Below are 92,652 nucleotides of genomic sequence, written 5' to 3'. Positions count from 1 at the left end.
GTTGCCTGATCCCGAGGATCAGCGACTGAAGGACATCAGGGTGTTGGGATAGCCGACGCTGGCATCCAGCCGGCTGGCATCGAAGAACACGCCCAGGTTTTTCGCCCCATCCTGCACGTAGCTGATCTTGAGGATCTGGCCGTTGACGAGGCGTACCGAGCCACCCAGCTTGAAGGCCGAGCGATTGGCTGCGGTCGCCGGGATGGAAATGGCCGCGGCGCGACGGTAGACGCCGCGATTCCAGTCGGCGTTGGTGAAGTCGTTGATGGCACTGCTGACGCTGGCGGCGCTGGTCACCCCGGTGGGCGAGACCGTCACGGTCTTGGGATAGCCCACGGCGTTGCCGTTGAAGGGCGTGCCCTCGGTGAAGACGCCCAGGCTATTGCCGGCCTGCACCGAGGAGATCCGCCGTACCTGGCCATCCGCGGTGGTCAGGTAGGCACCGGCCTTGAAGGCAGCGCGATTCACCGCGGTTCCGGGTACCGAGATCGCAGCCTTTTTGAGGAACACGCCCTTGTGCCAGTCCGGGTTGGTGAAGTCGTTGACCACCGAGGTGACAGTGCCTGCGGTGGCACCGGTGCTCGGCGGAATCTGGACCCCGGCGTTGCTCCCCGTATTGCCGGTGTTGCCGGTGTTGCCAGCGCTGCCACCACCGGAATTGCCCACGGCGCCGGCATTGCCACCGGTGGAGCCGCTGTTGCCAGTGCCGGTACCGCCGGCGGCCGGCGCGGTGCTGCCACTGGCGTTTGGACCGATGGCAGTGCAGCTGCTGTCGTCCAGGTATTTGCGCAGGGTCGGCCACTGCGGGCGCTCCTGGCCATTGATGGGCTCCACCGACATGAAGTAACTGCCCCAGCCGGGACCTGCGGCCCAGTAGGAGGCCGGAATGCAGTTCTGCTTCAGGTAGGCCAGCATGTTGTCCATCAGCAGGTTCCAGCGCGGATTGTTGTCCGGGACACCGAATTCGCCGATATAGCCACGCTTGCCGTTCTTCTTCAGCCAATCGACGAAGGGCTTCACCCGCGTCACGCCATAGTTGGCATCGAGCTTGTTGACGTCGGTCTTGTCGTAGCTGCCGCCGGCGTTCTCGTCGAAGTAGGAGTGCGCCGAAAAGATGATGTTGTTGGCCGGATCCTTCAGCCCCAGCAGGGCATCATTGAATTCGGCCCAGCGGGTGGCGCTCGACCAGCCGTTGCCTTCGACGATCACCGGCCGGGTGCTGTCCACCGCCCGGACGCCATTGATGCCGTACTGGGCTGCGGTCGGCCAGTAGGCCATGGCATCGTGGGGCTCGTTCATGATGTCGTAGGCGTACAGCGAGGACTGGCCGCTCCACTGCCGCGCGATGTGGGTCATGATCTCTTGATAGCGGGCGTAAGGTACGCCGCTGGTACCTATCACCTGACCGCGATAGCGGGCGTAGTTGTGCAGGTCGAGGATGATCTTGATGCCGTGCTTCTGCGCATAGCCGAAGGTCTGGTTCACCAGGGCCACGTAGGCGCTATCCAGAGGTCCGCCCAGGCGTGGCTGCAGGCGTTCCCAGATGATGGGGAAGCGAATCAGCTTCACGCCCCGCGCGCTCCACTGCTGGAAGTAGGCTTCCACCGGGAAGATGTAGTTGGTGCCATTGATGCCGGGCAACACCTGGGGCGCGAAGCCCGCACCAGACAGATTCAGACCTACCAGGCTGACAGGCTCGGCCTGGGCGAAGCCAGCGGACAGCGCGACGACAGCAGCGGCCGCGGCGAGCGGACGACGAAGGGCGGTAACAACGGAGCGAATAGGTGTCATGGACAGGTACTGCTTTGGGAGGCGTGGCGTCGATGTCCTTTGTGTACGAGCAAAGCCTGGGTTTAGGTAAGGCCACTGGGACGTGACAAAAAAAGCACTCTGCGTCCTGCAGTTGTCTCACCTAATACAAGTCATATGCCAGCCAAGTGAAACCTTTCACCCAACGGGAAGTCTCTGCGTCCAAAGAAACGCTGAAAGCACCGGAACAGAGGCCTTGCGGCAAACGTAACCAAATGTGCGCGACACAGGGTCGCAGCTCGGAAAGCGGGCACCTGGTTGGTCTTTCGACCCCGCGAAGACAGAAATCTGACGCCAAAATTCTCCGAGCTCTCTCAGGGAATTTTCCTCCACCGTTACCCTCCAAGGCTCAGCAATGTCTTGTATATAAGGTCCAGTCATGCGCGCAGAACAGCCGGGAACCCCTGTCTTCCGACCCACTCTCCTGGTGGTGGACGACGAGCCACTGGTAGCGGATTTCGTCCGCGAAATCCTCGAGCCCGAAGGCTTCAACATCATCGCCGCTGACTCGGCCGACACCGCCCTGTCGTTGCTGGAGAAAGAAGACGCCAACATCGACATTCTATTGACGGACATTCGCATGCCCGGCTCGATGGATGGCGCGCAGCTGGCCAACATGGTGTGCCAGCGGTGGCCAGACATGCCGATTATTGTCATGTCCGGCTACGAAACGCCGTCCACGGCCAGCATCAAATGCAAGGTTCGGTTCCTGCCCAAGCCCTGGTCGATCGGTCAGCTGATCGACGCGGTGAATGGCGTGGCCTATTCGGTGACGCCCAGCGCCTGACTGGCGAGGAACCTCGGCAATGTGAACGCTGTCACATTGCCACTTCGACCGTCCGGACCGCCATAATGCTCGCCCTGACCCAGCAATTCGTTGCCCAGCTCCCCAACGTCACCTGCCTGTTCGGCCCGCTCACGCCGGATGGCGGTCTGCCCGCCCAGCTCTGCAACTCCTCCGGTCGACGTCGCCTGACGCTGATGCTGGATATCGCCCGGCTGCGCGATTCGAATTATTGTGCCGTTCAGGCGCAGCAGGTGCGCCGCTCACTGGGCACCTAACCGCTCGCTCGATCGTTCAGAGGGGTGGCGCCGGTCTGAGCAGGACCGCCTTGAGCGAAAAGGCCGAGGTCACGCTGGCCACCCCGGGAATGCAGGTCAGAGTATCGGCCAGAAAGTGCTGGTAGGCCGCCAGATCCTGCACCACCACCCGCAACACATAGTCGGCATCGCCGGTCATCTGGAAACAGCTCATCACCTGGGGCGCCTTGACGATCTCCCGTTCGAAGGCGCGCAAGTAATCGGTGGACTGCTTTTCCAGACGTACCGAGACGAAGACGCTGACACTGCCGGCCAGCCGGGTTTCGTCGAGCTGGGCGTGATACCCCTGGATATAGCGCTCCTCCTCCAGACGCTTGACCCGCCGTAGCGTCGGGGTCAGCGACAGCCCGATCTTCTGTGCCAGATCGCGCCAGCTCAGACGGCCATCGGCGGACAGGGCATTGAGGATGCGCAGGTCGATACGGTCCAGACCAGCCATGGTGCAAAACCTCTACTGTTGTTCTTGTACTGAGTTCAATAGCACCAAAAGCCCGGGCTGCCCACCCCGAAATTGCGGCAAAACGGCTAGCGGAGCCGGCCTATACTCAGGTGACCAATAACAAGAATGCCGAGGCCTCCACCATGTGGCACCCTGCATCGCATCCGGACGGCCAACCCGTCCTGCGACCCGCCCGCCCCCTCATCCAGCTGGAGGGGCGGCCATGAGCGACTACCCTCCCCTGCGCCTGCACGTCCCCGAGCCCAGCGGCCGACCGGGACGTCCCACGGATTTCAGCTACCTGCAACTCTGCCCCGCCGGCCGTGCGGAAAGGCCGCCGGTGGACGTGGCACCGGTGGATACTCGGGAACTGGCCACCCAGCTGATCCGCATCCTCGACGAAGAGGGGCGCGCCGTCGGCCCCTGGGCCAGCGAAGAAGCGCCCGAACTGCTGCTGCAGGGCCTCAGGGCCATGCTCAAGACCCGGCTGTTCGATGCGCGGATGCTCAAGGCCCAGCGGCAGAAGAAGCTCTCCTTCTATATGCAGTGCCTCGGCGAGGAAGCCATTGCCGTCGGCCAGACCCTGGCGCTGCGCCCGGACGACATGCATTTCCCCACCTATCGCCAGCAGGGCATCCTCATCGCCCGCGAGGCGCCGCTGGACGAGATGATCTGCCAGCTGCTGTCCAATGCCCGGGATCCGCTCAAGGGTCGCCAGCTGCCGGTGATGTACTCCTACCGCGACCTCGGCTTCTTTTCCATCTCCGGCAACCTGGGCACCCAGTACATCCAGGCGGTGGGCTGGGCCATGGCTTCGGCGATCAAGGGCGATACCCGCATCGCCGCCGGCTGGATCGGCGACGGCGCCACCGCCGAAGGCGACTTCCATGCCGCCCTCACCTTCGCCCACGTCTACCGGGCGCCGGTGATCCTCAACATCGTCAACAACCAGTGGGCCATCTCCACCTTCCAGGCCATCGCCGGCGGCGAGGGCATCACCCTGGCCACCCGCGGTATTGGCTACGGCATCGCTGCGCTACGGGTGGATGGCAACGACTTCCTCGCCGTGCTGGCCGCCTCGCGCTGGGCCGCCGAACGCGCCCGTCGCAACCTGGGGCCGACCCTGATCGAATGGGTGACCTACCGCGCCGGCCCCCACTCCACCTCGGACGATCCGTCCAAGTACCGTCCCGCCGATGACTGGACGCACTTCCCCCTGGGCGATCCCATCGACCGGCTCAAGGCGCATCTGATCGGTCGCGGGCTCTGGTCGGACGCGCAGCACCAGGCGCTGGCCGCCGAGCTGGAAGCCGAGGTGGCCGCCGCACAGAAGGCCGCGGAAGCCCACGGCACCTTTGCCAGCGATCTCGCCCCTAGCGCCGCCGACATGTTCGAGGAGGTCTACCAGGACCTGCCGTCGCACCTGCGCCGCCAACGCCAACAGCTCGGGAAGTGACGCCATGACCGTACAACAGGAAACCGACCTGCCGACCCAGGCCGGCAGCCGCAGCACTCTGACCATGATCCAGGCCATCCGCTCGGCGATGGACGTGATGCTCGAACGCGACGACAACGTGGTGGTGTTCGGCGAGGACGTCGGCTACTTCGGCGGCGTCTTTCGCTGCACCGAGGGCCTGCAGGCCAAATATGGCGCCTCGCGGGTATTCGATGCGCCCATCTCGGAGAACGGCATTGCCGGCGCCGCGGTGGGCATGGGCGCCTACGGCCTGCGCCCGGTGGCGGAGATCCAGTTCGCCGACTATGTCTACCCGGCCATCGACCAGATCGTCTCCGAGGCGGCGCGCCTGCGCTATCGCTCAGTCGGCCAGTTCACCTCGCCGCTGGTATTTCGCATGCCCTGCGGCGGCGGCATCTATGGCGGCCAGACCCATAGCCAGAGTCCCGAGGCCATGTTCACCCAGGTCTGCGGCCTGCGCACGGTGATGCCCTCCAATCCCTACGACGCCAAGGGCCTGCTGATCGCCTCCATCGAGAGCGACGACCCGGTGATCTTTCTCGAACCCAAGCGCCTCTACAACGGCCCCTTCGACGGCCACCATGATCGTCCGGTAACGCCCTGGTCGGGCCACCCGGCCAGCGCCGTGCCGGACGGCTATTACCGCGTGGAGCTGGAACGGGCCGCCGTGGTCCGCCCTGGCAAGCAGGTCACGGTGCTGACCTATGGCACCACCGTCTGGGTCGCCTTGGCCGCCGCTGCCGAGACCGGCATCGATGCCGAGGTGATCGACATCCGCAGCCTCTGGCCGCTGGACCTGCAGACCCTCACCGATTCGGTGACCAAGACCGGCCGCTGCGTGGTGGTCCACGAAGCCACCCGTACCTGCGGCTACGGCGCCGAGCTGGTGTCCCTGATGCAGGAGCACTGCTTCCATCGCCTGGAGGCGCCCATCGAGCGGGTCACCGGCTGGGATACCCCCTATCCCCACGCCCAGGAATGGGACTACTTCCCGGGTCCGTCCCGGGTCGGCGCCGCGCTCAAGCGCGTCATGGAGGTCTGAGATGGGTACCCATGTCATCAAGATGCCCGACATCGGCGAAGGCATCGCCGAGGTGGAATTGGTCAAGTGGTACGTGGCGGTAGGGGATGAAGTCGGCGAGGACCAGACCCTGGCCGACGTCATGACCGACAAGGCCATGGTGGAGATCCCTTCCCCGGTGGTGGGCCGGGTGGTCGCCCTGGGCGGCCAGCCTGGCCAGGTGCTGGCCGTGGGCGCCGAGCTGATCCGCCTGGAGGTGGCCGGTGACGGCAATCTGCGCGAGGCCAGTCGCCCCGTGCCGATGGAAGCCGCGCCGGCGCCAGCACCGAAGGCGGAAGCGCCCAAGCCCGAGGCGGCACCTGCTCCGCGACACCCGGAAGCGGAGCTCCCGCGCGACGACGAGCGACCGGCCTCCCGACCAGCCCCGGGCAGTCCGCCGCTGGCGTCTCCCGCGGTGCGCCAGCACGCCTGGGACCTGGGCATCGAATTGCGCTTCGTCACCGGCAGCGGTCAGGGCGGGCGCATCCTGCATGGCGATCTGGAAGCCTATGTGCAGCAACGCGACGCCGGACTGCCACCGGCCACTGGCGGCGGTGGCCTGGCGAAACGCAGTGGCGAGGAGCGCATCCCGCTGATCGGCCTGAGACGCAAGATCGCCGAGAAGATGCAGGCCGCCAAGCGGCATATCCCCCACTTCACCTATGTGGAAGAGGTGGATGTCACCGAGCTGGAAGCCTTGCGCGCCACCCTCAACCAGCGCTGGCAGGGGCGTCGTGCCCATCTCACCCTGCTGCCCTTCCTGGCTCGCGCCCTGGTAGTAGCGGTGCGGGACTTTCCGCAGATGAATGCGCGCTTCGACGAAGACAGCAGCACCGTGACGCGTTATGGCGCGGTACATCTCGGCATCGCCACCCAGGGTGAGCAGGGCCTGGCGGTACCGGTGGTGCGCCACGCCGAGGCGCTGGATCTCTGGGGCTGTGCCCAGGAGGTGGCGCGCCTCGCCACCGCAGTGCGCGGCGGCAAGGCCGGGCGCGACGAACTGTCCGGCTCTACCCTGACCATCAGCAGCCTCGGTCCGCTGGGGGGCATCGCCTCCACGCCCATCATCAACCATCCCGAGGTGGCCATCATCGGCGTCAACCGCATCGTCGAGCGCCCGGCCTTCCGCCATGGCCTGGTGGTGCCACGCAAGCTGATGAATCTTTCCGCCTCCTTCGACCACCGGCTGATCGATGGCCAGGACGCCGCCAGTTTCATCCAGGCCGTGCGCCAGCTGCTCGAACAACCCGCCACCCTCTTCCTGGAGTAGCCATGGACACCCGACTCCTCATCATCGGCGGCGGCCCCGGCGGTTATGTCGCCGCCCTGCGCGCCGCCCAGCTGGGCATCGCCACCACCCTGGTGGAGGGCGTCGCCCTCGGCGGTACCTGCCTCAACGTCGGCTGCATTCCCTCCAAGGCGATGATCCATGTCGCCGAGGAATACCATCGCGCCAGCGGTCGCGCTGAGCATGGCAGCCTGGGCATCCGCCACGGCCGCCCGGAGCTGGATCTTGGCCAGGCCGTGGCCTGGAAGAACGGCATCGTCGATCGTCTCACCACCGGCGTCGCCGCGCTGCTCAAGAAGCAGGGCGTGACGGTAATCGAGGGCTGGGCCGAAATCCTCGATGGCAAGACCGTCGAGGTGCAGCGCGCCGGCGGCGATCGGCTGCGCATCCGCACCGAGCACCTGGTGCTGGCGATGGGCTCCACCTCGGTGGAATTGCCCAGCCTGCCCTTCGGTGGTCCGGTGATATCGGCCACCGAGGCCTTGTCACCCACGGAAATTCCCGACCACCTGGTGGTGGTGGGCGCTGGCTATATCGGTTTGGAACTGGGCATCGCCTATCGCAAGCTGGGCGCCCGGGTCGCGGTGGTGGAAGCCCAGTCGCGTCTGCTGCCCGGCTACGACGCCGAGCTCACGGCGCCGCTGCGGCAGCGGTTGGAACGCCTGGGCATTGAGCTGCACCTGGGCTGCACCGTCGCCGGTCTGGCCGCGGACGGCGCGGGTCTGCGGATGACTCGTGGCGACGGTCGGGAAGAGCTTCTGCCGGCCCAGCGCATCCTGGTCGCCGCCGGCCGCCGCCCCCGCACCGAAGGCCTGGAGCGCCTGCCGCTGGACTACGACGGTCGCTACATCCGCGTCGACGACGGCTGTCGTACCAGCATGACCGACGTCTGGGCCATTGGTGATCTCACCGGCGAACCCCTGCTGGCCCACCGCGCCATGGCTCAGGGCGAAGTGGTGGCTGAGCTCATCGCCGGCAAGCGTCGGCGTTTCGCCCCGCTGGCCATCCCGGCGGTCTGCTACACCGATCCGGAGATCGTGGTGGTCGGTCTCACCCCCGAGCAGGCCAAGGCCCAAGGGCTAGAGACCAAGGTCGCCAGCTTCCCCTTCGCCGCCAATGGCCGCGCCCTCACCTTGGAGGCGCCGGAAGGCTTCGTGCGGGTAGTGGCCCGCGCGGATGACCACCGCATTCTCGGCTGGCAGGCCACCGGGCAGCAGGTGGCGGAACTGGCCACGGCCTTTTCCCACAGCCTGGAGATGGGCATGCAACTGGAAGACGTGGCCGCCACCCTGCACCCCCACCCCACCCTGGGTGAGGCGGTGCAGGAGGCGGCGCTACGTGCCCTGGGCCGGGCGCTGCACCTGTGACCGACCTGCCGCGCGACAGCCTGGCCCCGGGCATCCTCGACGAGGCCCTGGCCGGGCTTTGCCGGCAAAGCGGTCAGTTGCCGGACGCCCTGCTCGCCGCGGAAGGCGTCCGGCTATCCGACCTGCTACTTGACCGCGAACGTCTCTCGGCGCCGCTGTTCGGCCAGCTGTGGTATCGCCTGGCACGGCGCTTCGATGACGAATTCTTCGCCCTGGGTCCGCGCCCGCTGCCGGCGGGCAGCTTTGCTTTTCTCTGCCAGAGCGCCCGTATGCAGCCGACCTTGGGCAATGCCCTGCGGCACAGCGCCGACTTCCTACGCCTGACCTTGGGTGTAAACCTGCGGCTGCAACGCGACGGGGAGCGGGCGACCTTGCGATTGGCACCCGGTAGTCTGCCGGGCAGCTTCGCGGTCTTTACCCTCTGGCTGATCCTGCATGGCCTGGCCTGCTGGCTGGTGGGCCGCCGGCTGCCGCTAGAGGAGATCCGTCTGACCGCTCAGACGCCGGGAGCGGACCTGCTGGCCGACTATCAGCAACGCTTCGGGCCACGGCTAAGCTTCGCCAGCGATGACGACTGCCTGGTGCTGGACGCCGCCCTGCTGGTCCTGCCGATCCGGCGCAGTGCCACGGACGCGCGGCGTTTCATCGCCGGCGCGCCGGGCAATCTGCTGGTGCACTATCGCGACGACGCCAACCTGATCGCCCGCATCCGCACCCTGTTGCGCAGCCGTGCACCCGAAGACTGGCCGGACGCCGTCGGCCTGGCGGCAGACCTGGGGCTCTCGCCCGCCACCCTGAGACGCCAGCTGGCGGCAGGCGGCCAGTCCTACCAACGCCTCAAGGACGAACGCCGGTGCCGGCTAGCCTGTCGCCAGCTGGATCAGGGCGCCCTGCCCCTGGATGAACTGGCCCTGCGCCTGGGTTTCGCCGATCCCCGCTCCTTCCAGCGCGCCTTTCGCAAGTGGACGGGCCTCAGTCCCCTGGGCTATCGCCAGCGCCAAAGTCGAGCGGGTTAGCCGTCGGCCAGCTGGGCAGCGATGGCGGCGGTGTCTATCACCGAGCGCACCTCGCGGATTCGCCCGTTCTCGAAACGATAGAAGACATGCTCGCTGAAGCGTACCCGCCTCCCGTTCACCGCCAGCCCGAACAGCTCACCACGCGGCGTGCAGTCGAAATCCAGCTGCGCGGCCAGCCAGGACGCCTCCACCACCAGCAATCGCGCGGCGAAGTGCAGATCGGGAATCGCGGCATGATCGCCTTCGAGCATGGCCTGGTAGCCCGCCAATCCCAGGGGCCGGCCATTGTGTTCGACGGCCTCGTCGACATAACGGCCCAGCTCCGCCCAGGCCTGGCGGTTGAGGCAGTCGAGGTAGGCCTGATAACGCTCGCGTAACCCGTCGACTGACACGATCTGCCTCTCCTCGTCGCTATGGCCTAGCGATGCTCGAACTTCGCCGGACGCTTCTCAACGAAGGCGGCCATGCCTTCCTTCTGGTCGGTGCTGGCGAACAGCGAATGGAAGACCCGGCGCTCGAAGCGGATGCCCTCAGCCAGACTGGTTTCGAAGGCGCGATTGACGCTTTCCTTGAGCAGCAGGGTCGCTGGCAGGGAGCGACTGGCGATACCGCGGGCGGCCTCCAGGGTGCGCTCCAGCAGCTCGTCGGCGGGAAAGACCTGGGCGACCAGGCCGGCGCGTTCGGCTTCGGCGGCCTCCAGCTGTCGACCGGTCAGACACAGCTCCATGGCCTTGGCCTTGCCCAGGGCACGGGTCAGGCGCTGGGTGCCGCCGATGCCGGGAATGACGCCCAAGGTGATCTCCGGCAGGCCGAAGCGGGCGGTGTCGGCGGCGTAGATGAAGTCGCACAGCAGCGCCAGTTCGCAGCCACCACCCAGGGCGTAGCCGGCCACGGCGGCGATCAAGGGCTTGCGGCGCTCGGCGATGCGGTCGGCGACGCGGAAATAGTCGTCCAGATAGATCTGCGGATAACCCTGCCCGGCCATTTCCTTGATGTCGGCACCGGCGGCGAAGGCCTTGGCCGAGCCGGTGAGCACCACGCACCCCACCTCGGGATCGGCGTCCAGCCGCGCCAGCATGGCGTCCAACTCAGTGAGTAGCTGGGCATTGAGGGCGTTGAGCGCCTTGGGTCTGTTGAGGGTGATGAGGGCCACACGGTCCTCGATGTCCAGCAACAGGGTGGATTCGGTAGAGGCTTCGCTCATGATCTTGTCCTTGTCTAGTCGTTGAGTTCCAGAGCCAGGGCCGTAGCCTCGCCGCCGCCAATGCAGATGGCGGCTACGCCCCGCCGCAGGCCACGCTGGCGCAGTGCCTGGATCAGGGTCACCAGGATGCGCGCGCCGGAGGCACCGATGGGATGGCCCAGGGCACAGGCACCACCGTGCACGTTCAACCGCTCCGGGTCCAGCCCCAGGGCATCCTGGGCGGCCAGCGCCACCACGGCGAAGGCTTCGTTGATTTCGAAGAGATCGACATCCGCCAATTGCCAGTCGATGCGTTCGAGCAGCGTGCGAATGGCGCCGATGGGGGCGGTGGGAAAGTCGCCTGGCGCGCCGGCATGGGCGGCATGGCCACGGATGGTCGCCAGCGGGGTCAGGCCCTCCCGCGCGGCCGTGCTAGCGCGCATCAGCAGCAGCGCCGCGGCGCCATCGGAGATGGAGCTGGCATTGGCCGCGGTCACTGTGCCGCCTTCGCGGAAAGCCGGCTTGAGCGTAGGAATCCGCGCAGGGTCGGCGCGGCGGGGTTGCTCGTCGGTGTCGAGGCGCAGGGTCTCCTTGCGCGTCACCACCTCCACCGGGACGATCTCGGCGGCGAAGGCGCCGCTGGCCTGGGCCTGACGTGCCCGTGCGAGAGACTGCTGAGCATAGGCATCCTGGCGTTCGCGGCCGATGCCCAGACGTGCGGCGCAATCCTCGGCGAAGGTCCCCATCAGGCGCCCGGGTTCATAGGCATCTTCCAGGCCGTCGAGAAACATGCTGTCGATCAGGGCGCCATGGCCAAGGCGATAGCCGCTGCGGGCCTTTTCCAGCAGATAGGGCGCACGGCTCATGCTTTCCATGCCGCCTGCCACCACCACCTCGGCGCTGCCAGCGCGCAGCAGGTCGTGACCGAGGATGGCCGCCTGCATGCCCGAACCGCACATCTTGTTCAGGGTGGTGCAGCGCGTGCTCTGGGCCAGACCGGCGCCAAGCGCCGCCTGGCGTGCCGGTGCCTGGCCGAGGCCTGCGGGCAGCACGCAACCCAGCAGCACCTCGTCGACCCGTTCCGGCGACCAACCCGCCCGCTCCAGTACGGCGCGGACCACGGTACTGCCCAGTTGCGGCGCTGACAGCGCGGCCAGCTCGCCACCCAGGGCGCCCATGGGCGTACGGGCGGCGGCGACGATGACAATGGGATCATTCATGGCGATTCTCCTAGCGCGGGGCCATGCGCAGGGCGCCGTCCAGACGGATCACCTCACCGTTGAGCATGGAGTTCTCGATGATGTGGCGGACCAGGGCGGCGAATTCCTCGCCGCGACCGAGCCGCGGCGGAAAGGGCACGTTGGCGGCCAGGGCCTCGCGGACCTCGGGGGTCATGCCGGCCATCATGGGTGTCTCGAAGACACCCGGCGCTATGGTCATGACCCGGATGCCCTGCCCGGCCAGTTCGCGCGCTGCCGGCAGGGTGAGAGAGGCGACACCGCCCTTGGAGGCCGCATAGGCCGCCTGGCCGATCTGGCCGTCGAAGGCGGCGATGGAGGCGGTGTTGATGATCACCCCGCGCTCGCCACCGGCATCGGCCTCGCCCTTGGCCATGGCGGCCGCGGCCAGGCGCAGAACGTTGAAGCTGCCCACTAGGTTGACCGTGACGATACGAGCGAAGGCGGCGAGATCATGGGGACCGTTGCGTCCGAGGATGCGGGCGCCACCGACGATACCGGCGCAGTTGACCGCGCCCTGCAGACTGCCCCAGCGGGCCAGTACGGTATCGATGGCCGCGCTCAGGGCCTCGGCATCGGTCACGTCCACCGGCAGCGCCAGGGCCCGCTCACCCAGTCGTTCGGCCTGGGCCTGCACGGCATCGGCCTGCAGATCCAACAGCGCCACCCGGGCGCCTGCCGCGGTCAGTACCTCGGCCGTAGCGGCGCCCAGGCCGGAGCCGGCGCCGGTTACCAGAAAGGTTCGCTCGTCGATGCGCATGATGACACTCCCCAGGGTGGTGTCTGCATCTTCGATCCTCGACAGAGGTCGGACAAGGGCCAGAACGCTCAGCCGTGCTGAGCGATCCGGTTCCTCGCTCACCAGGGCAGGGCTTGCCCCTGATAGTCGAGAAAGGCGCTGCCGCTTTGGCCGGCCCGGGCGTCGATAGTCGCGACCAGACCCGCGACGCTATCGGCCACCTCGACCGGCGCCTGGTCGCCACCCAGTTCGGTGCGGACCCAGCCCGGGTGCAGCGCCAGCACCGCGAAAGCCGGCTGCCGCCCAACTACCCAGCTCTGCAGCAGGCTGTTCAGCGCTGCCTTGCTGGCGCCATAGAGCGGCATCTCGGCGGCCCGCGCCAAGCTGACGCTGCCCATCTGCGAACTCAGGCAGGCCACAACCCCCTCGGCTGCCATCCGTGGCGCCAGGGCATCCAGCAACCGCAGGGGCGCCACGGCATTGGTGAGGAACAGCTCGCCCAGCTCCGCGACGCTGGCCCGCTGCCCGTTCTCTTCTGCCGGGCCCATGATGCCGGCATTGACGATCAGCCGCTCCAGCGCGCCGTCACCCAGCTCGTCCAGGAGTCGTGTGCCCAGGTCAGGATCACGCAGATCGCCGGTCACCACCCGCAACCGCCCCTTGGCGGCCGCGGCCAGGGCATCCAACGCCGCATTCGGCGTTCGCACCACCGCCAACACCCGAGCACCTTGCGCCAGATATCGCTCCACCAGCCCCAAGCCTATGCCCCGCGAGGCACCTATCACCCAGACATTCATAGCCTTCTCCTCAGTCCACCAACGTGATGCGCAAATGCCGTTTCTTGCCCAGACTCACCCGCCGGCCGGCGTCGCTCGCCGTCAGCAGGACATCGGGATCCAGCACCGGTTGCTCGTCCAGCCGCAGGCCACCGCCCTCTGCCAGCCGGCGGACCGCACTGCGCGACGGTTGCAGTCCCGCTTCGACCAGCAACTCCACCAGGGTGACGCCCGCGGCCAGCTGCCGGCGGCTCAGGACGACCTCCGGCAACTGACCCGCGCCGTCGCGAGCGGCGAACACCTCGGCGGCCGCTGCCTCGGCCTCGCGCTGGGCCCGCTCGCCATGGGCCAGTCGGGTCGCCTCGTTGGCCAGCACGGTCTTGGCCAGATTGCTTTCCGCGCCGCCCAGGGCACCGAGCCGCCGGACCTCGTCCAGCGGCAACTCGGTGAACAGCGCCAGGAAACGCTCGACATCGGCATCGTCGCAGTTGCGCCAGAATTGCCAGAAGTCGAAGGCCGACAGTCGCTCCTCGTTGAGCCAGACCGCGCCCTGGGCCGACTTGCCCATCTTGCGCCCGTCACGGGTGGCCAGCAGCGGCATGGTCAGGCCATAGAGTTGGAGACCGCCCTGCCGGCGCGACAGCTCCACACCGTTGATGATGTTGGCCCACTGGTCCGCGCCGCCTAGTTGCAGGGTGCAGCCATAGCGCCGCGACAGCTCGACGAAGTCGTAGGCCTGCAGCAGGGTGTAGCCGAATTCCTCGAAGGACAGCGAGTGCTCGCGGTCGAGACGATTCTTGATGGCATCGAAGGTGAGCAGCCGGTTGATGGAAAAATGCCGGCCGACGGCGCCGAGAAAATCCAGGTAGCCCAGGCCGTCGAGCCACTCGGCGTTGTCCACCACCTGGGCACGACCGTGGCCATCGCCCACTTCGAGATAGCGGTGAAAGGCCTTGGCGATGCCGGCCATGTTCAGGGCGATCTGGCCGTCGGTGAGTACCGGGCGACTGCTGTCGCGGAAACTGGGGTCGCCGATGCGGGTGGTGGCACCACCGATCAGCAAGAGGATGGGATGGCCAGCACGCTGCAGCCAGCGCATCAGCATCAGGCCCTGCAGATGGCCGACATGGAGGCTGTCGGCGGTGGCGTCGAAGCCGAGATAGCCGGTCACCGGCCCTGCGGCGAAGGCGCGCGCAAGGCCGTCCCGGTCGGTGGTCTGGTGGATGAAACCGCGGGCTTCGAGGGTGGTGAGCAGGTCTTGCGTGGTGCTGTCCATGGGGTCTCCTGTGGCTGGACGGTGCCAGGGAGACCGGGAGAAGTTGCCTTGACCGAGCCGCCCTAGGCGGTTCGGTCATGCAGCGCAGTACCTACCACCCGATGTTGGTCAGGTAGTAGTAATAGGCGCTGATGGGGCAAAGAAAGGTTCGCATGGGTCGCCACGCTACCGGCTCGCCTGCCGCTTGGCAACTGCGAACCGCTCGCACTGCCGCTTCGACCAGATGTCGCACCTCCTCTGGCAGCGGCTGAACGAACAGCGAGAGTGGCGTTCCGACTCCTGTCCTTTGCCAGCAGTATCGAGACGCAGAGATGAACGTACCCGCTCCACCCCGCGAGATCCCCAGCACCGGCATGGCAGTCCCAGGCGTACCTGGACATGGAAAAGCCTTTGCGTGAGAGGATCCCCCCAATGAAATGCATTACCCCAGCCAACCTGCTGTTGCTGCTGCTCTGCCTCACGGTGCTGGCCTACGCCACCGACCTGATCGGCTAGACGAGACCTGACCGTCCGGACGGTCAATCGGGTGGCATGGCAGGGCCACGGTTGCCCTCGGCCGTCTCTTGGCCTAGCGTTCAGGGCCTGTCCGTCAGAGAACTACAGCGTCATGCCCAGCCAACCCTCCAGTACCGTCGAAAGCATCGAGCTGATGGCGTCCCTGGATTCCGTCGCGGCGCTCCTGCGCGTCGTCTGTGATGTCAGCGGCCTTGGGGTCGCCACCGTCGCCGAGGTCACCGAGCAGCGCTGGATCGCCTGCGCGGTGGAGGATCGTATCGCCTTCGGCCTGCGACCCGGCGCCGAACTGGATCTCGAGTCCACCCTGTGCAACCACGTGCGCTCCTCCCACGACGCCGTGATCATCAGCGACGTGACCCGGAACCCCACCTACTGCGATCATCCGGCGCCCAGCCTCTATGGCTGGAAGAGTTATCTATCGGTCCCGGTATTTCGTCCCAACGGGACCTTCTTCGGGACGCTATGCGCCTTCGATCCCCAGCCCAGGCCGCTGCTGGAGCAGCGCTCGGTGATCGATACCCTGGACGGTTTCGCCCGCCTGCTGGGTGAATTGCTCGCCCGCGAAGAACAGCGTCGCGAAGAAAGCCCCGGTGCGCGCGTCGACCGGGATCTGACGCCCTTGCACGACCAACTGCTGGTACTGCTGGAGGAGGATCTGCAGCGTCCGCTGCAGGCGCTGGCCGCGCAGGACCTGCGCGCGGACGCATCCCAGATGCGGCACTGGCACACCGAGGCCCAGCGCCTGGCCGAACGCAGCGGCGTGGCCGCCGACTTCGTCCGCGCGCGCCTGGGCCATGGCCTGCCCCTGAAACCGGCGTTGGTTGACGGCTTCAATGAGCAGCTCCTGGGCTTGTTCGCCACGCTGCAGACGCGCTTTCCCGGGCAGACCTTGAGCAGCAAATTGCCGGCCTTACCGGCTGCCTTGCGGCTGGATCTGCCGCGAGTGCTGCAGGCGCTGGACGCCGTGCTGGAGCAGGTCGCTTCCCGCAATCCTTCTGGGGGCAACCTGTTGCTGCGTGGCGCGATCAAGGATCGCTGCTACAGCCTTATCGTGGAAAGCAGCACCGCCGTGGTGGAACCTGGCACCCTGAGTCAACTGTTCCAGCCGGCGCTGACCAGGGCCGACCTTGTGCAGCCCGCCCGCCTGGACCTGGGCCTCTATCTCGCCCAGGAAATCGCCCGCGGCCATGGCGGCAGCCTGATCGCGCGCCTGGAAGCCGGTCACTTGAGATTCCTCCTTACCCTGCCCACTGCTCTGGATTGATGTCCTTGCCCTTCCCTTCTCCCCTGCTGGTGATCCGTCACGGCGAAACCGACTGGAACGCCAGCGGTCGCCTCCAGGGTCGCCAGGACATACCGCTCAACGCGCGCGGTCGTGCCCAGGCCGAAGCCGTGGGCCTGGCCCTGCGCGACCGCCTCGACATCTCTCGCTTCACCTGCCTGAGCAGTCCGCTGCAACGCGCCAGCGTAACGCTCGATCTGATCCTGGCGCAGCTGCCAGGCACGCCAAGAAACCTGGGCCGCGATGCGCGCCTGGCGGAAAAGGCCTTTGGCGACTGGGAGGGCCTGGACATGCCCACCATCGCCCAGCGTTATCCCGAGCAGCACGCCCGCCGCGCCGCCGAGCCCTATACCTTTCGGGTATCCGGTGGCGAAAGCTATGCCGATGCCGCCGAACGGGTGCGCCCGCTGCTGGAGGAACTCCAGGGCCCCACCCTGCTGGTGGCCCACGGTGCTCTGATCCGCAGCCTGCTGGTAGCCGCCGGCCTGGCCAGCCCGGAGGTGGCGACCCGAATGGTCATCCACCAGGGCCGCTGGCTGGAGCTCACGACCGCGGGCTATGAGTGGTACAGCGCCCCGGGCTGGGGCGAACAGCCCTAACTCAGCCGGCGGGCGAATTGGCTGACCGCGCCCACCACCTGGCGGGCGCCATCCTGGATCTCGGTGATGCGCACCCCGGCGTTGCTGGCCAGGTGCAGCCCCTGCTCCGCCTGCTGCCGGCTGGCGGCCATGTTGCTGACCGCCGTCTGCGCCAGTTGCTGGTTCTGCTGCACCACCCCGACGATCTCTTCGGTGGCCTTGCTGGTGCGCCCGGCCAACTGCCGGACTTCGTCCGCCACCACCGCGAAGCCACGCCCCTGCTCACCGGCCCGGGCAGCTTCGATGGCAGCGTTGAGCGCCAGCAGATTGGTCTGCTCGGCGATGCCGCTGATGGTCTTGACGATGGCGCTGATCACCAGCGACTGCTTGCCGAGGTCTTCGATGCCGTTGGCGGCGACCTGGATCTCGTCGGCGATGCGGGTCATCACCGCCACGGTGTCCTGCACCACGGCCGCGCCCTGACGCGCGCTTTCGTCGGTGGTCTGGGAGATGTCGAAGGCGACCCGTGCGGCCTCGGCCACGGCCAGTTCCTGCTCCACCTGCTCGGTGATGACGGTGGCGAACTTGATGACCTTGTACAGCTCGCCGCGGGTGTTAAGGACGGGATTGTAGGAGGCTTCCAGCCAGACCGTGCGGCCATGGCTGTCGATGCGCTTGAAGCGACTGGCGACGTAGTCGCCACGATTGAGCCGCTCCCAGAAGACGCGATAGTCAGCGGACTCCGACTCTTCGCGGCTGCAGAACATCCGATGATGCTTGCCGACGATCTGCGCCAGCGAATAACCCATGCCCTGCAGGAAGCGCTCGTTGGCGGTGAGCACCTCGCCGGACAGGTTGAATTCGATCACCGCGGTGGAACGCAGCAGCGCATTGATGATGCCCGAGTGCTCGGTGGAGGTTTCCACCTGCTCGGTACGGTCATAGGCATAGCAGCGGATCTGTTTGACCTGGCCCTGGGTGTCGCGCACGGGCGTCCAGATCGCATAGAGCCAGGCGACGCCACCCGTCCCGCGCAGCAGCCGATAGATGCCACTGGCCTGGCGACCTTCGTTGAAGCTGCGCTTCAGATCGCCATAGCAGACCAACTTCTTCACGTAGTCCGGAATGATGTCGTCCAGGTTCCGCCCGGTGAGGCTACCCGGTGCGTAACCCAGGCACTGGGCGAAATTGTCATTGAAGTCTTCGATCCGGCCCTGGGCGTCCAGCAGTAGGCAAAGGGCGTCATTGCAGAACGCCGCGCGCAGCTGACGGTGCTCGGCCAGCTCGGCTTCGAGATCAGCGATACGGCGTTTGAGTGCGGAGTTGAACATGGGATCACCCAGGAAAGTTGTGTCTTTCTCTGGTTCGACGCGCCGCAAGATTTCTTGACCAGGTGCTGATGAACGCGGGACTCGGACACGTCAGGAGAAGCGTCGACGATGCGCTTCGCGTGGTGCCGGCTGGAAAGCGCCACGGGCTCTAGCCTGCCGCTACCGCTTTGATAACGAACTCCGCCGAGGTCGACGAAGGCGCGGGCGATCCGTTACCCGACCGCTCAGCGAAGTGACGAGCGGTCGAGTCAAATAGTCGCGAGCCCAGGCTCGGGCACGGCCTGGCGGGCCTGTCGTTCCAGGCGCTGCACCAGCGCGCCAAGATCGATCAGGGTGGCCTGGCGGCTGTTGCCCCCGGTACTTACGCCCACCCAGCTCTGCGCCCGCTGTGCCGGCATCGCCCCGCTCTCCCCGGGCAATTGCCAGCTGCGCGCCAGGGCATCCGCCCGCAGGTCGGTAAAGGCCTCGATGGCCTCCACCCGCTGTACCACGAAGCCCAGGCGCTGGCGCTGTCCTTCCACCACGATCACCTGATCGCCCGGACCGGACTCGACCCTCTGCGCACCGGCCAGGGTCCGCAGGCACACCAGGGTGATCTGCTGGCCCCGGACCTCCATCACCCCCAGCAGCCGCGGATCCCGCTGCCCAAGGCGCAGGTAGCGCGACGGCAGGGGCAAGACCTCGGCCACCTGCTCCAGCGGGACGGCGAACAGCAATTCGGCGAGAAAGGTGAGGCAGGGCTGGCGGCGGACCTGGCGCCGTTCCTCCTGCAACAGATCGCGGTCGGTGCGATAGATCCGCGCATAGGCGACCGCCGCCGCCTGGCAACCCAGGACCAGGTGATCGATCACGATCGCCGTCTCGCCATCCGCGGCACTGAAAACCCCGCACAACAGCTCGGGCCGCTCCAGGCCAAAGCCGAGCAGCGGCGCGCACTGCGCCGGATCCCGTCGCCACATGCCGAGCAGCCGCTCGAAACCGAAGGCCACCCGATACTGACCCTGGTCGCCCGCCGCCAGCACCAGCAGCTGCTCACGGCGATTGTGCGCGGGCGTGGTCAGCCCCAACAGCGCGGACAGCTCCAGCACCGGCAACGTCTGGCCGCGCAACTGCACCTGGTGGCGACAGCTGTCGCTGGCGAATTCGCTGGGCGCCAGCTGCGGTCGATCCACCAGCTCCTGCACCACCGCCGCATCCAGGCAGAGGCGACGCCCATCGCATTCGAACAGCAGATAGAGCCGCTCGCCGTCCTTGCCGGCGCTGGCCCGCTGCCGATGGGCGCGGGGCACATCGGCGCTGACCTCGAAGCCTGGCAAGACGGCCAGCGCCTCCAGATCCAACAGATGCACCAGCCGGCCGCTTTCCGGGCGCAGGTGGACCTGCCCCAGGAGGCGCCCGGGTGCCCCCTGCAACTGCACGATGGCGTCCGCCGGCAGCCTGAGGGTATCCACCACGTTATCGATGGCCAGGCCGAAGCGACCGCCGCCCTGGCGAATCACGGCGATCCGGCGCTCGCGCTCGACCGGCGGCACTCCCAGCAAGCCATGGCCATCCACCAGCGGCAACGGCTGACCGCCCAGCTCGAAGAGACCGAGCAGCCAGGGCACCGGACTCGGATGGGCGGCCAGGCGGTCCGGCCAGGGCACCACGCGTTCCAGGGCCTGGGCGGGCAAGGCGACTTCCAGTTCGCCGATCCGCACGACACCCCGCGTCACGAACGCGCGCCGCCGACGATGGGCGCCACCGTGGTGGCCGCATCGAGCTCCTGGATCAACTGATTGACCCGCGCCGCATCGTCGAGCTGGGCGGCGGTGGAGCCGTTGATCGCCTCGATGGACTGCTGGGTCTTGCCCACCCCTTCGGCGATCAGCCCGAAGGCCTCGCCCACGCTGCGCGAGATTTCGCTGCCCTGGGCGATGCTCTTGACCGATTCCAGGATCAGCTTGTTGATCTCCTTGGTCGCCTGGGACGACTTCTCGGCCAGCTTGCGCACCTCGTCGGCCACCACCGAGAAGCCTAGGCCATGCTCACCAGCGCGGGCGGCTTCGATGGCCGCGTTGAAGGCCAGCATGTTGGTCTGGTTGGCGATATCGCTGATCACCTGGACGATGTCCTGGATGCCGCCGGCGGTGGTGCCTATGGCCGCCATGGCGTCCAGCGAGCGCGTCAAGGTCAGGGAGCCGCGTTCCGCTTCCTCCAGCGTACGGCGGGCCATGCGGTTGGCGTCGTCGGTGGTCTCGGCGATCTGGTTGATGGAGCGGGTCAGGGCGTGCAGCGAGAGATTCATCTGCTCGATCTTCTGCCGCACATGCTGCTCCATCTCCACCTGGCGGGTGATGTCGGTGGCGAACTTCACCACCTTGTGCACCTGGCCTTCGGCATCGAAGATCGGGTTGTAGGTGGCCTGGATCCAGATGCGCTGACCGAACTTGCTCAGGCGCATGAAGCGGCCGCCGAACACCTCGCCCTGAGCCAGCCGCGCCCAGAATTCGCGGTACTCGCTGGAGGCGACGTGGTCGGCCTCGCAGAAGATGCGGTGGTGCTGACCGCGGATCTCCTCCAGGCGATAGCCCAGGGTCGCCAGGAAATTGCGGTTGGCCTCGAGGATCTTGCCGGTCAGGTCGAATTCGATCACCGCCTGGCCGCGGTCGACGGCCGCCACCTTGCCGGCATAGTCGCTGTTGCGAATCTGGCTTTCAGTGATGTCCACGGCGAACTTCACCACCTTGCACGGCTTGCCGTCGGCGTCGAAGATGGGGTTGTAGGTGGCCTGGATCCAGATCTCCTCACCCCGGCTGTTGCGCCTCTTGTACACCCCGGCGTCGAATTCGCCGCGCGCCAATTTATCCCAGAACAATCGGTACTCGGCCAAACGGGCGTAGTCGTCGGAGCAGAAGAGGCGGTGGTGTTTGCCCACCACCTCGTCGGACTGGTAACCCAGGGCCAGCAGGAAGTTGCGGTTGGCGGTGAGCACCGTGCCGTCGACGGAGAACTCGGCGATGGCCTGGGATCGGTCGATGGCCGCCACCTTGCCTTCGTAGTCGCTGTTGCGCAGCTGGCTCTCGGTCACGTCGCTGGCGAACTTGACCACCTTGTAAGGCTTGCCCTCGGCGTCGAGGATGGGATTGTAGGTCGCCTGGATCCATACCTGGTGGCCGTCGCTGGCGCGTCTCTTGTACAGGCCGGCATCGAAGTCGCCCCGACCGAGTTTTTCCCAGAACAGGCGATAGCCCGGCGAACGGGCATGCTCGGGTTCGCAGAAGATCCGGTGATGCTTGCCACGTACCTCGTCCAGGCTGTAACCCAGGGCGGACAGGAAGTTTTCGTTGGCGGAGAGGATGTTGCCGTGCAGATCGAATTCGATCACCGCCTGGGCGCGGTCGATGGCGGCCATCTTGCCTTCGAATTCGGCAGCCTGCAGTTGCGCGTCTGTGACATCAGTGGCGAACTTCACCACCTTGTAGGGACGACCGTCGCTGTCGAGGATGGGATTGTAGGTGGCCTGGATCCAGATCGGCCGGCCATCCCGGCGGATGCGCTTGTAGACCCCAGTATCGAAGAGACCCTGCCCCAGGCGATTCCACAGCAGCGCGTATTCTGGCGAACGGGCATAGTCGGCCGGGCACATCAGGCTGTGATGGCGGCCGCGCAACTCCTCCAGCGCATAGCCGGTCATGCCGAGGAAATTGTCGTTGGCCCAGAGCACATTGCCCTGCAGGTCGAATTCGATCACCGCCTGAGAGCGGTGAATGGCAGCGATCTTGCCCTCGTACTCCACCGCCTGCAGGCGACTCTCGGTAATGTCGGTGGCGAACTTGATGATACGCTGCGGTCGTCCCTCGGCATCCAGCAGCGGATTGTAGGTCGCGCGGATCCACCTCAAGCTGCCATCCTTGTGCTGGCGCCGATAGACGCCGCTGTGGAACTCGCCGCGCCCCAGGGTCTGCCAGAACTGCTGATAATCCTCGCTCTCCACCACCCCTGGCGGGCAGAACAGACGATGATGCCGGCCGCTGACTTCCTCCAGGCGATAACCGAAGGCCTGCAGGAAGTTGTCATTGGCGTGCAGCACCGTGCCTTGCAGATCGAATTCGATCACTGCCAGGGAACGGTCCAGCGCCTGACGCAAGGCATGATAGGCGGAGGTATCGTCGACAGTGACAGATTCGGAAAACATGGGCAGCTCCAGGAAGGGGACTCGACAATCAGGCTATCGGCAATCGCGATAACAAATTGAACGCTGCCTATCCTAGAACTGTTTTCCGCTGGTGGAATCGCCAATGGTCGTCCGACGAACGACCCCCATGCTGGCCAGACGCCTTCAGACCACCAGCTTGGTGCCTATGACCAATAGCATGACTGCCAGACAGGGCCGCAGCACGCCATCGGGTACCCTCCCCGACAGGTGACTGCCCAGGAAGATGCCTGGCAGTGAGCCCAACAGCAGAAAACCCAGCACATGCCAGTCCAGGTTGCCCAGGCCGGCGTGGCCAAGCCCTGCCACCAGGGTCAGGGGCACCGCATGGGCGATCTCGGTGCCGACCAGGCGCCGAGTCGCCATCAGCGGATAGAGCAGGAACAGCGCCACCGTGCCCAGGGCGCCGGCGCCGATGGAGGTCAGGGTCACCATGAAGCCCAGCACCGCACCGGTCAGCACCGTGAGGGCATTGAGACGCCCCGTACTCAGGTGAAATCTGTCGCCGGCATGCCGGCTGGCGAAGGCGAAAATCTGTTGCTTGAACAGGATGGCCAGGGCGGTCAGCAGCAGCACGATACCGAGGGCATGCTTGATGAGCGCATTGGTGGCGTGTTGGTCACCCGGGAGCAAAGCCAGCGCGAGGAGTGTGAGAGCCGCGGCGGGTACGCTGCCAGCGGCCAGCCAGCCGGTCACCGTCCAATCGATGTTGCGATTACGTTGATGGACGAAGACGCCGCCCGCCTTGGTGATGGCGGCATAGAGCAGATCGGTGCCCACGGCCGCGGCCGGGTTGATGCCGAACCAGAGCAGAATGGGCGTCATTAGGGACCCACCGCCTACCCCTGTCATACCCACGATGAAACCTACCACCAGCCCCGCGATCACGAAGCCCATTGCCCCAACTTCCATTACAGCCCCAATTGCCGTTGTCGGCTCATCTTGCGGCCGCACAGGATAACCACTCAGGTTATGCCGGGGTATATTGAAAGAGTCTTTGCTTATAACAGCTGGAACTATGAATCAGCCGTCATCGTGGGCGACGGGCGTCCAGATAGGCCAGGACTTCCTCATCGCCATAGCCCGCACGTCGCGCATGGGCCTCAATGGCCGCGCGGCAAGCGGGATCGGTGATGGTCGCCGGCATTGAGGCGCCGCAGGGCGCCAGTGCGGCCTGGGCCAGGAAGCTGTCCAGATCCTGCTTGTGTTCGTCAGCGACGGCGTGGGTGCCCGTGGTGGGCGCATGCGCTGCGACTGGCGGCGTAGTGGTCGCCACGACGGCGGGCTCGCTGGCTGTCGAATCGCCTTTGTGCGTGGTCGCCACCGCAGCCACCACCAGCAGGCCAAAGCCTGCCGTCAACACCAGCAACTTGCGTGTCGAACTTCCGCTCATGATCTCTTCTTCCCTCTAAAAAGCTTACCGTCCTGGACCTGAAAGCGACCTGGGCCGCCTAACGTCCGACTTTTGACCAATCGAATTGGACAATATTTTTCCAGCTTGTGTTCAGCCCAAGGCGGGTCATGCCACACTCGGCGGCATCAGGAGACAGGAGCGGCTCATGCAGCAGAAGGATTTCGTCGGCCCCCGTTTGCGCCAGCTCAGCGCCGATCTCTCGCTCGCCGATCGACTGGCCGAGAGCGCTCAAATCGATCTCAACGCCGATCTCAAGCGCCGGGTCCGGGATGACCTCGAACGGGCGCTGCGGGAGATCGGGCAGCTCAGCGAAGAGCAGACCCTCTGGCTGAACTGGGCGAACACCTAACCCAGGCACGTCCAACGTCGTCGCGCTGTAACGCGCGGCTGCTATCTGTAGCGGCATCCACCCTCTGGAGCCGAGCATGAAAGCGGAATACGAAATCAGTGACGACATCGCCCAGTTCGTCGGCGGCGCCTTGATCAGCCTGGTATTGCTCAGTGGCGGAGCCATCGGCGGCGCCTGCTTCCTGCTGGCCGAGACGCTTGGTTGACCGCCCGCCGCCTACCCCCTAGCTAGCGTCAGGGCTACGCAGCCATTCTTGAGCGAATGCCTGGCCGCCTACCCGGCTGACATCCATTGATTCATAGGCAACTTGCATTGCGCTGAGGGCGCATTACTCTTGAAAGGTGACAGTAACAATTAGCGCACACAGTTAAGAGGTCGGATCATGCGAACCCAACTGACCCGCTCGATCACCCTGTTCGACGCCGCTCGCCCCCAGGCGCAAGCCAAAGATGAGTCGGCGGTGCCCGCCGATAACGGTTTTACCGGTCGCACCAACCAGCGGTGGACGGCAACCTTTCTCTGCGGCACCGCCCTGGCGTTCGTCTTCTGCGCGCCACTGTTCCGGCATCTACACTAGCTCTGCTGGCCGATAGCAGCTATTCGGGAACGGTGCGCAACCATGGCGTTCCAGCTGCTAGCTGAATCGCGGGCACAAAAAAACCGGCGCTGGGCCGGTCTCTTGCTGTGCATCTTGAATGGTGCGGACGGAGAGACTCGAACTCTCACACCTTGCGGCGCCAGAACCTAAATCTGGTGTGTCTACCAATTCCACCACGTCCGCGAGACGCTTGAAAGACGAACGCCAGACACGAGGTCTGGCGTTCGCTGAATATGGGGTGGACGATGGGAATCGAACCCACGACACCAGGAGCCACAATCCTGTGCTCTACCAACTGAGCTACGCCCACCATATCTTACCTGCTTGCCGTCGCCGAACCGCCAATGGCGCGCCCGGCAGGACTCGAACCTGCGACCATCCGCTTAGAAGGCGGATGCTCTATCCAGCTGAGCTACGGGCGCCTGTTACGGCAGCTGCCCTAGCAGAGACTTCCTTGGTGAAAAGTCTCTTGCCTGGCCCTTGTCAGTGACTTGGGCTGTGCTCGGCAAGCGGGGCGAATGTTATAAAGCTCCCGCAGGTCCGTCAACTAATTTTTTAAAAATTTTTAAGCAGAAAGAATGAGTTAGCCGCCACAGAGGCTTCTCTGTTGCCAGCGGGCCCGTCCATGCGAAAATAGCCGACCCTTTTCCGTCACCACCAGAAATCGCCCATGACCGCCCAACTGATCGACGGCAAGTCCATTGCCGCCCGCCTGCGCCAGGATATTGCCCAGCGAGTCTCTCAACGTCGTAGCGCCGGCCTGCGCGCCCCTGGCCTCGCCGTCATCCTGGTCGGCACCGATCCCGCCTCGCGCGTCTATGTGGCGCACAAGCGCAAGGATTGCGAAGAGGTCGGTTTCGACTCCTATGCCCATGACCTGCCGGCCAGCACCACCCAGGCCGAGCTGGAAGCCCTGATCGACCGGCTCAACGACGACACCAGCGTCGACGGCATCCTGCTGCAGCTGCCCCTTCCCGCGCACCTGGATGCTACCCAGCTGCTGGAGCGCATCCGTACCGACAAGGACGTGGACGGCTTCCACCCCTACAACCTGGGTCGTCTGGCGCAGCGCAACCCCCAGCTGCGCCCCTGTACGCCCAAGGGCATCATGACCCTGCTGCACAGCACCGGCGTCGACCTCTATGGTCTGGATGCGGTGGTGGTCGGCGCCTCCAACATCGTCGGCCGTCCCATGGCGCTGGAATTGCTATTGGCCGGCTGCACCGCCACCGTGACCCACAGATTCACCCGCTCCCTCGAACACCATGTCAGCCAGGCCGATCTGGTGGTGGTGGCCGTGGGCAAGCCCGGACTGGTCAAGGGTGAATGGATCAAGCCCGGCGCCATCGTCATCGACGTCGGCATCAATCGCCAGGCCGATGGCCGCCTGGTCGGCGACGTGGAATACGAAAGCGCCTGCGAACGCGCCAGCTGGATCACCCCGGTTCCGGGCGGCGTGGGCCCCATGACGCGGGCCTGCCTGCTGGAAAATACCCTGTACGCAGCCGAGCAGCTGCACAGCTAGCAAAACGGGCCCCGCGGGGCCCGTTCTTCATTCGGCCAGGTTTCAGGGCAGCCAGGACTTCACGCGATCCGGATGGGCCGCGATCCAGGCCTTGGCGGCCTCTTCCGGCTTCTTGCCCTCTTCCACGGCCAGCATCACCTCGTTGACCTCACCGGGTTGCCAGGCGAACTTCTTCAGGAAATCCCAGACTGGCTTGGCCTTGGCTTCCAGGGCCGGGTTGGCCACGGTGTCCACGTGCTCGGAACCGCCGAACACGCCCTTGGGATCTTCGAGGAACTTGAGTTTCCACTTGGCGAACATCCAGTGCGGCACCCAGCCCGTCACCACGACGGCCTTCTGGTCCTTTTCGGCGCGGGTCAGCTCGGCGATCATGCCGCTGCCCGAACTGGCCACCAGCTTGTAGTCCAGACCGTAGTCCTTGATCGCCTGGTCGGCCTTGAGCATGACCCCGGCACCGGCGTCGATGCCGACGATACGGCCACCGAAGTCGGCCTTCTGCGCCTGCAGATCGGCGATGCTGTTGGCCTTGACGTATTCCGGCACGATCAGACCGATCTTGGCGTCGGGTGTATTGACGTTCAGATTGACCACCTGGTCCTTCATCTTGTCGTAATAGGCACCATGGGTGACCGGCAGCCAGGCGGACAACATGGCATCGAGCTTGCCGCGCGCGACGCCCTGCCACATGATGCCGGCGGCGACCGGCATGAGCTTGACCTCGTAGCCCAGATTCTGGCGGATCACTTCAGCTGCGGTGTGGGTCGTGGCCACGCTATCGGCCCAGCCATCGACATAGCCGATGGTGATTTCGGGCTTGGCCGCCTGAGCCAGGCTCATGGCCGAGGTCAGCGCGACACCGAGTCCTATTCCCAACAGTTTCTTCACCATGCTCATGCAGCAGTCCTCTCGCTATGGAAGTCGGGCGGTTGCCCCACCCCCATCATTCGGGCAATGCAAGATGGCCACTACCGCCTGGACGACGCATAACGACCGGTTAGCGACAGGAGCTGCACTTTCCGCGACATCCGATGTCGCTTGACGCAGCCCGTCGACCGCTCTGTAATCGACGCCTCGCAGAAACCTGCGGCTGCCGATGCAACCTATTGGCGGACCGTTGTCTTACCTACGCTCTCAAGCCCTCTGAAAGGACTCTGTCCATGCGTCTTCCGTTGCGCGTCGCCGCCCTGCTGGGCGCGCTGTTTTCCGGCCTCTGGGGTACCGCGCACGCGGCCGCCGAAGTGGATGCCGCCACCTATGGCTATCCACTGGTCAATCCTTTCGAAGCCACCATCGTCACCACCCCAGAAAAATTCCGGCCCGAGCTGCCGCCCGAAAGCACCATCGACCAGGACGACTACAGCCTCAACCTGCGTCCCGAGCGGGAGTATCAGCTGCCTGGCAACTTCTGGCCGGTGAAGAAATTCCATTACCGGCTCGCACGGCAGGACCATCCGGCCCCGCTGATCTTCCTGATCGCCGGCACCGGGGCCAACTACTCCTCCAGCACCCAGGAATACCTGAAGCGGCTGTATTACGCGGCCGGTTACCACGTGGTGCAGCTGTCGTCGCCCACCAGCTGGGACTTCATGGTGTCGGTATCGCGCACTGCCACGCCGGGCTACACGCCGCATGATGCCGAAGATCTCTATCGCGCCATGCAGGCGGTGCGCGCCCAGCATCCCAAGCTGCCGGTCACCGACTATTACCTGACCGGCTACAGCCTGGGCGGCCTGGATGCCGCCTTCGTCTCCTATCTCGACGAGACCCAGCGCAGCTTCAACTTCAAGAAGGTGCTGATGGTGAATCCGCCGGTCAACCTGCTGACCTCGGTACGCAACCTGGATCGCCTGGTACAGACCGAAGTGAAGGGCGTCACCAACAACCGCACCTTCTATGAGCTGATCCTGTCCAAGCTGACCCGCTACTTCCAGGAGAAGGGCTACGTCGACTTCAACGACGCCGTGGTCCGCGACTTCCAGCGCTCGCCGGAGCGACTGAGCAACGAAGAGCTGGCCATGCTGATCGGCTCGTCCTTCCGTTTCTCCGCGGCGGACATCGCCTTCACCTCCGACCTGATCAACCGGCGCGGCCTGATCACCCCGCCGACCTACCCGATCAGCGAGGGCACCAGCCTGACGCGCTTCTTCGCCCGTTCGCTGCAGTGCGACTTCGACTGCTACATGACCGAGCAGGTCATGCCGTTCTGGCAAAAGAACTTCAAGGGGCAGAACCTCGACGATCTGGCGCGCAAATCCAGCCTCACGGCGCTGGAAGACTATCTGAAGAGCAGCTCCAAGATCGGCGTCATGCACAATGCCGACGACATCATCCTCGGCCCGGGCGACCTGGGTTTCCTGCGCAAGACCTTTGGCGATCGCTTGACCGTCTACCCCCACGGCGGCCATTGCGGCAATCTCAACTACCGCGTCAACGCGAACGCCATGCTGGAGTTCTTCGCCCGTGGTTAAGTCCCTGCTCGCTCTTCTCCTGATGGCCAGTGCCTCGGTATTCGCTGCCGAATCGAGCCCGCCGCCCTCCTCCACCCTGACCATCGGCTCGGACACCATGCCGGCCGCTCCTGTGGGCGCCGACGGCTTCAGCAATCCGCTGTCGACCCTGAAGTACAACCCGGGGCTGGATCAGCGCGAATTCGAACGGGCCTCCCTGGTCGCACTGGACGTCTACGATCCTTTCGAATCCTGGAATCGCCACGTCTACCACTTCAACTATCGGCTGGACGAGTGGGTCCTGCTGCCGGTGGTCAATGGCTATCGCTGGATCACCCCGCGCTTCGTGCGTTCGGGCGTGAGCAACTTCTTCAGCAACCTGGGCGACGTCAACAACCTGCTCAACAGCGTGCTGCAGTTCAAGGGCCGCCGCGCCCTGGACACCACCGGCCGGCTGCTGCTCAACACCACCGTCGGGGTGTTCGGCCTGTGGGATCCAGCGACCCGGGTGGGGCTGATCAAGCAGCCGGAAGACTTCGGCCAAACCCTCGGCTTCTATGGCGTGGGCGATGGTCCTTTCCTGATGCTGCCGGTCCTCGGCCCGTCCAACCTGCGCGACACCGGCGGCTTGGCGGTGGACTTCGCCGCCGAGGCGCAGATCAACTTCCTCAACGTCAGCGACGAAAGCGGTCGCCACCCGGAGATCATGGTGCTGCGCGGCATCAACCTCAGGTACGTGACCGACATGAGATACGGCCAGCTCAATTCGCCCTTCGAGTACGAGAAGATCCGCTATTTCTACACCAAGGCGCGGGAACTGCAGATCGCCGAATAAGGCCTAGGCGTTGGCGAGAAAGGCCCGCAGCTCCGGCAGGCGGGCCTGCGCATCGGCCCGCCCCAGCGCCATCAGCTCCTGGCAGTAGGGGGCCTCGAACAGCAGATAGCTGAGCAGGGCGCTGCCTGAAGGCCGATTCACCCAACCCCCCGCAACAACTGCCGCAACGCCGGCGGCAGGCGCTTGCGGTGCCGGGTGGCGATGTCGCCCAGTGGCTGGCTGGGTGAGATCACCAGCATCTCCACCGGTCGGCACAGGCGACCACTGACCGGATCTCCCGCCGGCAGCGCATTGCTCAGCAGGTTGAGGCGGCGCAGGGTTTCGGTATCGCTGTCCAGGGCATCGACAAAGGTGCTGTTGAGCAGGTGGCCGCCGATCTGCGCCACGGTCGGCGGCCGGCCCTGCACGCCATGCTCCTGGCCACCCGGCGCGCCCAGCCCTATCACCAGGATGCGATCCGCGCCCAGATGCAGCGCCGGACTGATGGGCGCCGTCTGCCGGACCGAGCCATCGCCCAGGAACTCACGCCCCACCTTCACCGGCGGAAAGAACAGCGGAATGGCCGTGCTGGCCAGCAGGTGGTCGACCGCCAGCCGCGCCGGCACCCCGACGCGCCGATGGCGGAACCAGGGATCGAGGACGCCCTGACTCTGGTAGAAGGTCATCGCCTGTCCCGAGGCATAGCCGAAGGCGGTCACCGCCACCGCTCGCAGCGCGCGCTGGCGCAAGGCCGCGGTGATGCCGGAGAAATCCAGCTCGCGGCTGAGCAGCGCCCGCAGGGGCGCGTTGTCGAGCAGCGCCAGCGGTTCCTGCCGCCAGGCACCGAACAGGGTCTGCAAGCCGAAGCGCGCCGCCTGGCGGGTCACCCCGCCCCAATCGCTGCGATAGATCATCGCGGTTTCCAGGCCCGACCAGACCGCGGCCAGGCGCTCCACCGCGCGACCGAAATCCAGGGCGCCGCAGCCCAGCACCGCCGCGTTGAGGGCACCGGCCGAGGTGCCGACCAGAATGGGAAAGGGATTCTCGGAGCGCACCGCCAGGGTATCCGCCACCACCTGCAGCACCCCGACCTGATAGGCGGCCCGCGCGCCACCGCCGGCCAGAATCAGCCCCGTGCGCTGCTCGGCGGCCGGGCTCATCTAGCGCCTCTTCTTCGGATACAGCTTGGGCTCGCCAGGCGGGCGGGTCTTGAACCGCCGGTGGGCCCAGAGGTATTGCTCGGGCAGCTGGCTGACGCAGCGTTCCACCCACCGATTGATGCGCAGGCAGTCGGCCTCCTCGCTCTCGCCGGGGAAATCGGCCAGGGGCGGATGGATGACCAGGCGGTAACCCGATCCATCCGCCAGGCGCTCCTGGGTGAAGGGCAGCACCCTGGCCCGGCCCAGGCGGGCGAACTTGGTGGTGGCGGTAACGGTAGCGGCGGGAATGCCGAACAGTGGCACGAACAGGCTCTGCTTGGCGCCGTAGTCCTGGTCGGGCGCGTACCAGATGGCGCGACCGGCCCGCAGCACCTTGAGCATGGTACGCACGTCCTCGCGCTCGATGGCGGTGGCGTCCAGGTTGTGGCGCTCGCGACCGCTACGCTGGATGAAGTCGAACAGCGGATTCTTGTGCTGGCGGTACATGCCATCGATGGTATGCCGCTGACCGAGCAGCGCCGCGCCGATTTCCAGGGTGGTGAAATGCAGCGCCATGAGGATCACGCCCTGCCCGTCGCGCTGAGCGGCCTGCAGATGTTCGAGGCCTTCGATATGGGCCAGCCGGGCCAGGCGCCGGCGCGGCCACCACCAGCTCATGGCCATTTCCAGCAGGGCCATGGCGCTGCTGGCGAAGTTGCGCCGCAACAGCCGATCGCGCGCCCGCTCGTCGAGCTGGGGAAAACAGAGTTCCAGATTGCGGCGAGCGATGGCCCGGCGCTGGCCGGCGACGTGGTAGAAGATCCAGCCGAGGCCCTGGGCGAGACGCAGCAGCACGCCATAGGGCAGTTGCACCAGCAGCCAGAGCAGGCCAAGCCCCAGCCAGAGCGGCCAGTACCGTGGATTGAGAAAGGCGAGGCGGAAAGACGGCCGCTCCATCGGAACTCCTGCATGAAAAAGTCGCGCCATTCTACAGGCCTCGCGCAGATTTCCCGTAGCCTTCACAGTCACGGCCCCCCACACCCGGTGAGGGTTGCGGCACGCGGGGCATCCCGCTATAAGTCCCGCCATCCAAGCACAAGTACCCACCATGACCGCAGCCGATCCTTCCGAAAGCGACTCCGTCTTCCAGCTCAAGGGCAACATGCTCGCCGTGACCGTGCTGGAGCTTCTCCGCAACGACCTGGGGCGCCTGGACCGGCAACTGGCCCAGAAGGTCGCCCAGGCGCCCAATTTCTTCCAGGAAACGCCGTTGGTGCTGGGCCTGGACAAACTCGCCGAGGACGCCGGCCCGCTCGACCTGGGCGCCCTCCTCGATCTCTGCCGTCGCCACGGCCTGCGTACCCTGGCGTTGCGCGCCAGTCGCAGCGGGGATCTGGCCGCCGCCAACGACTACGACCTGCCGATCCTGCCGCCCAGCTCCGGCGGTCGTGAGCGCCAGGTCGACCCACGTGACCGCGAACCGGTCAAGCCAGCCGAACCTGTCGTACCGCCCGCCCCGGCGATCAATCCGACCAAGATCATCACCGCGCCGGTGCGCGGTGGGGTGCAGCTCTATGCCCCGGCCGGAGACCTGGTGGTACTGGCGCCGGTCAGCCCGGGCGCCGAGTTGCTCGCCGACGGCAACATCCACGTCTACGGCCCCATGCGTGGCCGAGCATTGGCGGGCGTAAAAGGTGATACTAAAGCGCGGATTTTCTGCCAGCAGCTGACCGCGGAACTGCTCTCCATCGCCGGCCAGTACAAGGTCGCCGAAGACCTGCGACGCCATCCGCAATGGGGCAATCCGGTACAGGTCGCTTTGGTGGGAGATGTGTTGAACATCACCCGCCTTTAACGGATAATTTCGCGAATTTTTCGCAATTGGCGCCTAAACCGCCAAGGGCAATACGAAGCGCGACACTGCCTGCAATCTCGTCACCGAGGGCACCGAGTCGCTTCAGTTATTACTTTCGATCAAGGTGAATCAGTTTGGCCAAAGTACTCGTAGTCACCTCCGGCAAGGGCGGCGTCGGCAAGACCACCAGCAGCGCTGCCATCGGTACCGGTCTCGCTCTGCGCGGCCACAAGACCGTCATCGTCGACTTCGACGTTGGCCTGCGTAACCTCGACCTGATCATGGGTTGCGAGCGCCGGGTGGTGTATGACTTCGTCAACGTGATCAACAACGAAGCCACCCTGAGCCAGGCCCTGATCAAGGACAAGCGCCTCGAAAACCTGTTCGTGCTGGCTGCCAGCCAGACCCGCGACAAGGACGCCCTGACCCAGGACGGCGTCGAGCGCGTGATCAACGAACTCAAGCAGACCTTCGACTTCATCGTCTGCGACTCTCCCGCAGGGATCGAGAAGGGTGCCCACCTGGCGATGTACTTCGCCGACGAGGCCATCGTGGTCACCAACCCCGAGGTCTCCTCGGTGCGTGACTCCGACCGCATGCTCGGCCTGCTGGCCAGCAAATCGCGCCGCGCCGAAAAGGGCGAAGAAGCCATCAAGGAGCACCTGCTGCTGACCCGCTACAACCCCGAGCGTGTCACCAAGGGCGAGATGCTTGGCGTCGAGGACGTGGAAGAGATCCTGTCCATTCGCCTGCTCGGCGTGATCCCCGAATCCCAGGCGGTGCTCAAGGCCTCGAACCAGGGCATTCCGGTGATTCTCGACGAACAGAGCGACGCCGGTCAGGCTTACAGTGATACCGTGGAGCGACTGCTCGGCAAGGAAGTGGCCTATCGCTTCCTCGACGTGAAGAAGAAAGGCTTCCTGCAACGTCTGTTCGGGGGTGGTGCCGAATGAACATCTTCGACTTCTTTCGCGACCGGAAGAAGCAGAACAGCGCTTCGATAGCCAAGGAACGGCTACAGATCATCGTGGCCCACGAGCGTGGTCGCCACGAGCAGCCGGACTATCTGCCGCAGCTGCAGAAGGACCTGCTGGAAGTGATCCGCAAGTACGTGCCGATCGAGCAGGACCAGATCCAGGTAGAGCTGGAAAACCAGGGCAGCTGCTCCATCCTCGAACTCAACATCACCCTGCCCGACCGCTAACGCGAACCAGGCAGGACAGCGGCGGCCCCAGGGCCGCCGTTGGCGTTTAAGCCCTGTCGAATTTCCGGGCACCTGCCAAGCGGACGCCAGGATTCGAAACCATGGCCTCTAGGAATCCCATGCCTCTCTCCAACATCCGCATCATTCACCAGGACGACGCCCTGCTGGTGGTCGACAAGCCCACCCTGCTGCTGTCGGTCCCCGGTCGCGCCGAAGACAACCGCGATTGCCTGGTGACCCGCCTGCAGGACAACGGCTATCCAGAGGCCCGCATCGTCCATCGACTGGACTGGGAGACCTCCGGGGTCATCGTGCTGGCGCGGGATGCCGACAGCCATCGCGAGCTGTCGCGACAGTTCCATGATCGGGAAACGGAAAAAGCCTACACCGCGCTCTGCTGGGGCGCGCCGGAGGCCAATAGTGGCCGCATCGAATTGCCGCTGCGCTACGACCCGCCGACCAAGCCGCGCCATGTTGTGGATCACGAACTGGGCCGCCATGCCCTGACCTTCTGGCAGCTGCTGGAGCGCCACGGCCACTACAGCCGGGTGGAACTCACCCCCATCACCGGACGGTCGCATCAGCTGCGGGTCCATATGCTAAGCATCGGTCATCCGCTGCTGGGCGATCAACTCTATGCCGAGGGCGAGGCCCTGGCGGCCCAGCCGCGGCTCTGCCTGCACGCGCGCCTGCTGACGCTGACCCATCCCCTCTCGGGCGAGCGCATGAGCTTTACCAGTCCCGCGCCTTTCTGACCGTCGGTGCTGGCATACTGAGGCGCTCAGCCAAAGGAGTGCCTCTTGTCCTCCTGGACCTCCTACTACGCCGCCACCGCCCAGGGTGCCCCGCGCGACACCCTGCTGCAGGCGCTCGCCTGCTGGTCGAGTCCGCCAGGATTGGCGCTGGATCTGGGCTGTGGCACCGGACGCGATACCCTCGTCTTGCTGGAACGCGGCTGGCAGGTGCTGGCGGTGGATGCCGAGGCCGAAGCCCTGAGCGGATTGCGCCAGCGCGTGCCGGTCCTGCTGCAGGCCCGTCTGGAGACCCGCCAAGAGCGCTTCGAGACGGCCAAAATTCCCCGCTGCGACCTCGTCAATTCCAGCTTCGCCCTGCCCTTTTGCGAACCGGCGCGTTTTCCCGCGCTCTGGACCAGGATCACCGCGGCCGTGCGCCCGGGTGGTCTGTTCTGCGGCCAGCTCTTCGGCGAGCGGGACAGCTGGGCCAGCAGGGGCGTGACGGTCGTCGCCGCCGCTGCCCTGGAGCAGCTGCTCCAGGACTGGCAAGTCCTCCAGCATGTCGAGGAGGAAGAGGACGGCCACACCGCGGTCGGACGGTCGAAGCACTGGCACATCCACCACCTGGTGCTGCAGCGCCGTTGAGCCTGGGCGCTACGCTCGACTCCCCTTGGTCCAGAACCTAGACTGGACGCCTTGTCGTCCGGAGTCGTCCATGCGTACCGATCAGATCCAAGGCCTCATCGATTTCCTCTCCACTTCGCCCACGCCCTTCCACGCCACCGCGGCCCTCGCCCGCCGTCTCGAAGCCGCCGGCTACCAGCGCCTGGACGAACGCGAAAGCTGGTCCGTGCAGCCGGGTGGCCGCTACTACGTCACCCGCAACGATTCCTCGCTGATCGCCGTGCGCCTGGGCGCCCAGCCACTGGAGCGCGGCCTGCGCCTGGTCGGCGCCCATACCGACAGCCCCTGCCTCAAGGTCAAGCCGCAGCCGGAGCTGCAGCGGCAGGGCTTCTGGCAACTGGGCGTCGAGGTCTACGGCGGCATGCTCATGGCGCCCTGGTTCGACCGCGACCTGTCCCTGGCGGGCCGGGTGACCTATCGCGCCGCGGGCCGGGTGCAGAGTCGGCTGATCGACTTCCGCAAGCCGCTGGCGATCATCCCCAACCTGGCCATCCACCTCAATCGCGAAGCCAACCAGGGCTGGGCCATCAATGCCCAGAACGAGCTGCCGCCGATCCTGGCCCAGGTGCCTGCCGGCGAGCGGCGCGACTTCCGCGCCCTGCTGGCCGCGCGCCTGCAGCAGGAACACGGCATAGACCAAGCCGAGGTGCTGGATTTCGAACTGAGCTTCTATGATGTCCAGCCCGCCGCCCTGATCGGGCTGGACGATGACTTCATCGCCGCCGCGCGCCTGGACAACCTGCTGTCCTGCCATGCGGGTCTGGAAGCCCTGCTGGCCGCCGAGGGCGACGAGAACGCCGTGCTGGTCTGCACCGATCACGAGGAAGTGGGCTCCACCTCCTGCTGCGGCGCCGATGGTCCCTTCCTCGAACAGGTGCTGCAACGCCTGCTGCCCGCCGGGGATGCCTTTACCCGCACCCTGCAACGTTCGCTGCTGATCTCGGCCGACAACGCCCATGGCGTGCACCCCAACTATGCCGACAAGCACGATGGCAACCACGGCCCGAAACTGAACGGCGGCCCGGTGATCAAGGTGAACGCCAACCAGCGCTATGCCACCAGCAGCGAAACCGCGGCCTTCTTCCGCGACCTCTGCCAACGCGAAGCGGTGCCGGTGCAAAGCTTCGTGGTACGCAGCGACATGGGGTGCGGCTCCACCATCGGCCCCATCACCGCCGGTCAGCTGGGAGTGCGCACCGTGGACATCGGCCTGCCCACCTTCGCCATGCATTCCATCCGCGAATTGGCCGGCAGCCACGACCTCGGCCATCTGATCAAGGTGCTGACGGCCTTCTATGCGAGCAGCGAACTGCCGCTCTGAAGCCAGCCTAGTCCGGTACTTCGACCCTGACCTGGATGGCGTCGTGCCGCCAGAATTCCAGGTCGCAATCGATCAGTCGCCCCTGCTGGTCGTGGTTGATGCGGGTGATGTGCAGCGCCGGACTACCCTGCGCCACTCGCAGGGCCTGGGCAGCCTCCGGCAACAAGGCGGTCGGCAGAATTTCGAAGCGCACCTCGCCGTAGCGGATGTCGTAGCGGTCGCGATACAGCTCGGTGAGGGAACGCTGCAGGTCGTGCTCCAGCAAGCCCGGGAAGTAGGCCGCATTGAGGTAGTGCTCGACATAGAGCACCAGCCGGCCGTCCACGCGGCGCACCCGGCGGATCTGATAGACGCTGGACAACGCCGGTAACTCCAGCAGGCGACAGATCTCCGCGGACGCCAGCATCTGCCGCGCCGCCAACACCTCGGTGGCCGGTCGACGACCCTGGGCTTCCACCATGGCGTGGAAATGGGTGCGGGCCAGGGGGTTGTAGGCCAGGCGTGGCGGCGCAACGAACCAGCCGCGCCGCTCTTCGCGATAGATCAGGCCCAGGGCTTCCAGTTGCAACAGGGCCTCACGCAGGGTGATGCGGGTGGTGGCGAACAGCTCGCTCAGCTGGCGCTCGGACGGCAAGCGCTCCATCGCCAGCAGCAGGCCATGGGCGATCTGCTCCTGCAGCGCCTGGCGGATGGCGCTGGCGCCCGGCGCACCTCTTTGGACTAGACCAGCTTCGGATTGGTGCACCCGGAACGCCTCGACTAGGGTTTGCTGGGAGACTAGGGCGGCCAGATGACCGCTTGGTGACGACTGCAGCGCCGGTGCCAGCGGTGGAACGGGGCGAACTGCCATCAAATCGTCATACCTCGCTCCTAGATTGGCCGGTGTCTTGCTGACCTAGACCAAGCCCTAACACCTGGAGCGCCCGTATGACCCGTCTGCTTGCTTCCTTGTTGGCCACTGCCGTTGCGGTACAGGCCGGTACCGCCTTCGCCGATACCGTCGATCTCAAAGCCCTCGAAGCCGCCGCCCGCAAGGAAGGCCAGGTGAACAGCGTCGGCATGCCCGATACCTGGGCGAACTGGAAAGGCACCTGGCAGGACCTGGAGCAGAAGTACGGCCTCAAGCACCAGGACACCGACATGAGCTCCGCCCAGGAGATCGCCAAATTCGCCGCCGAAGGCGAAAACGCCTCCGCCGACATTGGTGACGTCGGTGCCTCCTTCGGCCCCATCGCCGTGCAGAAGGGCGTTACCCAGCCCTACAAGCCGAGCACCTGGGACCAGGTGCCGAGCTGGGCCAAGGACAGCGACGGGCACTGGGCGCTGGCCTACACCGGCACCATCGCCTTCATCGTCAACAAGCAGACCGTCAAGGACGTGCCCCACTCCTGGGCCGACCTGCTCAAGGGCACCTACAAGGTCACCATCGGTGACGTCAGTGCCGCCTCCCAGGCGGTGAGCGGCGTGCTGGCCGCGGCCTACGCCAACGGCGGCGACGAGAAGAACATCAAGCCGGCGCTGGATTTCTTCGCCAAGCTGGCCAAGCAGGGCCGCCTGTCCTTCACCAACCCGGTAGTGGCCAACCTCGAGAAAGGCGAGGTAGAGGTGGGCGTGGTCTGGGACTTCAATGCCCTGAACTACCGCGACCAGATCGACCGCTCGCGCTTCGAGGTGCTGATCCCTTCCGACGGCTCGGTGACCTCCGGCTACACCACCATCATCAACAAGTACGCCAAGCACCCCAATGCCGCCAAGCTGGCTCGTGAGTACATCTTCTCCGACGCGGGCCAGATCAACCTGGCCGAGGGCTATGCCCGGCCGATCCGCGCCGAGCACCTGACCCTGCCGGCGGACGTCCAGGCCAAGCTGCTGCCCCAGGCGCAATACGCCAAGGCGCGCCCCATCACCGACGCCAAGGCCTGGGAAGAGACTTCCAAGCGCCTGCCACGGCTCTGGCAGGAACACGTCCTGATCAACATGCAGCAGTGACGTCATGAAGGTCATCCTGGTCGTGCTGGACGGACTCGCCCTGAGGGTCGCCGAACACGGACTCGGCTTCCTTCAGGCGCTGTGCCTGGCCGGCCGGGGTCGCCTCTACCGCCTGGAGTGCGAGTTGCCTTCGCTCTCCCGGCCGCTCTACGAATGCCTGCTCACCGGGGTGCCACCGGTGAGCAGCGGCATCGTCCACAACGGTGTCAATCGACTCTCGACCAAGACCAGCCTGTTCCATCTGGCGCGGGCCGCCGGTCTCACCACCGCGGCAGCCGCCTATCACTGGGTCAGCGAACTCTATAACCGCAGCCCCTTCGAGCCGGGCCGGGACAGGCACGTCAGCGACACCGGCCTGCCGATCCAGCACGGCCACTTCTACTACGCCGACCACTACCCGGATTCCCACCTGTTCGACGACGCCGAGCACCTGCGCCTCACCCATGCCCCGGACATCCTGCTGGTGCATCCGATGAACATCGACGACGCGGGCCACAAGCACGGTCTCTCCAGCCCCGAATACCGCAATGCCGCGCGCCGCGCCGATGGCCTGTTGTCACACTATCTGCCTACCTGGCTGGACGCCGGCTACCAGGTGCTGGTGACCGCCGATCACGGCATGAACGATGACCGTAGCCACGGCGGGACGCTAGCGGAAGAACGCGAGGTTCCGCTGTTCGTGTTCGGCGAAGGCTTCTCCCTGGGCGAGGCCACGCCGCGGCAGGTGGAGATATGCGGAACGGTATGCAGCCTGCTGGGGCTGGCCCACGACAAACCCTGGTGCCGGGAGCTGCTGGCATGAAGCGGCCCTGGCTCGCCCTGCTGCTGATCCTGCCTTTCCTGCTGGTGTTCGGCGCCTTCCAGCTGGCGCCCCTGACCTGGATCGCCTTCAACAGTTTCGACTCCAGCGAAAGCGGCTGGGGCCTGGGCAATTACGCCGAGATCCTCGGCTCGCCCTTTTACCTGCAGGCCATCCGCTTCTCCCTGGAGATCTCGCTCTGGTCCAGCGTCTGCGGCCTGCTCATCGCCCTGGTCGGTGCCTATTCGCTGACGCGGGTGGACTCGCGACTGCGCGGCTTCGTGGTGGCCTTCACCAACATGACCAGCAACTTCGCCGGGGTACCGCTGGCCTTCGCCTTCATCATCCTGCTGGGCATCAATGGCTGCCTGACCCTGGCGCTCAAGCAGCTGGGACTGATCGAGAGCTTCAACCTCTACACCAAGGGCGGCCTGATCCTCATCTACACCTACTTCCAGATCCCCCTGGGCGTATTGCTGCTGTTTCCGGCCTTCGAGGCCCTGAAGCAGGACTGGCGCGATGCGGCAGCGCTGCTCGGCGCCGCCACCTGGCAATACTGGCGGCATATCGGCCTGCCGGTGCTCAGCCCGGCGCTGGTGGGCACCTTCATCATCCTGCTGGCCAACGCCCTGGGCGCCTACGCCACCGTCTACGCCCTCACCGTGGGCAACTTCAACGTGGTGCCGGTGCGCATCGCCGCCCTGGTCTCCGGCGACATCTATCTGGAGCCCAACCTGGCCGCCGCCCTGGCCATGCTGCTGGTGGCCTTCATGACCCTGATCACCCTCGTCCATCAGTGGCTGCTGCGGCGGAGTCGTCATGTCCAGAGCTGAGCATCTCTATCATCGCCTGGTGGTCTGGCTGCTGTTTCTGATCCTGTTCGCACCCCTGGCCGCGACCCTGGTCTATTCCCTCGCCACCCAGTGGTCGGCGACCCTGCTGCCGGCCGGCTTCACGTTCAAGTGGTACCTGCAACTGTGGAGCGATCCGCGCTTTCTCGCCGCCTTCGGCCGCTCCCTGGCGATCTGTTTCGGCGCCCTGGCGTTGTCCTGCGTGCTGATCCTGCCGGCCATGTTCGCCATCGCCTACCACTTCCCGCGGCTGGATGCATTGATGAATGTACTGATCCTCTTGCCCTTCGCGGTACCGCCGGTGGTCTCGGCCGTGGGTCTGCTGCAGCTCTATGCCGGCGGCCCACTGCCGCTGACCGGCACACCCTGGATTCTGGTGTTCTGCTACTTCACCATCGCCCTGCCCTTCATGTACCGGGCCATCAGCAACAACCTCCAGGCGCTCAACCTGCGTGACCTGATGGACGCCGCCCACCTGCTCGGCGCCAGCTCCTGGCGCGCCGCGCTGCTGGTGGTGCTGCCCAATCTGCGCACCGGGCTGATGGTGGCGCTGTTCCTGTCCTTTTCCTTTCTCATCGGCGAATTCGTCTTCGCCAACCTACTGGTGGGAACGCGCTACGAGACCCTGCAGATCTATCTCTACAACCTGCGCAACGGCAGCGGCCACCTGACCAGCGCCCTGGTCATTTCCTACTTCTTCGCGGTGCTGCTGATGACCTGGATCGCCAATCGCCTGAATCGGGAGCGGACATGAGCTATCTCGCGGTCAAGGGACTGCACAAGCGCTACGGCGCCAACACCCTGTTCACCGACATCGAATTCCACGCCGAACAAGGCGAACTGGTGACGCTGCTCGGCCCCTCGGGCTGCGGCAAGTCCACCCTGCTGCGCTGCCTGGCCGGCCTCACCGAGGTCGATCGCGGTGCCATCGTGCTGGCCGGCCAGGACATCACCAAGCTGCCGCCGCAACGCCGTGGTATCGCCATGGTGTTCCAGAGCTATGCCCTGTTCCCCAACATGACCGTGGCGCAGAACGTCGCCTTCGGCCTGCGCATGCAGCGGCTGGCGCGGGACGAAATCGGGCAGCGGGTGGGCGAGGCCCTGACCCTGGTTGAACTGCAGGGCTTCGCCGAGCGCTATCCGCATCAGCTCTCCGGTGGCCAGTGCCAGCGCGTGGCCCTGGCGCGCTCGCTGATCGTGCGGCCGCGCCTGCTGCTGCTCGACGAACCCCTCTCAGCGCTGGATGCCCGCATCCGTCGCCACCTGCGTGAACAGATCCGCGCCATCCAGCAGGAGCTGGGCCTGACCACGGTGTTCGTCACCCATGATCAGGAAGAAGCCCTGACCCTGTCCGATCGCATCGTGCTGATGCGCGAAGGACGCATCGTCCAGAGCGGCGATGCCGAGACGCTCTACACCGCGCCGGTGGATGCCTTCGCCGCCGGCTTCATCGGCAACTACAACCTGCTCAGCGCCGACCAGGCCAGCCGGCTGTTCGGCCAGACCTTCCAGGGGCAGGTGGCGATTCGCCCCGAGGCCATCCGCCTCGGCGTAGCGGGTGGCTTCAACGGCCGCATCGTCGGCCACAGCCTGCTGGGTAACGTGATCCGCTACCGGATCGCCACCGAAGCCGGCGAACTCAATGTCGACGTTCTCAACCATGGCCCGACGGCCTTGCAGCCGAACGGCACAGCCGTCACCCTGGCCGTCGATTCCGACAGCCTGAGAGAAGTGGCATGACCCTGGCGATTTTCGATCTCGACGAAACCCTTATCGACGGTGACTGCTCCAGTCTCTGGAGCCAGCAGATGGGCGTCCTTGGCTGGGTCGACCGCGAGTCCTACGTGCGGCGCGACAGCGACCTGATGGCGGCCTATGCCCAGGGCGAACTGGCCATGGAAGACTACATGGCCTTCCACCTCGAACCCCTGGTGGGCCGCACGCCCGAAGAGGTGGATTTCGAGGTCGGACCCTGGGTCGAGGACGTCATCGAACCGCTGATCTTCAGCGACGCCATGAAGTGCATCGCCGCCCACCGCGCCGCTGGCGACCGGGTGATCATCGTCTCGGCCTCCGGGGTGCATCTGGTGGAGCCCATCGCCGAACGACTCGGCGTGGAAGAGGTGCTGGCCATCGACCTACAGGTCAGCCACGGCGTCTACAGCGGCCAGGTGGAGGGGGTCATGACCTTTCGCGAAGGCAAGCTCACCCGCCTGCTGGAACTGCTCGGCGGCGACCGCAGCCTGCTGGATTCCACCAGCTTCTACTCCGACTCACGCAACGACCTGCCGCTGCTCGAAGCGGTGGGCAAGCCGCACGTGGTCAACCCCGATCCGGTACTGCGCGAACGCGCCACAGCGGCCGGCTGGCCGATCCTCAGCTGGCGGTAACTCGCACCGCGTCCATGGCGGCGCGGGGACGTAGGTTGGGCTGAGACAGCCCCATCGTCGAAGCCCAACATGGCCGGCTCCGAGCAGGGCCCTGTTGGGCTTCGCTACGCTCAACCAACCTACGACCGCTCCTACGGACGCCGATGCTTTCGTAGGTTGGGCTGAGACGGTTCCATCGTCGAAGCCCAACATCGCCGGCTCCGAGCAAGATCCCGTTGGGCTTCGCTGCGCTCAACCCAACCTACGGACGCCGATGCTTTCGTAGGTTGGGTTGAGACGGCTTTATCGTCGAAGCCCAACATGGCCGGCTCCGAGCAAGACCCGTTGGGCTTCGCTGCGCTCAACCCAACCTACGCCCAATCGTCGGCGGACCGCCCTGACCGCGATCAATAGGCGCCTGCCGGTACTATTCCAACCCTTCGTCCAGCACCAACACCACCTTGCCGTTCACCTCGTTGCTTTCCAGGGCGGCAAAGGCGGCTTCGGCGTTCTGGGCGGTGAAGCGGCGTTCCAGGTTGACGTTCAGCTTGCCTTCGGCGAACAGTGGCCAGACCTTGGCTTCCAGGGATCTCATGGTCTTGGCCTTGAATTCCACGGAGCGGTTGCGCAGGGTCGAGCCGATGATGCGAATGCGCTTGCCAAGCACCTTGCCTAGATCCATCTCGGCCTGGCGGCCGCCCATGAGACCGATCAGCACCCAGCGCCCGTCCTGGCCCAGCAGATCCAGGTTGAGCGATGCATAGTTCGCCCCGACCGGATCGAGGATGACGTGGAAGGGCGCGAAGTCGCGCAGGCCTTCCAGATCGGTCTTGCGCAGCACCCCACCCTCGGCGCCGAGGCGCTCGCAGTGGGCCAGGCGCTCCTGGGAGCCGACGCTGACCCAGCAGGGATTGCCGAAGGCCTTGCACAGCTGGATGGCGGCCGAGCCGACGCCGCTGGCACCAGCGTGCAGCAGTACCTTTTCCCCTGGCTGCAGCGCGGCCAGGTCGAACAGATTGCTCCAGGCGGTCGCCCAGACTTCGGGCAGCGCCGCCGCCTCGATCAGCGATAGGCCGTCCGGTACGGACGCTGCCTGGCGTCCATCCACCACCACCTCACTGGCCATGCCACCGCCGGCCAGCAGCGCGCAGACGCGGTCACCGACCTGCCAGCGCGAATCCGCGGTGGTCTCGCTGACCACCCCGGCGCATTCGAGGCCCAGGGTGGCCGGCGCACCGGGCGGCGGCGGATAGTTGCCGGCCAATTGCAGCAGGTCGGCGCGGTTGAGACCGGCGGCCGCCACCTTGATGCGAATTTCCCCGGGCGCCAGAGCGCGAGCGCTCAGTGACTGCCATTCCAGTTGCCCTTCGATACCTTGCAATGCGTTCACGGTGCCTCCATAGTGGCTCAGGCTTTGACGAAAAGCGCCTGCGCCGGCGGGTTCTGCGGGAGTCGAGCGGACCGGAAGACGCGGGGCTGTCACAGCCGTCCCCTCCGATCGTCGCTATCCTTCAGACCGCCGTCAGACGACTTTCGTCAGCGCCCGTCATACTTCCCCAGGCCGCGGAACCGCCCGGGCCGGGAAGGGCCTATAGCCTATTCCTTTCCGTGCATTAGTCGAATACACATGAAGCAGCTCTTGTCCCGTACCGCCCTCGTTGTCCTGCTTGGCGTCAGCGCAACGCCCCTCTTCGCCAAGCCCAACGCGCCGGTAGGCGCCGAGAAACTGCAACCCGACCGCGACCAGGTCATCGCCAGCCTCAACATCGTCGAGCTGCTCAAGCGCCACCATTACAGCAAGCCGCCGCTCAACGATGCTCAGTCGATCAAGATTTACGACAGCTATCTGAAGATGCTTGATCCCGGCCGGCTGTATTTCAATGCCGCCGATATCCGCGAATTCGACGCCGCGCGCACCCGTTTCGACGACTACCTCAAGCAGGGCAATCTCGAACCGGGCTTCGCCATCTACCGCCGTTATGCCCAACGCATGACCGAGCGGCTGAACTACGGCCTGGGTCTGCTCAACGCCGGTATCGGCAAGCTCGACTTCACTGTCGACGAATCCTTCAACACCAATCGCGAGAAGGCGGCCTGGCCGGCGGACACCGCCGCATTGGACGATCTCTGGCATCGCAAGCTCAAGGACGAGGTCCTGCGCCTGCGGCTGTCCGGCAAGACCGACCCGCAGATCCAGCAGCAGCTGACCAAGAGATACAAGAACCAGCTGGCACGCCTCAATCAGACCCGCAGCGAAGACGTCTTCCAGGCCTATATCAACGCCTTCGCCGAGTCCTATGACCCGCACACCCAGTACCTCTCGCCGGAAAGCGCCGAGAACTTCGACATCAACATGAGCCTGTCGCTCGAAGGCATCGGGGCGGTACTGCAGAACGACAACGACTACGTGCAGATCCTGCGCCTGGTCCCGGCTGGCCCGGCCGACAAGTCCAAGCAGATCGCGCCGGCGGACAAGATCGTCGGTGTCGCCCAGGGCGATGGCGAGATGGTCGATGTCATCGGCTGGCGTCTGGACGAGGTGGTCAAGCTGATTCGCGGGCCCAAGGGTTCCAAGGTGCGGCTGGAGATCATTCCGGCGAGCAACGCGCCGAACGACCAGAAGACCAAGGTGGTCGCCATCACCCGCGAAGCGGTCAAGCTCGAGGAACAGGCCGCCCAGAAGCACGTGATCGACGTTCCCCACGAGGGCAAGCACTACAAGCTCGGGGTGATCAACGTGCCGGCCTTCTACCTGGACTTCAAGGCCTACCGCGCGGGCGACCCGAACTACAAGAGCACCACGCGTGACGTGAAGAAGCTCATCGGCGAGCTGCAGAAGGAAAAGGTCGACGGCATCGTCCTGGACCTGCGCAACAACGGCGGTGGCTCGCTGCAGGAAGCCACCGAGCTGACCGGTCTGTTCATCGACCAGGGCCCCACCGTGCTGGTGCGCAATGGCGACGGCAAGGTCGAGGTGCTGGCCGACGACGAAGGCGGTGCCTTCTACAAGGGCCCCCTGACCGTGCTGGTCAATCGGTTGTCCGCCTCGGCGTCGGAGATCTTCGCCGGTGCCATGCAGGACTATCACCGCGCGCTGATCGTCGGTGGCCAGACCTTCGGCAAGGGCACCGTCCAGACCATCCAGCCGCTCAACCATGGCGAGCTGAAGCTGACCATCGCCAAGTTCTACCGCGTCTCCGGTCAGAGCACCCAGCACCAGGGCGTGCTGCCGGACATCGACTATCCAGCGGTGGTGGATACCAAGCAGATCGGCGAAAGCGCCCTGCCCGACTCCATGCCCTGGGACACCATCCCCCCGGCGGTGAACGGCCTGAGCAACCCCTTCGCCAACTATCTGCCGGAGCTGGTCAAGCGGCATGACGTGCGGGTGCAGAAGGATCCCGACTTCATCTTCGCTCGCGAGCGGCTGAAGCTCGCCCAGGAACTGGCGGCGGATACCACCGTCAGCCTCAACGAGCAGAAGCGGCGCGCTGCACAGACCGCCCTGGACAACCGCCAGTTGGCCATGGAAAACCAGCGTCGCCAGGAGAAGGGCGAAGCCCCGCTCAAGGAGTTGAAGAAGATCGACGAGGACAATCCCGCGATCGACGACGACAAGACCAAGCCGCAGGATGACGCCTACCTGATGGAGTCCGGTCATGTAATGCTGGACTATCTCGACCTGAGTCAGACACCGCCCAAGCGCTGACATCAAAGCGTCACATCTCTGTCGTGAAATGCCCGGGGGTCGCCAAGTGCGACCCCCGGGCATTTTCGTTTCTGGGTTCTTACAGGCTTACCATGACGCTTAACGACCAGGCTGGGGTGTTGGATCGCATTCTCGCCAACCGCGAGCTGCATTCGCTCTTTCAACCCATCGTTTCGTTGAGCGAGCGGCGCATCCTGGGCTATGAGGCCCTCATTCGCGGCGCCTCCAATACCCCGCTGCACTCGCCCTTGCCCCTCTATGCCACCGCCCGTCAGGCCGGGCGCCTGTCCGAATTGGAAATCGCCGCGCGCCAGCAGTCCTGCCTGACCTTCCGCGAGCTGGCCCTGGATGGTCTGCTGTTTCTCAACGTCTGCCCGGAAACCCTGCTGGAACCGGCGCACCAGTCGGGCCAGACCCTCAAGTTGCTGCAGCGCCTGGGGTTGTCTCCCGCGCAGGTGGTCATCGAACTGACCGAGCAGGCGCCCATCGATGACTTCGCGCTGCTGGCCACCGCCCTGCATCACTACCGGGCCATGGGCTTTTCCATCGCTCTGGACGATCTGGGTGCCGGCTATTCCAGTCTCAGACGCTGGTCGGAATTGCGCCCGGACTTCGTCAAGATCGATCGGCATTTCATCGAATCCATCCACCGCGATGCGGTGAAGCGCGAATTCGTCGGCTCCATCCTGAAGATGGCCGCAGCCTCCCGCGCCCAGGTCATCGCCGAAGGCATCGAGACCCACGAAGAATTGTCGACCCTGGCCAGCATGGGTGTCGACCTGGTCCAGGGCTATCTGCTGGGCCGCCCCACCGCCGCGCCACCGCGGGAGATCCAGACCCTGTTGCCGGTCATGGTCAGCCGCAGTTCGGAGCTCGCCGAGGAGTCCACCACGGTCGCCGGCCTCCGGGTGGAACAGGTCGCCGTAGGCCAGGACATGCTGATCCCGGCGGTGCTGGAGCGCTTTCGTCTGCAACCCAGCCTCAATACCCTGGCGGTGGTGGATGACGACGACCGCCCAGTAGGCATCGTCCATCACCACGAGCTGAGTTCGGCGCTGCTCAAGCCCTTCGCCCACGAGGTGTTCGCCCGCAAGCCCATCGCCCGGTTGATGAGCCAGGACTTCCTGGCGACCGAATCCAACCAGTCGCTGCAACAGGTCAGCCGCCTGCTCACCACCCGCGCCCGCCAGCGCATCGAAGAGGATTTCATCATCACCGAAGGCGGCCGCTATGTCGGGGTCGGTCGAGTCATGGATGTCTTGCGGCTGATCACCGAGCAACGCATTCAGCAGGCCAAGCATGCCAACCCGCTCACCCAGCTGCCCGGTAATGTGCCCATTCAGCAGTGCCTCACGCGTTTGCTGGATCAGCAGCGCGAAGCCGTGGTGTGCTACGTCGACATCGACGGTTTCAAGCCCTTCAATGATCTCTATGGCTACGCCAAGGGCGACGAGGTCCTGCTCTGCCTGGCGCAGACGCTTTCCGAGCGCCTGGATCCGCAGCAAGATTTCGTCGGCCACATCGGCGGCGACGACTTCCTGGTGGTGCTGGGTTCGGCGGACTGGCGGAAAAGACTGAACGGTCTGATGGCGGCCTTCCAGGAGCGCTGCCGGCATTTCTATCGCAGCGAGCACCTGGAGGCTGGCTGTTTTCTTGCCTACGACCGAGATGGTCGCCGTCGCGAGTATCCGCTGTTGTCGCTGTCACTGGGGGTCGTGGAGCTGGACAAGGAGGCCGGCAAGCGAGTGGATGCCAGCGGCCTGGCCGGCCTCGCCTCGGAAGCCAAGCGCAACGCGAAGCAGGTACCCGGCTACAGCCTGCACCTGATGCGCGCCTGACGCCTACTCTTGGTGGTGATCGGGATAGCGGTGCTCGAACACCCGCGTCACCTCGGCCGCATGCCAGCTGACGGCATCGGTCACCTGGGACGAGCCTTCCAGCGCACCCAGGCGCAGGGCGCAATCAAAGAAGCCCTCACGGGGGATACGGGTGCCGCTCTGGCTGACCACCAGCGCACTGCGCAGCGGTCGACCCTCGCGACGATCGAGAGCGGCCAGGTATTCCAGCGCCGTGGTCAGGGTCACCATCGCCGGCTGGGGCAATCCCAACCGTTCGATGACCGAGCGATAGGTCAGAAGGCTGCGGCTACGCCGCGCGCTCTCCAGTTCATCCAGCAGGGCCAGCCAGTGCTGGCGACTGATGCGTACGCTCAAGCCGTTCAATCCCGCAGCTGATCGAGGGCGACACCTGCCGCCGGCCGCTCGTGCTTGTCAGGCAGGGCCGCCAAGGCCGCCTGCTGACTCGCGGTACGGTTATCACGCCAGGCACGGAAGCCGTCCAGCTCATCGCTGCAGGCCTTGCCGATCCAGGCCAGGACGGCGAGGTCGTCGAGCAGGCCGAACATGGGTACCCAATCGGGAATGAGGTCGATGGGTAGGAGGAAGTAGACCAGGCCGCCCGCCACGGTCAGTAACGTCTTGCGGCTGATCCCGCGGTATTGACCACGCCACCAGGCCAGCAGCAGTTGATGGAACAGGCTCAGGGTATCGCGCGCCTCGCCGAGCTTGAGCCCCCGCTTGCTGGTCTTGCGTGCGACTCCCAGCAACAGGGCTGGCAGCCGGCCGCGGATCAGCAGCCGCTGGGCGATACCAAGGTAGCGATCAAAGTTCTTCGGCGGCTTCATGGACACCTCGAGCGGGTAAGGACGATAGGTGCGGACCTGCAGGGCACAGGGCGTCGCACACCCGGGTTTGGATCGCACCGATGTCCCAGGGTTTCCCCGGCACCATGTAAAACGCCCTGCGAGCAGGGCGTTTGGCGGAGCGAGAACCCGTTACTTCTTGGCCGGGGCCTTTTCGGCAGCGGCCGGAGCATCGGCAGCCGGAGCAGCCGGGGCGTCTTCGGCGTCCGCGGCAGCGGCGTCCTTGATGCCGAGCAGTTCCAGGTCGAACACCAGCACGGAGTTGGCCGGGATCGCCGGGCTCGGGCTCTGGGCGCCGTAGGCCAGCTCGGAGGGGATGTACAGCTTGATCTTCTCACCGACGTGCATCAGCTGCAGCGCCTCGACCCAGCCCGGGATCACGCCGTTGACCGGCAGGTCGATCGGGGTGCCACGCTTGATGGAGCTATCAAACACGGTGCCGTCGACCAGCTTGCCCTCGTAGTGCACGGTGACCACATCGGTGGGCTTGGGCTGCGGGCCGTCGGCCTTCTTGACCACTTCATACTGCAGGCCGGAGGCGGTGGTGATCACGCCAGGCTTCTTGCCGTTCTCTTCGAGAAACTTCTTGCCGGCCTTGGCGTTGTCTTCGCTGACCTTGGTCATCTTCTCTTCGGCACGCTTCTGCAGGGCGGCGAAGGCTTCGGTGAGCTGCTGATCGGTCAGCTTCTGATCCTTCTTGCCTACCGCATCCTCGATACCCAGGGCGACGGCCTTGGGATCCAGGTCGTCGATGCCTTCCTGGGCCAGGCTCTTGCCCATGTTCAGGCCGATGCCGTAGGACGCCTTCTGGGCCGGGCTTTCCAGCTCGACCTTGGGCTTGGAGTCGCAGCCGCTCAGAACCAGACCCACCAGGGCCACCGCTGCTGCCAACCGATACTGTTTCATGTTGATTCCTTATCCGTGCGCATTGTGCGCGTTCAAATAACTGATCGAGCTTACAAGGAGACCTGCTCGCTTGCCATCGCCAGGCCTCTAAATGGCTGCAAAGGATAAGATTTCAAGCTTATGTCTGCCTGAACATCGCGTGAACGAGCGGCGGGCAGCCCCTGCGACGTCTTGTCCGGGGCGCCCGAGCAGTGGCGACCGCCAGGCGTACAGGCGCTAAACTAGCGCCTTCTTCAGTGCCTGCCAGAGACCTCCATGTTCGAGCCCAACGATCTGAATCGCCCGCCCCTCGACCTCGCCCGCGAATCGCGCAAGGCCGGTGGCTACGGCCTGCTGTACTCGGTGCTGCTGGCGATCGGCATTCTGCTCTATCACCACTGGGTGCCCAGTGCCTTCCCCGGCAGCCTGCTGCAGATGTCCCTGGCGCTGCCCGTCATCCTGTTCGCCGGCAGCGCCGTGTACTACCTCACCATGGTGCGCAAGTGCGAGCGCCTGCAGCGCGAGGAAGACGAGAAGACCGGCAAGGGCAAGACCAGACGCCGCTAGCCGCGCTGAACGTCGCCGCCCCCGCCCGGTCGATTGCAGACCACGACCGGCGCTGGAGGCGCGATGCTGACCATCACCGATCTGCACAAGAGTTATCCAACGCCCCAGGGCCCGCTGCCGGTCCTGCGCGGTGTGGACCTCAGCCTGGCACGGGGCGCGAGTCTGGCGCTCATGGGCGAATCCGGCAGTGGCAAGAGCACCCTGCTGCACCTGGTCGCCGGACTCGACCGGCCTGACCAGGGCCACATCCAGGCCGCTGGCCAAGCGCTCTCCAGCCTCAACGAAGGTGCCCTGGCTGCCTGGCGCCGCGAGGGCATCGGGCTGATCTTCCAGCAATTCAACCTCATCGCCAGCCTGACGGTGGCCGACAATCTCGCCTTCCAGGCGCGGCTGGCCGGCCGTCATGATCCGCGCTGGCAAACCGAACTCGCCGAACGCCTGGGGCTGGCCGCCCTGCTGGAGCGCTATCCGGAGCAGCTTTCCGGCGGCCAGCAGCAACGCGTGGCCCTGGGTCGCGCCCTCGCCTCCCGGCCGCCCCTGCTGCTGGCCGATGAACCCACCGGCAATCTCGACGAAGCCAGCGGCGACCAGGCCCTGGCGCTGCTGCTGGAGCTGGTGGCCGAGACCGGCAGCAGTCTGCTGATGGTGACCCACAGCGCGCGCATCGCCAGCCATCTCGATCGCACCCTGCAGCTGGAACGCGGACGCCTTGGCGGCGCAGCCGTGGCTCGGCCATGAGGCTGCTCTTCTGGAGTCTGCACAGCCTGGTCAGCCACTGGCGGCGGCATCCCCTGCAACTCGCCGGCCTGATCGCCGGCCTGTGGCTGGCGACGGCACTGCTGATCGGGGTGCTGGCGCTCAATGCCCAGGCCCGCCAGAGCTATGCCCAGGCCAGCGCGCTCTTCGGTGCCGACCAGTCGAGTCTGGAGGCCCGCGACGGCAAGCGCTTCACCCAGGCGCTGTTCGTCGAGTTGCGCCGGCAGGGCTGGCCGGTGTCGCCCGTCCTGCAGGGTCGCCTGACCCTGGCGGAGCGCGAGGGCACCCTGCCGTTGCTGGGCATCGAGCCGGTCAGCCTGCCCAGTGACCAGGGGGTGGCGGCCGGTGCCTCGCCCACGGCCCTGTACGACTTCCTCAGTCCGGCCGGGACCACCTGGATCGCGCCGGAGACGCTGCGTGAATGGCAGCTCCAGGCGGGCCAGGTGCTACACCGCGCCGACGGCCTGCCGCTGCCACCACTGCAACCCCGGCCCGGCCTGGCGCCCGGTACCCTGGTACTGGACATCGGCCAGGGCCAGCGCCTGCTGGACGCACCGGACCAGCTCTCCCGGCTGATCCTGCCTAAGACCTTTCAGCGCGCGCTGCCCACCTTAGCCGGCGTCGACCTGCACCGGGTGGAAAACGACCAGGGCGCCGAGCTGGCTCGTCTGACGGACAGCTTCCACCTCAATCTGCTGGCGCTTGGCCTGCTGGCCTTTGCCGTCGGCCTGTTCATCGTCCATGCCGCCACCGGTCTGGCGCTGGAACAACGCCGTGCCCTGCTGCGTACTCTGCGCGCCTGTGGCCTCTCGGCCGCGACCCTGGTGCTGGCGCTGACCCTGGAACTGGCGTTGATCGCCCTGGTGGCCGGTGCCCTGGGCGTGGCCAGCGGTTATGCCCTGGCCGCGCTGCTGTTGCCCGATGTGGCGGCCAGCTTGCGCGGCCTCTATGGCGCCGAGGTCGCCGGCAGCCTGACCCTGAGCTCGGCCTGGTGGCTGGCCGGACTCGGCCTCAGCCTGGGCGGCGCCCTGCTGGCCGGTGCCGATGGCCTCTGGCGCGCGGCGCGGCTGCCGCTGCTGGCCCTGGCCCAGGGCGAAGCCTGGCGCGCCGCCCATGGCCGCTGGCTCAGGCGCCAGGCCTTGGGCGCCCTGCTGGTGGGCCTGGCAGCGCTGGTCCTGTGGCTGGGCGGCAACAGCCTGGCCAGCGGCCTGGCCCTGCTCGGCTGCCTGTTGCTGGCTGCTGCCCTGGCGCTGCCGCCGCTGCTGAGCGCACTGCTGGATCTCTTGCTGAAGCGAGCGAGGCGTCCCCTTTCGCGCTGGTTCCTGGCCGACGCCCGGCAGCAACTGCCCGGGCTATCCCAGGCGCTGATGGCGCTGCTGCTGGCCCTGGCGGCCAATGTCGGCGCCGGCAGCATGACCGAGGGTTTTCGCCGCACCTTCGATGGCTGGCTCGACCAGCGCCTGGCCGCCGAACTCTACTTGCGTCCGCAGGATGCTACCCAGGCAGCGGCCCTGCTCGACTGGCTGCCCCGGCAACCCAGCGTGGGCGCGGTGCTGCCGGTGTACGAACTGGAGACGGGCATTCAAGGCCAGCCGTCCACCCTGAGCGGTATCCTGGACGCTGATCTCTATCGTCGACACTGGCCGCTGCTGGATGCCGGTGGCGAGGCCTGGACGCCCTTCTTCGCCGGCGACGGCCTGATGCTCAGCGAGCAACTGGCCCGCCGCCTGGGCGTGGTCAAGGGCCAGCGGGTGGAGCTGCAGGGGAGCCAAGGTCGCTGGTCCGCCCCGATATTGGCCACCTACGCCGACTATGGCAATCCGCGCGGTCATGTGCTGCTGTCCCAGGCACAGCTGCGGGCGCTGTGGCCGGAGGCCACCCTGGTGCGCATCGTCGTTCGCATGGCGCCCCCACAGGTAGAGGCCTTGCGTAGCGAGCTGCAGCAGCGCTTCGGGCTGGATACCAGCCATTCCATCGACCAGGGGCAGTTGCGTCGCTATGCCGATCAAGTCTTCGAGCGCACCTTCAGCGCCACCGCGGCGCTCAACGCTCTGACCCTGGCGGTGGCCGGCCTCGCCCTCTTCATCGCCCTGCTCGGCCAGGCGCAGCGGCGTCTGGGCCAGCTCGCGCCGCTCTGGGCGCTGGGCATCGAGCGTCCACGACTGATCCTGCTCAGCCTGGGGCAACTATTGGGGCTTGCCCTTCTCACCCTGGCCCTCGCCATTCCCCTGGGCATCCTGCTGGCCTGGTGCCTGGTGGCGGTAGTGAACGTCCAGGCCTTCGGCTGGCGACTGCCCCTGCAGGTCTTCCCAAGTCAACTGCTGGCGCTTTCTGCCATTGCCCTGCTGGCGACCCTCCTGGCGGCCGCCTGGCCGTTGTTGCGGCTGCAGCGCAGTCAACCACTGGATCTGCTGCGAGAACTCGGCAATGAACGCTAGGGCCCTGCTGGTCGCACTCCTGCTGCTCACCGGTTGCAACAAGCAGCCGGCATCCGAGGGCTTCGCCGGCCTCGGCCAGGGCAGCGAAGACTTCGCCTCCGTGGTACCGGGCAAGGTGTTCAGCTTTCCCGCCGATCACGGTCCCCATCCGGATTTTCGCATCGAGTGGTGGTACGTCACCGCCAACCTCAGCGATGCCGAGGGCCATCAGTACGGCGTGCAGTGGACGCTGTTCCGCAATGCCCTGCGCCCCGGCGCCGACCAGCCCGGCTGGGGCAATGGCAACCTTTGGCTGGGCCATGCCGGGCTCACCAGCGAAACCCGCCAGTTCTCCGTCCAGACCCAGGGTCGCGGCGGCATTGGCCAGGCCGGGGTGACGGCCGCCCCCTTTTCCGCCTGGATCGACGACTGGCGGCTGAGCGGCGACCTGACCGGGCGGGCCGAGGTCCAGGCTAAGGGGCCGGGTTTCGCCTATCGGCTGGATCTCGCCGCCACCGGTCCACTGGTGCTCCAGGGCGAAGGCGGGGTGAGTCGTAAATCCGCCAGCGGCCAGGCGTCCTACTACTACAGCCAGCCCTTCTTCCAGGCCCAGGGCGAACTACAGATCGAGGGCCGGCGCGTGCCGGTCAAGGGTCTCGCCTGGCTGGATCGCGAATGGAGCAGCCAGCATCTGGCTGCCGATCAACTAGGCTGGGACTGGTTTTCCTTGCACCTCGACGACGGTCGCCAGCTGATGCTCTATCGCCTGCGCCAGGCCGACGGCCAGCATTATCTGTTCGGTAACCTGATCGCCGCCGATGGCCACAACCAACCCCTGCATCCCGGCGATATCCGCCTGGCACCGGAGTCCACCCACAGGGTAGCCGGACGCGAGGTGCCGGTACGCTGGTCCATCAGCCTGCCGGGGCAGCAGCTCGACCTGCGCATCGCGGCGATCAACCCCGATGCCTGGATGGCCCTGGGTACGCCCTACTGGGAGGGACCGGTCAGGGTGGAGGGCAGCGCCAAGGGGGTGGGCTATCTGGAGATGACGGGGTACTGACAAGGGCAGCGGGACGCACCCAGGAGACCGCCACCCCGGAACTCCCAGCCCCGCTCCCACCTCGAATCCATACCTGTCCCTGCCGTCACGCAGGGCTCCTTAGCGTGATAACCGAGGTTTCTCGATGAATGTCAAAGAGCTGAATCAGCAGATCAAGGCCGGCGCGGTCAAGGAAGTCAATCTGGTGTCCATGGAAGGTGGCTCCTATGTCATCCATGCGCTGGTGGACGGCACCTCGGTACCGGTCGCCGACGACAAGGGCGCGACCCTGCACGTGGCCTCGGTGGAAGAAGCCCGGCGTATCCTCGACGACGTCAAGGATGTTCGCCTGTTCATCGCCCAGCCGGCGGTTTATGAAGAGATGGTGGGCCAACCGGTGAGCGACACGGATTCGCGCGAAGAGATCCCGCTGCGCTCGAAGATCGAAAATCGCTGATTCGCCTTTCCCTTCCGTCGCCGGCAGCCGACGGCGACCTTGCCTTGCCCAGACCTAGACGCCACGAACTGGCGTCATCCTCCAGCGATGTGTCCGTGCAGCTCACCTGCTCCAGGCAATTTGTTATATTATAACAACTGCACTTTCGCCTGAGGATAACGCCATGTCCGTCGCGACGCCTGGCTACGCGCCTGTTCGCTCCAATGAAGAAATCGCCTGCCTTGCCGGGGCCAAGGCCGCCCTGCATACCTGGGCCGCGACTGTGGCCACCCGCGAGGTGGAAGCCATTCTCGCCCTCTATGCACCCGACGCCATCCTGGTGCCCACCCTTTCCAACGAAGTCCGGGATTGCGAAGACAGCCGGCGGCAATACTTTCGCAACTTCCTCGCCAACGAAGGGCTGGTGTGCGATGTGCAGATCTTCAAGAAAAGGGTCAGCAGCACGCTCGGCACCGTGGTCGTCGGCGGGCTCTATGTCTTTCACTATCGGGAAGGTGAGCAGGTCATCAGTGTCCCCGCGCGCTTCCTCTTCACCTTCGAGCAGATCGAGGGTCGCTGGCTGATCACCGGCCACCATTCTTCCCGAGAGGCCTGACCTAGAGCGGTTGCATTTTGTAAAACTGCAACCCTTGCCGAATGTGCGCGAGTTCGAAATCCTCTATGGGTGACCCGGGCCCCTCTGACGGCGTATGCCGCCATGTCGAGTCATAGTCTTGCAACTTGACTAAGGAGGGGCTCATGAACGCCCTGCATGCATTCTTCTTCGCCGACTTCCTCGGCACCGCCACCTGGATGTGGCTTACCTTCTTCACCGTCGTCATCGCCCTGCTGGCCTTCGACCTGGGTGTCCTCCACAAGGAGAACAAGCCCATCGAGGTCAAGGAGAGCCTGCTGCTGTCCGCCGGCTACATCACCGCGGGTCTGCTGTTCGCCCTCTTCGTCTGGCAGCTCAAGGGCGCCGATGCCAGCCTCGACTACGTCACCGGTTTCCTGATCGAAAAGTCACTGTCCATGGACAACGTCTTCCTCATGGCGGTGATCTTCGGCTTCTTCGCCATTCCGCGCGAGTACCAGCACCGGGTGCTGTTCTGGGGCATCCTCGGGGTGATCGTGCTGCGGGCCATCATGATCGGCCTGGGCGCCGCCCTGATTCACAGGTTCGACTGGATCCTCTATGTCTTCGGCGCCTTCCTGGTGATCACCGGGGTCAAGATGCTGTTCGCCAAGGTGGACGAAGAGCCCAAGCTCGACGACAACGTCTTCATCAAGTTTCTGCGCAAGAAACTGCGGGTGACCGATGAGCTGCATGGCCAGCACTTCTTCGTGCGCCAGCCCGATGCCAGCGGCAAGACGGTGCTCTGGGTGACGCCGATGTTCCTGGCGCTGATCGTGATCGAGTGCGCCGACCTGGTGTTCGCGGTGGACAGCGTGCCGGCGATCTTCGCCATCACCCAGGATCCCTTCATCGTCTACACCTCCAACGTCTTCGCCATCCTGGGCCTGCGCGCCCTGTACTTCGCCCTGGCGGCGATGATCCACCGCTTCGCCTATCTCAAGTACGCCCTGGCGCTGGTACTGGTGTTCATCGGCTGCAAGATCTTCCTGGTGGGCATCATCGGCAAGATCCCGCCGGTGATCTCCCTGAGCGTGACCCTGGGCCTGCTGGCCGGCGGCGTACTGGTCTCGCTGTATAAGACCCGCGGCGAAGCCAAGCACACCGCCGCCGGTCAGGAATCACGCGATTCGCTGAATCGGCCTTCGTGAACAGGAGCAGTCGACCATGAACACCAGAGTCATCCTCAGTCTTGCAGGCATCCTCCTGCTGCTCGGCCTCGGCGGTTGCGACAGCGCGGAGAAGGCGGCGGACAGCTTCGCCACCAAGGTGGAAGAAGCCGCCCGCGAACAGGCCCGGGAAACCCTAGGCGGGACCCTCGACGAGCTGAACAAGAAGGTCGACGAGGCCCAGAACCAAGGCCGCGCCTGGCTGGATCAGCACCGGCCAAAGCAGGAAAAGGAAGAGGCAACCCCACCCCGGGCTACCAAGTCAGTGGAGGGCTTCGAAGCCTAAGGCTTTGGTCGCAAGAGCGTGTAGGTCGGGCTGAGACAGCTTCATCGTCGAAGCCCAACAGGGCATACATTGAGGCTGGGCGCTGTTGGGCTTCGCTGCGCTCAACCCAACCAACGGTGTTCCTTTGGCAGCGCGGATTGTAGGTTGGGCTGAGACGGCTCTATCGTCGAAGCCCAACAGGGCCTGTACCGAGGCTGGGCTCTGTTGGGCTTCGCTAGCGCTCAACCCAACCTACGGTGTTCCTTTGGCAGCGCGGATCGTAGGTTGGGTTGAGACGGCTCCATCGTCGAAGCCCAACAGAGCATGCACCGAGGCTGAACTCTGTTGGGCTTCGCTGCGCTCAACCCAACCTACGGTGATCCCTGAGGGCAGCCTGAGGCTCAGTGCACCGCCACGATCTCCTGGCGGTGCACCTTGCCCTCCACCGTCACCGCCACCTCATCACCCTCCTCCCGACCGAGCAGAACCTGCCCCAGGGGCGCGCGGGGCGAGATCACCAGTACCTCCTGGCCGTCCAGCCTGACCTTGAGCCCCGCCGCATCCGGGCCAAGGAACAGCCAGCGGCTGGCCGTCGGGGTGGTCAGCTCGATCAGGGCACCGACGCGGATACCATCGGTCATGGCCACGGGCGTCAACGCCCGGTAGGCGGCCAGCGCCAGCTCGATCTCGTGCAGGCGGCGGCGTTGGCCGTCGGCCAGATAGGCCGCCTCCAGACCACGAGTGTCGTACTTGTTCTCGGCCTTGCTTTCGCTGTGGGTAGCCGCTTCGTGACTGGCCGTCAGCTGTTGGCTGATGACGTCGCGGTCGGCTTCCAGTGCCTGAAGAATGAGGGTGAGCAGTCGTGCCTTGTCCATGAACCGATCGCCGGGCAAAGGGTGCGAGCCTAAGGCCTAACGCCGCATCCTGCCAGCACCCTGGTGCGCCTGTCCGCCCGCCAGAACCCGCGCGCGGCCCATCGGTCAGTACAAGGCAGAATGTAACAGGACATAACAGATGCGCACCCGTACCGGACTCACCCTCCTGGCCCGCGGCGGCTATGCCGCCCGTGGCCTCGTCTACCTCATCATCGGCGTGCTGGCGCTACTGGCCGCACGGGGCTCTGGCCAGCCGGCGGACAGCCATGACAGCCTGGAAGCCCTGCTCGCCCAACCCTTCGGCCACTTCCTGGTCGGCCTGGTGGTGGTCGGCCTGGTGGCCTTCGCGGCCTGGCGCATCCTCCAGGCCATCCGCGATGTCGATGACCATGGCAGCAAGCCCAAGGGCCTGGTGATCCGCGCCGGCCTGCTGGTAGGCGGCATCACCTACGGCGCCCTGGCCTTCTTCGCCCTGGGCCTGCTGGTCAGCGGCCTGCGCCAGGGCGGTGGCTCGGGTGGCGACACCAATGACTTTCTGCAGATGCTGCTCAGCTGGCGCTATTCCAACCTGCTGGTGTACGTCGCCGCGCTGATTCCGCTGGGCGTGGGCCTCGCGCATTTCGTGAAGGGCTGGAAGGCCAGCTTCGAGCGCTATCTCGAAGCCAGTCCGGAACAGCTGCGGCTGATCCGCCCCATCGGTCGCTTCGGCCTCATCGCCCGTGGGGTAGCCTTCGTCGAGATTGCCGTCCTGCTGGTGGTCAGCGGCTCGCGCTACCAGGCGCTGCATCCGCCGGGCATGAAGGACGCCCTGAACGGCCTGCAGAATCTGCCCTTCGGCGGACTGGTCCTGTCCGTGGTCGGCCTCGGCCTGATCGCCTTCGCCTGCTACAGCTTCGCAGAAGCCTGGTGGCGGCGCATCGAGATGGACCTGCCGGATGTGGGAGGGTCATTGCGCCAGGTATTGCCACGCTAGACCAGCGCCAGACGTCAACGCCTGGTGCGCCAGTCCGAGCGGGATGGACGATAACCTGATGGCCGTCAGCGCAACGGCCTAGCCATTAATCGGCAATCGCCCCACCTCGGTATGGCGTACCCCGCGCACTCGAACCGGACACCCAACCGCGACGGGCTGGGGTCAGAATGCGTTCGCAGGCGCCGTGGACGCGAAAACTGGCCTGGGTCCTGACTTCACTCAGACAGCGGCCGACCCGGGCCAGCGGTGGCTCCGATGAATGACCGCGCTAGGCTTCCACCTGACTCCACTGCTTGTTCAAGCGCTTGTCCGACACCGGCATCCGGGTCCCCAGTTGCTGGGCCCAGAGCGACACCCGGTACTCTTCCAGCATCCAGCGATAGAGCTCCAGGTTGGCGTCGCGCTTGCCCTCCTGACCATGCTTGGCGGCGCGGGCGCGATACTGCTCCCAGAGTCCGGCCAGCTCGCCGCTCCAGACGCGATCGCGCTGCACCTGGCCGCCGAGCTTGTCGAAACGCTGCTCGATGGCCTTGAGGTAGCGCGGGTATTCCTTGAGCCACTCCAGCGGCGTATCCCGGACGAAGCCGGGATAGACCAGGCTGGCCAATTGCGCCTTGATGTCGTTCAGGGCCACCGCCTGGGCCAGGTCGATGCGGCCCTTGAATTTCTTCTGCAGGCCATGCCAGAGCTTGAGGATCTCCAGGGTCAGGCGTGCGATCCGTTCGGCCTGTTCGGTCAAGCCCGCCTTGCGTCGCTCGGCCAATGAAGCCAGGCCGGCGCCATCGCGGGGCAGCTCGGCTTCGTCGGCGAGGATGGCGGCGTCCAGGCTGGCCAACAGGATATCTTCCACCAGGGCTTCCGGCCGACCCAATTCGCGGTGCAGCAGACTCAGCTCGGTGAGGCCGGGCAACTTGCCGCGCAGGAACTTGGCCTGCTCCGTCAGTTGCTGCAGCAGCAGTCGCTGCAACGCGCGACGGTGCTGGTAGCGGGCCTCGGCCTGGGTGGCGAAGCGGCCTTCGCGTACGGTGCCCTGCTCGTCCACCAGCGCCGGATAGACCGTCATGGAAAGGCCGGCCACCTGCTGCTGGGTCTTGGCCGCCACCTCGGCGAAGGCCTTGGCCTCCACCGGGCGCTGCTCCTGGCGCTTCTGCGTCGGCAGCGCCAGGGCCGCCTGGCTTTCCTGAGCGAAGCGCGCCGTCACCTCGGCCAGATCGCGACCTTCGCCCAGGGGCTTGCCCTGGGCATCGACGACTTCGAGATTCATGCGCAGATGCGGATCCAGGCCGGCTTCGGCTTCCGGCCAGGCTTCGTCGGGAATGCGCGCGCCGGTCATGCGCTGCAGTTCACGCCCCAGGGCTTCGTGCAGCGAACCCTCGCCGAAGGGAATCTTGTCCAGGGCGGCGCGAACGAAATCCGGGACCGGGACGAAGTTCTTGCGCAAGGCCTTGGGCAGATTGCGCACCAGGGCCACGCAGCGATCATAGAGCAACCCCGGCACCAGCCAATCGAGGCGCTGGGGTGGCAACTGTGGCAACAGCGGCGCGGGCACCCGCAGGGTGACGCCATCGCGGGGATGGGTCGGGTCGAATTCATAGGACAGCGGCAGGGTCAGTTCGCCCAGGCGCAGGGTGTCCGGGTACTGGGCAGCGGTCACCTCGCTGGCTTCGCGGGCGAGGACGTCCTCTTCGCGCATCAGCAAGAGGTCGGGCTGCTTGGCGCTCTCGCGGCGATACCAGCTGTCGAAGGTGGCAGTCTGGTAGACGTCCGCCGGCAGGCGCGCGGCATAGTAGTCGAACAGCGTCTCTTCGTCGGCGAGGATGTCACGGCGCCGCGCCTTGGCCTCCAGCTCGTCCAGGCGTTCCAGCAGGGCGCGGTTGGCCGCCAGGCACTTGGCGCGGCTGTTGATCTCGCCACGCACCAGGCCTTCGCGGATGAGCAGTTCGCGGGCGGCAGGCGGATCGATGGGGCCGAAGTGCACCGGGCGACGACCGACCACGATCAGGCCATAGAGGGTGACCTGCTCATAGGCCACCACCTGGCCCCGCTTCTTCTCCCAGTGGGGTTCGAGGTGGGTCTTCTTGACCAGGTGCCCCGCCACCGGCTCGATCCAGTCCGGTTCGATCTTGGCCACCATGCGGGCGAACAGCTTGGTGGTCTCCACCAGCTCCGCGGCCATGATCCAGGTGGGTTTCTTGCGGCCGATGACGCTGCTGGGATGGATCCAGAAGCGCCGCTGGCGCGCGCCCAGGTAGTCGCCGTCCTCGCTCTTCTGGCCGATCTGGCTGAGCAGACCGGCGAGAATGGCCTTGTGCAGCGCCGCATAGCCGCGGGCACGCACCGCCGCCTCGCTGGCCTCGGCCTGTTGCTGAGCCTTGGCGTTGACGTGCTTGTCGGTGGTGGGCGCAGGTCTGTTGTTGACCTCAGCGGGTGCCGGCGCCGGACTTTCGGTCTTGCGCGTCTGGAGCCCCAGCTCGCGGCAGAGCAGGGTCAGCTGGCGATGGGCATCGCGCCATTCGCGCAGCCGCAGGTAGTTGAGGAAGTGCTTGCGGCACCAGCTGCGCAGGGCATTGGAGCCCAGCGCCTGGCGCTGCTCCTCGAAGCCGTGCCAGAGATTGACCAGGGCGGCGAAATCCGAATCCGGGTCCTTCCACTGGGCGTGGGCTTGATCGGCCTGGGTCTGGCGATCGGCCGGGCGCTCGCGCGGGTCCTGCACCGACAGGGCGCTGGTGACGATCAGCACCTCGGCAAGACTGCCCCGCTCCGTCGCCTCCAGCAGCATGCGGCCCAAGCGCGGATCGACGGGCAGGCGCGCCAGTTGCCTACCCAGGGGCAGCAGGCGGCCTTCGACATCGACCGCCGAGAGTTCCTGCAACAGGGTGAAGCCGTCCTTGATGGCCTTGCCATCCGGCGGCTCGATGAAGGGGAAATCTTCGATGCGACTCAGGCGCAGATGCAGCATCTGCAGGATCACCGCCGCCAGGTTGGTGCGCAGGATCTCCGGATCGGTAAAGGTCGGCCGCCCCAGGAAGTCTTCTTCGCTGTAGAGGCGAATGCAGATGCCCGGCTCGACCCGCCCGCAGCGGCCCTTGCGCTGGTTGGCGCTGGCCTGGGAGACGGCTTCGATAGGCAACCGCTGGACCTTGGCTCTATAGCTGTAGCGGCTGATGCGCGCGGTGCCGCTGTCGATCACGTAGCGAATGCCCGGCACGGTCAGCGAGGTCTCGGCGACGTTGGTGGCCAGCACGATCTTGCGTCCGGGACGCGGCTGGAAGATCTTCTGCTGCTCGGCCGGGGTCAGCCGCGCATAGAGCGGCAAGACCTCGGTGAATTTTAGCTGGGCCTTGCGCAGCACCTCGGCGCAATCGCGGATCTCGCGCTCGCCGGGCAGAAACACCAGCACATCGCCCGGGCGCTGGCCAACGCTGCGCTCGTGGGCCTCGATCTCGTCCAGGGCCTGGAGGATGCCCTGGTCCACGGAGAGGTCGTCCACCAGCCGCTCGCCGTCTTCGTCCACCTCGGCGCTGAGGGGGCGGTACCAGGTATCCACCGGATAGGTCCGCCCGGACACCTCGACGATGGGCGCGCCGTCGAAATGCTGGGAGAAGCGCTCCAGGTCGATGGTGGCCGAGGTGATGATCAGCTTGAGATCGGGTCGGCGCGGCAGCAGGGTCTTGAGAAAGCCCAGCAGGAAATCGATGTTGAGACTGCGCTCGTGGGCCTCGTCGACGATAAGGGTGTCATAGCGTTCGAGAAAGCGGTCGTGCTGGGTCTCGGCCAGCAGGATGCCGTCGGTCATCAGCTTGATCAGGGTGGCGTCGGTGCTCTGGTCTTCGAAGCGCACCTGATAGCCCACCAGCTCGCCCAGCGGCGAACCCAGCTCCTCCGCTACCCGCGCACCCACGCTGCGTGCCGCCAGCCGGCGGGGCTGGGTGTGGCCGATCAGCCCTTGTACACCCCTGCCCAATTCCAGACAGATCTTGGGCAACTGGGTGGTCTTGCCCGAACCGGTCTCGCCGGCGATCACCACCACCTGATGGCCTTCGATGGCGCGCTTGATCTCCTCGCGCTTGGCCGCGATCGGTAGGGCATCGTCGTAACGGATGCGTGGCACGCTGGCACGCCGCGCCTCGACCTTGGCGCAGGAGGCCTGGAAGCGTTCCAGCCACTGCGCCTCGCGGACTGGATCGGGCTGTTTCTGCAAGGCCTGGAGCTGGCGTCTCAGGCGATGGCGATCGGCGTTGAAGGCCTGATCCAGGTTGGCGGCAAGACGGGCAACGGCGGGGGTATCGGTCATGAAACTCTTTCGACGGCGGTCGTTTGGACCGGTAAGTGTAAAAGAGTTGGGGGGTGTGGCGGGGCTTTACAAGAACGGCGGGCGGAAAACCGCCGGGTTGCCTGCCTTTGCGCGACGCCTGGTCGCGCAAAGGCAACACGGGGTCAGAGGCTGTTCAAAGGCTAGCGAGCTAGAGACAAACAAGGCGAAAGTGGCTGAGGAAGCGGAGTCTACAATTAGTAGATGAGCATTCCGAAGCCACTTTCAACGCCGTTTGGCCGACGCGCAGCAGTCTTTGAGCAGTCTCTCAGCGCTTGGCCTGGACGCTGGCTACGTTCAACCCGGCCGGCGGCGTGCGCAGCGCCATGTCGAGGGATTGCAGCGCCTTCCAGGCATCCTGCTGCAGATCGGCCGGATCGGCATGATCGAACTTGATCTTCTCGCCGGCGGCCGGCAGCGGCGGACGGGTGCCGTAGATCAGCGCATAGAACACCGAAGCGGTCAGGTAGGTGCCAGTAAAGGACGGGTGGCTGCCGTCGGGCAGGAATAGCCCCGGCTGCGGCTGATCGGCCAGGGCCTTCTGCCAGGCCTGGCCCACCGGGGCCAGCAGCGCGCCGGTTTCCTTGGCGAGGGGGGTGTAGACGCTGTCCAGCTGCGCCTGCATGGTCGGGTTGTTCTGCCGGGCCCAAGTCAGATAAAGGATCGGCTGGGCGCCGTCCTTGCGCGCCAGGTCGGCGATCAGGCGTACGTACCGACGGGTGAGGTCCGGATTCTTCACCGGCATCATGCTGTGATCCTGGATCACCACGTAGTCGTAGTTGGCCTTGGCCAGCTCGTCCTGCACGTCGTGGCGCTTCCAGTGTTCCTCAAGGCTGGCGCCGCTGAAGGTCACATGCTTGACGTCCAGCGGGCGCGGCTGACCGGCCTCGACGGACATTTGACGGACCATCGCCGGCAGATCGTTGACGAAGGTATAGCTGTTGCCCACGAACAGGACGCGGATGGGTTCACCCGCCTGGACCTGGCCGAGCATGCTGGAGCCCAGCAGGAAGAAGCCCAGCAAGGCCTGGCGTACGCAAATTCGCATGGTGTGTCCTCAAGAAGAGAGGTCGAAGAGATGACGGCAAAATGCCGCCTGCGGTTTATACCCGAACCTCTTGCGAAAACCATGCTTGGAAACCGGCGACACCGCTACCAGTCGACGAGAGGTAGCGGCGCAGGGGACATGGTGAAGCCCTGTTACGCCTTCTTGAGTTCGGCGTCACGCAGTTCGCGGCGCAGTATCTTGCCAACGTTGGTGGTCGGCAGGCTGTCGCGGAATTCCACCAGCTTGGGTCGCTTATAGCCGGTGACGTTGTCGTGCATGTGCTTGAGCACCTGCTCGGTGGTCAGGGATGCACCCGGCTTGGGCACCACGAACACCTTGATCTTCTCCCCTGCCACCTCGTCGGGGATGCCGATGGCCGCGCACTGCAGCACCCCGGGTAACTGGGAGAGCACCTCTTCCAGTTCGTTGGGATAGACGTTGAAACCGGACACCAGGATCATGTCCTTCTTGCGATCGACGATGCGCAGATAGCCATCGGGTTCGATGACGGCGATATCGCCGGTGCGCAGCCAGCCTTCGGCGTCCAGGACTTCGGCGGTGGCCTCGGGGCGCAGCCAGTAGCCCTTCATCACCTGAGGCCCCTTGACGCACAGTTCACCGGGGGTGTCGAAGCCCAGGGCCACGCCATCGGCATCCACCACCTTGCAGTCGGTACCTGGTACCGGTACGCCAATGGTGCCCAGCCGGCGACGCTCCAGCGGATTGAAGCTCACCACGGGACTGGTCTCGGTCATGCCGTAGCCTTCGCAGATGCCGCAGCCGGTCACCTCTTCCCAGCGCAGGGCCACGGACTGCTGCAGCGCCATGCCACCGGAGAAGGTCACCTTGAGCTGGGAGAAATCCAGCTGGCGGAACTCCTCGCTGTTGCACAGGGCGGCGAACAGGGTGTTGAGACCAACGAAGCCGTTGAAGCGCCACTGCCTGAGTTCCTTGACCAGCGCGGGCAGGTCGCGGGGATTGGTGATCAGGACGTTGTGGTTACCCTGGATCAGCATGGCCATGCAGTGAATGGTGAAGGCATAGATGTGGTAGAGCGGCAGCGGCGCGATCATGACCTGGGCACCGCCGCCCAGGTACTTGGTCATCAGCACCTGGCACTGCAGCATGTTGGCCACGAGATTGCGGTGGGTCAGCATGGCGCCCTTGGCGATGCCGGTGGTGCCGCCGGTGTACTGCAGCACGGCGACATCCTCCGCCGCCGGGTCGGCGTCGACGAAATCGACGTGCTCGCCCTTGGTCATGGCATCGACGAAGCGGATGGAATGGGGAATGCGATAGGCCGGCACCATCTTCTTGACGTGGCGGACCACGGCGTTCACCAGCAGGCGCTTGAAGGTCGGCAGCAGGTCGCCGACCTCGGTGATGATGACGTGCCGGATGTCGGTCTGCGGCAGCACCTGTTCGGCCAGGTGCGCCATGTTGGCCAGGCACACCAGCGCCCGGGCGCCGGAATCCTTGAACTGGTGCTGCATCTCACGGGCGGTGTACAGCGGGTTGGTGTTGACCACCACCAGGCCGGCGCGCATGGCGCCAAACACCACCACCGGGTACTGCAGCACATTGGGCATCTGCACGGCGATGCGATCGCCGGGTTGCAGGTCGGTGTGCTTCTGCAGGTAGGCAGCGAACTGACCGGACAGCTCATAGAGTTCGCGGTAGCTCAGCGTCCGCCCGAGATTGCTGAACGCCGGGCGCTCGGCGTAGGTCTGGCAGGCCTCGCGGAATACCGCCAGGACGTTGCGATAACGGTCCAGGTCTATGTCTGTCTGGATGCCCTCGGGATATTTGTCACTCCAGAAATTCGGCATCATGCAGCCCGCTCCCGCTCTATGGTTATTGTTCGTTGGCGTGCCGTGATCAGCGCTGAACCGGCCCTGCGAGCCTAGCAGCTTTGCCCTGCCCGCAACAGCATCAATATCCGCCCTTTACGTCATTTAATGACCATAAAGTCAGTTATGGTCACCTTCTCTGCCGGCTTTTCCGGGCGTCGATTAGCCTCAGACGACCAGCCTGGGTAGAATGCCCGGCTTCGCGGCGTCTGCCGCCTTGTCACAGCTGCCGGAGCGCCTCATGAGCCTGACCGAAAACATCCCTTATGAAGCCCTCGAGATCGGCCAGAAGGTGACCGTGACCCGCACCATCGAGCAGCGCGACGTGCTGCTGTTCGCCGCCCTCTCCGGGGACTGCAACCCGTTGCACCTGGATGCCGACTTCGCCGCCAAGACGCTGTTTCGCGAGCCCATCGCCCACGGCATGCTCAGTGGCGCCCTGATCAGCGCCGCGGTGGCCTGCAACCTGCCGGGCCCAGGCACTCTTTATGTCGACCAGACCATGACCTTCGAAAAGCCGGTCAAGCTGGGCGATACCCTGACGGTGGAAATCGAGGTGCTGGAAAAGCTGCCGAAGTTTCGCGTGAACCTGGCCACCCGCGTGTTCAACCAACACGGTGACAAGGTCGTCGACGGCGTCGCCAAGGTGGTCGCGCCGCGCAAGGCAGTGCAGGTGCAGCAGGTAGAACTACCCCCCGTCACCGTCGGCTGATGTTCGGTCACGATCTGCTGCGCGTCGGCCTAACTGCGTTAAAAACGCCTTCGGAATGCTCATTTACCATCTGTAAACTCCGCTTCCTCAGGCGTTTTCGCCTTGTTTGGCTCTAGCTCGCTAGATCGTAAAACATAGTTTAGCAACACCACCTCAACTCAGATCGGTCAGGCCGCGCTGCAGCGGGGCTTGCAGGCTGAACTCGCTGAACGCCACTTCCATGCCACCCCGCTCCGGGGTGCCACAGACCGGACCGACCCGGTATTCCGCGGCGGCTGGCAAGCTGGCCAGGCGCAGCAGCGGCCAGCGCTGACCGTCCAGCGAGGCCTGCACCCGCAGGCTACCCTGGGTCAGGGTGACCCTCAGCCACACCTCTTCCCGCTCGCCCAAGGGTGCGCCCACGGCCAGATCCGAACGGCCCTGGGTCAGGACGCTAAGCAGTTGCGGCGTGTCGTCGAAGTAGCCGATGCCAGCGCGCAGCCACTGCTGCTCGTCGATCCGCACCATCAGCCCGGCATGATCGCCCTGGTTCTTGCAGCGCGCCGCGACCCGCACCTGCGCGGTGAAACCACTGGTGACCCGGGCGCCGAAGAAGTGGCCGCTGTGGCGCTCGGCGCCGTCGTGGGTCTGACGCCAGAAGTCACTGTGGCGATCGGTGATGACCCGGAGCCGCTCGGGCTCGGCCAGCCAGGTCTCGGGTTCATTGATCCATTGGCAGATGTCGAACATGGGGCTCTCCTCGCGTGCTCGCGCTTGGAGTCTGGGCTGCCCCGCAAGTTCGTCTAGGCGCCGCCCTTGAGGATGGCGGCGGCGATCTGGTTGAGACCGATTTCCTGCTCCACGGCGCCGAGTTTCATGGCCTCCTTGGGCATGCCGTAGACCACGCAGCTGTCTTCGTCCTGGCCGAGGGTACGGCCGCCGGCTTCGCGTAGTTCCTTGAGGCCACGGGCGCCGTCGTCGCCCATGCCGGTCATGATGATGCCGAGGGCGTTGCTGCCGGCCGCCCGCGCCACCGAGCGGAACAGTACGTCCACCGAAGGTCGATGGCGGCTCACCGGCGGGCCATCGACCACGTCCACGTGGTACTGGGCACCACTGCGCTTGAGCAACATGTGCCGGCCACCCGGGGCGATGAGCACCCGTCCCGGGGTGACGCGATCACCGTGCCGCGCTTCGCGGACCTCAAGGTCGCAGAGGCGATCCAGGCGCTCGGCGAAGGCGGCGGTGAAACGCTCGGGCATATGCTGCACGACGACGATGCCGGGACAGACCCGCGGCAGGGAGGTGAGCACGGCTTCCAACGCCTGGGTACCCCCGGTGGAGGTGCCCAGCGCCACCAGCCGCTCGGTGGTCCGGGCCATGGCCGTGCCACCGGCGGGTAGGATGACATCGGCGCTGAGCTTGGGCGCTGCCACCACGGGCGCCGCCCGCGGCGCCAGGCGCTTGAGATTGGCGCGGGCTGCCGCCTTGATGGCATGCACCAGGTCCTCGGTCGAGCCCTGGAGGAATTGCTTGAGATTGGCCTGGGGCTTGGTGACGATGCTAACCGCACCAGCCGCCATGGCCTGCAGGGTGGTGGCAGCGCCCTTCTCGGTGAGGGTGGAGCAGATCACCACCGGGGTCGGCCGCTCGGACATCAGCTTCTTGAGAAAGGTGATGCCGTCCATGCGCGGCATCTCCACGTCCAGCACCAGGACGTCCGGCCATTGCTTGCGCATCTTGTCCATGGCGAACACCGGATCGGCCGCTACGCCGACCACCTCGATGCCCGGATCCAAGGCCAGGCTCTGTGCCAGCACCTGACGTACCACGGCTGAATCGTCGACGATGAGAACCTTGATCTTATTCATTAGGGGTAGTCCGGAGAGGAGGGATTTGCGCTCAGGGTCGCCTGCTGGAGAGAGACAGCGCCCGTGCGCAGATCGAGGATCAACTTGCGGTGCCCGATGCCTTCGACATGGGTCTTGTCGCACCTTAGACCATAGGCGGCCAGCAAGGCGCGCGCGGCCTCCACGTTGCGCTGCCCGATGGACGCCGCCGGCGTGCTCGGCACTCCGGGGAACATGGAGCCACCGCCATAGAGGTGAATGCGATACCCGCGTGGATCGCTGCCATGGCGCGCCATGGCCCTGAGGATCAGATAGAGGGCATCGTCGATGTAATGACCGTCGCGCCGGGTGGTCTTGGCGCCACCCAGCCGACTGGGCAGCAGGGAGTGGGTCATGCCCCCCAACCGATCACCCGGGTGCCAGAAGACGAAGGACACGCAAGAGCCCAGTACCGTCCGCAGTTGCAGATCGCCACGACCGAAATACCAGTCGCCGGGGGTGAGGAAGCGTTCGCCCACCGCCACGGTGCTCAGATCGGCCGCTGATAGATGGAAGGCGACACCATGCGCAAGGCCTCGGTCACGCCATTGAGGGTTTCCGAATGGCTGATGAAGAAATAGCCACCCGGACGCAGATGGCGGACCAGCCGTTCGACGACCTGGCGCTTGGTGGGCAGATCGAAATAGATCATCACGTTACGCAGAAAGATGACGTCGAATTTGCCCACCTCCGGCAACCGGGTATTGAGGTTGATCTGCATGAAGGAGATGCGCGCCGCCAGTGCCGGATCGACCAGGAAGATGCCGGCGTTGTTACCCACGCCCTTGAAGCAGTACCGCCGCAGCAGGGCTGCGGGAATGCCTTCGGCCTCCTCCAGCGGGTACTGCCCGAGGCGCGCCTTTTCCAGCACCCGGGTGCTGAGATCGGAGGCGAGCATCTCCCAGGGCTTCTCGCCGAGGCCCTCGGCTAGGGTCATGGCCAGGGTGTAGGGCTCTTCGCCGGAGGAACAGGCGCCGCTCCACAGGCGAAACGGCTGGCTGCCCTTCCAATTCGGCAGCACCTGGGTGCGCAGGAAGTCGAAGTGCTTGGGCTCGCGGAAGAAATAGGTCTCGTTGGTGGTGAGCAGGTCCACCGCCATCTGGAACTCCCCCCGATCCTGCTGGATCAGGCGGAAGTAGGCGCCGTAGCTGGGCAGCTGGCGCAGGCGGATGCGCTTGGCCAGCCGTCCGCCCACCAGCGGCTTCTTGGCATCGGACATGCTGATGCCCGCGACCTTGAAGATGAGGGAGCGGAATTGCTGGAACTCGGCATCGGTGAGCGCGAGGGCCTCGGACACGCTCATGCTCAGGCAGCCGGAATGGCAGCGAGCTGCTGGTAGTCGTCCTCACCGAGCACGCGCTCGATGTTGAGCAGGATGACGAAGCCGTCGCCCTGCTTGGCCATGCCGAGGATGAAATCGGTGCGCACCCGGGCGCCGAAATCCGGCGCCGGCTCGATGGCATCCACGCCGATTTCCAGCACCTCGCTGACGGCATCCACCACCACCCCCAGCACCTGGGTGCGCTGCCCGCCCTGCACCTCCAGCACCACGATGCAGCTGCGCCGGGTCACCTCGGTGGGCTGGCCATGAAAACGCACGCCGAGGTCCATCACCGGTACCGCGGCGCCGCGCAGGTTGATCACCCCACGGATCGATGGCGGCAGCATGGGTACGCTGGTCACCGCGCCATATTCGATGATCTCGCGCACGCAGCCGGTACCCACCGCGTACATGTCACCGCCCAGCTGGAAGGTAAGAAACTGCCGGGGCAGCTCTGCACTACTCATCAGACACTCTCCTCGAAGTGGGCGAAGCCGACCGGGGCCTTGCCCCGGGTGGCAACGGTCACGGGTGCGGAGCGGAAGGCGGAGGCCTTGCGCTTGGCCTTGCCCTGGCTCGAGCCGGTATTCGGGGACAGGCCCGCGTTGACGCCCGGCAGGGCATTGTTCAGGGTGAAGAATTCCATCAGTTGCTGCAGTTGCTCGGCCTGGCCGCTCATCTCCTCGGAGGTGGCCGCCAGCTCTTCCGACGCCGAGGCGTTCTGCTGGGTGAGCTGGCTCAGTTGCAGCATGGCGCTGTTGATCTGATCGACCCCGGCGCTCTGTTCTTCCGAAGCGGCGGTGATCTCCTGCACCAGATCCGAGGTCTTGTTGATCGAGGGGACCATCTCGCTGAGCAGAGTACCGGCACGCTCGGCCAGGGCGACGCTGTTCTTGGCGACCTCACCGATCTCCTGGGCGGCCACCTGGCTGCGTTCGGCCAGCTTGCGCACCTCGGCCGCCACCACCGCGAAACCCTTGCCGTGCTCGCCGGCGCGGGCCGCTTCGATGGCCGCGTTGAGCGCCAGCAAGTTGGTCTGGTAGGCGATGGCGTCGACGATGCCGATCTTGTCGGCGATGGTCTTCATCGCCACCAGGGTATCGCGCACCGCCTCGCCACCCTCGCCCGCTTCCCGCGCGGCCTTGCCGGCCATGCCGTCGGTGACCCGGGCGTTCTCGGTGTTCTGGGCGATGGAGGCCGACATCTGCTCGATGCTGGCGCTGGTCTCTTCGACCGAGGCAGCCTGCTCGGTGCTGGCCTGGCTCATGCTCTGGGCGGTGGCCGAGACCTCTTCGGAGGCACTGGCCAGGGAATCGGCGTTGCCGCGTACCTCGCCGATGATCTGCCCGAGGCGTTCGGTCATGCCGCGGATGGCCGCCAGCATGCTGGTGGTATCGCCCTCGCGGGTTTCCACCACGACGCTCAGATCGCCGCGGGCGACCCGACTGACCACATCGGCGGCATAGGCCGGCTCGCCGCCCAGCTGGCGGATGAGGCTGCGGGCGATCAGGTAGCCCATGGCGACCGACATCAGCAACGCCACGGCACCCAGGACGATCATCAGGTTGCGGGCGTCCACATAGGCAGCGGTCGCGGCTTCGCCGGACTCGATCATGCGCTGGGCCTGGAGGTCATTGAGCTGATTGACCGCGGTGACCAGCTCGTTGTTGTTGGGGGCGAAGACGTTGAGCAGATAGTCACGCGCCTGCCCATGGTCGACGTCCAGCAGGCGGAAGAATTCGCTGTACTTGTCCTGCAGCCGCTGGCGACTTTCCAGCACGGCCTTGAGCTTCTGCTTGCCTTCGTCGCTCTGGATCTTCTTGCCCAGGTCGGTGAGGATGTCGCCGTTCTCGCCCCGAATGCGCTTGATCTCGTCGAGGGTCTTGGCACGCTGGTCAGCGCCGTCCTGCAGCAGCAGGTTACGCATCTGGCGGCCGGAATCCAGGGTGTTGCGGGCCAGGGTGTTGGCCTGCACCGTCATGGGAAAGCGATACTGCGACATGGAGTCAGCGGCTTCCCTCATCGTCCCCATGTTCAGCAGCGCCACGCCGATGGTCAGCAGCAGCATGAGGATGGCGGCGCCGAAGCCCAGCATCAATTTGGTCGAAACACGCATCTTGTTCAGCATGGAATGACTTCCTAATGGTTACTGTCCAGTTCTTCGGCCTAGCCCTGGCCTTCTTTAACCGTTCTGCTATCTAGCACTTACCGCGTGTCCGCTCTGGAATGCGCCTCATCCGTTGCTCGACAGGGCCTTGGCAGCGCGACTCAGCAATACCAAGGCCTAGCCTGGCTGGCGTGTGTGCCACTTCCTTTCCCCAAGGAAACGAAGCGTTACCCCTGGTCCGCAGCCGTCCATTCGGTTAGCACGGCGACCTAGCCAGCCGATCAATCGGTGGCATTACCTTCAAGGGGCGCGTCAGCCGGCGCAGCGGCGCCAGCCGATGGCTGTTCAGCCAGGCCACGGCATGGCGCCTAGGCGCTATTCACCGAAGCGTGTGAAACCTTCTGGAAAGCGGGCGATTGGCGCCTCGCCACGACTGGACCCCAGCGGATGATGGGACCTCGGCAACGACGGCCGGACGTGTTCCAGCGCGCGATCCAGGTCGCGCGGGGCGCGCCCTTCGCCGGTATGGAAGAAGTTCATGAGTCGTTGCAGCTGTTCGGCCTGGCCGCTCATCTCTTCGGCCGTGGCCGCCAGCTCTTCCGATGCCGAGGCATTCTGCTGGGTGATCTGATTGAGTTGCAGCATGGCGGCGTTGATCTGCCCTGCCCCGCCGCTCTGCTCGTCGCTGGCCGCGGCGATCTCCTGTACCAGGCTCGAGGTCTTGGTGATGGAAGGGACGATCTGGTCCAGCAGGGTGCCGGCGCGTTCAGCCAGAGCCACGCTATTCTTGGCCACGGCACCGATTTCCTGGGCCGCCACCTGGCTGCGCTCGGCCAACTTGCGCACCTCGGCGGCCACCACCGCGAAGCCACGACCGTGCTCCCCGGCCCGCGCCGCCTCGATGGCCGCGTTGAGCGCCAGCAGATTGGTCTGGTAGGCGATGTCGTCGACAATACCGATCCGGTCGGCGATAGTCTTCATCGCCACGGTGGTATCACGGACCGCAGCACCACCCTCTTGCGCCTCCTGGGCCGCCTTACCGGCCATGCCGTCGGTAACCTTCGCATTTTCCGAATTCTGCGCGATGGACGCCGACATCTCTTCGATGCTGGCACTGGCTTCTTCCACGGATGCCGCCTGCTCGGTGCTGGCCTGGCTCATGCTCTGAGCGGTGGCGGAGATCTCCTCCGAGGCACTCGCCAGGGCATCGGCCGACAACCGCACCTCTCCGATGATCTGGTTGAGCTTGTCGACGGTGCCGTTGATGGAATTCTTCAGCTCCAGCAACTGGCCCTGGTAGTCGCCCTGAACGGTACGACTCAGATCCCCCTCCGCTAGCCTGGCCATCACGCCCATGGCCTCGTTCACCGGGGCGACAATGGCGTCCAAGGTACCGTTGATGCCAGCGACGATTCGACGGAAATCGCCCTGATGCAGGCTGACATCGGCGCGCGTATCGAGGTGACCGGCCATGGCCGCCTCGCTGAGGTGTTGGGCGTCATCGATCAGACGCTGGATATTGATCCGAACCTGTTCGACGTTGTCGTTGATGAAGGCCTTCTTGCCGGGGAAGCGCTCCAGCGGCGCCGAGAGATCGCCTTCGCCGAAGGCCTTGATGCAGGCCATGGCCTTCTTCTTCACCGCGATATGACCGGCGACCATGGCATTGATGCCAGCGGCGATTTCGCGATAGGAGCCCTGGAAGCGTTCGGCGTCGATACTGACGTCGATGTCGCCGGCATCATGCTCCTGGGACATCCGCTGCATCTCCGCCATCAACCCCTGCAGATTGCCCCGCAGCTGCTCGATGTGGGCGTTGATGAAGGCTTTCTTGCCCGGGAAGGCCTCCAGCGGCGCCGTCAGGTCGCCCTCGCCAAAGGCCTTGACGCAGGCCATGGCCTTCTTCTTGACCTGGATATGACTGTCGACCAGCGCGTTGATACCGCTGGCCATCTCGGCAAAGGCGCCCTGCAGGCCCTGGGCTTCGATGCAGACCTCGATATCGCCGATGGCATGCTCGTGGGACATCCGCTGCAATTCGCCCTGCAGGGTCTGCAGACTGCCGCGCAGTTCCTCGACACTGGCGTTGATGAAGCCCTTCTGCCCGGGATAGGGATCGAGCTTCGCCGTGAAATCGCCAGCGGCGATCGCGCTGACGCAGGCCATGGCACGTCTTTGCTCGTCCTGCTGCAGTTGCAGCGTGCCAGCGTACTGCTCCAACCAGTCGCGATAGCAACCCGGAAACGCCCTGGCATTGGAGCGACCGTCTAGGTGACCTCGCGCCTGCTCCGTGTTGATGCGTCCCCACTCGGCATCCACTTCGCGCAGGGTCGCCACCAGCCCGGCCAGTTGCGCCAACAGGCTCTGGGTATCCCCTTCGCGCAACGGCAACTGGCCTGGAAACTCACCACGCGCGAGCTGCGCCACCACCTGGGCGGCAACCCGCGGATCGGCGCCAAGCTGACGCTGCAAGGTGTGCATGATGAACCCGCCACCGAGGACCACTACGCCCAGGGCAGCCAGGCCCAGCACGCCCACCAGCCACTGGGCCGAACCGACATCTGGGCCACCCAAAGCTTTCAGCTGATAACAGGCCGCCCCCACTACCAGAAGCAGGGCTACGGCCATGCCCAGTACCGACCACACCACTCGAGTCCGTAGCGAGAACATCAACTGCATGTTGCGCTTCCTTTTTCCTGTCTTTTCTGAGTCTTTGCATCAGGGGTCCAGCGGCGCTCAGCTGGTACTACGCGCGGCCAGGCCGGCCAGTTCTTCGATATCCAGCACCCGCGGGACATCGAGGACGACGACGAAGCCGCTGCCCGACTTGACCATGCCGGCGATGAAGTCCGGGCGCAGGCGACTACCGAAGCTGGGCGCCGGGCGGATGTCGCCGGGGGCGATCTCCAGCACCTCGCTGACCGCATCGACGACCACGCCAAGCACCTGCAGGTCATCGCCCGTGGGCACCTCCAGGATGACGACGCAGGTCCGTGGCCCGACCTGGGTCGGACTACCGCCGAAGCGTGCCTCCAGATCGATCACCGGCACCACCGCCCCGCGCAGGTTGATGACGCCGCGGATGCACGCCGGCATCCGCGGAACCTGGGTGAGCTGGCCGAACTCGAGAATCTCGCGCACGGCCAGGGTATCCACCGCATAGGTCTCTTCCTGCACGACAAAGGTCAGGTGCTGGTGACCCAGGGTGTCTTGCTCTAGATCGGAGATCGTCAGGGCGTTCATGGGTTACTCCGAGAAACGTACGTAGCCTTCCGGCAGGCGACCACCGGCGGCGGACTGGGAACGGACGGCGACTTGCGGACTGCGCGGAGCGGCTGGCCGAGCCCGCTCCATGGCCCGTTCCAGGTCCTGTACCGCACGGCCTTCACCGGTGTGGAAGAAGCCCATCAGCTGCTGCAGTTGCTCGGCCTGGCCGCTCATTTCCTCGGCAGTGGCCGCCAACTCTTCCGAGGCCGAGGCGTTCTGCTGAGTCAGCTGATTCAACTGCAGCATAGCCCCGTTGATCTGACTTACCCCGCTGCTCTGCTCTTCGCTGGCCGCAGCGATCTCCTGCACCAGATCCGAGGTCTTGCCGATGGAGGGCACGATCTGGTCCAGCAGGGTACCGGCGCGCTCCGCCAGGGCCACGCTGTTCTTGGCCACGTCACCGATCTCCTGGGCCGCGACCTGGCTGCGCTCGGCCAGCTTGCGCACCTCGGCCGCCACCACCGCGAAGCCCTTGCCGTGCTCGCCGGCGCGGGCCGCTTCGATGGCCGCGTTGAGCGCCAGCAGATTGGTCTGGTAGGCGATGGCGTCGACGATGCCGATCTTGTCGGCGATGGTCTTCATCGCCACCGTGGTGTCACGCACCGCTTCACCACCCTCGCCCGCTTCCCGCGCGGCCTTGCCGGCCATGCCGTCGGTGACCCGGGCATTCTCGGTGTTCTGAGCGATGGAGGCCGACATCTGCTCGACGCTGGCACTGGTCTCCTCGACCGAGGCAGCTTGCTCGGTACTGGCCTGGCTCATGCTTTGAGCGGTGGCGGAAATCTCTTCTGAGGCACTGGCCAGGGCATCGGCCGACAACCGGACCTCGCCGATGATCTGGTTCAGCTTGCCGACGGTGCCGTTGATGGACGTCTTCAGCTCGTGCAACTGGCCCTGGTAATCACCCTGAACGGTGCGACTCAGATCGCCTTCGGCCAGCCCGGACATCACCGCCATGGCTTCATTGACCGGGGCGACGATGGCATCCAAGGTACCGTTGATGCCGGCGACGATGCGCCGGAAGTCACCCTGGTGGGCACTGGCATCGGCACGATTGTCGAGACGACCGGCCATGGCCGCCTGGCTCAGCTGGTTGGCGTCCTCGACCAGACGCTGGATATTGCCGCGCACCTGCTCGAGGTTGTCGTTGATCACCGCCTTCTGGCCGGGGAAGCGCTCCAGCGGCACCGACAGATCGCCTTCGCCAAAGCTCTTGACGCAAGCCATGGCCTTGGCGGAATCGCTGAGATGACCGGCAACCATGCCGTTGACGCCTTCGGCCATGCTGCGATAGGCACCTTGGAAACGGTCCGCCGGAATGCGGACCACGGTTTCGCCACGGTCATGGGCAGTCGACATGCTGGTCATTTCGGTGATCAGCCCGCGCAGGGTGGTAACCATGTTCTGCATGGCCGCCATCAGGCTGGTCTTGTCGTCGCCCCGCAGCTTGATGTCGTCGGGCAGATCGCCTGCAGCCACGCGGCCGGCTAAGGTGGCGACCACGGAGGGCTCACCACCCAGCTGACGCAGCAGATTGCGGGTGATGAAGAAACCCAGCAGGGCAACGGCCAGCAGGGTCGCCAGGGCGATGGACAGGGCCAGCCAGGTGGCCTCGACCTTGGTCTTCTGGGCGACTTGCACGCCCTGCTGCGCCAGGGTCTGGTTGTAACTGACGTGCTCGTCGAGGGCCTTGTTGATGGCGAGCATCACGTCGGTACGGCTGCGCATCAGGTTCTGGGCGTCGTCGTTGCGATTCTGCCGCGACAGGGCAATGACCTGCTCGCCCAGGCTGAACAGGGCATTGAAGGCGGCCTGATCGGTTGCCAGCAGTGTGCGATCACGATCATCCGAAACCAACGCATCGTACTTGCCGAGGTTCTGGCCGATGCGCTCCTTGGCCGCGGCCAGGTCCTGCTCGGCGGTGGTCATGGCTTCGCTGCTGGTCGCTAGCACGTGACGATAGATGCCTACCACGTAATCGGAGCGGCTATCGTTGATCTCGCCGAGCGCCTTCAAACTGGGCACGGTATTGTCGTTGCCATAGTTGGCGGCCTGGAACACCTGGTCGATTTCATATTGGCCGGTGCCGGCCAGCACCATGATGCCCAATAGCGCGGACAGCACCAGCAGCAGCATTTTCTTGATGACAGTCATGTCGGTAGTCTCAAAAAGGCCACCCGCAGGTGGCCATAGGATAAGGGGTCAGGAATCGAAGGGGGCGTAGCCTTCAGGTACGCCACCCGCGGTGCCATTGCGCAAGAGCTTGCCGGGGACCCGCGCCGTCCTTGGCCGTGTGGCTTCCAGCGCTCGATCCAAGTCCTGCACCACACGGCCTTCGCCGGTGTGGAAGAAGCCCATCAGCCGTTGCAGTTGCTCGGCCTGGCCGCTCATTTCCTCGGCAGTGGCCGCCAGCTCCTCCGAGGCCGAGGCGTTCTGCTGGGTCAGTTGGTTTAGTTGCAGCATGGCGCCGTTGATCTGACTCACCCCGCTGCTCTGCTCTTCGCTGGCCGCGGCGATCTCCTGCACCAGCTCCGAGGTCTTGCCGATGGAGGGCACGATCTGGTCCAGCAGGGTGCCGGCGCGCTCGGCCAGGGCCACGCTGTTCTTGGCCACGTCGCCGATCTCCTGGGCCGCGACCTGACTGCGTTCGGCCAGCTTGCGCACCTCGGCCGCCACCACCGCGAAGCCCTTACCGTGCTCGCCGGCGCGGGCCGCTTCGATGGCCGCGTTGAGCGCCAGCAGATTGGTCTGGTAGGCGATGGCGTCGACGATGCCGATCTTGTCGGCGATGGTCTTCATCGCCACCGTGGTATCACGTACCGCTTCACCACCCTCGCCCGCCTCTCGCGCGGCCTTGCCGGCCATGCCGTCGGTGACCCGGGCATTCTCGGTGTTCTGGGCGATGGAGGCCGACATCTGCTCGACGCTGGCACTGGTCTCTTCCACCGAAGCGGCCTGTTCGGTACTGGCCTGGCTCATGCTCTGGGCGGTGGCGGAGATCTCTTCCGAGGCACTGGCCAGGGCATCGGCCGACAGCCGTACGTCGCCGATGATCTGGTTCAGCTTGCCGACGGTGCCGTTGATGGAATTCTTCAATTCCAGCAGCTGACCCTGGTAGGCGCCCTGGACGGTACGGCTCAGGTCACCCTGGGCCAGACCGGCCATCACGCCCATGGCCTCGTTGACCGGGGCGACGATGGCGTCCAGGGTGCCGTTGATGCCGGCGACGATACGGCGGAAGTCGCCCTGGTGGGCACTGGCGTCGGCACGGCTATCGAGGCGCCCGGCCATGGCCGCCTGGCTCAGCTGGGCGGCGTCTTCGACCAGGCGCTGGATGTTGCCGCGCACCTGCTCGAGGTTGTCGTTGATCACTGCCTTCTGCCCAGGGAAGCGTTCCAGCGGCACCGAAAGATCGCCGTCACCAAAGCTCTTCACACAGGCCATGGCCTTGCGCGAATCCTCCAGGTGCCCGGCGACCATGGCATTGACGCCTTCGGCCATGCTGCGGAAGGTACCCTGGAAACGCTCCACCGGAATGCGGGCGTCCGTCGCGCCGCGATCATGGGCCTCGGACAGCTGCACCATTTCCGCGACCAGGCGCTGGATGTTGCCGCGCACCTGTTCGAGGTTGTCGTTGATCACCGCCTTCTTGCCGGGGAAACGTTCCAGCTCGGCCGCCAGATCGCCTTCGCCAAAGCTCTTCACGCAGGCCATGGCCTTGTGGGAATCCTCCAGGTGACCGGCGACCATCGCATTGACGCCTTCGGCGACGTTGCGGAAGGCCCCCTGGAATCGCTCCTGCGGCAGGCGCGCGTCCGTCTCGCCGCGATCATGCTCGGCGGCCATGGTGGTCATCTCCTGCACCAGGCCGCGCAGGGTCAGCACCATGCGCTGCATGGCGGCCATCAGGCTGGAATCGTCGCCAGCGCGCAGCTGCAGATCGTCGGGCAGGTCGCCTGCGGCCGTGCGGTTGGCGACCTTGGCCACCTCGGCCGGCTCGCCGCCCAGCTGGCGCAGCAGGTTGCGGGTAATGAAGAAACCGAGCAGGCCGACGGCCAGCAGGGTCACCAAGGCGATGCCGATGGAGAGGACGGTAGCCTGGCTCATGGTACGGCCGGCGACCTGCGCCTGCTCGCTGCCGAGCTTCTGGTTGTAACTGCGGTGCGCATCGAGGGCATCGCCGACATGGTCGATCACCTTGCGCTGCTCGCCGAGGATGCGTTTGACGTCCTCGTCCTGGCTCGCCCGCGACAGAGGCAACACCGTTGCCACCAGATCGTTCAGGGCCACGATGGCCTGGCGATCGTCCTGCAGCATGCGCCGATCGGCTTCGTCGGAGATCAGCGGCTCATAGTCCTTGAGCGCCTTTTCGGTCAGTTGCTGGGCCTCGGTCAGTTCCTTCTCGGCCTCGCGCGTGGCGACATCGCCGTCCGCGGCCAGGTGGCGGTAGATGCCGGTGATGATGTCGGCCGAATGGGCATCGATGGCATCGATGCCCAGGATCGACGGTACGGTGTTGTCGTTGCCGTAATTGGCGCGGTCGTACACCTGGCTCAACTGCTGGTAGGCGATACCCGCGAGCAGGATGATGCCCAGCAGCGCGGAGAGCACCAGCAGGGACATGCGTTTGGTAACGGTCATGGATTCGATTTCCTTGTCGATCAGGCCGGTACGGCGGCGTGGGCGGAGACGGTGGTGGACGAAGCCTCGCCGATCAGTCCGGGCACGCTGAGGATCAGCGCCACGGCGCCGCTGCCGAGGATGGTGAAGCCGCCCAGGCTGCGGTTGTGGTCGAACAACGGACCGAGAGGCTTGATCACGGTCTGGAATTCACCGAGCAGCTGATCGACCACCAGACCGGCGCGCTGGCCGGCGTAGCGCACCACAACCACGTTCTGGCGCCGCGGCGGCGCTTCCTCGATGGCGAACAGCTGGCGCAGGCGCAGCACCGGCAGCACCTCGCCACGCAGGTCGAGATAGTCGTTGCCACTGGCCTGGACGCTGGCCGCCTCGGTCAATTCGATGCACTCCTCCACCGCTTCCAGGGGCACCACGTAGGCGGCCTTGCCAACGCCGATGAGGAAGCCGTCGATGATCGCCAGGGTCAGCGGCAGGCGGATCGTTACCGTGGTGCCCCGGCCCTCCTCGCTGGTGAGGTCGACGCTGCCGCGCAGGGCGGTGATGTTCTTTTTCACCACGTCCATGCCGACGCCGCGACCCGACAGGTTGCTGATCTGCTCGGCGGTGGAGAAACCCGGTTCGAAGATCAGGTTGAACACCTCCTTGTCGCCCAGCACCTGGCCTTCGCTGATCAGACCGCGCTCGGTCGCCTTGCGCAGGATGCGCTCGCGCGACAGGCCGCCACCGTCATCGGTGACCTCGATGACGATGCTGCTCGACTCGTGATAGGCGTTGAGGCCCACGGTGCCCTGGGTCGGCTTGCCGCGGGCCAGGCGCAATTCGGCGGATTCGATGCCATGGTCCATGGCGTTGCGGATCAGGTGGGTCAGCGGATCGCCGATCTTTTCCACCACGGTCTTGTCCAGCTCGGTATCGCCGCCGCTGATGCGCAGGGCGATGTCCTTGCCGATTTCCTTGGAGACGTCGCGCACCACGCGCTGGAAGCGGTTAAAGGTGGTGCCGATCTGCACCATGCGCAGGGTCAGGGCGGTATCCCGCACCTCCTCGACCAGGCGCGACAGCACCCCGGTGGATTCCACCAGGGTGGTCAGGCCGCTCTGCTGAGCGATCAGCTGGGTGCCGGCACCGGCGATGATGAGTTCGCCAATGAGGTCGATGAGCTGGTCGAGCTTGGTGGCGTCGATACGGATCAGTTGGCCTTCGCTGGCTGGCGCCCGCTGTTCCTTGATCTTGCGCTGCTTGTTCAGGGCCGCGTCCACCACCGGCGGATTGACCAGTTGGGCCTCGACCAAGACCTCGCCGATGGGCTTGCGCGGCACCGCCGGATCGGCCTGGCGGCGCAGCACCTCGTCCAGCTCGGTGGCGGTCAGGGTGCCGCAGCGCACCAGGATTTCGCCCAGGCGCAGGTCTTCCTCGGGCAGGTCGTCGATCAGCTGGCAATAGTCGCTGCTGCGGCTGTGCGGCGGCAGGATGCGGATCTGGCTGTCTTCGCGGACGAATTCGAAGGCCGCCTCGATGGTTTCCTTGTCGGCGTCGCTGTCGAAGGCGACCTCGAAGCCCAGGTAGCAGGTTTCCGGATCCATCTCGGCGGCGGTCGGAATGGCATCGAACAGGGTAACGATGTTGACGATGCGGCCGAAGGTATTGAGGTAGCGCACGAAGGCCAGCGGATCCATGCCATTGCGCAGCATGTCCGGGCCGAAGCGCAGCGACAGGTGCCAGTGGCCGGCGGCCACGCCATCCACCGGTGTCACCAGGGCGCGCGCCACGGCGGTCGGCTGGGCCGCCTGGGCGCTCGGCTGCAGATAATGCTCCAGGCGCTGCACCAGAGCGGCGCCCACGGCCTGGAAGTCGGCCTCCGGCTCGCTGCCGGACGACACCCGGGCAATCAGGCCATTGAGGTGGTCGCAAACCTCCAGGAACAGTGCCGACAGCGTCTCGTCGAAGGCCATTTCACCACTGCGGATGCGATCGAGCACGCTTTCGGCGACATGGGTGAAGGCCACCACATGGTCCAGGCCGAACAGCCCCGCCGAACCCTTGATGGTATGGGCGGCGCGAAAGATGGCGTTGATCAGCTCGGCGTCATCCGGCGCCTGCTCGATCTGCAGCAGGGCGGCCTCCATCTGCTGCAACAGCTCCTCGCTCTCGGCGATGAACGTCTTGAGGATCTCGTCCATGTTCATGCGGCAACACCTTCCGCGGCAGCCGCGGTAAAGAAGTCGGCGAGACCTGCCAGCTCCAGCAGTTCGGTGACGGCGGGGCTGGGGTCGACCAGCTCGAGACTACCCCCCAACCGTTGCGCCTCCCGGTGGGCCAGCAGCAGCAACTGCAGCCCGGCCGAATCGAATTCATCGACCTCGGCCAGCTCCAACGCCACGGTGCCCCCGGCGGCCAGGGGCTCCATCAGCAGCGGCTTGCTGTCCGCCGCGGTGTAGATGGTCAGCGGCCCGGAGAAGGGCAACCGGGTACGAATGACGTCGTTCATGGGTAGCCTCCGGGGCTATCAGGGCATGATCAGCTTGGAAACCGCTGCCAACATCTGTGCGGGCTGGAACGGCTTGACCATCCAGGCCTTGGCCCCAGCGGCCTGACCGGCGGCCTTCTTGGCGGCATCGGATTCGGTGGTGAGCATGATCACCGGAGTGAACTTGTACGCGGGCAGCTTCTTGGCCGCGGTGACGAAGGTGATGCCGTCCATGTTGGGCATGTTCACGTCGCTGATGATCAGGTGCACCTTGCGACCGTCCAGCTTGGTCAGGGCATCGCGACCGTCACAGCCCTCGATGACGTCGTAGCCCGCGCTTTTCAGCGTCATGGACACCACCTGGCGGATGGAGATGGAGTCGTCGACGATCAGAATGGTCTTGTTGCTCATGACAGCTTTCCTTAGAAGAAGGTGATATCGGATTCGGCAGCGGCGGCGGCCGGTCGCTTGCCGTGGTGCACGGCGACCTGCTCGGCCATGGTGTAGGTACGGGCCAGCTCGGCGAGCCAGCCCTTGGTGTCGAGGGGCGGCAGCGGCTGGCCGCTGGCGGCCAGGGCGCGACGCTCGATCACCAGGCGCTCGAGGCGGGCCTGGTCGTCGCGGATGTGGCCGAGCATCTGGCTGACGCGATCCTGGAACTGCAGGGCGACCAGCACCTCGGCGATGGCGCCGCCCACGGCCGCGGCGTTATCGGCCAGGGCATCGCTGCGCTCGACCACGTCGCGGGTGGTGCCGCCAAAGCTACCGATGACCTGTTCGATGGTCTCGCCGGACTGGTTCAGGGTGCCGGTGTCGCGCTCGGCGTGGAGTTGCGACAGCTCCAGGGTGCGGGCGATGGCGCCATTCACCGTTTCCACGGTTTCGCCGATCTTCTGCCCGGTGTCGCCGGACAACGTGGACAGCTTGCGGACCTCGTCGGCGACCACGGCGAAACCGCGCCCGGCTTCACCGGCACGCGCGGCTTCGATGGCGGCGTTGAGGGCCAGCAGGTTGGTCTGGCGGGCCACGTCGCCGACGTCCTTGGCCATGCTCTTGAGTTGCTCGGTCAGGCCGGCCAAGCCGTTGACCTCGGTGAGCAACGCGCCCTTGCTCGACAGCGCCTCACGCAGCGATTGCAGGATGCCGTCCAACTGGTTCTGGCTGCTGGCCATCAGGCTGACCAGGCGATCGCCACTGCCGTGATCGTTGCCAGCGACACTGTGGATACGGTCCGCCAGCTCGGCGAAGCGACTGGTCAGACTGACGATTTCCTGCTCGGTATGGACGCGCGCAGCTTCGATCTGCTCGGACCACACTGGCAGCACGGCTACACAGAGGGCTTCGAGAGCTTCGTCCCGGCCGCTGACCGGGCTCTGGTGAATGGCCTGGCCGGCAGACCGCTCGACCTGCCGTGCCTGAGCGCGACGCAGCTGCCAGAAGCCCAGGCCCATGGCCAGGACCAACTGGGTGGCACTCAGGGCCAGGGTGGTCGCAGTGACACCGCCCGCGTACAGGATCGCGCCGGTGCCACAGGCACCCAGCAATGCAGGGGTGAAGGTAAAGTCGACGAGCGAAGGCGAGGAAGGGGCGTGTTCCACAGGAAGATACCGGTCTAGACGCCAGCGAAGGCGGGAAGGTGTGACCGGGTTATCAGCTCTGGAACGCTAAACTTTAGCCACGGACGGATAACTTATTGTAGTAGCTTAGTGCCACTACAGGTTTTTCCGCCAGCTTTTTTCAGAGTTCGTCGCGCCGTTTGGCCCGTGCTAGACGGCCTGCCATGGCTCCCGCCTCTTCCAGGACCTCTCGTACATAGCCCAGATGCAGGCTCGCTGCCTCGCGCGAGCGTTCGGCTTCACCCGCGACAATGGCTTGGTAGAGCGTCCGGTGCTGTTCCAGCAAGCGCTCGCGGGTTTCGCCACGCTGGGCCTGCATGCCGCCGATATTGGTCACCATGTGATGCCGCAGCAGTTCGAACAGGCTGCGAATGCTGTGCAGGTAGACGGCGTTGTGGCTGGCCTCGGCGATGGCCAGGTGAAAAGCCGCATCGGCCTCACCCTCCTCCTCCCGAGCCAGGGTCTCGCGCCGCCGATAGCAATCTTCCAGTCGCTCCCAGGCCAGGGTCAGTCGCGCGAGATCAGGCTCGGTGGCCCGTTGCGCAGCGTAGTAGGCGCAGGCGCTTTCCAGGGTATGGCGAAATTCCAGCAGGTCGCGCCGGGTTTCCTCGCGGCTTTCCAACAGCGGCAGCAGCGGATCGGTGAAGGCACTGTTGAGCGCCTCGGTGACATAGGTACCGCCGCCCTGGCGGCTGAGCAGCAGTCCCCGCGCTACCAGTTTCTGGATGGCCTCACGCAGGGACGGTCGCGACACCCCGAAGCGCTCGGCCAGCACCCGCTCGGCTGGTAGGCGCTCGCCAGGTCGCAGGGAACCCTCGGCGATCAGCGCCTCGAGATTCTTGACGATGTCGTCCGACAGACGACGTTGCTTGACCGGTTCGAACCCCATGAAAAACCTCGAAAAATGCCGCGGACAGCAGCGGCCGTCCGCCGGGTGGAAGGGATGGGCCGACGAAAGTCGCACATCAAGGGGTTTGACAGAGGCAAAGACCCCGCTTAACGTGCGTGAAGTCGCACTTGTAAATTGGTCTTACCAATTTTTGCCACAGGTCGCGATCTTGTGCAACCCCGTCCTGCCGCCTCCCTACAAAAACAATCAAGGAGCACCCGATGGAAACCTGGCAACAGATCTATCTCCCCCTTGGCAGCCTGGGCCTTTCGGCCTTCGTCGCCGCCTTGCCCATTCTGTTCTTCTTCGTTGCCCTCGCCGGTCTGAGACTCAAGGGCCATGTGGCGGGCGCCATCACCCTGGCGATCGCCCTGCTCATCGCCCTGTTCGTCTATCGCATGCCGGTGGACAAGGCGCTGGCATCGGCCGGCTACGGTTTTCTCTATGGTCTCTGGCCCATCGCCTGGATCATCGTGACAGCGGTGTTCCTCTACAAGTTGACGGTCAAGTGCGGCCAGTTCGACATCATCCGCAGCTCGGTGCTGTCGATCACCGACGATCAACGCCTGCAGGTGCTGCTGATCGGCTTCTGCTTCGGCGCCTTCCTGGAGGGTGCGGCCGGTTTCGGCGCGCCGGTGGCCATCACCGCTGCGCTGCTGGTGGGCCTGGGCCACAATCCGCTGAAGGCGGCCGGGCTCTGCCTGATCGCCAACACCGCGCCGGTGGCCTTTGGCGCCCTGGGCATCCCGACCATCGTCGCCGGTCAGGTGACCGGCATCGACGCCTTCAAGATCGGCGCCATGACCGGTCGCCAGCTGCCACTGTTGGCGTTGCTGATACCGCTGTGGCTGATGTTCATGATGGATGGCATGCGTGGCCTGCGGGAAACCTGGAAACCGGCGCTGATCTGCGGTGGCACCTTCGCGGTGGTCCAGTACCTGACCTCCAACTTCCTCGGCCCAGAACTGCCTGACATCACCTCGTCTCTGGCTGCCATGATCGCCCTCACCGGCTACCTCAAACTGAGCCAACCGCAGCAAGCCACTGCCGGTGCCAACACCGTGGTGAGCGGCGGCGGCGCAGCTGCGCTAGGCGGTGGTGCAGGCTTCGGCCAAGGCGGTCGCCTGCCACCGGAGCATTCGCTGGGCACCGTGATCAAGGCCTGGTCACCCTTCCTGATCCTGACCTTGATCGTCACCCTCTGGACCACCAAGGCCTTCAAGGCACTGTTCGCCACCGGCGGCGCTCTCTATGCCCTGGTGATCAACGTCCCAGTGCCCTATCTGGACAAGCTGGTGATCAAGACACTGCCGATCGTGGCCACCCCAACGCCCATGCCGGCGGTCTACAAGCTCGACCTGCTGTCGGCCTCGGGCACGGCCATCCTGATTTCCGCCCTGATCTCCATGGCCATCTTCCGCATCAAGCCCTCGACCGCCCTGGGTGTGTTCAAGGAAACCCTGGTGGAACTGCGCAAGCCGATCCTGTCCATCGGGCTGGTGCTGGCCTTTGCCTTCGTCGTCAACTATTCGGGCATGTCCACCACCCTCGCCCTGTTGCTGGCCGGCACCGGCGCGCTGTTCCCCTTCTTCTCGCCGCTGTTGGGCTGGCTGGGGGTGTTCCTGACCGGCTCGGATACCTCCTCCAACGCCCTGTTCGGCTCGCTGCAGGCGACCACCGCGCACCAGATCGGCGTTTCCGACACCCTGCTGGTGGCCGCCAACAGCTCCGGCGGCGTGACCGGCAAGATGATCTCGCCGCAGTCCATCGCCGTGGCTTGCGCTGCCACCGGGATGGTGGGCAAGGAGTCCGACCTGTTCCGCTTCACCGTGCGCCACAGTATCGGCTTCGCCATCCTGGTCGGCTTCATCACCCTGGCGCAGGCCTATGTGTTCACCGGGATGCTGGTGCACTGATAGCGCGTTTCCCGGCGGCGGCTCAGGCCATCGCCGGTCCTCTTATTACCGGGCTAACCCGGAGTGACGCCTGATGAACGATCTTTTCTACAACGCCGCCCCCAACGCCACCCGTACCGCGCCGCCCCTGACGCCGCCACGGACCTATCCGCAGCAGAAACCGACCCAGGTCTATCTGTTCGGCACCTGCGTGGTCGACCTCTTCTATCCCAAAGCCGGCCTGGACAGCATTCGCCTGCTGGAGCGCGAGGGTATCCGCGTGCATTTTCCCCAGGCGCAGAGTTGCTGCGGCCAGCCGGCCTACACCTCGGGCTACACCGAGGAAGCTCGTGCCGTGGCCCGCGCCCAGCTGGCGCTGTTCGCCGAACCCTGGCCGGTGGTGGTGCCCTCCGGCTCCTGCGCCGGCATGCTACGCCATCATTATGCCGAGCTGTTCGCCGACGAGCCGGAGACCTTGCGCCAGGCGCTCGACCTGGCCGAACGCACCTACGAACTGGCGGAATTTCTGCTCAATGTCTGCCAGGTCGACTACCAGGACCACGGCGCCCCGACCAAGGTGGCCCTGCACACCTCCTGCAGCGCTCGGCGCGAGATGCAGACCCACCTGCACGGCCGCGCCCTGCTCAGCCAGTTGGCGGCCGTGGAGCGCGTCGACCATGATCACGAGAGCGAATGCTGCGGTTTTGGCGGCACCTTCTCGGTACGCATGCCGGACATCTCCGGTGCCATGGTGGCGGACAAGACCCGCGCCCTGCAGGACAGCGGTGCCGCCCAGGTGCTCACCGCCGACTGCGGATGCCTGATGAACATCAACGGCTCCTTGGAAAAGCAACGCGCCGCCTTGCGTGGCGAACACCTGGCGAGCTTTCTCTGGCGCCGTATCGGAGGTGCAGCGTGAACGAGATGCTGAAGATTCCCCTTACCGACATCAGCGAGGCGCCGCCCTTCAAGACGCGTGCGCGTCAGGCCCTGGGCGACGACCAGCTCAGACGCAACTTCCGCACGGCCATGGATTCGCTGATGACCAAGCGGCTGGCCAGCATGAGCGACGCCGACGAGCGCGAGCGCCTGCGCGAGTTGGGCAATCGCATCCGGGCCCGGGCGCTGTCCAAGCTGCCGGATCTGCTGGAGCGGCTGGAAGCCAATCTCAGACGCAATGGCGTCCAGGTGCACTGGGCCGAGACCACCGCCGAGGCCAACGTCATCGTCCAGGGGATCGCCGAGCGCCATGCGGCCAAACTGCTGATCAAGGGCAAGTCCATGGTCAGCGAAGAGATGGACATGAACCACGTCCTCGGCGCCCAGGGCATCGACTGCCTGGAGTCGGACATGGGCGAGTACATCATCCAGCTCGCCGGCGAGAAGCCGTCACACATCATCATGCCGGCCATCCACCTCAACCGGCAGCAGGTGGGCACCCTCTTCCACGAGCACCTGGCCGAGCCCTACACCACCGACGTCGATGAACTCATCCAGACCGGCCGGCGGGTGTTGCGGCAAAAATTCTTCGAGGCCGACATCGGCATCTCCGGGGTCAACTTCGCCGTGGCCGAGACCGGCACCCTGTTGCTGGTGGAAAACGAGGGCAACGGGCGAATGTCGACCACGGTGCCGCCCGTACATATCGCCGTGACCGGCATCGAGAAGGTGGTGGAAAACCTCAGAGACGTGGTGCCTCTGCTGTCGCTGCTGACCCGCTCGGCGCTGGGTCAGCCCATCACCACCTACGTCAACATGATCTCCGGGCCGCGCAAGGCCGAGGAATTGGACGGGCCGCGCGAGGTGCACCTGGTGCTGCTGGACAACGGCCGCAGCCAGGCCTTCGCCGACAGCGAATTGCGCCAGACCCTCAACTGCATCCGCTGCGGCGCCTGCATGAACCACTGCCCGGTCTATACCCGCATCGGCGGCCACGCCTATGGCGAGGTCTATCCCGGCCCCATCGGCGCCATCATCACCCCGCATCTGGTCGGCCTGGAACGGGCGCCCGATCATCCCAGCGCCTCGTCGTTGTGCGGCGCCTGTGGTGAAGTCTGCCCGGTGAAGATCCCGATTCCCGCCCTGCTGCGCCGACTGCGCGAGGAAAACGTCAAGGCGCCCGCGGCAGAGCCGCAGCTTCTGCGCGGCCAGGGCAGCAAGTTTTCCGCCCGCGAGCGCTGGACCTGGCATGCCTGGCAGAGCCTCTTCACCTCGCCGCTGCTCTATCGCGGCTTCAGCTACCTGGCCACCCGCTTCGGCCGCTTCACCCCGGGCCAACTCGGGCCCTGGACCGAGCACCACAGCGCGCCCAAGCCAGCGAAGCGCTCGCTCCACGAACTGGCCCGCGAACACCTGGAGAACCGCCCATGAGCGCCCGCGACAACATCCTCGCCAAGCTGCGTGGCAGTCTGCAGGGTACCCAGCCCCTGGCCGACAACTTCGACGAAGCCCTGGTGACCGAGCCCTGGCGCTACCCACCCACGGAGCGCGTCGCCCGTCTGCGGACCCTGATGGAAATGGTGCATACCGAGACGCACCTGACCACCACGGCGGACTGGCCGGCGCAGGTGGAGCGCGTCCTCGCCGAACGAGGTCTGGATCAGCTGTTGATCGCCCCCGGCACGCCGCATGGCGCGCGCCTGGTGGAGCGCTGGCAGGACCAAGACCAGCCGCGCTGGAAGGCCTATGACCGCCCCGTGGAAGAGTGGAAGGCCGAACTGTTCAACGACACCCCGGCGAGCCTCACCGGCACCCTCGGCGCCCTGGCCTCCACCGGCAGCCTGGTGCTCTGGCCGGATCGCCAGGAACCGCGGCTGATGAGCCTGGTGCCGCCGTTGCACATCGCCCTGCTCAGGGCCAGCACCGTGGTCGACAACTTCTATGAGTTGCAGCAACAACACCGCTGGCAGGATGGCATGCCGACCAACGCCCTCCTGATCTCCGGACCATCCAAGACCGCCGACATCGAGCAGGTGCTCGCCTATGGCGCCCATGGGCCCAAGGACCTGGTGGTGCTGATCGTCGAGAACGAGTGAGGGTTTTGCCCCCTTACCCCAGCCCTCTCCCCAAGGGAGAGGGCGCGGTCCAGCTCACCGCGTAGGTTGGGTTGAGCGCAGCGAAGCCCGACAGAGCCCAGCCTCGATGCATACCCTGTTGGGCTTCGACGATGAAGCTGTCTCAGCCCAACCTACGGTCCTCGCTGCAAAAGGAACACCGTAGGTTGGGTTGAGCGTTAGCGAAGCCCAACAGAGCCTAGCTTAGTGCGGATCCTGTTGGGCTTCGACGATGGAGCCGTCTCAATCCAACCTACAAGCATTATGGCCAAAGAGTCATCGTAGGTTGGGTTGAGCGCAGCGAAGCCCAACGATCTCCCTCTCACTCCAGCTGACCAACCCGCTGCGGATCCGGCCAGAACAACGCCGCCTGCCCTAACCGCTGTCCGTCGACATCGAGCAGATTCCAAACCACGCCGGCATGGATCTGGAAGGCCTCACCGTCTCGATCGACCCGCCAGCCCTCATAGCCACTGGCATAGCCCTGGCGCCCCACCGCCTCCATCAGGCGCTGACGCTCGTCCCGGTCCTTGGGCGAGGCGCTGAAGCGCGACGGCATGCCGAGAAACTCGGCGCGGGGATAGCCGAAGCAGCACAAGGCCTGGTAGTTGGTATAGCAGAACAGCGGATCCTGTTCGATGCCGTGGGCCAGCAGGGCATAGGGCGCCCTTTCGTGCAGCCACGTCAGAATGTCGGCCTGAGACAGGCCGGCAGGCCGCGGCAGCGGTTGGCCGAGCCAGTGGTGGTAGGAGGCGTCCAGCAGTGGAAGCAAACTGAGATCGGTAGCGGACAAACCGGTAGCTCCTTGGCGAGGGATCACCATTCAAGAGCAACCCGACGGGCTTGGGAAGCCCAGGGCCACCGCGGCAGGACGCCACGGCAGCCCGCAGGCGCGGTTTACTTCACCGCGGTCAGGTCGATGCGCACCACGCTTTCCGGCGCGGTGTTCATGTATTCCTTGTCGAAGGGCGTCTTCACCGTCGCATACAGCGTCTGGCCATCCGGACTCACCAGCAGGCTGTTGGGATTGGGCTTGAGGTCGTAGGCCTTCTTCTCGGCGTAGGTGGTGGCGTCCAAGATCAGCAGCCGACCGGTCTCGCGCTGAGTGATGTACAGCTCGTTACGCGTGGTATTGAGCTTGATGGCCAGGGCATCGCCCACCGGCAGACGCTTGATCACCTTGCCGCTGCGGATATCGAAGACCAGCACGGTCTTGGCTTCGGAATTGTCGGTAACGAACAACTGGTGGTTCGCGCGATCCTCGGCCAGATTCAGCAGCAGGTACTTGCCGCCATCGCCCGGGGTCCAGCGGTGCTCGATCTTGCGGGTACGCGGATTGATCACCAGCACTTCCCCGCTGCCATTGGCCGCATAGAGACGCCCGGTATCCTCGGAGTACAGCAGGCCGGTCACCCACTTGCCGGCATTGGGAATGCGCGCCTTGAGGGTCAGGGTCTTGGCGTCCACCACCCAGATCACGCCCGGATCGCCAACGCCGCCGACATACAGCAGACCGTCATGCAGGATGACCTGGCGCGGATTGACCGGATGGCCGTCGCGGCCCATCTCGTTGAATTTCAGGCGCTTCTCCACCTTGCCGGTGCGCAGGTCGATGCGGCTCAGACCACCATCCAAGGAGTTGGTGACGAACAGCGTCTCACCACTGGCGTCGGTGGTCAGGGCGAAATTCTTCAGATCGGTGTGGATCTGCCCGGTGATGGCCAGGGTCGCCGGGTCCAGCTGATAGATCACCCCGCCGGTGACGCCCTTGGTCAGTTGGGCGGTCGCAGCATAGACCGACTGCTTGGCCGGACTGTAGGCCAGTTCATAGACGCCGTAACCCAGCTCGATGCGCTTGAGTTCAGCGGGCGCCTGGGGCGGGGCCGGTTGCGCGGCCACGGGAGCCGGCGCGGGTGGCGGTGGCGTCGGTGCCTCCGGGCGATTGGAACAGGCGGCCACTGCCAGGGACAGTAGCGCCATGGCGCCCAGCGTCGAGACCTTGTTGAAAGACACCGCCATTTGCTTCTCCTAGGGACGAGGTACGAGAGATCAGGACAATCCTGAAATGATAAACGTTCGCACTATGCCCAAGGAGAACAGGTCAGACAAGGCCGAAAAATTTCAGCCTCTCACCTGATACGGGTCGTCATCCCCTGCCCCTCCGCTCTGGCCCAGGGTTTTCAGTCGTCCCTGACGATCCAGGCGAAAGCGCGAGAAATCCTCCGCTAGGTGCAGGTCGCCGCTATAGCAAGCCGCCGCCTCCTGGCGCAGCTCCTCGATGGAGGGCGAACGCCCCACAGCGGCCTGGTAGCGCGGACTGAAATGGGTGAGCAGCAAGGCGGGTAGCCCCTGCGCCTCGGCAAAGCGAGCGACCCCGGCCGCACTGCTGTGGCCCCAGCTCTGCCCGGTCTTGT

At 65.5% G+C, this 92,652-nt stretch carries 80 protein-coding genes, 3 tRNA genes and 10 pseudogenes; 43 read left to right on the top strand and 50 right to left on the bottom strand.

Translation table 11 applies throughout. The features are described from left to right. Window positions 1–18: 18 nt before the first annotated feature. Window positions 19–1,791: a glycoside hydrolase family 5 protein gene (locus tag C722_RS25320; RefSeq protein ID WP_017642827.1), complete on the bottom strand. Its 1,773-nt coding sequence runs from the start codon at window positions 1,789–1,791 to the stop codon at window positions 19–21. A gap of 397 nt (window positions 1,792–2,188) precedes the next feature. Here C722_RS25320 and C722_RS0123315 point away from each other — a divergent pair, with 397 nt between their 5' ends. Beyond that, window positions 2,189–2,596, top strand: coding sequence for a response regulator (locus C722_RS0123315; RefSeq protein WP_026084051.1), 408 nt, complete (start codon window positions 2,189–2,191; stop codon window positions 2,594–2,596). A gap of 65 nt (window positions 2,597–2,661) precedes the next feature. Then, a complete protein-coding gene (locus C722_RS0123310; protein WP_017642825.1) occupies window positions 2,662–2,871 on the top strand; it encodes a hypothetical protein in 210 nt (69 codons plus the stop codon). 16 nt (window positions 2,872–2,887) lie between these two features. On the opposite strand, the gene C722_RS0123305 is transcribed toward C722_RS0123310, so the two are convergent. Further along, the gene (locus C722_RS0123305; RefSeq protein ID WP_017642824.1) at window positions 2,888–3,349 is read right to left on the bottom strand and encodes an Lrp/AsnC family transcriptional regulator; all 462 of its coding nucleotides are present in this window, start codon (window positions 3,347–3,349) and stop codon (window positions 2,888–2,890) included. Between the two features lie 223 nt (window positions 3,350–3,572). Between C722_RS0123305 and C722_RS0123300 the strand changes: the two genes are divergently transcribed. The 5 genes from C722_RS0123300 to C722_RS0123280 are packed head-to-tail and all read left to right on the top strand — an operon-like array spanning window position 3,573 to window position 9,557. Next, window positions 3,573–4,805, top strand: a complete 1,233-nt coding sequence (locus C722_RS0123300; protein ID WP_017642823.1) for a 3-methyl-2-oxobutanoate dehydrogenase (2-methylpropanoyl-transferring) subunit alpha — start codon at window positions 3,573–3,575, stop codon at window positions 4,803–4,805. Between the two features lie 4 nt (window positions 4,806–4,809). Then, window positions 4,810–5,868, top strand: a complete 1,059-nt coding sequence (locus C722_RS0123295) for an alpha-ketoacid dehydrogenase subunit beta (protein ID WP_017642822.1) — start codon at window positions 4,810–4,812, stop codon at window positions 5,866–5,868. A gap of 1 nt (window position 5,869) precedes the next feature. After that, entirely contained in the window at window positions 5,870–7,156 is a 1,287-nt protein-coding gene (locus C722_RS0123290) for a dihydrolipoamide acetyltransferase family protein (RefSeq protein ID WP_017642821.1), read from the top strand. 2 nt (window positions 7,157–7,158) lie between these two features. Then, complete coding sequence (gene lpdA / locus C722_RS0123285) at window positions 7,159–8,541, top strand: dihydrolipoyl dehydrogenase (protein ID WP_017642820.1); 1,383 nt, start codon at window positions 7,159–7,161, stop codon at window positions 8,539–8,541. Further along, the gene (locus C722_RS0123280) at window positions 8,538–9,557 is read left to right on the top strand and encodes an AraC family transcriptional regulator (protein WP_017642819.1); all 1,020 of its coding nucleotides are present in this window, start codon (window positions 8,538–8,540) and stop codon (window positions 9,555–9,557) included. Before lpdA ends, C722_RS0123280 begins: the two co-directional genes overlap by 4 nt. Here C722_RS0123280 and C722_RS0123275 read toward each other — a convergent pair. The 6 genes from C722_RS0123275 to tyrS form a co-directional block, all read right to left on the bottom strand. Further along, window positions 9,554–9,949 (bottom strand): ester cyclase, encoded by a 396-nt coding sequence (locus tag C722_RS0123275; protein ID WP_017642818.1) that lies wholly within the window; start codon window positions 9,947–9,949, stop codon window positions 9,554–9,556. The two genes, C722_RS0123280 and C722_RS0123275, sit on opposite strands and share 4 nt — an antisense overlap. A gap of 26 nt (window positions 9,950–9,975) precedes the next feature. Continuing rightward, window positions 9,976–10,761 carry an enoyl-CoA hydratase gene (locus tag C722_RS0123270; protein WP_017642817.1) on the bottom strand — a complete coding sequence of 262 codons (786 nt, stop codon included), beginning with the start codon at window positions 10,759–10,761 and terminating at the stop codon, window positions 9,976–9,978. 14 nt (window positions 10,762–10,775) lie between these two features. Continuing rightward, window positions 10,776–11,960, bottom strand: coding sequence for an acetyl-CoA C-acyltransferase (locus C722_RS0123265; protein WP_017642816.1), 1,185 nt, complete (start codon window positions 11,958–11,960; stop codon window positions 10,776–10,778). A 10-nt stretch (window positions 11,961–11,970) separates the two neighbouring features. Next, window positions 11,971–12,738 carry an SDR family NAD(P)-dependent oxidoreductase gene (locus C722_RS0123260; RefSeq protein WP_017642815.1) on the bottom strand — a complete coding sequence of 256 codons (768 nt, stop codon included), beginning with the start codon at window positions 12,736–12,738 and terminating at the stop codon, window positions 11,971–11,973. Between the two features lie 98 nt (window positions 12,739–12,836). Next, window positions 12,837–13,514 (bottom strand): SDR family oxidoreductase, encoded by a 678-nt coding sequence (locus C722_RS0123255; protein WP_017642814.1) that lies wholly within the window; start codon window positions 13,512–13,514, stop codon window positions 12,837–12,839. 10 nt (window positions 13,515–13,524) lie between these two features. Beyond that, entirely contained in the window at window positions 13,525–14,769 is a 1,245-nt protein-coding gene (tyrS, locus tag C722_RS0123250; RefSeq protein ID WP_017642813.1) for a tyrosine--tRNA ligase, read from the bottom strand. Between the two features lie 607 nt (window positions 14,770–15,376). On the opposite strand from tyrS, the gene C722_RS0123240 reads away from it, so the two are divergent. Beyond that, window positions 15,377–16,549 (top strand): GAF domain-containing protein, encoded by a 1,173-nt coding sequence (locus tag C722_RS0123240; protein ID WP_017642812.1) that lies wholly within the window; start codon window positions 15,377–15,379, stop codon window positions 16,547–16,549. Window positions 16,550–16,554: 5 nt separating this feature from the next. After that, on the top strand, window positions 16,555–17,166 hold the full coding sequence (locus C722_RS0123235) for a histidine phosphatase family protein (RefSeq protein ID WP_177323677.1): 612 nt from the start codon (window positions 16,555–16,557) through the stop codon (window positions 17,164–17,166). Here C722_RS0123235 and C722_RS27270 read toward each other — a convergent pair. The 7 genes and pseudogenes from C722_RS27270 to C722_RS0123210 all read right to left on the bottom strand — a co-directional run. Continuing rightward, window positions 17,163–17,600 (bottom strand): annotated as a pseudogene (locus C722_RS27270) (methyl-accepting chemotaxis protein); the annotation flags it as partial. The gene C722_RS0123235 and the pseudogene C722_RS27270 sit on opposite strands and share 4 nt — an antisense overlap. A gap of 105 nt (window positions 17,601–17,705) precedes the next feature. After that, a pseudogene (locus C722_RS27265) lies at window positions 17,706–18,476 on the bottom strand (PAS domain-containing protein); the annotation flags it as partial. Window positions 18,477–18,724: 248 nt separating this feature from the next. Then, the gene (locus C722_RS0123225) at window positions 18,725–20,191 is read right to left on the bottom strand and encodes a chemotaxis protein CheW (protein ID WP_157225867.1); all 1,467 of its coding nucleotides are present in this window, start codon (window positions 20,189–20,191) and stop codon (window positions 18,725–18,727) included. Continuing rightward, window positions 20,188–20,634, bottom strand: a pseudogene (locus tag C722_RS27260) (methyl-accepting chemotaxis protein); the annotation flags it as partial. The gene C722_RS0123225 and the pseudogene C722_RS27260, both read right to left, overlap by 4 nt. A 165-nt stretch (window positions 20,635–20,799) precedes the next feature. Beyond that, window positions 20,800–22,653: pseudogene (locus C722_RS0123220) on the bottom strand (PAS domain S-box protein); the annotation flags it as partial. Between the two features lie 144 nt (window positions 22,654–22,797). Next, window positions 22,798–23,583 carry a sulfite exporter TauE/SafE family protein gene (locus C722_RS0123215; RefSeq protein ID WP_026084050.1) on the bottom strand — a complete coding sequence of 262 codons (786 nt, stop codon included), beginning with the start codon at window positions 23,581–23,583 and terminating at the stop codon, window positions 22,798–22,800. Between the two features lie 118 nt (window positions 23,584–23,701). After that, the gene (locus C722_RS0123210) at window positions 23,702–24,064 is read right to left on the bottom strand and encodes a hypothetical protein (protein WP_017642806.1); all 363 of its coding nucleotides are present in this window, start codon (window positions 24,062–24,064) and stop codon (window positions 23,702–23,704) included. Window positions 24,065–24,230: 166 nt separating this feature from the next. Here C722_RS0123210 and C722_RS0123205 point away from each other — a divergent pair, with 166 nt between their 5' ends. The 3 genes from C722_RS0123205 to C722_RS0123195 all read left to right on the top strand — a co-directional run bounded on the left by C722_RS0123205 (window position 24,231) and on the right by C722_RS0123195 (window position 25,011). Further along, the gene (locus C722_RS0123205; RefSeq protein ID WP_017642805.1) at window positions 24,231–24,434 is read left to right on the top strand and encodes a hypothetical protein; all 204 of its coding nucleotides are present in this window, start codon (window positions 24,231–24,233) and stop codon (window positions 24,432–24,434) included. A gap of 76 nt (window positions 24,435–24,510) precedes the next feature. After that, on the top strand, window positions 24,511–24,639 hold the full coding sequence (locus C722_RS26810) for a hypothetical protein (RefSeq protein ID WP_017642804.1): 129 nt from the start codon (window positions 24,511–24,513) through the stop codon (window positions 24,637–24,639). A 177-nt stretch (window positions 24,640–24,816) separates the two neighbouring features. Next, window positions 24,817–25,011 (top strand): hypothetical protein, encoded by a 195-nt coding sequence (locus C722_RS0123195; RefSeq protein WP_017642803.1) that lies wholly within the window; start codon window positions 24,817–24,819, stop codon window positions 25,009–25,011. A 119-nt stretch (window positions 25,012–25,130) separates the two neighbouring features. Here C722_RS0123195 and C722_RS0123190 read toward each other — a convergent pair. The 3 genes from C722_RS0123190 to C722_RS0123180 form a co-directional block, all read right to left on the bottom strand. Continuing rightward, window positions 25,131–25,215, bottom strand: a tRNA-Leu gene (locus C722_RS0123190). Window positions 25,216–25,266: 51 nt separating this feature from the next. Then, a tRNA-His gene (locus C722_RS0123185) sits at window positions 25,267–25,342 on the bottom strand. A gap of 35 nt (window positions 25,343–25,377) precedes the next feature. After that, window positions 25,378–25,454: transfer RNA gene (locus C722_RS0123180), tRNA-Arg, on the bottom strand. 248 nt (window positions 25,455–25,702) lie between these two features. Between C722_RS0123180 and folD the strand changes: the two genes are divergently transcribed. Beyond that, window positions 25,703–26,557 carry a bifunctional methylenetetrahydrofolate dehydrogenase/methenyltetrahydrofolate cyclohydrolase FolD gene (gene folD, locus C722_RS0123175; RefSeq protein WP_017642802.1) on the top strand — a complete coding sequence of 285 codons (855 nt, stop codon included), beginning with the start codon at window positions 25,703–25,705 and terminating at the stop codon, window positions 26,555–26,557. 42 nt (window positions 26,558–26,599) lie between these two features. On the opposite strand, the gene C722_RS0123170 is transcribed toward folD, so the two are convergent. After that, entirely contained in the window at window positions 26,600–27,445 is an 846-nt protein-coding gene (locus tag C722_RS0123170) for a glycine betaine ABC transporter substrate-binding protein (RefSeq protein ID WP_371099831.1), read from the bottom strand. Between the two features lie 269 nt (window positions 27,446–27,714). Between C722_RS0123170 and C722_RS0123165 the strand changes: the two genes are divergently transcribed. After that, window positions 27,715–29,025 (top strand): serine protein kinase PrkA, encoded by a 1,311-nt coding sequence (locus C722_RS0123165; protein ID WP_017642800.1) that lies wholly within the window; start codon window positions 27,715–27,717, stop codon window positions 29,023–29,025. 97 nt (window positions 29,026–29,122) lie between these two features. Next, window positions 29,123–29,839, top strand: a complete 717-nt coding sequence (locus C722_RS0123160; protein ID WP_231893032.1) for a VacJ family lipoprotein — start codon at window positions 29,123–29,125, stop codon at window positions 29,837–29,839. Between the two features lie 3 nt (window positions 29,840–29,842). On the opposite strand, the pseudogene C722_RS25315 reads toward C722_RS0123160, so the two are convergent. Continuing rightward, window positions 29,843–30,978: pseudogene (locus tag C722_RS25315) on the bottom strand (patatin-like phospholipase family protein). Further along, entirely contained in the window at window positions 30,979–31,914 is a 936-nt protein-coding gene (locus tag C722_RS0123150) for a lipid A biosynthesis lauroyl acyltransferase (protein ID WP_017642796.1), read from the bottom strand. A gap of 151 nt (window positions 31,915–32,065) precedes the next feature. Between C722_RS0123150 and minC the strand changes: the two genes are divergently transcribed. From minC to C722_RS0123120, 6 genes are all read left to right on the top strand, one after another. After that, window positions 32,066–32,812, top strand: coding sequence for a septum site-determining protein MinC (minC, locus tag C722_RS0123145; protein WP_017642795.1), 747 nt, complete (start codon window positions 32,066–32,068; stop codon window positions 32,810–32,812). Between the two features lie 134 nt (window positions 32,813–32,946). After that, the gene (gene minD / locus C722_RS0123140; RefSeq protein ID WP_017642794.1) at window positions 32,947–33,765 is read left to right on the top strand and encodes a septum site-determining protein MinD; all 819 of its coding nucleotides are present in this window, start codon (window positions 32,947–32,949) and stop codon (window positions 33,763–33,765) included. After that, window positions 33,762–34,016 (top strand): cell division topological specificity factor MinE, encoded by a 255-nt coding sequence (gene minE, locus C722_RS0123135; protein WP_017642793.1) that lies wholly within the window; start codon window positions 33,762–33,764, stop codon window positions 34,014–34,016. The genes minD and minE overlap by 4 nt, the downstream gene beginning before the upstream one ends. Window positions 34,017–34,135: 119 nt before the next feature. Continuing rightward, complete coding sequence (locus C722_RS0123130; RefSeq protein WP_017642792.1) at window positions 34,136–34,771, top strand: RluA family pseudouridine synthase; 636 nt, start codon at window positions 34,136–34,138, stop codon at window positions 34,769–34,771. 45 nt (window positions 34,772–34,816) lie between these two features. Continuing rightward, complete coding sequence (locus C722_RS0123125) at window positions 34,817–35,395, top strand: trans-aconitate 2-methyltransferase (protein WP_017642791.1); 579 nt, start codon at window positions 34,817–34,819, stop codon at window positions 35,393–35,395. Between the two features lie 70 nt (window positions 35,396–35,465). Further along, on the top strand, window positions 35,466–36,755 hold the full coding sequence (locus C722_RS0123120) for a M18 family aminopeptidase (RefSeq protein WP_017642790.1): 1,290 nt from the start codon (window positions 35,466–35,468) through the stop codon (window positions 36,753–36,755). A 7-nt stretch (window positions 36,756–36,762) separates the two neighbouring features. Here C722_RS0123120 and C722_RS0123115 read toward each other — a convergent pair whose 3' ends face one another. Beyond that, complete coding sequence (locus C722_RS0123115; protein WP_017642789.1) at window positions 36,763–37,500, bottom strand: UTRA domain-containing protein; 738 nt, start codon at window positions 37,498–37,500, stop codon at window positions 36,763–36,765. Between the two features lie 182 nt (window positions 37,501–37,682). Here C722_RS0123115 and C722_RS0123110 point away from each other — a divergent pair, with 182 nt between their 5' ends. The 6 genes from C722_RS0123110 to C722_RS0123085 are packed head-to-tail and all read left to right on the top strand — an operon-like array spanning window position 37,683 to window position 42,784. Then, the gene (locus C722_RS0123110) at window positions 37,683–38,744 is read left to right on the top strand and encodes an ABC transporter substrate-binding protein (protein WP_017642788.1); all 1,062 of its coding nucleotides are present in this window, start codon (window positions 37,683–37,685) and stop codon (window positions 38,742–38,744) included. Between the two features lie 4 nt (window positions 38,745–38,748). Continuing rightward, on the top strand, window positions 38,749–39,546 hold the full coding sequence (locus tag C722_RS0123105; RefSeq protein ID WP_017642787.1) for an alkaline phosphatase family protein: 798 nt from the start codon (window positions 38,749–38,751) through the stop codon (window positions 39,544–39,546). Next, the gene (locus C722_RS0123100) at window positions 39,543–40,376 is read left to right on the top strand and encodes an ABC transporter permease subunit (protein WP_017642786.1); all 834 of its coding nucleotides are present in this window, start codon (window positions 39,543–39,545) and stop codon (window positions 40,374–40,376) included. Before C722_RS0123105 ends, C722_RS0123100 begins: the two co-directional genes overlap by 4 nt. Then, window positions 40,363–41,148 (top strand): ABC transporter permease, encoded by a 786-nt coding sequence (locus C722_RS0123095; RefSeq protein WP_017642785.1) that lies wholly within the window; start codon window positions 40,363–40,365, stop codon window positions 41,146–41,148. Before C722_RS0123100 ends, C722_RS0123095 begins: the two co-directional genes overlap by 14 nt. Continuing rightward, window positions 41,145–42,134 carry an ABC transporter ATP-binding protein gene (locus C722_RS0123090; RefSeq protein WP_017642784.1) on the top strand — a complete coding sequence of 330 codons (990 nt, stop codon included), beginning with the start codon at window positions 41,145–41,147 and terminating at the stop codon, window positions 42,132–42,134. The genes C722_RS0123095 and C722_RS0123090 overlap by 4 nt, the downstream gene beginning before the upstream one ends. Continuing rightward, a complete protein-coding gene (locus tag C722_RS0123085; RefSeq protein WP_017642783.1) occupies window positions 42,131–42,784 on the top strand; it encodes an HAD family phosphatase in 654 nt (217 codons plus the stop codon). The genes C722_RS0123090 and C722_RS0123085 overlap by 4 nt, the downstream gene beginning before the upstream one ends. A gap of 406 nt (window positions 42,785–43,190) precedes the next feature. Here C722_RS0123085 and C722_RS0123080 read toward each other — a convergent pair whose 3' ends face one another. Continuing rightward, entirely contained in the window at window positions 43,191–44,153 is a 963-nt protein-coding gene (locus C722_RS0123080; protein ID WP_026084048.1) for an NAD(P)H-quinone oxidoreductase, read from the bottom strand. 237 nt (window positions 44,154–44,390) lie between these two features. On the opposite strand from C722_RS0123080, the gene C722_RS0123075 reads away from it, so the two are divergent. Both C722_RS0123075 and C722_RS0123070 read left to right on the top strand, forming a co-directional pair. Then, window positions 44,391–46,472: a carboxy terminal-processing peptidase gene (locus C722_RS0123075; protein ID WP_017642781.1), complete on the top strand. Its 2,082-nt coding sequence runs from the start codon at window positions 44,391–44,393 to the stop codon at window positions 46,470–46,472. 92 nt (window positions 46,473–46,564) lie between these two features. Beyond that, window positions 46,565–48,310 carry a bifunctional diguanylate cyclase/phosphodiesterase gene (locus C722_RS0123070; protein WP_026084047.1) on the top strand — a complete coding sequence of 582 codons (1,746 nt, stop codon included), beginning with the start codon at window positions 46,565–46,567 and terminating at the stop codon, window positions 48,308–48,310. A 3-nt stretch (window positions 48,311–48,313) separates the two neighbouring features. Here the strand turns inward: C722_RS0123070 and C722_RS0123065 are convergent, their stop codons facing one another. The 3 genes from C722_RS0123065 to C722_RS0123055 form a co-directional block, all read right to left on the bottom strand. After that, entirely contained in the window at window positions 48,314–48,685 is a 372-nt protein-coding gene (locus C722_RS0123065) for a hypothetical protein (RefSeq protein WP_017642779.1), read from the bottom strand. A 5-nt stretch (window positions 48,686–48,690) separates the two neighbouring features. Beyond that, window positions 48,691–49,155: a YkvA family protein gene (locus C722_RS0123060; protein WP_017642778.1), complete on the bottom strand. Its 465-nt coding sequence runs from the start codon at window positions 49,153–49,155 to the stop codon at window positions 48,691–48,693. A 150-nt stretch (window positions 49,156–49,305) separates the two neighbouring features. Continuing rightward, complete coding sequence (locus C722_RS0123055; RefSeq protein ID WP_017642777.1) at window positions 49,306–50,079, bottom strand: FKBP-type peptidyl-prolyl cis-trans isomerase; 774 nt, start codon at window positions 50,077–50,079, stop codon at window positions 49,306–49,308. A gap of 255 nt (window positions 50,080–50,334) precedes the next feature. Here C722_RS0123055 and C722_RS0123050 point away from each other — a divergent pair, with 255 nt between their 5' ends. The 8 genes from C722_RS0123050 (at window position 50,335) to C722_RS0123015 (ending at window position 57,365) form a co-directional block, all read left to right on the top strand. Continuing rightward, the gene (locus C722_RS0123050) at window positions 50,335–50,625 is read left to right on the top strand and encodes a hypothetical protein (RefSeq protein ID WP_017642776.1); all 291 of its coding nucleotides are present in this window, start codon (window positions 50,335–50,337) and stop codon (window positions 50,623–50,625) included. Between the two features lie 63 nt (window positions 50,626–50,688). After that, window positions 50,689–51,363, top strand: a complete 675-nt coding sequence (locus tag C722_RS0123045) for an ABC transporter ATP-binding protein (protein ID WP_017642775.1) — start codon at window positions 50,689–50,691, stop codon at window positions 51,361–51,363. Beyond that, window positions 51,360–53,819, top strand: a complete 2,460-nt coding sequence (locus C722_RS0123040; RefSeq protein WP_017642774.1) for an FtsX-like permease family protein — start codon at window positions 51,360–51,362, stop codon at window positions 53,817–53,819. Before C722_RS0123045 ends, C722_RS0123040 begins: the two co-directional genes overlap by 4 nt. Continuing rightward, complete coding sequence (locus C722_RS0123035) at window positions 53,809–54,861, top strand: lipocalin-like domain-containing protein (RefSeq protein WP_017642773.1); 1,053 nt, start codon at window positions 53,809–53,811, stop codon at window positions 54,859–54,861. Before C722_RS0123040 ends, C722_RS0123035 begins: the two co-directional genes overlap by 11 nt. Window positions 54,862–54,985: 124 nt before the next feature. After that, complete coding sequence (locus tag C722_RS0123030; protein WP_017642772.1) at window positions 54,986–55,297, top strand: DUF6482 family protein; 312 nt, start codon at window positions 54,986–54,988, stop codon at window positions 55,295–55,297. A 163-nt stretch (window positions 55,298–55,460) separates the two neighbouring features. Beyond that, on the top strand, window positions 55,461–55,892 hold the full coding sequence (locus C722_RS0123025; protein WP_017642771.1) for a DUF4440 domain-containing protein: 432 nt from the start codon (window positions 55,461–55,463) through the stop codon (window positions 55,890–55,892). A gap of 143 nt (window positions 55,893–56,035) precedes the next feature. Further along, window positions 56,036–57,061 carry a TerC family protein gene (locus C722_RS0123020; protein WP_017642770.1) on the top strand — a complete coding sequence of 342 codons (1,026 nt, stop codon included), beginning with the start codon at window positions 56,036–56,038 and terminating at the stop codon, window positions 57,059–57,061. Window positions 57,062–57,077: 16 nt separating this feature from the next. After that, on the top strand, window positions 57,078–57,365 hold the full coding sequence (locus C722_RS0123015) for a hypothetical protein (RefSeq protein WP_017642769.1): 288 nt from the start codon (window positions 57,078–57,080) through the stop codon (window positions 57,363–57,365). A gap of 380 nt (window positions 57,366–57,745) precedes the next feature. Here C722_RS0123015 and C722_RS0123010 read toward each other — a convergent pair whose 3' ends face one another. Next, window positions 57,746–58,219: a GreA/GreB family elongation factor gene (locus C722_RS0123010; RefSeq protein WP_026084046.1), complete on the bottom strand. Its 474-nt coding sequence runs from the start codon at window positions 58,217–58,219 to the stop codon at window positions 57,746–57,748. A gap of 139 nt (window positions 58,220–58,358) precedes the next feature. Between C722_RS0123010 and C722_RS0123005 the strand changes: the two genes are divergently transcribed. Continuing rightward, window positions 58,359–59,192, top strand: a complete 834-nt coding sequence (locus C722_RS0123005) for a DUF1206 domain-containing protein (RefSeq protein WP_017642767.1) — start codon at window positions 58,359–58,361, stop codon at window positions 59,190–59,192. Between the two features lie 268 nt (window positions 59,193–59,460). On the opposite strand, the gene hrpA is transcribed toward C722_RS0123005, so the two are convergent. The 3 genes from hrpA to C722_RS0122990 form a co-directional block, all read right to left on the bottom strand. After that, entirely contained in the window at window positions 59,461–63,486 is a 4,026-nt protein-coding gene (gene hrpA, locus C722_RS0123000; RefSeq protein ID WP_017642766.1) for an ATP-dependent RNA helicase HrpA, read from the bottom strand. A 286-nt stretch (window positions 63,487–63,772) separates the two neighbouring features. After that, window positions 63,773–64,552 carry an SGNH/GDSL hydrolase family protein gene (locus C722_RS0122995; protein WP_017642765.1) on the bottom strand — a complete coding sequence of 260 codons (780 nt, stop codon included), beginning with the start codon at window positions 64,550–64,552 and terminating at the stop codon, window positions 63,773–63,775. A 152-nt stretch (window positions 64,553–64,704) separates the two neighbouring features. After that, window positions 64,705–66,384 (bottom strand): long-chain fatty acid--CoA ligase, encoded by a 1,680-nt coding sequence (locus C722_RS0122990; RefSeq protein ID WP_017642764.1) that lies wholly within the window; start codon window positions 66,382–66,384, stop codon window positions 64,705–64,707. Between the two features lie 259 nt (window positions 66,385–66,643). Between C722_RS0122990 and C722_RS0122985 the strand changes: the two genes are divergently transcribed. Then, a complete protein-coding gene (locus C722_RS0122985) occupies window positions 66,644–67,114 on the top strand; it encodes a MaoC family dehydratase (RefSeq protein ID WP_017642763.1) in 471 nt (156 codons plus the stop codon). 153 nt (window positions 67,115–67,267) lie between these two features. Here the strand turns inward: C722_RS0122985 and C722_RS0122980 are convergent, their stop codons facing one another. The 17 genes and pseudogenes from C722_RS0122980 to C722_RS0122910 form a co-directional block, all read right to left on the bottom strand. After that, entirely contained in the window at window positions 67,268–67,843 is a 576-nt protein-coding gene (locus C722_RS0122980; protein ID WP_017642762.1) for a DUF1349 domain-containing protein, read from the bottom strand. 53 nt (window positions 67,844–67,896) lie between these two features. Beyond that, window positions 67,897–68,964 (bottom strand): chemotaxis response regulator protein-glutamate methylesterase, encoded by a 1,068-nt coding sequence (locus C722_RS0122975; RefSeq protein WP_017642761.1) that lies wholly within the window; start codon window positions 68,962–68,964, stop codon window positions 67,897–67,899. After that, window positions 68,964–69,461 (bottom strand): chemotaxis protein CheD, encoded by a 498-nt coding sequence (locus C722_RS0122970; RefSeq protein ID WP_231356310.1) that lies wholly within the window; start codon window positions 69,459–69,461, stop codon window positions 68,964–68,966. The genes C722_RS0122975 and C722_RS0122970 overlap by 1 nt, the downstream gene beginning before the upstream one ends. 11 nt (window positions 69,462–69,472) lie before the next feature. Then, complete coding sequence (locus C722_RS0122965) at window positions 69,473–70,285, bottom strand: protein-glutamate O-methyltransferase CheR (protein WP_017642759.1); 813 nt, start codon at window positions 70,283–70,285, stop codon at window positions 69,473–69,475. 2 nt (window positions 70,286–70,287) lie between these two features. Beyond that, complete coding sequence (locus C722_RS0122960; protein WP_017642758.1) at window positions 70,288–70,770, bottom strand: chemotaxis protein CheW; 483 nt, start codon at window positions 70,768–70,770, stop codon at window positions 70,288–70,290. Beyond that, window positions 70,770–72,431, bottom strand: coding sequence for a methyl-accepting chemotaxis protein (locus tag C722_RS0122955; protein ID WP_017642757.1), 1,662 nt, complete (start codon window positions 72,429–72,431; stop codon window positions 70,770–70,772). The genes C722_RS0122960 and C722_RS0122955 overlap by 1 nt, the downstream gene beginning before the upstream one ends. A gap of 354 nt (window positions 72,432–72,785) precedes the next feature. Continuing rightward, a complete protein-coding gene (locus C722_RS27255; RefSeq protein WP_017642756.1) occupies window positions 72,786–75,089 on the bottom strand; it encodes a methyl-accepting chemotaxis protein in 2,304 nt (767 codons plus the stop codon). Between the two features lie 57 nt (window positions 75,090–75,146). Continuing rightward, window positions 75,147–75,653, bottom strand: a complete 507-nt coding sequence (locus C722_RS0122945) for a chemotaxis protein CheW (protein ID WP_017642755.1) — start codon at window positions 75,651–75,653, stop codon at window positions 75,147–75,149. A 3-nt stretch (window positions 75,654–75,656) separates the two neighbouring features. Then, a pseudogene (locus C722_RS27250) lies at window positions 75,657–76,526 on the bottom strand (methyl-accepting chemotaxis protein); the annotation flags it as partial. A gap of 54 nt (window positions 76,527–76,580) precedes the next feature. Continuing rightward, window positions 76,581–77,831, bottom strand: a pseudogene (locus C722_RS27245) (MCP four helix bundle domain-containing protein); the annotation flags it as partial. A gap of 48 nt (window positions 77,832–77,879) precedes the next feature. Next, window positions 77,880–78,740: pseudogene (locus C722_RS27240) on the bottom strand (methyl-accepting chemotaxis protein); the annotation flags it as partial. Window positions 78,741–78,797: 57 nt separating this feature from the next. Then, window positions 78,798–80,318 (bottom strand): annotated as a pseudogene (locus C722_RS27235) (MCP four helix bundle domain-containing protein); the annotation flags it as partial. 20 nt (window positions 80,319–80,338) lie between these two features. Beyond that, window positions 80,339–82,504: a chemotaxis protein CheA gene (locus C722_RS0122930; RefSeq protein ID WP_017642752.1), complete on the bottom strand. Its 2,166-nt coding sequence runs from the start codon at window positions 82,502–82,504 to the stop codon at window positions 80,339–80,341. Next, on the bottom strand, window positions 82,501–82,806 hold the full coding sequence (locus C722_RS0122925; protein WP_017642751.1) for a lipid asymmetry maintenance protein MlaB: 306 nt from the start codon (window positions 82,804–82,806) through the stop codon (window positions 82,501–82,503). The genes C722_RS0122930 and C722_RS0122925 overlap by 4 nt, the downstream gene beginning before the upstream one ends. A gap of 18 nt (window positions 82,807–82,824) precedes the next feature. Further along, window positions 82,825–83,196, bottom strand: a complete 372-nt coding sequence (locus C722_RS0122920) for a response regulator (protein WP_007162125.1) — start codon at window positions 83,194–83,196, stop codon at window positions 82,825–82,827. Window positions 83,197–83,207: 11 nt separating this feature from the next. Then, entirely contained in the window at window positions 83,208–83,957 is a 750-nt protein-coding gene (locus C722_RS27230) for a methyl-accepting chemotaxis protein (RefSeq protein WP_237509594.1), read from the bottom strand. 565 nt (window positions 83,958–84,522) lie between these two features. Further along, the gene (locus C722_RS0122910) at window positions 84,523–85,290 is read right to left on the bottom strand and encodes a GntR family transcriptional regulator (RefSeq protein WP_017642749.1); all 768 of its coding nucleotides are present in this window, start codon (window positions 85,288–85,290) and stop codon (window positions 84,523–84,525) included. Between the two features lie 221 nt (window positions 85,291–85,511). Between C722_RS0122910 and C722_RS0122905 the strand changes: the two genes are divergently transcribed. The 4 genes from C722_RS0122905 (at window position 85,512) to C722_RS0122890 (ending at window position 90,220) form a co-directional block, all read left to right on the top strand. Further along, the gene (locus C722_RS0122905) at window positions 85,512–87,206 is read left to right on the top strand and encodes a lactate permease LctP family transporter (protein WP_017642748.1); all 1,695 of its coding nucleotides are present in this window, start codon (window positions 85,512–85,514) and stop codon (window positions 87,204–87,206) included. A gap of 73 nt (window positions 87,207–87,279) precedes the next feature. Then, a complete protein-coding gene (locus C722_RS0122900) occupies window positions 87,280–88,104 on the top strand; it encodes a (Fe-S)-binding protein (protein ID WP_017642747.1) in 825 nt (274 codons plus the stop codon). A 5-nt stretch (window positions 88,105–88,109) separates the two neighbouring features. Continuing rightward, on the top strand, window positions 88,110–89,555 hold the full coding sequence (locus C722_RS0122895) for a LutB/LldF family L-lactate oxidation iron-sulfur protein (RefSeq protein WP_085984321.1): 1,446 nt from the start codon (window positions 88,110–88,112) through the stop codon (window positions 89,553–89,555). Continuing rightward, window positions 89,552–90,220: a lactate utilization protein C gene (locus C722_RS0122890; RefSeq protein ID WP_017642745.1), complete on the top strand. Its 669-nt coding sequence runs from the start codon at window positions 89,552–89,554 to the stop codon at window positions 90,218–90,220. Before C722_RS0122895 ends, C722_RS0122890 begins: the two co-directional genes overlap by 4 nt. A 340-nt stretch (window positions 90,221–90,560) precedes the next feature. On the opposite strand, the gene C722_RS0122885 is transcribed toward C722_RS0122890, so the two are convergent. From C722_RS0122885 to C722_RS25305, 3 genes and pseudogenes are all read right to left on the bottom strand, one after another. Beyond that, the gene (locus C722_RS0122885; RefSeq protein ID WP_017642744.1) at window positions 90,561–91,031 is read right to left on the bottom strand and encodes an MEKHLA domain-containing protein; all 471 of its coding nucleotides are present in this window, start codon (window positions 91,029–91,031) and stop codon (window positions 90,561–90,563) included. A gap of 104 nt (window positions 91,032–91,135) precedes the next feature. Next, window positions 91,136–92,257, bottom strand: a complete 1,122-nt coding sequence (locus C722_RS0122880; RefSeq protein WP_017642743.1) for a YncE family protein — start codon at window positions 92,255–92,257, stop codon at window positions 91,136–91,138. A 102-nt stretch (window positions 92,258–92,359) separates the two neighbouring features. Continuing rightward, window positions 92,360–92,652: pseudogene (locus C722_RS25305) on the bottom strand (MBL fold metallo-hydrolase); the annotation flags it as partial.

The sequence above is a fragment of the Pseudomonas sp. 313 genome (assembly GCF_000316965.1).
Lineage (GTDB): Bacteria > Pseudomonadota > Gammaproteobacteria > Pseudomonadales > Pseudomonadaceae > Chryseomonas > Chryseomonas benzopyrenica.
Note: the sequence above shows the minus strand (reverse complement) of the source record. Positions and strands in the feature narration are given on the sequence as shown.

Excerpts from the sequence above, each read along its gene's own strand:
- C722_RS25320 (WP_017642827.1), bottom strand. The coding sequence starts at position 1,791 with ATGACACCTATTCGCTCCGTTGTTACCGCCCTTCGTCGTCCGCTCGCC.
- C722_RS0123315 (WP_026084051.1), top strand. The coding sequence starts at position 2,189 with ATGCGCGCAGAACAGCCGGGAACCCCTGTCTTCCGACCCACTCTCCTG.
- C722_RS0123310 (WP_017642825.1), top strand. The coding sequence starts at position 2,662 with ATGCTCGCCCTGACCCAGCAATTCGTTGCCCAGCTCCCCAACGTCACC.
- C722_RS0123305 (WP_017642824.1), bottom strand. The coding sequence starts at position 3,349 with ATGGCTGGTCTGGACCGTATCGACCTGCGCATCCTCAATGCCCTGTCC.
- C722_RS0123300 (WP_017642823.1), top strand. The coding sequence starts at position 3,573 with ATGAGCGACTACCCTCCCCTGCGCCTGCACGTCCCCGAGCCCAGCGGC.
- C722_RS0123295 (WP_017642822.1), top strand. The coding sequence starts at position 4,810 with ATGACCGTACAACAGGAAACCGACCTGCCGACCCAGGCCGGCAGCCGC.
- C722_RS0123290 (WP_017642821.1), top strand. The coding sequence starts at position 5,870 with ATGGGTACCCATGTCATCAAGATGCCCGACATCGGCGAAGGCATCGCC.
- lpdA (WP_017642820.1), top strand. The coding sequence starts at position 7,159 with ATGGACACCCGACTCCTCATCATCGGCGGCGGCCCCGGCGGTTATGTC.
- C722_RS0123270 (WP_017642817.1), bottom strand. The coding sequence starts at position 10,761 with ATGAGCGAAGCCTCTACCGAATCCACCCTGTTGCTGGACATCGAGGAC.
- C722_RS0123265 (WP_017642816.1), bottom strand. The coding sequence starts at position 11,960 with ATGAATGATCCCATTGTCATCGTCGCCGCCGCCCGTACGCCCATGGGC.
- C722_RS0123260 (WP_017642815.1), bottom strand. The coding sequence starts at position 12,738 with ATGCGCATCGACGAGCGAACCTTTCTGGTAACCGGCGCCGGCTCCGGC.
- C722_RS0123255 (WP_017642814.1), bottom strand. The coding sequence starts at position 13,514 with ATGAATGTCTGGGTGATAGGTGCCTCGCGGGGCATAGGCTTGGGGCTG.
- tyrS (WP_017642813.1), bottom strand. The coding sequence starts at position 14,769 with ATGGACAGCACCACGCAAGACCTGCTCACCACCCTCGAAGCCCGCGGT.
- C722_RS0123240 (WP_017642812.1), top strand. The coding sequence starts at position 15,377 with ATGCCCAGCCAACCCTCCAGTACCGTCGAAAGCATCGAGCTGATGGCG.
- C722_RS0123215 (WP_026084050.1), bottom strand. The coding sequence starts at position 23,583 with ATGGAAGTTGGGGCAATGGGCTTCGTGATCGCGGGGCTGGTGGTAGGT.
- C722_RS0123210 (WP_017642806.1), bottom strand. The coding sequence starts at position 24,064 with ATGAGCGGAAGTTCGACACGCAAGTTGCTGGTGTTGACGGCAGGCTTT.
- C722_RS0123205 (WP_017642805.1), top strand. The coding sequence starts at position 24,231 with ATGCAGCAGAAGGATTTCGTCGGCCCCCGTTTGCGCCAGCTCAGCGCC.
- C722_RS26810 (WP_017642804.1), top strand. The coding sequence starts at position 24,511 with ATGAAAGCGGAATACGAAATCAGTGACGACATCGCCCAGTTCGTCGGC.
- C722_RS0123195 (WP_017642803.1), top strand. The coding sequence starts at position 24,817 with ATGCGAACCCAACTGACCCGCTCGATCACCCTGTTCGACGCCGCTCGC.
- folD (WP_017642802.1), top strand. The coding sequence starts at position 25,703 with ATGACCGCCCAACTGATCGACGGCAAGTCCATTGCCGCCCGCCTGCGC.
- C722_RS0123170 (WP_371099831.1), bottom strand. The coding sequence starts at position 27,445 with ATGGTGAAGAAACTGTTGGGAATAGGACTCGGTGTCGCGCTGACCTCG.
- C722_RS0123165 (WP_017642800.1), top strand. The coding sequence starts at position 27,715 with ATGCGTCTTCCGTTGCGCGTCGCCGCCCTGCTGGGCGCGCTGTTTTCC.
- C722_RS0123160 (WP_231893032.1), top strand. The coding sequence starts at position 29,123 with ATGCCGGCCGCTCCTGTGGGCGCCGACGGCTTCAGCAATCCGCTGTCG.
- C722_RS0123150 (WP_017642796.1), bottom strand. The coding sequence starts at position 31,914 with ATGGAGCGGCCGTCTTTCCGCCTCGCCTTTCTCAATCCACGGTACTGG.
- minC (WP_017642795.1), top strand. The coding sequence starts at position 32,066 with ATGACCGCAGCCGATCCTTCCGAAAGCGACTCCGTCTTCCAGCTCAAG.
- minE (WP_017642793.1), top strand. The coding sequence starts at position 33,762 with ATGAACATCTTCGACTTCTTTCGCGACCGGAAGAAGCAGAACAGCGCT.
- C722_RS0123130 (WP_017642792.1), top strand. The coding sequence starts at position 34,136 with ATGCCTCTCTCCAACATCCGCATCATTCACCAGGACGACGCCCTGCTG.
- C722_RS0123120 (WP_017642790.1), top strand. The coding sequence starts at position 35,466 with ATGCGTACCGATCAGATCCAAGGCCTCATCGATTTCCTCTCCACTTCG.
- C722_RS0123110 (WP_017642788.1), top strand. The coding sequence starts at position 37,683 with ATGACCCGTCTGCTTGCTTCCTTGTTGGCCACTGCCGTTGCGGTACAG.
- C722_RS0123105 (WP_017642787.1), top strand. The coding sequence starts at position 38,749 with ATGAAGGTCATCCTGGTCGTGCTGGACGGACTCGCCCTGAGGGTCGCC.
- C722_RS0123100 (WP_017642786.1), top strand. The coding sequence starts at position 39,543 with ATGAAGCGGCCCTGGCTCGCCCTGCTGCTGATCCTGCCTTTCCTGCTG.
- C722_RS0123095 (WP_017642785.1), top strand. The coding sequence starts at position 40,363 with ATGTCCAGAGCTGAGCATCTCTATCATCGCCTGGTGGTCTGGCTGCTG.
- C722_RS0123090 (WP_017642784.1), top strand. The coding sequence starts at position 41,145 with ATGAGCTATCTCGCGGTCAAGGGACTGCACAAGCGCTACGGCGCCAAC.
- C722_RS0123085 (WP_017642783.1), top strand. The coding sequence starts at position 42,131 with ATGACCCTGGCGATTTTCGATCTCGACGAAACCCTTATCGACGGTGAC.
- C722_RS0123075 (WP_017642781.1), top strand. The coding sequence starts at position 44,391 with ATGAAGCAGCTCTTGTCCCGTACCGCCCTCGTTGTCCTGCTTGGCGTC.
- C722_RS0123070 (WP_026084047.1), top strand. The coding sequence starts at position 46,565 with ATGACGCTTAACGACCAGGCTGGGGTGTTGGATCGCATTCTCGCCAAC.
- C722_RS0123060 (WP_017642778.1), bottom strand. The coding sequence starts at position 49,155 with ATGAAGCCGCCGAAGAACTTTGATCGCTACCTTGGTATCGCCCAGCGG.
- C722_RS0123055 (WP_017642777.1), bottom strand. The coding sequence starts at position 50,079 with ATGAAACAGTATCGGTTGGCAGCAGCGGTGGCCCTGGTGGGTCTGGTT.
- C722_RS0123050 (WP_017642776.1), top strand. The coding sequence starts at position 50,335 with ATGTTCGAGCCCAACGATCTGAATCGCCCGCCCCTCGACCTCGCCCGC.
- C722_RS0123045 (WP_017642775.1), top strand. The coding sequence starts at position 50,689 with ATGCTGACCATCACCGATCTGCACAAGAGTTATCCAACGCCCCAGGGC.
- C722_RS0123040 (WP_017642774.1), top strand. The coding sequence starts at position 51,360 with ATGAGGCTGCTCTTCTGGAGTCTGCACAGCCTGGTCAGCCACTGGCGG.
- C722_RS0123035 (WP_017642773.1), top strand. The coding sequence starts at position 53,809 with ATGAACGCTAGGGCCCTGCTGGTCGCACTCCTGCTGCTCACCGGTTGC.
- C722_RS0123030 (WP_017642772.1), top strand. The coding sequence starts at position 54,986 with ATGAATGTCAAAGAGCTGAATCAGCAGATCAAGGCCGGCGCGGTCAAG.
- C722_RS0123025 (WP_017642771.1), top strand. The coding sequence starts at position 55,461 with ATGTCCGTCGCGACGCCTGGCTACGCGCCTGTTCGCTCCAATGAAGAA.
- C722_RS0123020 (WP_017642770.1), top strand. The coding sequence starts at position 56,036 with ATGAACGCCCTGCATGCATTCTTCTTCGCCGACTTCCTCGGCACCGCC.
- C722_RS0123015 (WP_017642769.1), top strand. The coding sequence starts at position 57,078 with ATGAACACCAGAGTCATCCTCAGTCTTGCAGGCATCCTCCTGCTGCTC.
- C722_RS0123010 (WP_026084046.1), bottom strand. The coding sequence starts at position 58,219 with ATGGACAAGGCACGACTGCTCACCCTCATTCTTCAGGCACTGGAAGCC.
- C722_RS0123005 (WP_017642767.1), top strand. The coding sequence starts at position 58,359 with ATGCGCACCCGTACCGGACTCACCCTCCTGGCCCGCGGCGGCTATGCC.
- hrpA (WP_017642766.1), bottom strand. The coding sequence starts at position 63,486 with ATGACCGATACCCCCGCCGTTGCCCGTCTTGCCGCCAACCTGGATCAG.
- C722_RS0122995 (WP_017642765.1), bottom strand. The coding sequence starts at position 64,552 with ATGCGAATTTGCGTACGCCAGGCCTTGCTGGGCTTCTTCCTGCTGGGC.
- C722_RS0122990 (WP_017642764.1), bottom strand. The coding sequence starts at position 66,384 with ATGATGCCGAATTTCTGGAGTGACAAATATCCCGAGGGCATCCAGACA.
- C722_RS0122985 (WP_017642763.1), top strand. The coding sequence starts at position 66,644 with ATGAGCCTGACCGAAAACATCCCTTATGAAGCCCTCGAGATCGGCCAG.
- C722_RS0122980 (WP_017642762.1), bottom strand. The coding sequence starts at position 67,843 with ATGTTCGACATCTGCCAATGGATCAATGAACCCGAGACCTGGCTGGCC.
- C722_RS0122975 (WP_017642761.1), bottom strand. The coding sequence starts at position 68,964 with ATGAATAAGATCAAGGTTCTCATCGTCGACGATTCAGCCGTGGTACGT.
- C722_RS0122965 (WP_017642759.1), bottom strand. The coding sequence starts at position 70,285 with ATGAGCGTGTCCGAGGCCCTCGCGCTCACCGATGCCGAGTTCCAGCAA.
- C722_RS0122960 (WP_017642758.1), bottom strand. The coding sequence starts at position 70,770 with ATGAGTAGTGCAGAGCTGCCCCGGCAGTTTCTTACCTTCCAGCTGGGC.
- C722_RS0122955 (WP_017642757.1), bottom strand. The coding sequence starts at position 72,431 with ATGCTGAACAAGATGCGTGTTTCGACCAAATTGATGCTGGGCTTCGGC.
- C722_RS27255 (WP_017642756.1), bottom strand. The coding sequence starts at position 75,089 with ATGCAGTTGATGTTCTCGCTACGGACTCGAGTGGTGTGGTCGGTACTG.
- C722_RS0122945 (WP_017642755.1), bottom strand. The coding sequence starts at position 75,653 with ATGAACGCCCTGACGATCTCCGATCTAGAGCAAGACACCCTGGGTCAC.
- C722_RS0122930 (WP_017642752.1), bottom strand. The coding sequence starts at position 82,504 with ATGAACATGGACGAGATCCTCAAGACGTTCATCGCCGAGAGCGAGGAG.
- C722_RS0122925 (WP_017642751.1), bottom strand. The coding sequence starts at position 82,806 with ATGAACGACGTCATTCGTACCCGGTTGCCCTTCTCCGGGCCGCTGACC.
- C722_RS0122920 (WP_007162125.1), bottom strand. The coding sequence starts at position 83,196 with ATGAGCAACAAGACCATTCTGATCGTCGACGACTCCATCTCCATCCGC.
- C722_RS27230 (WP_237509594.1), bottom strand. The coding sequence starts at position 83,957 with ATGGCCAGCAGCCAGAACCAGTTGGACGGCATCCTGCAATCGCTGCGT.
- C722_RS0122910 (WP_017642749.1), bottom strand. The coding sequence starts at position 85,290 with ATGGGGTTCGAACCGGTCAAGCAACGTCGTCTGTCGGACGACATCGTC.
- C722_RS0122905 (WP_017642748.1), top strand. The coding sequence starts at position 85,512 with ATGGAAACCTGGCAACAGATCTATCTCCCCCTTGGCAGCCTGGGCCTT.
- C722_RS0122900 (WP_017642747.1), top strand. The coding sequence starts at position 87,280 with ATGAACGATCTTTTCTACAACGCCGCCCCCAACGCCACCCGTACCGCG.
- C722_RS0122895 (WP_085984321.1), top strand. The coding sequence starts at position 88,110 with ATGCTGAAGATTCCCCTTACCGACATCAGCGAGGCGCCGCCCTTCAAG.
- C722_RS0122890 (WP_017642745.1), top strand. The coding sequence starts at position 89,552 with ATGAGCGCCCGCGACAACATCCTCGCCAAGCTGCGTGGCAGTCTGCAG.
- C722_RS0122880 (WP_017642743.1), bottom strand. The coding sequence starts at position 92,257 with ATGGCGGTGTCTTTCAACAAGGTCTCGACGCTGGGCGCCATGGCGCTA.